Here is a 115,343-nt window from a genome sequence, read left to right as displayed (position 1 = left end):
GATTTTGAAACCATTCTGCAAAATCAAATAAAATATTACAACTACCAAGATTTTTTAGACGAAGAAAAATTTGCAGAAATCTATTTTTTATTTTCCAGAGAAGCAGTTGCGGAAGGGAAACTTCGCAATTATATTGAGCAACTTCCCAAGCCAAAAGTAAGCGGAAAACAATTGAAACTTTTTGGCGGAAAATTCAAACCAATTGATGAAGATTTTTTAGAATACATCGATGAAATCCGCAAAAATCTCGCTCTTGCTTTCTACCAAAATAATCCCAATTTGGAAGATTATGAACTCACAGAAGCAACGCAAAGAACCATTGACCGATTGGTTTTTATGCGCTTTTTGGAAGACAAACAAATAGAACCAGATGATGTAATGCATCATATTGCAACAGCGCAATTTCCTTGGCAAAAATTTGTAGAAACCTGCAAAAGATTTGATGCAAAATACAACGGTATTATTTTTAAAAAACATTTTATAGATGATGATTTTCAGGGGGCAAATGAAGAACTATTTCGCAGTATTTGCACAGATTTAGACCATACAAATACGCCGTATGATTTTAATTATTTCCCCATTCATATTTTAGGAAATATCTATGAACGGTTTTTAGGAAAAATAATTATCATTGAAAATGGAAAAGCAAGTATTGAGTTAAAACCCGAAGTTCGAAAAGCAGGTGGCGTTTTTTACACGCCAAAATATATTGTAGATTATATTGTAGAAAACACGATTGGTAAATTGATTGCAAACAAAACTCCGAAACAAATTTCTGCGCTCACTTTTGCAGATATTGCGTGTGGAAGCGGAAGTTTTCTGATTGGCGTTTATGAATTTTTATTAGATTATCATTTAAAATATTTTAATGAAAACCCAAACGAAGCCAAAAAAGCAGGTTGTATTTTTGATAATGAAAACCAAATATTTGTTTTAAGTATTAAGCAAAAACAACAGATTTTAACCAACAATGTTTTCGGAATTGACATCGACCAACAAGCAACGGAAGTGACACAAGTTTCTTTGTTCTTAAAGTTATTGGAAGATGAAACAATGGCAACTGCAAATGATATGAATGTGCTTTTTGCAGAAAAAATATTGCCAGATTTGTCTGGAAATATAAAATGCGGAAACTCCTTAATTGGTTGGGAAATAATGGACGGTGTTTTAGATTTTGGGCAAAAAGAATTGCGCAAACTGAATCCGTTTAGTTTTCAGGAAGCGTTCCCGAAAGTTTTTTCTAATGGTGGGTTTGATGCAATTGTGGGAAATCCGCCGTATGTGAAAATTTCTGAAAAATTTCTTTTAGATTTTTTTAAATCAACTTATAAACATCAAAATTATCAGTATGATTTGTATTTATTATTTTTAGAAAGATACCATCAATTAATTTCTACCAATGGTTTTTTAGGCGTTATTATTCCAAATACTTGGTTGCAATCTATCACATTTACAAACATTAGAAAATATTTGGTTAATGAATTTCTTTGGCAAAAAATATTACACAGCAAAAAACATATTTTTGATGCAGTTGTAGATACACACGTTATTATTTTTGAAAAAAATTCTTTAAAAAAGGAAAATAATTTCACAATAGATTTAGTTGAAAATGAAAAAGCAGTTTTTTATCAAACATTAAATCAGAATAATTTTGCAAAAGACGGAAAAATCATTAATATTTTAGCAAAACCAGAAGAAACGGAATTGTTTAATAAAATTAAAAATAATTCTCATTCAATTAAAGAAATTTCAATTTCAACAGTTGGTGTAAAACCATTTCAAGTTGGCAAAGGAAATCCAAAACAAACAAGAGAAATAGTTACAGAAAAACCTTTTGTAAAAGTAAATCACCAAAAACCTTTTGGAGAAAATTGGTTGCCTTTATTAAGAGGAAGTTTAATGAATAAATACATTAATTTCTGGGACGAAAATAGTTGGATTCAATATGGAGAATGGTTGGCTGAACCTCGAAAAAAAGAAATTTTTGAAGCAGATGAGAAAATAATTATTAGACAAACAGGAGACAGAATAATTGCGACCATAATTGGTAAAAATATTATTGCTCGAGACAATTTGAATATTGTTATTCCGCAAAATAATAATTGCAAATTTATTTTAGGCGTTTTAAATTCTAAATTAACAGATTTTTTTTATCAACAAATAAATCCAGAAAAAGGTGAAGTTTTAGCACAAGTAAAAAAATCTCACGTTGAGCAACTTCCCATTCCAAAAATCACTTCAGAAAAACAAAATCTTCACGATGATTTGGTAAAATTGGTAGAACAAATGCTAAAAGCCAAAGAAGAAGAGCAACACGCCAAAACCGAAATGGATAAAAACATTGCCAAAAGAAGATGTGATAATCTGGATTTCCGCATTAATGAAATTGTGTATCAATTGTATGATTTGAGTGCGGAAGAAATTTTGCTCGTAGAGCAAAATTCGTGAAGACAAAAAATAAATAAATAGAACCTGAACAAATCGCTTTGGTGGAGAGAAATGAAAATTAGATGATAGAATATAAAGAACTTTAAAGTGTAATGTAATTGCAATTTTAATTGTTTATGATACTTTAAAGTATCATTTAAAATATTTTTTGTAATTTTGCAAAAGGAAAATAAGATGGCAAGTAAAACTGAAGTAAAATCATTTTTAGAAGAAATGAAAGCCAATGGTTCTACTTTTGGTTTTCTATTTGCCGACAGAGAAAAAAACCACGACACTTATCTGGAATTGCAATTGACCTCAAAAGTAAGAGAAGAAGTTTTAAAAAATTTGCAGCCAGAAGATTATTGCAAAGGGCCAGAAAAGAACACAGAATACGGAACAAACCCAATGTGGATTTTTGGTAAAGAACTAAAAGGAAAAGAAATTTACATTAAAATTACGATACCATTAAGTAAAGTAATTTGTATTTCTTTTCATATCGCAGAACATTCTATGACTTATCCTCTAAAATCATTTTTATGAAAAGCCCAATTACCAACAAGGAAATGAAACTAATTACAGAAAAAAGAAGTTTCAAATTTAGAAAAATTGATTTCGAAGTAGATTTCCAAACATTCATTTGTGAAGATTCTCAAGAAAAATTCACAAGCAAAGAATTAGATGAAGTTAATTTTGCGCAAATTTATAATCAATACAGAGAAAAATTTCATATTCCATTTACAGAAGAAATCATTACACTCCGGAAAAAGTATGGCTTGTCTGCCAAAAAAATGTCAGAATTATTAGGTTTTGGGGAAAACCAATATTCACTTTACGAAAATGGAGAAATACCAAGTGTTTCTAACGGAACTACAATAAAAATGGTGAATCAAACTTCTGTTTTTCATCAATTATTAATTGAAAAAAAAGAAATTTTTTCGGAAAAAGAATATAAAAAATTAATAAAAAAAACAGAAGATATCTCAGAATTTGAAAGAGAAAACATACAAAAAGAAGCGGTAAACAATTATATCATTGGAGAAAAAAAAGCCACAAAATATACAGGTTACACCATACCAAACTGGGAGAAAACAACAAATGTAATTGTATTTTTTTCGGAAAAATTAAATCCTTTAAAAACAACATTAAATAAATTAATGTTTTACACTGATTTTTTGCACTATAAAAAAACAGGGAAATCTATTACCGGAATATCTTACAGAGCAATCCAATACGGTAATGTCCCAGAAAAATTTGATATGATTTTCAAAAAAACAGAAACAGAAAATAAAATTTCAATTGAATATATGGATTTTAATAATGGAAACAGTGGCGAAAAATTTTCCGCTAAAGCAAATTTTAATCCAGATGTTTTCAATAATGATGAAATAGAATCTATGCAATCTGTATTAGATTTTTTTAAAAATAAAAAACCACAAGATGTGGTGAAAATTTGCCACGAAGAAACTTCTTGGATTGAAAATCATTTATCAAAAAATATAATTGATTATTCTTATTCATTTGGTTTAAAAGCAATGTAATAAGTTCTTTAATCTTCCAAAACTCCGAATTTCCCATTGTTAAAATCTGCGAAAGCTTGAACGATTTCTTCTCGTGTATTCATTACAAAAGGTCCGTGTGGCGCAATTGGTTCACTTAAAGGTTTACCACTCAAAATTAAAACCACACTTTCTTCAGTTGCTTCAATCGTAAAAGTTTCTCCTTCATTTTCAAAAAGTGCAAAATGATCAGTTGCAACTTTTTCTGCTCCATTTATCAAAATATTTCCTTCAATAACTAAAGCCGCCGTATTAAAATTTGCTGGAAAATTAAATTCTACTTTTCCGCCTTTTTTCAATTTTGCATTCATTAGATTTACTGGACTAAAAGTAAAAGCTGGTCCTTTTTTTCCATTAAATTCTCCGGCAATTATTTCCACAAAACCATTTTCTTCTAAATCTACATTTTGCATTTGAGAATTAGAAATTGCTTGATATTTCGGTTTGCTCATTTTATCTTTCGCAGGAAGATTGATCCATAATTGCACCATTTGAAAAATTCCACCTTTTTTCGCCCATTCTGTTTCATGAAATTCTTTATGAAGAACTCCAGAAGCTGCAGTCATCCATTGCACATCACCTTGGTCAATGATTCCGCCACCGCCAGAAGAATCGTGGTGTTCCACTTTTCCTTGATACGCAATTGTTACGGTTTCAAAACCACGATGCGGATGAACTCCCACTCCACGTGGTTTTTCTGTTGGTGTAAAATTAAATTTAGAATTATAATCCAACATTATAAAAGGATCCATTCTTTTCATATCCAAATGTGCATCACTTGGGATAAAATTGTGAACTCTAAAACCGTCGCCAACAAAATGCGCTGGTTTTGGAGCTACTAAAATTTCTACTTTTTTAGTTGCCATTTTATTTATATTTTATGATACAAATTTACAAACGTAAAAACCGAAATCCGTTGATTTAGGTTAAGTAATTATTTTTGTAAAGTCTATTTAGAAACTTTAATTAAACCGAAAATATTGGAAAAAATCGACCAAAATTTATTGGATAAAGATAAAAAAAAGGAAAGCGGAAGTTTAGTTCCAACACAATAAAAGAATATTTACTTTCATAAAAATAAATCTTTCAATAATTAAATTGGAAGGTTTATTAATTCCAAAACCGAAAAATTAAGACAAAATTTTAGAGTATAATCGAAAAATTAATATTAAATTTGTGAATGCAATCTAAAAATTCATACTAAATTTTAGAATTATGATTGAAAGATTAATTCAAAAGAACATAGAGAAAAGATTAAATGATGAAAAAGCCATCATTTTGTTTGGTCCAAGACAGGTCGGGAAAAGCACTTTAATGGAATTGATGAATTCTAAATTTGCACAACCTATTGTTCATTGGAATGGCGACCAAAGTGACATCAGAAATATTTTACAAAATCCAACTTCAGATTTTTTAAAAACATTAATTGGAAATGCAAAAACATTGATAATTGATGAAGCGCAACGCATCAAAAATATCGGAATTATCATAAAATTAATTACCGACCAAATAAAAAATGTAAAAGTAATTGCAACTGGTTCTTCTTCTTTTGATCTTGCTAATAAAATAAATGAACCTTTAACTGGGAGAAAATGGGAGTACCAACTTTTTCCACTTTCGTTTGAAGAAATGGTTAATCAAAATGGTTTTTTAGAAGAAAGACGACTTTTGGAGCATCGTCTTATATTTGGTTATTATCCAGAAATAGTTACAAATCCGGGCGACGAAATTGAGCGGTTGAAAAACTTGACAGAAAGCTATCTTTATAAAGATGTTTTGCAGTGGGAAAATATTCAAAAACCTGAAAAATTAGAAAAATTATTAACCGCTTTGGCTTTGCAAATGGGAAATGAAGTTTCTTACAACGAACTTTCTCAGTTGGTGGGAATTGATAATTTGACGGTGGAAAAATACATAAAACTTTTAGAACAGTCATTTATCATTTTCAGATTAGATGGTTTCAATAGAAATTTAAGAAACGAAATAAAAAAAGGAAAGAAGATTTACTTTTATGATAATGGAATTCGAAATGCGATTCTCAATAATTTTAATCCACTGAATTTGCGTGATGATGTTGGAAAACTTTGGGAAAACTTCCTCATTTCAGAAAGAATGAAAACCAATTCTTACCATTTAAAAAATTATAAAAAATACTTTTGGAGAACTCACGCACAACAAGAAATTGATTATATAGAAGAATCTGATGGAAAAATTTCTGCTTATGAATTCAAATGGAATGAAAGAAAAAAAGCAAAAATCCCAAAGAATTTTTCAGAAACTTATCATCCAGAAATAGAGAAAATTATTTCAAAAGACAATTTTTATGAGTTTATTATTAATCCATAATTATGATTCAAAATGAAGAAGGTATTCTATCTTTTCTCAATTTTATTTTACTTAATTAGTTGTAAATCAATAAATCCAACGGACCATATTGGAACTTGGAAAATCAATGAATCCTATGTTGATTCAGGTGATGGAAGTGGGAAACCTGAAATTATTAAAAGCGATAGAAGGATCACTTTTAAATCTGATGGAACTTTTACTTCAAAAGGTAATTTTTGTTCAATGAATAATGATTCTAAAATTAATGGAAGTGGAACTTACAAAAAGACACCAAGAATTGATTATGATACAAATTTCTACCTTCTAAAATGCCGCACAAATAAAATTTCAGCATCATTCTCAATTAATGATGGATACTTATATATTTACTATTATTGTAAAGAAGAATGTTACCAAAAATTTGAGAAAACTTCAAATAAGTAATTTTCTTTATAATTCGCACGCCTCCCAAACCACATCATTTTGCGGAACTTTTGCAATAACAGAAATTTTCTCCAAAGAAACAGGATGAATAAATTCTAATTTTCTGGCGTGCAAATGAATTCCGCCATCAGAGTTTGAACGAGCAGAACCATATTTTAAATCGCCTTTTATAGGAACTCCAATTTTAGATAATTGCGCTCTGATTTGATGATGTCTTCCGGTTTCTAAATCAATTTCTAATAATTGAAAATTATCCAAAATTTTCAAAATTTTATAATTTAAAATAGATTCTTTTGCGCCTTCTGTCGCTTTTGGGAAAACGGTAGATTTATTATTTTTTTCGTTCTTTTTTAAAAAATGAACCAATCTTTGGCTTTGTGGAATTTCATTTTTAGGAACAACCGCCCAATACGTTTTTTTTATTTCGCGGTTTTTTACCATTTGCGTTAATCGCGTTAAAGCTTTGGAAGTTTTAGCGTAAATAACGCAACCAGAAGTTGGTCTATCAATTCTATGAACTAAACCGAGGAAAACATTTCCGGGTTTTTGGTCTCTTTTTTTTATGAAATTTTTAATTAAATCTAATAAAGACAAGTCTCCCGTTTTATCACCTTGTACAAGTTGTCCCGCTTTTTTATTGATGATAAGAAGATGATTGTCTTCAAAAATGATTTGTTCTTGCATTTATTGTTGCGAAATTTTTGGTCTTGCCACCAAAGAAATTACAACACCGCCGATTAAACCGCCCATTTTAAGAAAACCAACTCCATAATTTTCTGGAATAAATGCTCCGAAAACGCATAAAGCTGCAGCAATATACATTGGATAAATTAATTTGGGATTGCTTAAAGTAGGTGCTTGAAAAAAGAAACTTGCGCCAATTAAAAGATAAAATAATTGATTGTAAATAAAATAATTTACTTCTGGCGAAAATGGTTGCAACCAACCGATAATCAAACACGCCAAAGCGCCGAATGATAAAAATGCTTGTTTACTGATTTGACTATTCATTAATAGCTTTCATTTTGGTTAGGGAAATCTTGGTCTTTTACATCTTTTACATATTGCGCAACTGCGCCCGTAATTTCTGTGTATAAATCTAAATATCTGCGAAGAAATTTTGGCGTAAAATCTTTATTCATTCCGACCATATCATGGTAAACCAAAACTTGACCATCGCAATCTGGTCCAGCTCCAATTCCGATCGTTGGAATAGAAATACTTTCTGAAACTTTTTCTGCTAAATGCGCCGGAATTTTTTCTAAAACTAAAGCAAAACAGCCTAATTTTTCTAAAAGTTTTGCGTCAGAAATTAATTTTTCTGCTTCCTCTTCTTCTTTCGCACGAACTTTATAAGTCCCGAATTGATAAATACTTTGCGGCGTTAAACCCAAATGTCCCATCACAGGAATTCCTGCGTTTACAATTTTTTTTATTGATTTTTCAACTTCAATTCCGCCTTCTAATTTTATTGCATGAGCTCCGGATTCTTTCATAATTCTCACCGCAGAATCTAAAGCTTTTTGAGAATCACTTTGATAAGAACCGAAAGGTAAATCTACCACAACTAAAGCTCTAGAAACACCACGAACAACACTTTGTGCATGATAAATCATTTGATCTAAAGTTATCGGCAAAGTTGTTTCGTGTCCCGCCATTACATTTGACGCAGAATCTCCTACTAAAATTGCATCAACTCCACCTGCATCTACCATTTTTGCAGTCGTAAAATCATACGCAGTAAGCATTGTGATTTTCTCCTTATCGAACTTCATTTTGCGTAAAGTTTCGGTAGTAATTCTTTTTATTTCTGAATGTACAGACATTTATTTTTATTATTTTTATTGTTAAACTTTAAAGTATCAAAATTAAGATAAAGACGTTTGTCATTCCGTAGGAATCTAAATGATATATTTCATTGTTGAGATTTCTACGAAATGAAAAATGCGTGAAATACCTTTACTTCTTTACTTAAAAATTTACCTTTTCTTCTGTTTAATTTGAAAAACATTCCCTTCTAAATCTTCGCCATCGCAAAGCCAAAAATCATAATTATCAAAGGTTTTTATTTCTCGCATTGCGACATTTTTTTCAATTAAAGTTTGTCTTATTTCTGTAATATCTTCATCAATTTCAAAAACTAATTTCGCGTTACTATCAAATCTATGTCCTTCTTTTATTTTATTTAAATACTGTTCTCCAATTTTATGAAGTCCAATTTTGCAATTTCCCGCTTCCAAAAGCGTCCAATCTGATTGGTAATTTTCTACTATTTTAAAATTAAAAATATCAATATAAAAAGATTTTAATTTATCGACATTTTGAACATAAAAAATGATGGTATTTAAGTTAAAACTTGTTTTCAAATTTTTAAAATTTAATTAAAGATGAACGTGTCCTAATTTAATCAGTTTCTCGTGGTTTATAATTTTAATATTTCTCCCTTCAACTTCTATTAAATGATCTGCTTTAAATTCTGAAATCAATCTGATTGCACTTTCTGTAGCCGTTCCGATAATGTTTGCAATTTCTTCTCGCGTCAAAGAAATATTAATAAAACCTTCTGGATTTGTTCCTAATTTTTGTTCTAACAAAAGTAAAATTTCCGCTAATCTTTCGCGTACCGTTTTTTGTGCTAAAAAAGTTACTGTATTTGAAGATTCTCCCAGTTCAAAAGCAATTTTCTGCAACATTACAAAACTTAATTTTGTATCTACTTCTAGTAAATGCATAAAAATTTCCGTAGGTAAAAATGTAACTTCAATATCCGACATCGCTTCTGCAGTTGCTTGAAAATCTTCTCCACAAAGTACTGATCGATACCCAATTAAATCTCCTTCTTTTACAAAACGCAAAATTTGTTCTTTGCCATAAACGCCAGATTTGGATAATTTTAAAATTCCTTTCTTAATAAAATGAACACCTCTTGGTTTTTTACCATCTTCAAAAAGGATATGTCCTTTCTTATAGCTAAATTCTTGTTTTTCAGCTAAATAATTTTTAAAATCCTCTTCGGAAAGATTTTGTTTAAATGACTCTTCATTAAAGGCTTTTTGGAAATTTTCCGCAACGTTTTGTTGTTGTTCTAAAGACATAGTTATGACATTTATCAGCAAAAATAGAGATTTTAAGATGGCGATGCAACATTAAATATTATATTTTTGCAAATCAACAAGTTAGATGGTTCAAAATAATTGTTTTCATTGCGGACAAGAATTTGAGAAGGAACGCATTTCCTTTGATGCTAAAGAATTTTGCTGTAACGGTTGCAAATCTGTTTATGAAATTCTGAATATGAATGATTTGGGTAATTTCTATGAACTCAATAAAAATTCTGGGATTCGACCCAATTCAGAAAATAATGATCAATTCGATTATCTTGATACACCCGAAGTTTTTGAAAAAGTGGTGGATTTTAATGAAGGAAAAACCACTTTAGTTACTTTCAAAATCCCCGTAATCCACTGTTCTTCTTGTATTTGGTTACTTGAAAGTCTACAAGCTTTAGAAAAAAATATTCATTATTCTCAAGTTAATTTTACCCGAAAAACACTTCAAGTTTCTTTCAATTCTGAAGAATTACCATTAAGTAAATTGGCAAAATTTCTCACCAATCTTGGTTACAAACCCATCATTAGTTTAGAAACTGCAGAAAAAAAGGAAGAATTTCTTGACAAAACTTTAATTATAAAAATTGCAATTGCTGGTTTTGCATTCGGAAACGGAATGTTTTTCTCTTGGCCAGAATATGTTGGTGGAAATGATTTTTACTTTCATCAATATAAAAATTTATTTCGTTTATTGATGTTTCTTTTGGCTTTTCCTGTCGTGTTTTATTCAGCGTCAGATTATTATAAATCGGCGTGGTTTGGTTTAAAAAATAAAATTATCAATATCGATGTTCCGATTGTAATTGGGATTTTCGTGCTTTTTGGAAGAAGTTTGTATGAAGTTTTGACGGATTACGGACAAGGTTATTTTGATACTTTGTGCGGTTTGATTTTCTTTATGCTTTTAGGCAAATATTTCCAAAAACGGACTTATAGTGCACTATCTTACGATAGAGATTACAAATCTTTTTACCCCATTGCAGTTACGAAAGTGGATTTTAATGGCGTTCAACAAAATATTTTATTGTCAGAATTAAAAGTGGGCGACAGAATTATGGTTCGAAATCAGGAAATAATTCCGGTTGATGCAATTTTAATAAAAGGAGAAGCCAATATTGATAACAGTTTCATCACCGGCGAATCTGCGTCAATTCCGAAAAAAGCAGGTGATAAAATTTTTGCGGGAGGAAAACAAATTGGTGCAATTTTAGAGTTGGAAGTTATTAAAAACGTGAATCAAAGTTATCTGACGCAACTTTGGAATAAGGAAACTTTTAAGAAAATTGAATCTGGTTTAGATACGATGACCAATAAATTAAGTAAGTATTTTACCTTAATTATTCTTGGAATTACTTTAATTGCGGGAATTTATTGGGCAAGAATAGATTTTGAAAAAATGTTTCAAGTTGTTTCTGCGATTTTAATTGTGGCTTGTCCGTGTGCTTTGGCGCTTTCTGCACCTTTTACTTTCGGCCATATTATGCGGATTTTAGGACGGAATAAATTTTATGTAAAAGATGCATTAACGATAGAAAAAATTGCGAAAATAAACACTTTGGTTTTTGATAAAACTGGAACGATTACGCATAATAAAAAGTCGGAAATTAAATATTTAGGGACAGAAATTTCTGATTTTGACATGGAAAACATCAAAACTTTAATTAAAAATTCTACACATCCGCTTTCAAAGATGTTGTATGATTTTATTGATATTAAAGATTCTTATTTTGAGATTGAAAATTACATTGAAATTGCAGGAAAAGGTTACAGCGGAAAAGTGAGAAGCCACGTTTACAAAATTGGTTCTGCGAGTTTTGTGGGTGAAAATTCAACTCATTTAGAATCTGCGGTTTACATCAAAAAAAATGAAGACTATTTAGGGAAATTTATTTTTAAAAATGAATACCGTTCTCAATTGAAAGAAATGTTCTCTTCCCTCAAAAATTTTAAAATCAATATTTTGAGTGGTGATAATGAATCTGAAAGAAGTACTTTAAAACAATTAATTAACGTTTCTGATGGATTAAAATTTAATCAAAGCCCAGAAGATAAATTACAATACATTCAAAATTTGCAAAATGAGGGCGAAAACGTAGCCATGTTTGGTGACGGATTGAACGATGCAGGAGCATTGAAGCAAAGTAATATCGGAATTGCAATTGCAGATGACACCAATTCTTTTACACCATCTTCGGATGTGATTATGGATGGAAGTAAAATCACGCAAATTAAAGATTATTTTGATCTTTGTAAAGATGCGGTTAAAATTGTAAAATTTACTTTTGCGATAAGTTTAATGTATAATATTATCGGTTTGGCTTTTGCTGTAACAGGTCATCTTTCACCTTTAGTTGCAGCTATTCTGATGCCAATAAGTTCAATTTCTGTGGTTATTTTTACGTCAGTTTCTACTTGGTTTCGCAGCACAAAATATTTTAAATTAGACTTGAAATAATTTAGAAATATTATAAATTAACAGAAATTAACACTTGCTGACTTAAATCATTAAATTTTGCTATTTTTGAGAATTATTCTTCCTATTTTTGTGGGCTAATTATGGATATACTTTACTTAATGATAATGTGCAGTGTTTCACTCGCTGTTGTATTTTTAGTAATATTTATTATTGGTGCAAAAAACGGACAATTTGAAGATGATGAATCTCCTGCAGTTCGAATTTTAATGGAAAATGAAATTATAAAAGAAGAACCAAAAACTGAAGAAAATATAAGTTCAGATTTGGAACACGAAAACAAAAAAAAATAACTGATAGATATTTATGGAAACACAGAAATTTAGTTATGACAATGGTATTGTCCGCGCATTTCTCTACGCAACTGTAGTTTTTGGACTTTTCGGTATGCTACTTGGTCTTACTGTTGCAGGTTTATTATTTTACCCAGAATTACCTGAATTTTTATTCGGTACGGATGATTTAACTATTAAAAGTTTATTTTCTGGTGATCTTCAAGGATTAATTAATTCGCAAGGGAAATTTGGATTTGGTAGATTAAGAATGATGCATACCAATACTGTGATTTTCGCTTTTGTAATGAACGGATTTTTTGCAGGTGCATATTATTCTCTTCAAAGATTATTAAAAACCAGAATGTGGAGCGATACTCTTTCTTGGATTCATTTTTGGGGATGGCAATTTATGATTGTAGCTTCATTAGTTACTTTCATGTACGGAATCAATACTTCAAAAGAATACGCAGAACACGAATGGCCAATTGATATTCTAATTACAATTATTTGGCTTGTTTTCGGTGCAAATATGTTTGGAACGATTGCAAAAAGACGAGTAAGGCATTTATATGTGGCAATTTGGTTCTACCTTGGAACTTGGGTTGCAATTGCGATGCTCCATATTTTCAATAATTTAGAAGTTCCTTTAACTTTTGGTGGATGGAAATCTTATTCCGCTTATGCAGGTGTAAAAGATGCTTTAGTACAATGGTGGTACGGTCACAATGCAGTTGCATTTGTTTTAACAACACCAGTTTTAGGTTTAATGTATTACTTTTTACCAAAGGCTGCTGATCGACCAGTATTTTCTTATAAACTATCAATCATTCACTTTTGGTCTTTAATTTTCGTTTATATGTGGGCAGGTCCACATCACCTACAATACACTGCAATTCCTGCGTGGGCGCAAGCTTTAGCAACAGGATTTTCAATAATGTTAATCGCACCTTCTTGGGGCGGAATGTTAAATGGTTTATTAACTTTAAGAGGAGCTTGGGATAAAGTGCGGGAAAATCCAGTACTGAAATTTTTCGTTGTTGCAATTACTTGTTATGGAATGGCAACTTTTGAAGGTCCACTTTTAGCAACAAAAACTTTAAATAAAATTGGTCACTTTACTGATTGGGTAATTGGTCACGTTCACATTGGTGCTTTAGGTTGGAATGGATTTATGACTTTTGGTATGATTTACTATTTGCTTCCAATCATGTGGAGAACCAAATTATGGTCAACTAAATTAGCAAACTGGCATTTCTGGTTAGGAACTTTAGGAATTATTTTCTACGCTGTTCCTTTATATATAGCAGGATTTACGCAAGGTTTAATGTGGAAACAATTTAATCCAGACGGAACTCTTTTATATAAAAACTGGTTAGATACCGTTTCTGCAATTATTCCTTATTATGAAATGAGATTTGTAGGAGGTTTGTTCTATATCGTGGGTGTAATTTTAATGTGTGTGAATGTTGTAGCAACTGTGAGACAAGGTTCATTCCAGAAAAATGTTCCTGCAGAAGCACCTGCTTTAGCAAAAATTTCTAATACAAGAAAACAAGGAGAAGGCGTTCACTTATGGATAGAAAGATTACCAGTTTTATTAACTGTACTTTCTTTAGTTGCTGTTTCTCTAGGAGGTTTGTTTGAAATAGTTCCAACTTTGATGATTAAATCTAACGTTCCAACGATTTCTTCTGTCAAACCTTATAGTCCATTAGAATTAGAAGGAAGAGACATTTATATTCGAGAAGGTTGTAATGCTTGTCACTCACAAATGATTCGACCGTTCCGAGATGAAGTGGTGCGTTTTAATGGTAAAAACGGACAATATTCTAAAGCGGGTGAATTTATTTATGATAGACCTTTCCTTTGGGGTTCAAAAAGAACAGGACCCGATTTACAAAGAGAAGGTGGTAAAAATCCAAGTTCATGGCATTTTAAACACATGTTAAATCCACGCGTAACTTCGGCGGGTTCAATTATGCCGCGTTATCCTTGGTTGATTACAAATACTTTAGACAGAAGCCAATTGGTTGCAAAAGTTGTTTTCATGAAAGATGTTTATGACGTTCCTTATTCAAAAGCAGAAATTGATTCCGCCGATACTTGGGCGGATAATCAAGCAAGTCATATTGTAAAACAAATCTATAGTGAAGCTGCAGATGTTAAAGCTGAATTTGCGAAAAGACAAGCTGAACAAGGTGCGAAATTTGTCCCATTAGAAAAAAGAGAAATTGTAGCTTTAATTTCTTATTTGCAAAGACTTGGTACAGATATTAAAACTACTGATGTAAAAACTGCAAGTACAAATTAATCTTTCAAAAAAAGGAAGAATTATTATGATACCACAAAATTTTAAAGACATATTATCAAATGGAGAAAATGTTGGTTTATACCAAACCATTGCAATGTTTCTCTTTCTCGCATGTTTTGTGGGAATGATTATATATGTTTTCACAAGACCAAAAAAGTATTATAATGATACCGCAAATGCACCTTTGGAAGATGATATTGATGAAGATGACCCATTTTTTAAAAAAAATTAAGCCATTATGAAACAAAGAAATCCGGTATACATTACCATTTTAACAGTAACAGCTATTGTTGTAATAGTTTACTATATGCTTGTACAGAACTTCAGTTATTTAACCTCTGGTTTGTTTTGGGGTACACTTTTAATTTGTGCAATTTTAGTACTGATACAGCATTCAATTGGTGATTTAGTTGAAAATGAAAAGTTTTCTAAATTATCTGACGCTGAAAAAGCTATTTATTTGGACGAGAAATCTAAACCTTACTTCAAAAGTTTATATGAAAGTGCTTTCAAAAAACAATCGGTTACAGAAGAGAAAGATATTCTTATAGACCATGGTTTTGATGGAATTATGGAGTTGGACAATCAATTACCAAAATGGTGGCTTGGTTTGTTTTATTTTGGTTGTGTTTATTGCATCGTTTACATGTTATCTTATTGGTTAACAGATTTTGCACATCCAATTAAAGAATATGATAACGAGTACAAAGAGCAAACTGCAGCTGTTGCAGAATATATGAAAAATGTTCCACAAGCAACAATAGAAACCGCTGTTTTCTCTGAAGATAATGTTGCAGCTGGTGAAGAAGTTTTTAAAACCAACTGTGTTTCTTGTCACGGTGAAGGTGGAAAGGGTGGAATTGGTCCAAACTTAACTGATAATACTTGGATAAACCAACCAGAAAAAACTTTATTTAAAAATGTGTTTTATATGGTAGAAAATGGATCGCCAAACAATCCTGCAATGCAAGCGTGGGGAAAAAATGGCGTAGTTTCTGGCAACGATATTCAAAATGTAGCAGCTTACGTTTATCACATTAACCAAGAAAAACCTCCAATTACAGAAGCCGAAGGTGGTGCTAAACCACAAGGAACAGAAGCACATTGGGAGAAATAATAATTAAAAAAACTAAAACCGAATTTTCTATTTAAAATAATTATTCGGTAAAAAAATGGCAGATACAGAACAAAACTATAGCTATAGAGGCGGACAAGGACAGGTTGTTGAAGCAGAAACTTTTAGAGATTCAGTGGGCACAATGGAACAATCTGGGAAGAGAAAGTGGGTTTTTCCACGCAAACCTTCCGGAAGATATACCAATTATAGAAATCTTGTAGCTTACTTTCTATTAATAGTATTTTTTGTAATTCCTTTCATTAAAATTAATGGAAATCCATTTCTACTTTTCAATGTTTTAGACAGCCAATTTTACATTTTAGGACAACCCTTTTATGTTCAAGATTTCTTCATTCTTGCTTTGGGTCTTATTACAGGATTGGTTTTCATCATTTTATTTACAGTAGTTTTTGGAAGAATTTTTTGCGGTTGGATTTGTCCCCAAACTATTTTTATGGAAATGGTTTTTCGTAAAATAGAATACGCTATCGAAGGAGACAGAAATAAACAAATTAGACTTGACAATCAGCCCTGGAATTCTGAAAAAATAATGAAAAGATCTTTGAAATGGGGAATTTACATCCTAATTTCTTTGGTCATTTCTCATCTAATGTTCATGTATATTGTAGGTTACAAAGAAGTTTTCCGCATTATGCAAGAAGGTCCGTTAGAAAATGCAACCAGCTTTTTAGTAATGATATTATTTACTGCTGCATTTTATTTTGTTTTTGCTTGGTTTAGAGAGCAAGTGTGTACTTTGGTTTGTCCTTACGGAAGATTACAAGGCGTTTTAATAGATAAACAAACCATTAATGTTTATTACGATTTCAAAAGAGGTGAAAACCGTTCAACTTGGAGAAAAGGTGAAGACAGAAAAGCCGAAGGAAAAGGCGATTGTATTGATTGTAACCAATGTGTTGTAGTTTGTCCCACAGGAATTGATATTAGAGATGGACAACAATTAGAATGTATTAATTGTACCGCTTGTATCGACGCTTGTGATGAAGTAATGGCGAAAGTCGGACTTCCTTTAGGATTAATTCGTTACGCTACAGAAGAAGAAATAGAAGAAGAAAAACCTTTCAAATTTTCTGGTAAAATGAAAGCCTACTCCGTTTTATTGCTTTTATTAATCGGTTTTTTAGGATTTTTACTCTACAGCAGAGGCGATATGGAAGCTAAATTTATAAAACCAGCTGGTTCTAGTTTCTTCATTCGTGATGGATTAATTAGCAACACTTATAATTATACTTTTTTAAATAAAGCAAATAAAGACCAAATTGTTACCATCAAAATTATTGAACCAAAACATGGAAATTTAAGTTTCGGAAATACGGGGAAAATTCTTCTAAAAAAAGATGAAATGACTAAAGGTTCCGTAAATGTTAGCTTTCCAGAAAGTGAAATTAAAGCGTCTAAACAAAATATTACCATCGGTGTTTATGATAAAGATGGTAAACTTTTAGACAGTTTCAAAACTTATTTTGAAGGTCCATTTAAACTTCAGTTTTAAAAATTATGTTTAAAAAATTCAATTGGGGACACGGAATCGTTTTGGCTTTGGGTTCTTTTATCCTTTTCATATTATTTATGATTTTTATTTTCCCAAATGGAATGCAAAATGCAGAAGTAATTTCAGAAAATTATTATGAAGATGAACTCGTTTATCAAGATGTAATTGATGCAAAACATAATGCAGATTTATTAATTGCAAAACCAGCTTACGAACAAAATATCCACGGAATTACAGTAACATTTCCCGAGGAAATTAAACCCAATGACGGCAAAGTAAATTTTGTGCTTTTTAGAACTAACGACGCTAATCTCGATGTAAAAAAGGATGTTGTAATCTCCGCAAATCATTCATTTACAATTCCTGTAAAAATTTTAGCAGAAGGAAGTTATACTTTAAAAGTAAAATGGACTACAGATAAAAAACATTATCAAGTAGATTACGATGTCTTATGGAAATAGCTTTAATATTTTCCGCTTTAACTTTAGGTTTTGCTTCTGGTTTTCATTGCATCGGAATGTGTGGTCCAATCGCACTTTCTATGGGTTTAACCAAAAAACAAGCAACCAATTATTATTTACAAAATCTTACTTATCAATTTGGTAGAATTACCACTTATTCTTTTCTCGGCGCAGTTTTAGGAATTGTTGGACAAGGATTTCAATTAGCCGGATTTCAATCTTATCTCACAATTATTGTCGGAATTCTTTTAATTATAATGGCTGTTTTTTCTTTTGGTGGAAAAGATTTCGCTTCTAAAATTCCTTTTTTATCCAAATTTTTATTAAAAGTAAAAATGAATTTGGGCAGATTATTACAAAAAGCAGACTACAAATCCCGATTTCTAACAGGAATTTTAAACGGTTTTCTTCCGTGCGGAATGGTTTATATGGCTTTAACAGCAAGTTTAGCCGCCGGTGGAATTTTGCAAAGCGCAGGTTTTATGGCACTTTTCGGTTTAGGAACTTTACCATTTATGTTCGCCATTGTTTTGGTTGGGAATTTAGTTACAACAGCTTTTAGAATAAAAGTTTTAAAAGTAATTCCCGTTTTAATGATTATTTTAGGCGGACTTTTTATTTTGCGAGGATTAGAATTAGGCATTCCTTACATTTCTCCACCAGCAAATTCTTTACAAGTTCATGATGCAAATTCTCCTATGAAAATGGGCGGCGCTTCTTGTCATTAAAAATTAAATAAAAATAAAAAACCAAAGAAATTAATCCGTGGTCTTTAAAAAACTAAATAATTAGATTTTCCTAATCCAAAAAATTAAACTTCGTATAAGCCGCAATTTTCGCTGGAATTCTAATTCCTTTTTCGGTCTGATTATTTTCCAACAAAGCCGCCATAATTCTCGGCAAAGCCATCGCAGAACCATTTAATGTATGAACCAATTGTGTTTTACCTTCACTTTTAAAACGGCATTTTAAACGATTAGCTTGGAAAGTTTCAAAATTTGAAACTGAAGAAACTTCTAACCATTTTTCTTGCGCCGCACTCCAAACTTCAAAATCATAAGTCATTGCAGAAGTAAAACCTGTATCACCACCGCAAAGACGAAGAATTCTATAAGGTAATTCTAAATCTTCCAAAATACTTTGCACGTGTTTCACCATTCCTTCTAAAGCTTCATAAGAATTTTCCGGTTTTTCTATTCGTACAATTTCTACTTTTTCAAACTGATGAAGGCGATTCAAACCACGAACATGAGCGCCATAACTTCCCGCTTCTCTTCTGTAACATTGGGAAAAAGCCGTCATTTTTATCGGTAAATCTTTCTCTTCTAAAAGAACATCGCGGTAAATATTTGTAACCGGAACTTCCGCCGTCGGAATTAAATACAATTGATCTTCATTAATGAAATACATTTGTCCTTCTTTATCGGGCAATTGTCCAGTTCCATATCCAGAAGCTTCATTCACAACGTGTGGCGGATTGACTTCCAAATAACCAGCTTCCGTATTTTTATCTAAAAAATATTGAACTAAACTTCTTTGCAATCTCGCTCCTTTTCCTAAATAAACTGGAAAACCTGCGCCGGCAATTTTTACGCCCAATTCAAAATCGATAATATTAAATTGTTTCGCCAATTCCCAATGTGGAATTGCACCTTCTCCTAAAGCTTCCACTTCTTGAGATTGAAAAATAATTTCATTATCAGTTTCAGAACTTCCAGCTTTTACTTTGTGATAAGGAATATTTGGAATTTGATATAAAACTTCTAATAAACTCTGTTCTGTATCTTTTAATTCTTGCTGAAAAACAGTAATTTTTTCTTTAAAATCCGCTGTTTTTGCCTTTGCTTTTTCTGCTTCATCTTTTTTTCCATTTTTCATTAAAATTCCAATTTCTTTTGAAATTTTATTCATTTCAGAAAGATTTTCATCTAAATTCACTTGAACATTTTTACGTTTTTGGTCTAAATCAATGGCTTTATTAACCAAATCTAAACTCTTGAAATTTCGTTTTTTTAAACCTTCTAAAACGGCTTCTTTATTTTCTTTTAAATAACTGACTTGTAACATAAATGATAATATTTTCTTTAGATTCAATAAAAAAATTAAATCTACTTTTTAAATTTATTTTGTAATTGTAATAATATTCGGTTGTCCGGAAACTTTAGTAAACTTCAACGTTTTATTATAATAAAGTTTTGAAATTTGGAATAAAGTCGGTGTCCAAGAATATTCTATTTTGATGGTATCTAAATCTATAATTGAATTTGTAGCGTCTATTTTTTTAGTTAAACTAATAATAAAATCTGAATGATAGGTTTTATTTTCTGGGTTTAAAGAATCTATCAAAACTCGCACTGCACCAGAATCATAATCTAAAAAATTAACAGTATCCGAATCTTTTTTTAGTGAAAAAGAATTAATTGGAACCAAATCTCTTGTACCATTTAGATCTAAAAACTGAACATTATTATAAGTTCCTGCGAGTTTGCTATTTAATAAATCTTTTCCCGATACATCTTTAATATACAAATTTATAACCTGATCTATTTGTTGCACATCTTCATCATTTCCTCTGCAGGAAACAACAAAAAAGGAAACAATCAGGAAAATAAAAAGTGTGTTTTTCATTAGTGCAAAGATAATTTTATTTTAACACATTAAAATGTATGTCATCAATTATCTAATCAAAAATAGTGTTAATTATGTTTTATATTCTTTTTATTAAATAGAAATAAGTTCCCATATAAAAAAAACTAATAATAGTGAATGAAAATAAGAAATAATAAGCTGCACCATTTGTTCCGTATAAAGGAATTACGAAGTAGAATCCGCATAAAATAAAAACAGAAATGAGTGCTAAAACTAAATTATACTGCGTTTTACCAAGTGCATAAATTAAATAAATAAATGGAACTCGAAAAAGCAACATAATAATGGTACTCACTAAACTTACTTTAAAAATTAAAATATTATTATATTGATTTCCAAAAAGGTGCAAAATTTCACTACTATAAAGAAATCCAAATACTAAAATGAAAAATGAAAATAGACCGATAATTTTAAAATAGTTAAAAATAAAATTAAACTGATATTTTTTATCTTCCCATTTCTCACAAAGTTTTGGATATTCAGTTTGTAAAATAATTGTCCCAATAATTATTAGATTTGATGGTATAAGACAACTTATTCTATATTCTGCAACAGCATCATTTCCCAATAAAATTCCTATAAAAAAAATATCTAAAATTAAAACCCAAGTGGAAATTTGTGCAGAAATTGCTGTGACATAAGAAAATTTCCAAAATTCTTTTTCCGTAAATTGTTTGAAGTTAATTCTTTTGAAAGATATTTCCCATTTAAAAAAGAATAATATAATGTATGGTGCAACACAAAGTGAAATGATGTAGCCTGTAAAATGATAAAAATAAGTTAAAACCACGCTTAGAAAAAAAGCAAATATAGATGTTGAAATAACAATTTTAGCAAATTTCTCATTTTGAAAATGAGCCCTACTTTCTGCCATTTTTTGATCTATAAAATAGTTTCCAAAAAATCTCAACGCAAGTAAGGAAGCTAATTTTGCCACCGAAATATCATTATAGAAAAAAATAAAACTCAGAATTATTATTAAAAAACTTACTAAAATATTTGCAAGAATTCCATAAGAAAGTGTGTATTTAAATAATGTTTCTTTATCCTTTTCATTTAAAATTACACCATATTTTAATATTCCATTTACACTTCCAATTCCCGCTAAAACTATAAAGAAACTCAGAAAATTAAGTGCAGAAGTTGCTAAACCAAATTCTGAAACAGAAAGCGTTCTTGCCACAAAAACTGTAACTAAAAATGTGCACAGCCTCGAAATAAACATAGATATTCCAACCCAAATTCCTTTACTTTTAATGAAATTTTGCAGAAAATCTTTCATCTCACTGCTATTTTGTAATTTTAATTAATAGCCGTTTTGCGTGTTTTGGAAATAACGAATTACAAATTTGATCTATAAAATTCCAAATAGGAAAAGGCAAGAAATCTAATAATAAAATTAATTTTGTTTTGATAAGAAATTTATTATTGAAAATTTTAGTCTCAACTTTCTCTAAATCAGCGGGTAATAAACTTAATATTTTCTTTCTATTAAATGAATGCAAATGAGCGTCGTGTGGCGTTAATTTATTGCAGTGAATACAAAGTGATTTTAATATTTTCTCATTATACGGCGTCGTAATAATTAAAATTCCTTTGGGTTTTAAAACTTCTAATAATTTATGAATAAATAGTTTCGGATCTTCCACATGCTCAATTATTTCTGAAGCAACTATGTAATCTATTGAGTTATCAAAAAAAGGCAAATTAATTGCGTCTGCTACAATTGCTTGGTGATTGTCATTTAATACAGTTTTCATTGCAATTTTTGGATTTCTGTGAGAGATATCCATAGAAATTACTTTTGATTTACCAAAACTTATAGCTTTTGCAAGCCACGCATTTCCACAACCTACATCTAAAGTAATTCCGTTGTGAGGCAAAAAATGTAAAATATTTTGGTGTAATCTTTTATTTTCAGCTACATAAACAGAATCAAAATCGTCAAAATAATCAAACGTTAAAGAGTCCTTTTCATAATGTTCTTGGTAATGCGAAACAGTTCTAGGTAATAAAACTGGAACATCTTTTTCTATAGAGAATATTTCAAATTCAGAATCAATTAAATAATTCTCTTCAACTTTTAATAAAAGTGCGTTGTTATTATTTGGATTTTTTAATATCGGTAAAATAAATTCTTTCATACATAAATTTGTGCCCAACTTCTTTTTAGTGGTAAAAGAAAATCGCTAAGAAAACTCACATAAGAATCTTTAGAAAAATCAAAAACTTCTATGTTTTCTGATATTTCTTTATTTTTTAAACCATCTCGAAATTCTTGTAATTTCAATGTTTTTACTTCGCCATTTTCTACAAAACTTGCTTTCATTCTATCAAAAAAACCGAGTTGAAATTGTGCATCAAGTTCTCTCATAATTCCGCTTAAAGAATCAATGGAACAACCAGAAGCAGCTTCTTTTTCTTCATCTACGCAAATAATGATAAATTGATTTTTTTCAATTTTAAATGAAGACGAAAGTTGTTTTCCATGAGCTGCCCAAGTTGGCAAAAAATCATATAGTTTTTCAGTAATTACTTTGCTTTCTTTTGGTGTAAATGCTCTTGAAGCTGGATAAACAATTACCCGATAATCACTGGTTTCTACGATAGTAGATTCTTCAATTTTCATTTTTATTTTTCTTTTTTAATTCTACAAAGCCTAAAATGACAATAAGAACACTTGCCGCAGTACTGAAATAATTAACTTTTGAAGTTTCAAAATTTACAGCCCAAAGATTAAGTATAAATAATATTACACCTGCAATCATTAAAAAATAGGGTATGTTTTTTTTCATCATAAATCTTCTGCTTCTGCCAAAAGTTCAGCAATGTCTTTTACTTCTACTTCTGTATTTTTATTAAAATGTTTTACTCCATCTGTAATCATAGTATTGCAAAAAGGGCAACCGGTTGCAATAATTTTAGGATTTTCTGCTAAAGCTTCCTCAGTTCTTTCTACATTAATATCTTTATCGCCTGGTTCTGGTTCTTTAAACATTTGTGCTCCTCCTGCTCCACAACAAAGTCCATTACTTTTGCAACGTTTCATTTCTACTAATTCTGCATCTAATTTTTGAAGCAAAACTCTAGGCGCTTCATATTCTCCATTTCCGCGACCTAAATAACACGGATCATGAAAAGTAATTCTTTTACCTTTAAAACTTCCGCCTTCTATTTTGAGTTTTCCTTCATCCATCAATTTTCTTAAAAATTGTGTATGATGCAAAACTTCGTAATTTCCGCCCAATTCTGGATATTCATTTTTGATAATATTAAAACAATGTGGGCAAGTTGTAACGATTTTTTTTACGCCATAACTGTTCATTATTTCAATATTTGTGAGCGCCATCATTTGGAAAACAAATTCATTTCCCGCTCTTTTTGCCGGATCTCCGTTACAACTTTCTTCTTGTCCTAAAACGGCAAATTCTATCCCGATTTTATGTAGAATTTTACAAAAAGCTTTGGTAATTTTTTTTGCTCTATCATCAAAACTCCCCATACATCCTACAAAAAAGAGAACTTCCGGCGTTTTTCCTTCCGCGGCATATTCTGCCATTGTTTTTATTGTGAAATCCATTTTTTAATTAAATTTTAAAATTTCTCCGTCTATTCTTTTGCCCAGTTCAATCGATCTGCTTGATTGAATTGCCACGGAGCTGCATTATTTTCCACATTCGCCATCATTAAATTTAATTCGTTTGGAGCTGCAGATTGTTCCATAACTAAAAAGCGGCGTAATTCTACTATAATTGAAAGTGGATCTATTAAAACCGGACAAGCTTCTACACAAGCATTACAAGTTGTACACGCCCAAATTTCTTCTGGCAAAATATGATCCTTAATTAATTTTTTACCATCATCAATAAATTTTCCGTTTTTATTAATGTTTTTTCCAACTTCTTCAATTCTGTCTCGCGTGTCCATCATGATCTTACGTGGTGATAATTTTTTGCCAGTTAAATTTGCTGGGCAAACGGAAGTACATCTTCCGCATTCTGTGCAAGTGTATGCGTTTAATAGTTGTACTTGATTTAGATCAAAAATATCATTTGCGCCAAATTTTTCTGGAGCTACATTCGGATCTATTTCTGGTGCAGCTGCATATGGATCTGCATTTGGATCCATCATTAATTTTATTTCTCTGGTTACAGAATCTAAATTATCCAATTCACCTTTTGGTTTCAACTTAGAAAACCAAGTATTTGGAAAAGCCAAAATAATATGTAAGTGTTTAGAATAATATAAATAATTCATGAAAAACAAAATACCTATAATATGAAACCACCAAGCAAATTTTTCTAATAATTCTAAAGTATTTATGCCAAAATTTTGTAGAAAGGGCGCTAAAACGCTTGAACTAAAAGGGAAACTTCCATAAAGCGGTAAAGCGCCTTTTTGCTGTAAAACCCAATCTGAAGTATTCATAGTGAGAAATGCAATCATCAAAGCAAATTCGATAACTAATATCCAATTAGCGTCATCTTTGGGCCAACCGAAAAGTTCTTTCATTTGAAATCTTTTAATTCCATAAAAATTTCTTCGAATAAAAAATAAAACGACTGCAATAATTACTAAAACTGCTAAAATTTCTAAAGTTGCCGTGAACAAGGCATAAAAATTTTGTCCTAAAATACCAGCTAAGAAACGATGTGTTCCGAATAAACCATCAATTAATATTTCTAAAAGTTCAAGGTTTATAATTACAAAACCCACGTAAACAAAAATGTGTAAAATTCCAGCAATTGGTCTTTTTACCATTTTAGTTTGTCCGAGTGCTACTTTCGTCATTATACGCCATCTTTCCGCAGGATTATCACTTCGGTCAATAGCTTTTCCTAATTTTATATTGCGATAAATTTCACGCAAACTTTTAGCAAAAAGTCCAAAACCTGCAACAATAATTATAAAAAAAATAATTCTAGAAAAATATTCCATACTCCTAAATGGTTTTTAATCTTTAGTGTTTTTCCCAAAAACAGAAAAATTGATGTAACGCTTTGGATTGGCTTTTACATCTTCTATTAAACTATTTAAGTTTGATGACGTTTTTGTAAGGTTATTATAAAGTTGTTCATCTTGCATTAATTTACCCAAAGAACCTTTTCCACTTTGGATTCCTGCAATCACACCATTTAATTTATCTGCTGTAGTACTTAGTTTATCAATGGTATTATTAAGTTTCGCAACATCTACATTGTCTGCAATTTTACCGTATTTATCAATAGTATTTTTAGCGCTAATTGTTGCTAAGTTTGCATTGTCTAAGACTTTACCGATTTTTGGATTATTGTCTGCTAATAAAGCATTCGTTTGTTTAGCTGTGCTTTCAAAAGACAAAACGGTTCTGTTTAAATTATTTAACAAAGCCTTTATTTCTTCTCTATTTTGTTTATCTAATATTTGATTAGTATTTGCCGCCACAGAATCTATTTGCTTCAAAACACTTTGGAGCTGATCTTTTACAGGACCAACTTGTGAAGAAATATTATTTAACATAGAAAGTTTAATATTTCCTGATAATGTATCTCCGTCTTTTGCGAGAGGATCGCCATAAGCCAAATTAATACGTAATTGTTTTCCAGACATTAATCCGGGTTCAAAAATCTCTACCAGCGATTTTTTAGAAAATTTAAAACCATCATCAATACTTAATTTTACCACAAAATAAATTTTGCCATTTGGTAACATAATGGGTACAATATCATCTACTTGTCCTACTTTTAAACCGTTAATAGAAACGGGATTAGAAACTGATAAGCCTTCAACATTATCATACTTCACATAATAAACATCATCTGTTGTAAAAAGGTTTTTACCTTTCATGAATTGAAAAAGTACCACGAAACCCACTATTGCTAATAATGCGATTAATCCAGCTTTAAGTTCTTTAGAAAATTTCATTTATTTTTTTTGAATTAACAAATATAGTATATTTTCTATAAAATGTTTTATAATTTGGCTGACTGAAAAGTATAAAAAAAACGGCAAAATTGCCGTTTTTTAGATTCTATTTTGAAAGATTATTGTTGATCTGGAACTTTCCCAAATACTTCAATTCTATAATCTTTAATATCCGCATTATCTTCTAAGCTTTTCAACAAAGATTGCCCAAATTGTTGAGTATTTTGTTGAGTAATTGCTTGTATAATTTGTTTTTCATCTCCAGGTTGTTTATTTGTAGAAATAGATTTTCTTTGAACTACATAAACTCCCGTCATTCCTTGAACTGGATTAGAAATTTTATTATTTGCAACACCAAATGCAGCGCCTGCAACTTTTGGTTCCATTGCTCCTCCAATTAATGGATTTAAAACATTTACAGAAGCATTTGCTTTCGTGGTACCAAACAATTTAGCAACTTGATCTAATGAGGTTGGTTTCGTAGAATTTATTTTCTCTGCAATCTTTTTCCCAAGTAATTCGTTCATTACAATTGGTTCTATTTGATCTCTTACCGATTCTGGGTCTGCAGTTCCCGCTTCTTGCAATCCATTTACATACACTACAATTTTATCGCCTGTTCCGTCTACAGTGAAAATATCTGTATCACCTTTTTTAGTTTTTTTATCAAAAGCCCATGCAATTACATCATCATCTTTATCTGTTCCCACGCCTTGAAGTTTTCCATCAAATCTTTTCACCGTTTTGGGGTTAGAAAAATTGAAATTATTTTTCCTTGCAATATTAGCAAAATCATTAAAGGATTTTCCTTGCACTTGTTGTATAAATTTGGTAGCATCTGCATAAACTTTATTTTCGGTTTTATCAGAAGCCTTTATCTCTTTCACTAAATTTGCTAATTTGTAAGTCATCGCACCAGATTTTTTATCAACAATATTGATAATATGATATCCGTACGGTGATTCAACAACTCCGGTTGCTCCTTTTCCATTGTTTGCTAAAAATGATAAATAAGTTGGTACAAATGGTGTTGCAGGAGTTGTCCAACCAACGCTTCCACCTTGTGCAGCAGAATTTGGATCTGCAGAATATTTTAAAAATTCTGTGAATTTTGCTGGATTTGCTTTCACAATTGCTCCAATAGAATCTGCTAATTTTTTCGCAGCTTCTTTACTTCTAGTTTCATTTGCACCGGCTTGATTTCCTTTGTAAGAAATTAAAATATGTCTTGAAAGTGTAGAATCTGAAGGTTTTTTATCTAAAATTTTAGAAACAACATATAAAGATTGTTCTTTGTACGGTCCAAAAGTTTGACCAATACTTGCCGTTGCTACTTTATCTTTAATTCCTAAAGGCAATTGGTTTTGCGAAAAATATTGAGCATTATAAGGTAAATCAGAATTTAGAGAGATAAACATAGAATCGTTTTTCGTATTCTGAAAATTTTCTGTTCCGTTACTTGCATCTGTTCCACCGCTATAAAGTTTTGTGATATCCTTCAAAGTTGCAGCGTCATCTTCGGCGCTTGGCGCTGCTGGAAAATAAACAACACCTAAATTTCTAGAAGCATCGGTTTTAAACATTATGGGATGTTTTTTTATATAAGCCGCTAAATCTTCAGTGGTAACTTTGATTGGATTTTTTTTCATGTAAGAACTGTAATCTACTTTTACGTAATCAATCAAAGCATTTTCATCACGCATTTTAATCATTTGACCAGCTTCCTTTTTACTGGTGGTAATTCCATTAGAAATATTGGCAAAAAGCTGACGAGCCATTATCTTATATTCTATGGATTTTCTCATTTTTTTCCAATTGGCAAGCGCTTCTACATTTCCACTTGTTTCCAAATCTGAAATTTGTTTTTTAATTTCTTGGGTTTTAAAATTTCCCTTTTCATCAAAATTATCTTTATTTTTTGCAAACAATGGATCAAATTGTAATTGATTCCAAAACATATCATCTGTAAGACGAAGTCCCATTTTATCAAATTGTTGTTTTATAAGTTTAGATTGTACCATCATTTGCCACGCTTGCTCTTCTAAACCTTTGTCAGATTGTCCTTGCTGTTTCGCATTATTTTGCAAAATAAAAAGTTGATCATTATATTCTTCCCTTGTAATGGCATCTCCATTCACTTTCCCTAAAACATCCGGATTTTTCCCAAAAACTTTATCTAAACTATCTGGGTTTACTAAAAACGCTAAAAGCGCGATTGCAATTGCACCCATCAAAAGCCAAGGTCTATTTCTAATCTCTCCTAAAACTGCCATTTTTATATATTATTTAATGATAATCAATCCGCGAAAATACACATTTTTAAAATATTAGAAAACTTTTAATTTATATTTGATAGATTTTTTTTCCAATTTTTCTTACATTAATTATCCAGAGCTGGAACTATAAATTATAAAACTGGAAATTTTGACCAAATTTTTAGTTATTTTTTTAATGGCATAAGAATTGGCAAAATATCTTGGACACTTAGAAAAGCTTTGTACAGAAACAAGCTTTATAATTAAGCATTTAATTTAATTTTAAAAATGACATTATGTCATTCAATATATTATGAAAGAATTTGAAGATTTAGACTTCACTGATATTTTAGAAGATGGTTTCAGTATTGTAACCGAAGAAATTGATGAAAAAAACATTCAACCAACGGATAAAAACCAAAAGATATTTCCCATTTTACCGGTAAGAAATATGGTAATGTTTCCAAAAGTAATTATTCCAATTACTGCAGGAAGACAGATTTCAAAAAATTTGATTGAAAGTGCGCAAGAAAATAATGAATTGATTGGAATTATTAGTCAAAGAAATAGTGATATTGAAAATCCGTTAGAGAAAGATCTTTTCTCAGTGGGAACCATTGCAAAAATTATAAAAATAATAAAACTTCCAGAAGGCAATATTACAGCAATTACACGTGGAGTGGGAAGATTTAAAATAAAAAATTACACTGCAAATAAACCATTTTTTAAAGCCGAAATAACGAAATTAAAAGATACCACTTCCAAAAATAAAGAAGAATTTGAAGCTCTAATTGATAATATTAAAGATTTAGCCTTAAAGATAATTGAGCTAGATGCAAACATTCCAAATGCAGCGAGTTTTGCACTCAGAAATATGAATGATAATGAAGATTTACTAAACTTCATTTGCACAAACGCTAATTTTACTTCCAATTTAAAACAAACTTTGCTTGAAGAAAAAAGTTTGATGTTGCGCGCCAATAAATGCTATGAATTAATGCACGAAGATTTCAGAAAACTGGAATTAAAAAATGCCATTCATCAAAAAACCAGCAGAGATTTAGACAAGCAACAAAAAGAATATTTTTTAAATCAACAAATCAAAACCATCCAAGAAGAACTTGGCGGTGGTCCGGAATCTGATGTGGAAGAACTTTTGTTAAAAACAAAAAACACAAAATGGAACGAGGAAGTTGAAGCTCATTTTCAAAAAGAAATAAACCGTCTTCAACGTCAAAATCCAAATTCACCGGATTATAATGTTCAGCGAAATTATTTAGATTTTTTCACTGATTTACCTTGGGAAAATTATACAAAAGATGTTTTCAATATTGTAAAAGCGGAGAAAGTTTTAGACAAAGCGCACTTTGGTTTAGAAGATATTAAGAAACGAATTTTAGAACACATGGCGGTTTTGAAATTAAAAAACAATATGAAATCCCCAATTTTATGTTTAGTTGGTCCTCCCGGAGTTGGAAAAACTTCACTTGGAAAATCAATTGCAGACGCTCTTGGAAGAAAATACATTCGTCTTTCTTTGGGCGGTTTGCATGATGAAAGTGAAATCCGTGGTCACAGGAAAACTTACATCGGAGCAATGGCGGGAAGAATTTTACAATCCATTAAAAAAGCTGGAAATTCAAATCCAGTTATTGTTTTAGATGAAATTGATAAAATTGCGAACGGTGCACATGGAGATCCAAGTTCTGCTTTATTAGAGGTATTAGATCCTGAACAAAATAATAATTTCTACGATAATTTCTTAGAAATGGGATATGATTTATCTAAAGTGATGTTCATTGCAACTGCGAATTCGCTTTCAACAATACAAACACCGCTTTTGGATAGAATGGAAATTATTGAAATTGCAGGTTACACTTTAGAAGAAAAAATTGAAATTGCAAAACGCCATTTAATTAAAAAACAAATAGAAGAAAACGGTTTAAATTTAAAATCTTTAAAACTAGGAAACTCAGAATTAAAACACGTTATTGATGCACATACTTCTGAAAGTGGCGTGAGAAGTTTAGAAAAAAAATTAGCTGCCATTTGCAGATGGGTTGCTTTGCAAACTGCGATGGAAAAAGAGTATAATCCAATTATTTCTAAAGAAAAAATTGATGAAATTCTCGGCATTCCACGTCCAAAAAATTTATCCGAAATCACCAATGTTCCGGGAGTTGTTACTGGATTAGCTTGGACAAGTGTAGGTGGAGATATTTTATTTATCGAAAGTATTTTAAGCGAAGGAAAAGGAAATCTCACTATGACGGGAAATCTTGGAAATGTAATGAAAGAATCTGCGACAATTGCGTTAGAATATATAAAAGCAAAGCATGATGAACTGGGAATTTCAGCAGAAGATTTACAGAAAAATAATATTCACGTTCACGTTCCAGAAGGTGCAACACCAAAAGATGGCCCTTCTGCAGGAATTGCGATGTTGACTTCGATTGTGTCTAGTTTTAAAAATAAAAAAATAAAATCTCATCTCGCAATGACGGGAGAAATTACATTAAGAGGAAAAGTTTTACCAGTTGGTGGAATTAAAGAAAAACTTTTAGCCGCAAATCGCGCCGGAATAAAAGAGGTAATTCTTTGTGAGGCAAACAGAAAAGATGTAGAAGAAATTAAAAAAGATTATCTTAAAAACTTGAAAATAAATTATATAGAAAGAATGAGCGAAGTAATTGATCTTGCTTTAGAAAAATAATTTTTATTAAATATTAAAAAAAATCCATTGTAAAAAAAATTACGATGGATTTTTTTTGATGCAGAAAAAAGTATATTTGTATTAATAATTTGAAATGCTACAAAAGATAAATTTACCTTTTTTAATAAAACTTACTTGCGTACTTGTAAGCGTTATTTCTATAGGATATTTATTAGATATTGGTAAAATGATTTTTGCACCTTTATTTTTTGCATTTTTAATCTCACTTTTATTTTTACCTTTCGCCAATTTTTTAGAACGAAAATTAAGATTTAAAAGAGGACTTTCTACTCTATTTTCTGTATTAATAATGCTGTTAGTTTTAATAGGATTAATTTATTTTTTCGGACTTCAATTTTCAGATTTAAGTGATAATTGGCCACAATTACAAAAACAATTAATCCAATCTTTTGGCGATTTACAAACTTGGGTTTCACATACTTTTCATATAAAATTTAGCAATCAATTAAAATATTTAAATGAAGCGGGCGACAAACTTTTGTCTTCTGGGACTTTAATTTTGGGAACAACTTTAGCCGTTTTCACTTCAAGTTTGGCGTTTATTGCCTTTAGCTTAATCTTTTTTATTTTTATTTTAAATTATCGTAGAGTTCTTTTTAATTTTATTTATACTGTTTTTAAAGAAGAACACCGAGGAAAAGTTCAAGAAATTACTACAGAAATTCAGAAAATTATTAAAAAATATATCGCCGGATTATTCATCCAGATTTTTATAGTTTCAATTCTTACAAGTTCAATTTTAACAATTTTGGGTGTAAAATACGCCCTACTTTTGGGCGTTCTTACAGGGATTTTAAATGTAATTCCTTATGTGGGAATTTTTATTTCCGCCATTTTTGCAAGTTTTATAAGTTTTGCGTTGGGCGGAACGTCAAAATTTTTATTTGTTTTAATCGGTTATTTAGGCGTTCATCTTTTAGACGGAAATATTATTTTGCCATTCGTGGTGGGTTCTAAAGTTAAAATTAATGCGCTTTTTTCTTTTCTTATTATTTTAATTGGCGAAAGTTTATGGGGAATTTCCGGTATGTTTTTAGGAATTCCTTTTTTAGCAATATTAAAAATTATTTTAGATAGAATTGAGGGTTTAAAACCATGGGGCGCACTTTTAGGCGAGGAAATAAAACCAGTTCGCCCAAAACGCAAACTCAAATTAAGTAAGAAAATTACTTTAGAAGAACAAGACTAGTAATTCTATTTACAATTTACAATTTCAATTTAAGTTATTAGAAATCAGTATCTTTAAATTTACAAATTACTTTACAAGCAATAAACTTTCATTTTACAAAACTTACAATAGAAACTTGTAGAAATTTACTTTCATAATCTTAAAACCAAATATTATGAAAGTTTCCAACAACAAATTTACATTACTCATTTTGAGTATTTTATTATTAAATTCTTGTAAAAAACAAGAAGCGAACGATTTTGTAGGTTACACATCAGATTCTACAAAGGTTTCCACAGAAAATGTTTCCGACAGTATTTCTTATGCCGTTAGACAAAATATTAAAGACAAACAATTTGTAAAATCTGCGGATATTAGTATGGAAGTAAATGATGTCTATAAATCTACTATTGAAATTGAAAAATATTTAATAAATAATGGTGGTTTTGTTATTCTAAGTTCTTTAAATTCTGAAATAATTTCAGATGAAACTTACAATACTTCCAATGAAAAAGCAACGCTTGTGCGGAAATACCAAACCGAAAACAGCATGGAAGTTCGCGTTCCAACAGAGAAATTAGGCGATTTTTTAGAATATATTAACAATCAGAAACTATTTTTAAAAGCAAGAAATATTTCCGCAGAAGATATCACTGCAAATATTCGTTTGGCAAAATTAGAAAGCAATAGAATGCAGAAAAATGGACAAGAAATTTCTAAACTAAAAACAAATGCCATTAAAGTAAATCTCTCAAACGAAAATGAATCTGAAAAAAACTATCAGCAAATTCAAAATTTTATAACCCAAGATAATTTAAAATACAGCAGCGTAAAAATTTATTTAAAAGAACCTAAAATACGAATAACTGAAATTGCAATTACCAATTCAAAAAACATTGATAATCAATATAAATTCAATTTCTTTTATGATTTAAAAAATGCTTTTGTAGAAGGTTTTTATTTAATTCAAAAAATTATTATTGGATTATTTAGAATTTGGCCCTTGCTCATCATTGCTTTTATCATCATATTTTTTTATAAAAAAAGAAAAAACAAAACAGAAAAAGAAGTAACTTTACCTTAAATTTAAATGATAATGAAAAAGTTATTTTTAATAGGTATTTTATTCTCCATCACTTCCGCTTTTGCGCAAAGTAAAAGTAACGCCAGAAAGTAAAGATTTAGACCAAGTTTATAAAGGCGGAAATAAACAATTGATAAAAGATGTACAAGAAAATTTTAGTGTTTTTTCTTCAGATTATCAAGTCAACGGAAAATTTATTATTACTTTTGATTTGGATAAAACCGGAAAAATTATTCATCCAAAAGTTCTACCAGAAGTGAATGAAGATTTTTCTTACGCTGTAATTCGTTCCTTTAAGAGAGTGAAAAATAATTTTAATGCAAATATGCCAAAAACAAAACTCGCAGTTTTGCTAGATTTTAACCCCACTTTTAAAAGTGATGACGGAAGAGAAAGGTTCACAGAAAGTGCTGCTTCTGAACGTTTTCAATCAAACCAAAATTAAAAACCTCACCTTTCAATTAATCAACCTCTGAAATCTTTTCGGAGGTTTTATTTTAAATGTTATTCTACATTTAGGATTTACTCCCTTTTTTCAATAGAATTTTCATATTTCTTATCTTCTTCGTATTTATCGACAAGTGACTTGGTAAACTCAAGAGTATATTTTATTTTTCCTCCCAAAGTAAAATCACTCTCTAAATTATCTTTTATCTTTAAAAAATCCTTTTTCGGAACCTCTTTAACATTCGTAAATCTTGAAATTGGATATTCTTTTGTATAAGTTTTGACTTCCACTGCAGTAAAATTATATTCATTATCAGAATCTTGCACCTCCAAAATCAAACCTGGAAGACCATTAAATTTATATGGTCCAAATGAAAAGGGATAATTGTTACTAAAATAAGCAATCCATTTTCGACCATACTTTGAAATTGTTGCTTTTTGACATTTCATTCCCAAAATTTCTTTATACTCATTAATTAAAGACCAATTCATTTCATTTGTCTCTTTGTAACCAATCTCAGTTCCTAATATAGAATCCGAAAAATTAATATTATTCTTATCAATAAAAACTTGATATTGATAATGCATTTCAAAATATTGACTTAATTCTTGAAAATTTTTATTTTCTAATTTAAGTGAGTCTAAAGTATAAGCATTTGCTGTCAGGAAAACAGATTTATTTTCACTAGCCACTAAAACGAATGTTTTATTTAATTTTTTACTGTTTGGTTTTTTACTATTTAAGGCATTTAAAATATATAAAACTCTAATTTTTGAATTTATTTTTCTTTGCGAGTATGCTAATGAATGACAGAATAAAAATATAAATATAAAACCTATTTTTTGCATATTGTAAATTTTAATTTGAAGGCGGCGGCGGTGGCGGTGCTAAAAATGTCACTTGGTATACTCTTGTTCCACAGAGTTGTTCATTAAGAATATTTGCTTCAATTAAAGCTGTCATTAATGTTAATTCGCCACCTTCGCTAGAAAAAGGAGTGCTTTTATTACACGTTGATGTGTATATATATGTATATGTGCTTCCAGAAGAACCAGTTGGTGTAATGCTTTGCGCGGAAAATAATCCTGTAATTCCTAAAGCTAATAGTAAAAATAATTTTTCATTTTTATAAATTTATTGTTATTATGTGGCTAAAATATAAATATAAATAAATATGCAATTTTTTTTAAATAAAATTTAAAAAACATCTTGAATTTTATTATAATCCGAATATTAGAAACCAAAGTATTTTCTTTAAATTTGCATTACTTTAAAACTATTTAAAGTTCGAAATCTATCCTCTAAAATATCTCAAAATGTTTCCAAAAATAAATCCGTTATCTACAGAATCCTGGCAAGATCTCCAAGAGCATTTTGCAACTAATGATTTTGAACTTCGCACTTTATTTCAATATAATCCCAATCGTTTTTCACAATTTTCTATTGAAAAGGAAAATTATTTATTTGATTATTCTAAAAATTTAATTGATGAAAAGACTTTAGAACTTCTACTAAATCTTGCCGAAGAATGTAAAGTTGAAGAAGCCATAAAAGCAATGTTTTCGGGTGAAATCATTAATGAAACAGAACATCGCGCCGTTCTTCACACAGCATTGCGAGATTTTTCTCCAACTCCAATTTTGGTTGATGGTGAAAACATTAAACCTGAAATTAAAAAGGTTTTAGACCAAATGAAATCATTTTCAGAGAAAATTATTTCTGGTTCTCATAAAGGTTTTTCGGGAAAAGAAATTACAGATGTTGTAAACATTGGAATTGGCGGTTCAGATTTAGGTCCAGTTATGGTTTGCTCTGCATTGAAACATTTTAAAACAAGATTAAATGTTCATTTTGTGTCAAATGTTGATGGAAATGATATTGCAGAAGTTTTAAAAAATCTAAATCCAGAAACAACGCTTTTCATTATTGCTTCTAAAACTTTTACGACGCAAGAAACAATGACTAACGCAAATTCTGCGAAAAATTGGTTTTTAAAATCTGGTGAAATAAAAGATGTTGAAAAACATTTTGTTGCGCTTTCTACAAATATTAAAGCCGTAAAAGAATTCGGAATTGCAGAAGAAAATATTTTCCAATTTTGGGATTGGGTCGGTGGAAGATATTCTTTGTGGAGTGCAATTGGTTTAAGCATCGTGCTTTTCGTGGGTTATGATAATTTTGAGCAACTTTTAAAAGGTGCAGAAGATACAGACAAACATTTCAAAACTGCGAAATTTTCTGAAAATATTCCAGTAATAATGGGAGTTTTGGGAATTTGGTATCGTAATTTTTATGATGCAGGAACTTATGCAATTCTTCCTTATTCTCAATATTTAAACCGTTTTCCCGCATATTTTCAACAAGGCGATATGGAAAGTAACGGAAAATCTGTAGATAGAAATGGTGAATTTGTAGAATATGAAACAGGACCTGTAATTTGGGGAGAACCTGGAACTAACGGACAACACGCGTTTTACCAACTCATTCATCAAGGAACAGAATTAATTCCTGCAGATTTCATTGCGTATGTAAAATCCGCAAATGTAGTTTCTGATCATCAAGTAAAATTATTGGCAAATTTCTTTGCTCAAACTGAAGCTTTGGCTTTTGGAAAAACAGAAAACGAAGTTATTGAAGAATTAAAAAAAGAAGGAAAATCTGAAGAAGAAATTTCAAAACTTGCACCTTTCAAAGTTTTCACTGGAGATTCTCCAACTAACTCTATATTTTTCAATGAATTAACTCCATTTTCACTTGGTCAATTAATCGCACTTTACGAGCACAAAATCTTTGTACAAGGCGTTATTTGGAATATATTTAGTTTTGACCAATTTGGGGTGGAACTTGGTAAAGTTTTAGCAAAGAAAATACTTCCAAAACTAATTGATAATCAAGAAGTAAACTCTCATGATTCTTCTACAAATGCATTAATTAATTATTATAAAAAAAATAAATAATGCTTAGGAAAATTTATTATTTTCTTTCACCTAATTTAAGGCTTCTTGCGAGAAAAATTTTTTATTTCCCTGTAGATTTATACGAAGGAATTAGTGGAAAAAGACAAAAAGACATTCCTAAAAAAGGCGATATTTTTATTGGTAGTGGAGATTTTGTAACACAAGGTGAAAGCCAAGTTTCTCATCTTAAAAATTATATTGATTTAAAACCCACCGACAAAGTTTTGGATATTGGTTGTGGAATTGGGAGAACTGCATTTGCTCTGCAGAATTTCATTAATAAGGAAGGTTCATATGATGGTTTTGATGCAATGAAAAAAGGAATTGATTGGTGCGATAAAAATATTCATCAAAAAAATCAAAATTTTAATTTTAAATATGCGCCTCTAAAAAACGCGCTTTATAATAAATCTGAAGGAAATGCAGAATTTTTTAAATTTCCTTATTCTGAAAATCAATTTGATAAAGCTTTTTTATTTTCTGTTTTCACCCACATGAAAATTAATGAAATACAAAATTATCTAAATGAAATTTGCCGCACTTTAAAACCAAACGGAAAATGTTTAGCTACTTTTTTTATTTATTCGGATAAAGATAATTTGGATAGTTTCGAAGGTTTCAGATTTCCTATTAAAAGAGACGGTTACAGACTTTTGGATAAAAATGTTGAAGAAGCAAATATTGCCATTGAAATCAAAACTTTGGAAAAAATGATAGCGATTTCTGGCTTAAAATTAGAAGAAAAAATTAATGGTTTTTGGAATGACTTTACCAAAAATAAAGATAAAATTGATTTTCAGGATATTATCATTTTAAAAAAATAAAAATATGGCGAAAATATTAGATGGTTTAAAAGTTTCGAAAGAAATAAAAACTGAAATAAAAACAGAGGTTGAGAAAATCTTAGAAAGTAAAAAAAGAGCGCCACATTTAGTTGCTATTTTAGTAGGAAATAACGGAGCTAGTAAAACTTATGTAAACAGTAAAGTGAAAGATTGTGCAGAAGTTGGTTTTACCTCTGGTTTATTAAAATTTCCCGCCACAGTTTCTGAAGCAGAACTTTTAGAAAAAATAGAGGAACTCAATTTGAGTAAAGCTGTAGATGGTTTTATCGTTCAACTTCCGCTTCCGAAGCAAATAGACCAAGAAAAAATAATAATGGCAATTGATCCGCGAAAAGATGTGGATGGATTTCATCCAGAAAATTTCGGGAAAATGGCTTTGGAAATGGATACATTTTTACCTGCAACTCCATTCGGAATTCTTACATTATTAGAACGTTATGGGATTGAAACCAAAGGAAAACATTGCGTAATAATTGGTAGAAGTAGAATTGTAGGAAAACCAATGAGTATTTTAATGGGTAGAAAAGATTTCCCCGGAAATTCTACGGTAACTCTTACGCATTCTTTCACGCCACATATTGAAGAATTTACGAAAAACGCAGATATTGTAATCACAGCTTTAGGAGATCCTGGATTTTTAAAAAGTGAAATGATTAAAAAAAGTGCGATTATAATTGATGTTGGAATTACGCGAGTGGACGATAATTCTGAAAAAGGATATCATCTTTCCGGTGATGTAGATTTTGAAAGTTGCGCAGAAAAAGCGAGTTGGATTACGCCAGTTCCTGGCGGAGTTGGTCCCATGACAAGAGCAATGCTTCTAAAAAATACACTTTTAGCTTATAAAACTTCAATTTATAACGATTAATTATCACGAAATTATTTTTTTAAGACTATTTTTTGCGCAAAAGAATTATTAAAATTAAAATTTCAATACTTCGTTTTTCAAGAGTGACATAAAAACGGCAGATTAAAAAGAAAAATGACAGATTTAGAAAAAATAGAATTAGATAAAGGTAAACTTCTTCCCGTGATGGAACATTTTTACACTATTCAAGGAGAAGGCGCATTTACAGGAAAAGCGGCTTATTTTATAAGATTGGGCGGTTGCGATGTGGGATGTCATTGGTGCGATGTGAAAGAAAGCTGGGATCCAAATCTTCATCCTTTAATGGAAACTGAAAAAATAGCAGAAATTGCCGCATCACATTGCAAAACTATTGTCTTAACTGGCGGTGAACCTTTAATGTGGAATTTAAATTTGCTAACTGAAAAACTGAAAAATTTAGGTTGCACCATTCATATTGAAACTTCTGGAGCGTACAAAATGAGCGGAATTTTGGATTGGATAACTCTTTCTCCCAAAAAAGCAGGTTTACCAAAACCTGAAGTTTATGAAAAAGCAAATGAATTGAAAGTGATTGTTTTTAATAATAATGATTTTAAATTTGCCACAGAACAAGCTGAAAAAGTGAACGATAGCTGTAAATTATACCTCCAAAGTGAATGGAGTAAAAGATCAGAAATGTATCCAAAAATCACAGATTTTGTAATGCAAAATCCAAAATGGCAAGTTTCTGTACAAACTCATAAGTATCTAAATATTCCGTAAATTTATTTTTTGAAAGTAGATTATTTAGATGCAAAGACTTCGTTATTCTCGATATTTTAAAAGTTTTTTTATCCTGTTAGACATTATTGTTATAACAGCAGTTTTGGTATTTGCATATTTGAGAAAACACGATTATCACTATAATAAAGGTTTTTCTGAACTCAATGTGATTTCATTAATCTTGCTTATTTCCTTTTGGATTTTGCTAAGCGGAAGAACTAAATTATATTCCATACCACGAAATCTAACTTTTACAATTTATTTAGAAAGACTTATAACGCATATTTTTTTGTTCATTGTAGGCGTAATTTTATTAGCAAAAATTAGTGATAACTCATTTCTAAAAGAAGATCGATTTTTAATCGGTTTTATATTATTTATATGTCTCTTTTTCTTAAAATCTTTTTCATTCTTTACATTAAAATATCTCCGAACATTTGGGTTCAATCATAGAAATATTATGTTTTTATCCGAAAATGAATCAACAAATCTTTTAAAAAATATATTAATACAAAGAAAAGATTATGGTTTTAAAATCTTCACTTTTACAAACGAGCTCACCATTCAAAATCTTGAAGAATTTTGGAAAATTAATGGAATTCACACTTTATATTTACCTTCAGAAAACTCAAGTTTAGAAAAAGAGTTTGAACATGAAGTTTTTAAGGCAGCCGAAAAAAACAAAATTTTTATCTCATTAGTTCCCAATATTATCCAAAATAATTTTTTAAGATATGAATTAGATTACGTTCAAATGCAGCCCATTTTAACACAAGCTAAATTTCCATTAGATTATTTTACAAATTATTTAGTAAAAAGAACTTTAGATATTTTTTTTTCATTATTGTTTTTAATTTTCATCGGAATTTGGTTATTTCCAATTATTGCAATTATAATAAAATTAGGAAGCAAAGGTTCGGTTTTTTTCATTCAAAAAAGATATGGATTTCATGAAGAAGTTTTTGATTGTTTTAAGTTTCGAACTATGAATATTAATAGAGCAAGTGATACTAAAACCACTGCAAAGAATGACAAAAGAATTACAAAGTTTGGTGGATTTTTGAGAAAAACAAGTTTAGATGAAACTCCACAATTTATAAATGTATTGATAGGAAATATGTCTATTATTGGACCGCGACCGCACATGTTACTTGTAGATGATTATTTTAAACAAAAAATTGGAAGATATTCACTTCGGAGTTATGTAAAACCTGGAATTACTGGTTTAGCTCAAGTAAACGGATTACGTGGTGATGGTGGAAATATTGAAATAGAAATGCAAAAAAGAATTATTGCAGATTCTTTTTATGTAAAAAACTGGACACTTAGTCTAGATTTGGTAATTATTCTAAAAACCATTTTACTGATTTTAAAAGGAGATAAAAACGCCCATTAAACAACTAATAATAAAATAAAAAAACACTAATTTAGCCCAATGTTAAAAAGATTCTTTATTTCTGTCGGTGAATATTTCCTACTCTTGGGAAAAGCACTGAAAAGACCCCAGAAATCTTCTGTATTTGTGAAACTTTTTTTTCGGGAAATTTCAGATTTAGGAGTCAATTCTTTTGGATTGGTTCTTTTTACTTCTATTTTCGTAGGAGCTGTTGTAGCAATACAAATGTTCAACAATTTTGCAGCATCTTCCTTTCCTATTCCCTCCAGTTTTGTAGGTTATGCTACAAAAGCTGTATTAATTTTAGAATTTGCACCTACAATTATTTCGGTTATTTTAGCTGGAAAAGTTGGATCTTATATTGCTTCAAGTATTGGTACAATGCGAGTTACAGAGCAAATTGATGCTTTAGATATTATGGGCGTAAATTCTCCTAACTTTTTAATATTACCAAAAATTTTAGCAAGTGTTATTTTTAATCCTCTTTTAATTGCAATTAGTATCGTTTTCGGTATTTATGGTGGTTATCTTGCAGGAATTGCAACGGGAAGTTGGAGTAAAGCAGATTATATTACAGGCGTACAAATGTACATGCCTTCTCATTTTATTTGGTATGCTTTTTTTAAAACTGCTGTTTTTGCATTTATAATTGCCACAGTTCCTTCTTATTTTGGATATAATGTAAAAGGCGGATCTTTGGAAGTTGGACGTGCAAGTACACAAGCTGTTGTTTGGACTATTGTTTCTATAATTATTATGAATCTTCTACTAACCCAAATGTTTTTAAGCAAATGATAGAAGTAAAAGATTTAAAGAAAAGTTTTGGAAATGTAGAAGTTTTAAAAGGAATTTCTACTACTTTAGAAACTGGTAAAGTGAATTTAATTATAGGACAAAGTGGTTCTGGAAAAACTGTTTTCCTCAAAAGTTTACTTAATGTTTATCAACCTTCATCTGGCGAAATTTTATTTGACGGAAGAGATATTAATAAAATGTCACGTGAAGAAAAGCAAGTTCTACGTTCAGAAATAGGCACCGTTTTCCAAGGAAGTGCACTTTTTGATTCTATGACTGTAGATGAAAATATTATGTTTCCGCTTGATATGTTTACAAATCTTACTTATCGTGAGAAAAAACGCCGAGCAATGGACGTTATTGGAAGAGTCCATTTGGGAAAAGCAAACCGAAAATTCCCCTCAGAAATTTCTGGAGGAATGCAGAAAAGAGTTGCCATTGCAAGAGCCATTGTTAATAATCCAAAATATTTATTTTGCGATGAACCAAATTCTGGTTTAGATCCTTATACTTCAAATATTATTGATGATTTACTCCTTGAAATAACCAAAGAGTATAATACCACCACAATTATTAATTCTCATGATATGAATTCTGTAATGACTATTGGTGAAAAAATTGTTTACCTAAGATCAGGTTTAAAGGAATGGGAAGGAAATAAAGATATTTTAATTAATGCTAATAATAAAAACCTGATAGATTTCGTTTATTCATCAGAGTTATTTAAAGAATTAAGAAAATATTTTTTAAAAACAGACAAAACTTCAATAGAAAATATAATAACAAAACCACCAGAAAATGAAGAAGATTTTTAGTATTGCTTTAGTAGGATTATCAAGTTTAGCTTTTGCACAAATATCTTTTGCAGGCAAAGCAAATGCAATTTTTTCAACAAGTTCATCCTCTTGGAAAGATATTTCCGCTACAGCTACGAATGCTTATGATAATTCAGGGAAAAATTACGCAGGATTTAATATAGGTATTTCTGCGAAAATTTCTTTGCCTACCGCATTTTTTATAATGCCCGAATTGTATTACACTACTTTTAAAAACAGTTACACTGTTCCAACAACGAATGTAAAATTAGAAGCAAAATACAATCGTGTAGATTTGCCAGTTTTAGTGGGATACAATCTTTTAGGTGAAACTTTAGGCGTTTTTGTAGGACCTGTTGCGAGTTATAATTTATCAAAAGATAATCAATATCAAGATTTTAAAGAAAATGCTTCAAAAGAATTTACCGTTGGTTATCAATTTGGTGCACAAGTACAATTATCTAAACTTATTTTAAATGCGCGCTATGAAGGTGCTTTTTCAGAAGACCAAAGAAAATATGTAAGCAATGTGGCGGGTTCACAAACTACAATCAGATATGACAACAGACCAAGTTTGTTTATTGTAGGCGTTGGATATAAATTTTAGAAAGTAAAATTTTAAAATTAATTAATATGCAAAATCACACAAGATTTTGCATATTTTTTTGTTCAATTTCCTCATCAGCAATTTTTTGATTATTGGCTAATTCTGCAGCTTGAACTTCTAAAGCTTGTTTCTCTTTTTGCAACTGCACATATTCTCTACGTTGGTTTTCTTTACGGATAGAAGAACCTTTACTTACATACCCAACCAAACCACCGATTATTAAACCAATACCAATTCCCGCCAAAATCCCCATTAAATTAAGGGGTTCAAAAAGTTTTATAAAAGAAAATTCTGGCATTAAATAATAAAGTAAAAAAGCCAATGCCAATAAAATAATTCCAATAAAAGTTAAATTTTTCATGTGTCGTGATATTAATTTAATAAAAAAACCTTTCCAAATTTAATTAAAATATTAGAAAGGGTTTTTAAATTTTAAAAGAAATTACATTTTACCACCTGCAGCTTTATAATATTGTAAAGCTTTCGGCATATCATTTAATAAATCTGCTCTTCGGTTTTCTGGATTTGGGTGAGTAGAAAGAAATTCTGGAGGTCTTTGTCCATTTCCAGAAGCGCTTTCCATTCTTTCCCAGAAAATTGGCGCTTCTCTTGGATCGTAACCCGCCATTGCCATTAGATACAATCCCATTTCATCCGCTTCTAATTCTTGTTTTCTTCCATACGCCAAAAGTCCAACTTGTGCACCAATTGGGTAAGCTTGTGCAAAAATAGAGGCGACTTGTTTATTAGAAATTGCTCCGCCCAAAATCTGACCACCATATTGTGCAATCATCGCTTGAGAAATTCTCTCATTTCCATGACCTGCAAGTGCGTGAGAAATCTCATGACCTAAAACGACAGCTAAACCTGTAGCGTTTTTAGTTACTGGTAAAATTCCAGAATAAACTGCAACTTTTCCTCCGGGCATACACCAAGCGTTAAGTTGTGGATCTTGTAATAAATTAAATTCCCATTGGTAATTTGCAATATCTGCTTCTCTTCCAATTGAAGTATAATATTTTATTGCTGCATTTTTTATTCTATTCCCTACAGTTTTTACTTCATTTGATGCGGAAGTTCCATTAATAACTTTACCGTTTTGTAATGTTTGTTTATATTCTTGCAATGCCATTGCATCTATTTGCTGATCATTTGCCAAATGCAAAGAAGATCGCCCTGTAATTGGGTTTGTGGTGCAAGCAAAAAAGCTTAAACTCACCAAAGCAACCCCTAAAATATTTTTAATTTTCATACTAAAATTTTAAAAGTATAAACAATTTTTATTCCAAATTATATTTAACTTTAATTTGAAACAATTTAGCATTAATTTTGATGTAGATTAAAAAAAGACAAAATGAAAAATACAATTTTTTTAATTTTCTTAGCGGCAACAATCAGCTTAAATAGTTGCGCTAAAAAAATTTATACTTCAGCAAATACACTTCAGCAGATTACTAACTCTGATGAGTTTACATTTTTAGCAGAACGCGCAAATCCTTCAAATATGGATGTGGTAAATGTAATGAATTCACTTCCAAATGGAAGTTCCCAAAAGTTTTTAAATTTAGATTATGGATATGTAATAACTATAAAAAATAACGAACTAAATGTTGATTTACCTTACTTCGGAAGACTTTATACTCCAAATTATGATCAGTCAAAAAACAATTATAATTTCACTTCCAAAGATTTCACTTTAACAAAATCACAAGATAAAAAAGGAAATTGGAATTATAAAATCGTGACCAAAGATCAGCCAACTAATTTAACAATTAGCTTAGAAATTTACTCAAATGGAAAAGCTTACGCTAATTTGAATAGCTCCGATAGACAATCTATAAGTTATGATGGATATGTAATGAAAAACAAACCAGACAATAAATAATTAATTTTTTTTTAAAGATTTCTTCAACCCACAATCTTGCTTCAGAACTTGGATTTGATTTCAGTTCCGAAGCATTTTTTTTATGTGAATTATATTCATTCTCAGAATTTTCTTTTGTTTTCAATTCTTCTAAAATATAATTTTGAACCCAATAATCAAAACGTTTTTCGGCTTGTTCTTGTCGTATTTTATGGAAATTATTATTGGTAAACTTTAAATTAATAAAATTTTCAATTTCTAAATAAACCTTATCTAAACCTTTATTTTCTAAAGCAGAACCAAGCAAAACAGGAATTTTCCAATCTTTTTCCTTCGAAGGCAAAAAGTGTAAAGCACGCATTAATTCTACTTTTGTGTTTTTGGCTTCTCGGATATTATTATCATTTACTTTATTAATAAAAACGACATCAATCATTTCCATGATTCCACGCTTAATTCCTTGTAATTCATCGCCGCCGCCGATAATTTTAATAAATAAAAAAATATCTGTAATGTCTGAAACCAAAATTTCACTTTGTCCAACTCCGACAGTTTCAACTAAAATATAATCGTAACCTGCCGCTTCACAAAGCAACATACTTTCAAAAGTGGCATTTGCAACGCCGCCCAAAAATCCAGAACTTGGACTTGGTCGGATAAAAGCATTTTCTTCTCGCGACAACTCTTCCATTCGCGTTTTATCACCCAAAATACTTCCTTTATTAACAGCTGAACTTGGATCAATTGCTAAAACTGCCACTTTTTTTCCTTTCTCAATTGCTAATTTCCCAAAATTTTCTATGAAAGTAGATTTCCCAGAACCAGGAACTCCAGTTACTCCGATTCTAATGGATTTTCCACTTAATGGTAAAATTTCTTTTAAAAGTAAATCTGCTTGTATTCTATGTTCTGGCTTTTTACTTTCAACCAAAGTGATGGCTTTTCCGAGCAATCTTTTATCGCCGGATTTTATGCCATTTACTAAAGTTTCTGTGGAAATTTCCATTGAAATTAATTTATTTTCTCCAAAATCTCACATGCAGATTTTGGTAAATTTGTCCCTGGTCCGAAAATAAATTGAGCACCGTTCTCAAATAAAAACTCATAATCTTGTTGCGGAATAACACCGCCTACAACTATTGTAATGTCTTCTGTTCCCAGTTTTTTTAGTTCTGCGATTACTTGCGGAACCAAAGTTTTATGACCTGCAGCCAAAGAAGAGATCCCTAAAATATGAATATCATTTTCCACCGCTTGTTTTGCAACTTCTTCTGGTGTTTGGAAAAGTGGCGCGACATCCACATCAAAACCCATATCTGCAAAAGCAGTTGCAACTACTTTTGCGCCGCGATCATGTCCGTCTTGTCCCATTTTCGCAACCATAATTCTTGGTCTTCTTCCTTCTTTTTCTTCAAATTTCGCTGTAAGTTTTACAGCTTCACCGAAGTATTTATTTTTCTCTGCATTCATAGCGTAAACTCCTTGTATGGTTCTAATATTCGCTTTGTATCTACCGAAAGAAGTTTCCAAAGCATCGGAAATTTCTCCTAAAGTCACTCGTTTTCTTGCGGCATCAATACTCAAAGCCAATAAATTTTCGTCAAGATTTTTTGCTGCAGTTTTTAATTTTTCTATAATTTCTTCAACCTCCTTTTCATTTCTTTCAGATTTTATTTTATTTAATCTTTCAATTTGGGATCTGCGAACTTCTGAATTATCAATATCCAAAATATCTAAATCAATCTGTTTTAAATCTGATTTAAAAGCATTTACCCCAATAATAAATTCTTCTCCGCTGTCAATTTTTGCTTGCTTTTTTGCGGCCGCTTCTTCAATTCTCATTTTTGGAATTCCTGCTTCAATCGCTTTTGTCATTCCGCCTTCTTTCTCCACTTCATCGATGAATTTCATGGCTTCATCGATCATTTGTTGAGTCAAACTTTCTACTAAATGACTTCCGCCAAAAGGATCGACCACATTACAAATTCCACTTTCTTGTTGTAAAATAATCTGTGTATTTCTCGCAATTTTCGCGGAATAATCTGTGGGCAAAGCGATGGCTTCGTCTAAAGCATTTGTGTGGAGAGATTGTGTTCCGCCAAGTGCAGCAGACAAGGCTTCAATTGCAGTTCTGGTAATATTATTAAAAGGTTCTTGCTCCGTTAAAGACCAACCGGAAGTTTGCGAATGCGTTCTTAAAGCTAGGGATTTTGGATTTTTGGGATTAAATTGTTTTAAAAGATTTGCCCAAATGTATCTTGCAGCGCGAAGTTTTGCAATTTCCACAAAATGATTCATTCCAATTGCCCAGAAAAATGATAATCTTGGAGCAAAATCGTCAATGTTCATTCCTGCTTTTATACCAGTTCTCACATATTCTAAACCATCGGCTAAAGTATAAGCCATTTCTAAAACTGGAGTTGCACCCGCTTCTTGCATGTGATAACCAGAAATTGAAATTGAATTAAATTTCGGAATATTTTTAGAAGTGTATTCAAAAATATCCGCAATAATTTTCATTGACGGAGTTGGTGGATAAATGTAAGTATTCCGAACCATAAATTCTTTCAAAATATCATTTTGAATAGTCCCAGAAAGTTTTTCTTGAGAAACGCCTTGTTCTTCGGCGGCGACAATATAAAAAGCCAAAATGGGTAAAACCGCTCCATTCATTGTCATAGAAACTGAAATTTCATCTAAGGGAATTTCATTAAATAAAAGCTTCATATCTTCTACAGAATCAATTGCAACACCAGCTTTCCCAACATCGCCTTCTACTCTTGAATGATCTGAATCATAACCGCGATGCGTAGCTAAATCAAAAGCTACAGAAAGTCCCTTTTGCCCTGCTGCAAGATTTTTTTTATAAAATAAATTAGATTCTTCAGCTGTAGAAAAACCTGCATATTGCCGAATTGTCCAAGGTTTTTGAACATACATTGTAGAATATGGTCCTCGCAGAAAAGGTTCAATTCCGGCGGTAGAATATTTGATTTCATCTTTTACTTTATCATTTTCAGTATAAGAAGATTTTAATTGTAATCCATCTTTTTCAAAAAGATAAGGTAATTTTTCTGAAAAAATAATTGAAAAATTTGGGCTTTTGTTGATGATTTCTTGGCGCATTTTTTATTTTGTAAAAATTACAAGCTGTGTTGTAACTGAAAGTTAGATGAGTAAATAATAAGTAAAATTTTATTTCTCAGTTTTTTCTTTTACTTTTTTTGCACCATTTTCTACTGCGGAAGCGGCATCATTAGTTGCATCTTTAACACCTTCTTTCACATCATTTGCACCTTTCTCTATTGCATCGCCAGTTTTTTGTAAACCTTCATTTACTTTTACTTTTGCAGAATCTATTTTTTGATCATCTAAACCAACTTTTGTTACCGTTGTTTGATCGCCGTTTGGTTCTACTACTGTTGTTTTTTCTTTTGTGCAAGCTGTAAAAAGCAATAGTCCGCCAAAAGCTATTTTTGTGAAATAATTTTTCATAGAATTATATTTATTATAGGCTAAAGTTAATAAAAATTAAATTTCTTTTTATCGGAAAAATTTCTAAAAAAAATATAAATGTAACGCGCTCCGGCTTGAACGGAGCTCTCCGCCGCGGCGGACTTGTCCGCTGCGGCGGAAGCGGGAGTGGAAGACGGAAAAAAGCGCCCAAAAGAATTAGATGAAAGTCGATATTTATTTATTAATTATCTTCGTCGCCTTTCAATTTTTCTGCATTTTCTGCCATAATAACGGCTTGAATCATTTCGTCTATATCGCCATTCATATAAGCGTCTAAATTGTATATGGATTTGTTAATTCTGTGATCTGTAACGCGACCTTGCGGATAATTGTAGGTTTTAATTTTCGCAGAGCGATCACCTGTGGAAACCATAGATTTTCTTTGTGCAGCAATATCTCCGACGGATTTTTGTACTTCAATATCGTATAATTTTGTACGCAACATTTCCATTGCTAATTCCCGATTTGCTAACTGAGAACGTGCTTGTTGACAAATAACGACCATTCCGGAAGGTTTGTGCGTTAATTGAACTTTTGTTTCTACTTTATTTACGTTTTGTCCACCTGCACCGCCGGAACGTGAAGTTTGCATTTCTATATCTGCAGGATTTAATTCAAAATCTATTTCTTCGGCTTCGGGAAGAACGGCAACTGTGATTGCAGAAGTGTGAACTCTTCCTTGAGATTCTGTTTCAGGAACTCTTTGAACGCGATGAACGCCGGATTCAAATTTCATAATTCCGTACACACCGTCGCCTTCGATTTTTAAAATTAATTCTTTGTAACCTTTGGAAGCTTCACTAGAATCAGTGATTTCATGTTTCCAACCTTTTGTTTTAAAATACATTGCATAAGCCCTGTAAACATCTTCTACAAAAATGGCAGCTTCGTCGCCACCAGTTCCTGCACGAAGTTCAACAATAACGTTTTTATCGTCAGTCGGATCTTTTGGAATTAATAAAACTTTTAATTCTTCTTCTAAAGCTGGAATTTTTTCAATGGCTTCGTTTTTTTCGTTTTTGGCCATTTCAACAAACTCTTTATCAGAAGCTTCTGCAATTATCTCATCTGATTCTTGAATGGTATTTAAGGCTTGTTGGTATTGATCAAAAACCGCCACGATTTTTCCTAAATCACTATATTCTTTATTTAATGTAGAATATTTTTTTTGATCAGAAATTACATCTGGCTGAATAATTAAGTCTGCGACTTCATTATAACGTTGTTTGATGGCTTCTAATTTCGGAATAAGTGATTTTGACATAAATTTTTCTTGAAGTGCAAAGATACAATTTGAAAAGCCAAATTGAAAGTGGCAATTTTTAAATTTTAAACAAAAAAATCCCGATATAAAATCGGGATTTAATTATTTAAAAAAATTATTTAGTTGCAGTAGAATCTGTAACTGGTTTATTTGTGGATTTACTGTCTATATTTCCATTTGTTGAAGGAACGCTATTCAATTCTTTATTAAGTTTTACAGCATCTTCATAAGTTGGATTTAACATCACTGATCTTGCCGCATACTCTTTCGCTTTTGCAGGTTCAGAATCTTTATCCAAATAAGCAATTGCAAAATAAGCGTAAGATAAAGTTTCTTTATTTGCATCTACTTCTTCTGGTTTTACTTTATCAATATATTTTTGATAGGAGTTTGCCGCCATTTCGTTGTTCCCGGCTTGCTGATAAGCATAACCTTGACTGTAATAAGCTGGAGCCCAATCTGGTAATAAACTACTCATTTTTTGCCAGGTTAAAACTGCGCCATTCCAATTTTTAATATCTTGATAATTGGTTGCTAATTGGAATAATAAATTGGTGTCTTTCGGATTAGCTTGCACTTGTTTTTTAAGTGCTTCAATAACTGGACTTGTTGGACCTTCATCTGAAGAAGTAATTGCACCGCCATTAATTTGTGCTAATTCTAAATCCCAATCTAATGTTGCATCTTGTTTTGCTTTCGCCAATCCTACATTTTTCTTAGAACTTGCAATTAAAGCTGCTTTTTTAGCAGGATCTGTTTCTGTTTTTGCTAAACCTGCTTCAATTAAACCTTGCAATCCTCTATCTGCATCTAGAATTCTGTTTGGTTCCGCTTTCTGCATAAACAAATCTAAATCTTGTTTAGCTGTTGCATAATCTCCATCTTGAAATAAAAGATAAGCTCTTAATTTATATTTAATTGGATCTTCTACTTTATCGAAAATTTTATCTAAAGTGATTTTAGAGTTTGCATAATCATCTATAGTGAAATAAAGTTTTGCAATATCTAATTGTGTAGATGGATCTTCATCTGCATATTTTGCGTAGTTTATTAAATCATTTTTCGCTTTTTCATTTTGTTGATAATTAATATCAAAATCTGCTAAAGCTCTGTAAGCAGGAGCGTATGTTGGATCTACTGCAATTGCCGCATCTATTTTTTCTTTAGCTAACTTCCATTGTTTTGCCGCCATCCATAAAGTTCCCATTCTGGTAAAAACTGAAGCTTTATTTTGTGCAACTGCAGAAGCTTTATCATAAGCATTCATTGCATCTCCGGGAATTTTTTTAATTCTGTATGCATCTCCTAAAGTATAATAGTAATAGGCAGGAACTCCTTTTCTGTCAGCTTTTTCTATAGCTTTATTTAAATATTCTATTGCTAAATCTGGCGCACTAGTTTCATCAAACATTGTTAAAGCTTCTGCAGCTCTATATAAAACTTGAGGGTCTTTTTCTCTTGAATCTTTTACGATTGCTTGGATATCTGCAATCCCAGATTTATCTCCTTTTCCTAATTTAATTGTTGCTAAACCAATTTTATTTAAATAAGCTCTTTTATCTAAAGTAACTCCTTTGTTAAAATATTCTGCTGCTTTAGCGAAATTTGGTTCATATTGAGTAAGATAAGTATTTCCTAAATAAAAATAATTTTCTGCTTCATCTGGTGATTTAGTAATCATTTGATTAAAAACCTCTTTTGCTTTCGCATATTTTTGACTGTCCACATTTGCAATTCCCTCTTCTAAAGTTTGAGCAAAAGAAAAATTTACTAAAAACAATGCTGCAATCGCAATTATTGATTTCTTATTTACATTCATTATATAATACATTTTTTATTTAAAGTTTATTACTATTTGTGCTTAAAAACAATTTTCAGACCAAATTTAAATTAAAGTGAATTTTAATTACAACTCATCAATTATCTCATCTGAACTTCTCTTTTATAAATATTGTAAGGTTGCAATCCTTCTTTCTCTACAATAATTTGCCCAAGTTGAGTACAAGAAAATCTTATAAATCCATTTCCCAAACCGTAATATCCTTCATTCGTAAGAAAATAAAGAATTCTAGTAAAAGGATAGGTCATGTTTTTAATATTATTTAAAGAGGGTTCATAAGTTTTTCCATCTTTTACAACTGGTAAAATTTTAATTAAACCACGTAGTTTTTCTGCTTCTTTTCCATAAGGTCTGCTTATTGTATTTAAACTGATAGCACCAATTTTATCTGGATAATTTGTCAGTTGCTCAATCAAATTATCATTTCCAGAAATAATGGAAAATTTTAATTCTGAGGGTTTTTTATTTAATTTTTGAGCTACAAAATTAAGATTGCTACTATTTGTTCCATCAAAAATAATATCTTTTTTATCGGAATTTAATTCTTTTTTTATTTCTTCAAAAGTAATAGAATTTCGGGGAGAAGACTTTGGTACTACAAAAACAACGGCATCACCTGCAAATTTAGCCGGTTCCCATTTTAAATCCACTTTACTGTCAAATGCAGCTCTTTCTTTTGGTGACAATTCTCGAGACATTACTGCAACTCTTGTTTTACCATCGAGTAAATCTAAAAAACCTTCATCTTCTTTTTTAATAATAAGATCAATTTTAGTTTCAGGATTTAGTGTGGTATAACTTTCAGTAAGGGCTTGTAAAACACTTTTAAAAGATTCATCTGCTTCTATGGAAATATGACCTTGTTGTGGATCATCTACAGTTTTATCCGTTTTTTTTTCACAAGAAAATATCAAGATAAATAATAAAAAATATAGAAATTTATTTTTCATCTTTTAATTGTTTTAATTTTATAAAGGAACGTACCATTCGGAAAATTCCGTAAAGAATAAGTACTGTGCCAAAAAGATAGGCCACATTATTTGTTAATGTTATTTTGTAAAGTATAATAACAATTCCTAAAATGATATAAAAAAATCCTGTAACAAGAGAAAGCCAGTTGAAAATCATAGTTAGCAAAAATATAAAAAAAAAAGAGAAGCTAAGCTTCTCTTTCAAAATTTTAAGAAATTTTAGTATTCAAATTTCATGGTTAATGGTAATCTATATCTAGATCTTACAGGATGTCCATTAATTTTAGCAGGTGTCCATTTGGTTTTAATTCCTTTTACAGTTCTTACTGCTTCTGAATTAAAGTCAGAATTTGAACCATTTGCTTTGACATCTGTTATACTTCCATCACGTTCTACAATAAAGGTAACTTCTGTTTTTACAGTTCCTTCATCACCATCCATTACAGAAGTATCAAAATTACCGGATACTTTATTTCTAAATGCATCTAAACCTCCAGGAAATTGTGACGATTGATCTACTGCTTCATAAACTTCAGTATCACTTACTTTCACTTCTGCCGTTGCTGCTTTTCCTGTAGAAGGAGGCGGTGGTGGCGGAGTATAATTTGGCGTTTTAATACCTTCTTGATTTTGTAAACCTGTTGTGGTTTTCAATTGTTCTTGTATTGGCGGTGGTGGAGTTTCAATTTTCGGAGCTCTTTTCGGTTCGGGCACCACGTTTTGAATCACTTCTTGCTTTGGCGGATCTTTTGGCGGCGGAGGCGGAGGTGGTTCTTTTTCTTTTGGTATCTCAATAATTTTATCTTCTTTGAGTACATTTATTAATTTAGAATCTACTTCTACCTTTTTCGCAGCATTCATTTGCTGTATTTTCATATAAATGAAAGGAGATAAAGCTAAAACCAAAAACACAACGGTTCCTATAAAAAAAGATTTACCTAAAATTTTTGGATATCTAGTTCTTAAATCATAAGCGCCGTACTCTTTATTCCTATTCTGAAAAACAATTTCATCTAAGGTAAGATTATCATTATATATCGTTTCGTCTGCCATCTTAATAAATTTAATAATTAATTTGCAGGAGCAGTTGCAGCCGGAGCTGTAGTTTCACCTACTTTCTTTTTATAGATTGCTTTCTCCCAAGGTTTAAGATCTGTTACGCCATATTGGTCATTTTTAGTAATGGCCATTTCATCAAGCATATCTACAAAGTTTTTATAAACTGCATCATCTGTTGGTTTTATAATCACAGTAAATATTTTAGGATTTTCTGCTCTTGATTTTGCTTGTTCTAAAATCTTTCTTATACCTTCTCTATCAAAATTCGTTTCATTTAGATTTTCATCTGTAAGTGAAGTATTATCTTGCTGATGCCAAAAAATCCTGTTGTCCTTTCCTAAAATTAAAGTAATTGAATTACTTAATTTAATTTCTGTATCTGGAGATTTTTGATCTTTTTTAGGTTTTGCTGGGAGACCTAAATCCATCACATTCGGTTTACTAAAAGTAGTGGTAAACATAAAAAAGGTAATTAGTAAAAAACCTAAATCTACCATTGGCGTCATATCTACTCTACTGTTCTGCTTTTTCGAGCGAACTTTGCCGCCCTTTCCGCTATCTTCTTTTACTTGTACTTCTGCCATTTCTTATTGTTCTTTACCTTCTTGTGAAGTGATTAACCAAAATTTAAGAAAGTCAATATCTCTTAAACCTTCAAATAAATCTTTTACTTTAGGATATTTTGTATTTACATCACCTTTAATAGCTAACTTATAATCAGGATTTACGGCTAAACTTTGTTGTACCCAATCAATCAATTGTTTATTTGTACTATCTAAAGGAATTCCTTCGGATTTAGTAATTGCTTTTCTATCCACATCAGAAAGATCCAAATAACTTTTTAGTTTACTCATTGGAACACCGATAGATTGTACTTTTGTAAAAGCAACTTTATCTGCGTCAGAAAATTTAAGACCATATTTTTCACCCATTTTGTTTAGTAATTGAATTCTCTCTGATCCGTTATCAACTGGAGTGAAATAAAATGTACCTTCTGGTGTTACATTAATGGACATTAAACTAGCGTCTGGTAATAATTTCTCTGAAATGGAAGATGGTGGTTTTATCTGTTCCACATCTGGTTTTTTAAACTGAGTGGTCAAGATAAAAAACGTAAGTAGCAGGAAAGCCACGTCACACATCGCCGTCATGTCGGTTACTACGCCATGTCTTTTTGGTTTTACTCTTGCCATTATATTTTATTATTTAAAATTAAACTCTTTTTAGCATCTTTAAGCAGATGCAAATTCTTTGCCGATTTCTTAATGAAATTCTGCGAAAGACTGTTGGATACTCATTGCGATTTCATCAATCTTATAAGTTAATCCATCAATTTTAGAAGTAAAATAATTATAAAGTATAATTGCAATTGCAGATGTACCAATACCTAAAGCCGTATTAATTAAAGCTTCAGAAATACCTATTGATAACGCTGCAGCATCTGGAGTTCCTCCTCCTGAACCTAATGCGAAGAACGCTTTAATCATACCGATTACCGTTCCTAGTAATGCCACTAAAGTAGAAACAGTTCCTAATGTAGAAAGAATCATCATGCTTTTTTCTAACATAGGCATTTCTAAAGTTGTCGCCTCTTCAATTGCTTTATTTAGAGCTGTCATTTTTTGCTCTTTGTTTAATGTAGTATCATTTGCAAGAGCTTTATAAGTAGTTAAACCTTCCTTCACAACGTTACCTACAGAACCTTCTTGTCTATCACACTCTTCTAATGCTTCATCAATTTTATTTTGATTTAGTAAACTTCTTACTTTTACAACAAATTGATCTAAATCTCCTGATCCAGAAGCTTTTCTCAACACGAAGAAACGCTCAAAAGAGAAAACGATTACAGTGATCATAAAAGTAATCAAAATTGGAACAATTGGTCCACCCATATAAATAATTCCCATAAAAGAGCTTGGATGCAATTCTTTATCTTCAATATCAGCAAAAAATACAGATGCGTGATCGACTAAGCGAGCATCATCTCTAAAATTACTTGTACTTCCCAATACGAATAAATAAATTGATACACCTACCAGAAATAAGATAGGAATAATGATAGCTGGGTTTAAACCGCCTTTCTTTTTAGCAACTACTTGCTCCTCGTTGTTTGAAACATTCATTTCCATATTAAACTAAATTATAATTGTTATTTTAATTGTTTGAGGTTGTAAATTAAAGTTAAAAATTTTTAAAATGCAAATGTAATTTTAGCATATTTCTTATTTTTTTTACAACCATTTGTTGTCTTCTTTATGTAATTAGTAAATATACTTAAGTTTTTTGAAAATAAGCATCCATTTAATATTAAAACCTTAAATAATATAAATATTTTGCACTATATTTTTTTGAATAATCAAATTTTTATACTTATGAAAATTTATAATAATTTAAGAAAAAAACTTTCTAAAAAACAATATTTATAATTTTTTTAGGAACAATTATTACTTTTTTAGGTGTATTTCCCTGCAGATAATCTCCCGTTTTTTTGTATTCAAATACGCATTTTTCTATTTCTTCTTTTGAAAGTGATATTGGAAGAGATAATTTAAATCTCATTTTTCCATTAAAACTTACAGGATAATCAAAATTATCTTCTATTAAAAACTTTTCGTCAAAAAATGGAAATGTTTCAAATTCTATGCTTGTGTCATTTCCTAATTTTTGCCACAATTCTTCTGCAATGTGGGGCGCATAAGGTGAAATTAAAATTGCTAAAGGTTCTAAAATCTTTCTTTTATTAGTTTTTAATTTTTGAAATTCATTTACCGCGATCATAAATGACGACACAGAAGTATTGAAAGAATAATTCTGAAGATCTGTACTTAATTTTTTAATTAATGTATGAAGCGTTTTATATTCTTCTTTCGATGGTTTTTCATCTGAAATACACAATTCATCTTCGTTAAAATAAAGATTATAAAACCGCTTTAAGAAACCATAAACACCGGTTAAACCTTGTGTATTCCACGGTTTGCTTTGTTCTAAAGGACCGAGAAACATTTCATACAATCTTAAACAGTCTGCTCCAAATTCTTCACAAATCTCATCGGGATTTACAACGTTGTATTTGGATTTGGACATTTTTTCTACTTCTCTTTCAACAATATATTTTCCATCTTCCAAAATAAATTCCGCATCAGCATATTCTGAACGCCAGTTTTTAAATTTTTCAATATCTAATTCGTCTGTTGTTCCTTTTAAAAATGTAATATCAACGTGGATTTTTTGAATTTCATTTTCTACAAATTCAATTGCATAATTTAGTTTATCATCATCTGAAATATCTAAATCGGTAAGAAATTTTTGCTGTACTTTCTCCAAATTAATATTTTGAATCAAATCAAAATCAATTTCAATGTTTTTAGAAATATATAGATGAACTGGAATTGAAATAACTTTATTGTTAGTTATAATATTATAAAATGTTGAATTACGTTTGGCAAACGCACTCATTCCCAAAATCATCCCTTGATTTATCAGTTTTTTAAAAGGTTCTTCCTGCGCAATAAAACCTCGGTCTTTTAAAAATTTATTCCAAAAACGCGAATACAATAAATGTCCGGTTGCATGTTCGCTTCCGCCAATATACAAATCAACTTGTCCCCAATAATCTGCTTTTTCTTTGCTTACAAATACATTTTCATTATTTGGATCCATATAACGCAAGAAATACCACGAACTTCCCGCCCAACCGGGCATTGTAGAAAGTTCTAAAGGAAAAACAGTTTCATTATTTATTAAATCTGTGGCAACAATTTTCTCATTTGCTTCATCCCACGCAAACTCTTTTGCATTTCCCAAAGGTGGATCGCCGTCTTCTGTGGGTAAATATTTTTCCACTTCAGGTAACTTTAATGGCAATGCAGAAATTGGCAAAGTGTAAGGAAATCCGTTTTTATAATAAACCGGAACCGGTTCTCCCCAAAATCTTTGTCGGGAAAAAATGGCATCTCGCTGTCTGTAATTAATTGTTCCGCTTCCAATATTTCTTTTTTCTAATTCTTCAATAATTTTCGCTTTCGCTTCTTTGTAATTTAAACCATTTAAAAAATCAGAATTTACGCAGACAGAATCTTTAGAATCAAAAGAATTTTCCTGAATATTTTCCTCGGTTTCTACAACTTTTAAAATTTCCAAACCAAATTTTTTCGCAAAACGGTGATCACGTTCATCATGCGCCGGAACCGCCATCACAGCGCCCGTTCCATAACCCATCAACACATAATCTGAAATATAAACCGGCATTTTTTTGCCGTTAAAAGGATTTTCTGCATAACTTCCCGTGAAAGCGCCCGAAACCGATTTCACATCTGCCATTCTATCTCGTTCCGTTTTTTTGGAAGTCTGTTCGATATAATTTTGAATTTCTTCTTTTTGAGAATCTAAAGTCAATTTTTCAACCAAAGGATTTTCTGGAGCCAAAACCATGAAAGTCGCACCAAAAATAGTATCGGGTCTTGTCGTAAAAACTTCGATTTCGTTGTCTGTTGTGGGTTGTTGGTTGTCAGTATTTTGTGATCCATCAATTGACAACTGAGAACTGTCAACTGAAAACTTTACCAAAGCGCCTTGCGATTTCCCGATCCAATATTCCTGTGAATCTTTCAGCGGTTGCGGCCAATCCAACGTTTTTAAACCTTCCAAAAGCCTTTCAGAATAAGCTGAAATACGCATACTCCACTGCATCATTTTTTTCTGAAAAACCGGAAAACCACCACGTTCAGATTTGCCGTCTTTTACCTCATCATTCGCTAAAACGGTTCCCAATCCTGGACACCAATTTACCGTTGTTTCTGCTCTATAAGCCAATCTAAAATTTAAAAGCAGATCCTGTTTTTCATTTTCATTGGCATTTTTCCATTCTTCTGCAGTGAAATTTAATTCTTCATTTTGTGCCGCGTTTAAATTTTCTGTTCCTTGATTTTCAAAGTGATTTATTAAAGTTGAAATTGCTTCGGCTTTGTCCGTTTCTTTATTATACCAGGAATGAAATAATTCAATAAAAATCCATTGCGTCCATTTATAATAATCCGGTTCTGACGTTCTTACTTCTCTACTCCAATCGAATGAAAAACCAATTTTTCGTAATTGTTCTTCGTATCTCGTAATATTTTCTTCGGTAGTAATTGCCGGATGTTGCCCGGTTTGTATTGCATATTGTTCCGCAGGAAGTCCGAAAGAATCGTAACCAATTGGATGTAAAACATTAAAACCTTCGTGTCTTTTATAACGCGCATAAATGTCCGAAGCGATATATCCTAATGGATGACCGACGTGTAAACCGGCGCCAGAAGGATACGGAAACATATCCAAAACATAATATTTTGGCAAATTAGTATTATCTGAAGTTTTAAAAGTTTGATTTTCTTGCCAGAATTTTTGCCATTTCTTTTCAATGGCTTTGTGGTCGTAGAACATTTTATAATTTTAAATAAGCCACAAATTTAAGGTTTTGAAATGAATTATTAATCCTACGAAATAATTGTAAATTTGCTTTTTCTGATTTAAAAAAATATGCCGGAAGTTTCCATTATCACACCTTGTTATAATTCTTCAAAGTTTTTGAAAGAAACTATTAATTCAGTTTTAAATCAAACCTTCAAAGATTGGGAATGGATTATTACTGATGATAATTCTGATGATAATTCTGTGCAAATCATTGAAAATATTGAAGATTCGAGAATTATATTAATTAAATCTAAAAAAAATGGTGGTGCAGGAACTGCGAGAAATCAATCTTTAGAAAAAGCGTCTGGAAGATTTATTACATTTTTAGATGCAGATGATTTCTGGAAGCCGAATTTTTTAGAAGAAATGATTTCCTTTATGAAAACCGAAAAAGCAGAATTGGTTTATTCAAATTATGCCAGATGTGATGAAAATTTAAATCCAAAGATTGAAGATTTTAAGGCAGATAAAGAAGTGACTTTCTATAATTTATTAAAAACTTGCAGGCTTTCTTTATTAAGTTCAATGTACGATTCTAAGAGAGTAGGAAAAGAATTTTTCCCTGCAGGAAGCAAAAGAGAAGATCACGTGATGTGGCTTAATTTATTAAAAAAAATTCCCATAGGAAAGCCTTTAAATAAAACAATGGCAAAATATAGAATGCATGAAAGTAGCGTTTCTCGTAAAAAAACCAATATTATGCTTGATCAATATTTGGTTTATAAAGATTATATGAAATTTTCTACTTTAAAATCTTGTTATTATACGGCAAATTGGGCAATCAATGGATTTTTAAAATATTCAAAATTTTTCAATTAATGGAATATTCTAAAGAATTTAAAGAAGCTTTGAGCAATTTCACGCCAAAAGAAAAAGACAAATTGATTTTCCGTCTTTTAAAAAAAGATAAAATTCTCTCCCAAAAACTTTATTTTGAACTCATTGAAACCAAAACAGTTGACGAAAAACGGCAAGAAATTGAAGATTTACTTTTAGAAAAAATAAGCTATTTCTCAAAAAATATTACAAATCCGAAATATTTTTTAGTTTTAATCAGAAAATTAAGTGGTGAAATTACATTGCACGTAAAAGTAACAAGTGATAAATTTGGTGAAGTTTATTTGAATTTATTTTTGGTAAAATCAATTCTAATACTTTACAAGAAAAAGTTTTCCTATCAAAGTTTTGAGCAAACTTACAAGCTATATCTCTATTTAATTAATAAAATTTTTCGTTCTTTAATTTTAACTTTAAAATTAGATGAAGATTATTTTATGGAAATTGATGAAATTTTAAAAGATATTTTGAATGAAATTTTAGATAACCAAAAAATGCAGAATTTGTGCATCAATAATGATTTAAATTTTAGCTATTTTAAAACAGAGAAAATCCCAAAGAATATTGCGGAAATTGTGAAAGATCTTAAACTACAGGGTTTTCTAAAGTAGAGTTTTCTTTTATTTTCTCTACGATTAAATGCGTTGCGTTCGGTTGAGAATAAATAAATTCTTTAGCATTTTCGCCCATTTTATTTAAAGTTTCAGTAGAATCTTTATTTAAAATTTTTAAAATAAATTCTGTCGCATCATATTCGTTATTAAAAGATTTTGCTCCGTTATTTTTAATTAAATTATCGGCTTCTGGATTTTTTCGATATTGATTTCCAAACAAAACTGGAATTCCAAAAGTGGCAGCTTCTAAAATATTATGCAAACCAGCGCCGTGAAAACCGCCGCCAACAAAAGCTAAATCTGCATAACTATAAATTTTTGAAAGCAAACCGATGGAATCAATAATTATAATTTGAGATTTGAGATTTAAGACTTGAGATTTTTTTAGCGCACTATACAAAACCGCATTTGGAAAAGTCTTTTTTAATTCTGGGATTCTTTTTAAATCGTGCGGCGCAATAATTATTTTAATTTCCTGTAATTTATTTGAAATAATTTCCACAATTTTTTCTTCCTTTTCCCAAGAACTTCCAAAAACTAAGAGTTTCTGCTTGTCTTTAAATTCTTCAATAAATTCTACAGAATTATCCCGATTTGCAATTTCTTTTACTCTGTCAAATCTTGTATCGCCAGTTGTTACAGAATTTTCTAAACCAATACTTTTCGCCAAAGCTGTAGAATGATAAGTTTGGTGGAAAAAATAATTAATATTTCTCCTTAATTCTTGGGCAAACCATTTTCCGTAAGGTTTAAAGAAAACTTGGGTTTCATAAAAAAGCGCAGAAATAACGTAAGTTTTTGCGCCTTGGTTTTTTAATTCTTCTAGCAAATTGTACCAATAATCGTATTTTACGGTAAAAAATATTTTTGTTTTAAAATAGGAAGTAAATTCTATTATCCATTTTTTCTTATCAAATGGAAGATAAACAATGGCATCTGCAATATTTTCTTTATTAATAACATTTTCATAACCACTTGGAGAGAAAAATGATATTAATATTTTACAATCTGGAAATTCTTTCTTTAAAAGTTCTAAAACAGGCAAACCTTGTTCATATTCTCCCAAACTTGCGGCGTGCATCCAAATTATTTCGTCGGTTTTTTTGAAAGTTTTTTCTACAATTTCACAACTTTGTCGTCTTCCCGCTAAACCTTTTTTTATTTTATAATTGAAAACCGCCGCGATTCTCATTCCGAAAATTAAAAGATGTATGAATATTTGGTAGAGAAATTTCATTGTTTTTAAAAGAGTATTGCAAAAAACTTTGCTAAATTTTATGATTTATTTGTAAATATAAGCCGATAAAACTGCAAGCGCAATTAATATAAAAATTGCAGAAATATATTTTAAAGGATTTATCTTAAAATCTGGGCTTGAAGAGAGTGAAAACTTAACAATTCCTTTTTGAAGATCTAAGAAGAGCAGTAGAATTAACAATAATAATAGTTTTGATAATAGTTGGAAAATAAAAATTTGAGTGTCTCTATTCTCCGCTGTTAAAGCAAATGGGAAATTAACATTTTTAAAATCCTTATCTGTACTGTAAATAAGAATAAAAATTCCGGTAGCAACAATTGGAAGCAAAAAAAACCAAACTTTATTTCCGAAGTTATCTGGCTTTCCATCAAGACCAAAATGAATAGGGATTATTTTTGGCAAATTACTGTATTTTAAAATAGTGTAAACCCACAGAATTGCCGCCAAAGCATAATTAAATCCATCCAGAAAATTATAAATATAATTCATTACAACATATTCTTCACAAACCGCAATTTGTGAGTGTGCGTATTTTTTTCTTTGTTAAAAATTCCTGTAGAATCCAGCTCATCAATTCTCACTTTTCCGTGTGCGTGAATAATTTGATGTGAATTTAGCATAATTCCAACATGAATAATTCTTCCCTCAGAATTTTCAAAAAACGCCAAATCTCCGGCTTCACTTTCTTCCACAAAATCTAAAACTTTTCCTAATTCTCCTTGTTGATAAGTATCTCGCGGAATTTTTTTACCATTCACTTTATAAACCAACTGCGTAAATCCGCTGCAGTCAATTCCAAAAAAACTTTTCCCGCCCCATAAATAGGGCACGTTTAAAAATTCTTTTGCGGTTGTTATAATATTGGTTCTTAAATCTTCACTTTTCTTTGTAGAAATAGTTTCAAAACTAACTTCAGAGCCGATAGATAAAAGGATTTTCCCTTCATCAGAAATATGGGATTGAAAATTTTCTGTAATTAAATTTACTTTTCTATTTTGTAAATCGGCAACAGAAATTTCTGAAATTTGTTTTGTATCCATCCAACCTTCATAACCGTCAAAATCCATTTTAATTTTTGTCCAGTTAGATTTCACTTCTAAAACTGCAACACTTTCGCCAAATAAAAGTTGAGTTACAATTTCCGCTTTATCAGAAGACTCTGCACGAATTGGCGCTACTGAAACGCAACAAATAGCTTTATTCATAAATTATTTTTTTCTTGCAAGTTGAATACCGTCGCGTAAAGGTAAAATAAGATTTTCAAAATCTGTGTCTTGCGCAATTAATTCGTTCAATTCTTTAATGATTTTTGTAGATTCTTGCGTGGGATTTTCTTCCAAAACTTTTCCGTACCACAAAACATTATCTATTAAAAGAACTGCGCCGCTTTTCATTTTTGGTTTAATTAAATTTAAATAATTGATATAGTTATGTTTATCGGCATCAATAAAAACCAAGTCCCATTCTACATTTAACTTCGAAATTTCTTCCAAAGCACTTCCTTTAATAAAATTTATTTTTGAAGAAAATTCACTTTCTTTAAAATATTTCTCTGGCAAATAAGCCAATTCTTCGTTTTTGTCAATCGTATAAATGGTTCCATTTTCTGCTAAACCTTCTGCTAAAGAAAGCGTGGCGTAACCTGTGAAAGTTCCAATCTCTAAAATATTATTTGGCGAAATTAATTTAGAAACAATACTCAATAATCTTCCTTGTTGATAACCAGAAATCATGTGCGGTTGCGTAGTTTTTTGGTAAGTTTCTCGACGCAATTTTTTTAAAATTTCTGGCTCTTCGGAAGCGTGAAATTCTAAATAACGATCCATTTCTGGTGATAATTCTTCAAAAAAACTCATTGATTTTGTTTGCTCAAAAATACTAAATTTTGTTGAGTGTTTTTTCTATCTTTGAAGTATAAAAATTTTAAAAATGGATATCAACGCAGAAAAAATAGAATTAACGAAAGAGATTTTTAAAATTCAGGATATCGAAATCATATCTAAATTGAAAAAAACTTTAAAAAGTTTTCTCAAAGTTGACGAAATAAGTCCAATGAGCTTGGAACAATTTTACGCGGAAATTGGTGAATCTTTGAGTGATATTGAAGAAGGCAGATTTATGGAACATTCAGAAGTTGTTGAAAGATACAAGAACAAAGTATGAAAGTTATTTGGTCTAATTTTGCAATCAAAAAAACAGATGAAATTTTTGACTATTACCATTTAAAAAGTAAGTTTTAATGTTGCAGATAAATTGATAAAAGGTATTTTTAATTCCGTTGAAATTTTGGAGCATTTCCCTTTAAAAGGAGAAAAAGAAGAATTGCTGATTAATAATAAAAAAGATTTCAGATATCTTATTTATAAGAATTATAAAATAATATATTGGCAAAACGAAAAGAAAAACAGAATAGAAATTGTAAATGTTTTTGATACAAGACAAAACCCAATGAAAATCAAAAAATTAAAATAAAAATTCCCGAAAAATCAATTTTCGGGAATTGTTATAGAATAAAGAAAAGTTTATTTTTTGGTTGGTGCAATGTCCATTAATTTCATAAACTCATCCAATTTCGGCATAATAATAATTTCCGTTCTTCTGTTTTCTGCTCTACCAGAAACTGACATATTTGTAGTTTTTGGTTGATATTCAGAATTTCCTCCGGCTGTAATTCTTGCGGGATCAACTCCGAATTGATTTTGCAAAATTCTCGCAACAGAAGTTGCTCTTAACGCACTTAAATCCCAATTATCTTTCGGTACAGAATTACTATTCAATGGAACATTATCAGTATTTCCTTGTATTAAAACTGAATATTTATCATAATCATTAATTACTTTCGCCACTTTTCCTAAAACTTCTTGCGCAGCAGGTTGTACATCAAAACTACCTGTTTTATAAAGCATTTTATCAGATAAGGAAATCATAACCACACCTTTCAAAACTTTTACTTGTACATCGCTATCTGCAATATTGTCTAACGAACGTTTTAATTTATTAGATAATGCTAAATTTAAACTATCATTTTTAGCATTGGTAGAAATCAAGCGTTTGATGTAAGCGTTTGAGGAATTAATTTCACCAATCAATTTATCAATATTTGCAGAACCTTTTCCCGTGTTTGCTAAACAAGCATCTAAAGAAGATTTTAAAGAATTATTTTGATCTTTCAATAATTTGTTTTCACTTGTAAGCCCAGAGTTTGCATTTTGCAGATCCTGAATTGTTCTTTGATTTGCTGCGGCGCCATCTAAACATTGTTTATAATTAATGTTTAAAGCTTCAAATTGTTTTTTACTTACACAAGAAGTAAGCGAAATCGCGATCAATCCGATTCCGAGAAATTTTAAAATCTTCATAAAAATTTATTTTAGTAATTTAATTTGTTTGTTTAATTATAAAAAACCGCAAAACAATTTTGAGTGCGGAATTATTAAATTCAAATTTACGAAATCATTTTACAAAGAAGAATTATCTTTGTTAAATGTATCTTAATAAACAGAACTTCCAAAACCAAGTTTCAACTTTAATGCCAAATTATAAAGAAATGAAATTTCTTTTGGCTGTAAGTGGCGGTTCAGATTCTATGGTTTTAGCGCATTTGTTTAAAAATTTAGAAATAAATTTTCAAATTGCACATATTAATTATAAACTTCGTGGTGAAGAATCGAATTTGGATGAAAAAGTAGTAGAAGATTTTTGCAAAAAAAACAATATTAAATTCCATTTATATAATGTTTCAGAACAGGATAAAAAGCCAGAAAATTCCATTCAACTTTGGGCAAGAAATTTAAGGTATTCCTTTTTTGAAAAAATTAAATTAGAGGAAAATTTAGATTATTTAGCGACTGCACATCATTTAAATGATGAATTGGAGACTTTCATTATTAATCTTTCTCGCGCTTCTGGTTTAAAAGGTTTAAGTGGAATTCCGAAAAATAGCAACCAGATCTTTCGTCCGCTTTTAAAATTTAGCAAAGAAGATATTTATCGATTTGCTGCAGAAAATAAATTAGAATTTCGAGAAGATAAAAGCAATCAAAAATCAGATTATTTACGCAATTTTATTAGAAATGTAATTACACCCCAATTACTGAAAACAAACTCGCAATTTTTAGAAAACTTTAGCAAAACTTTAACGTTTCTTGAAGAATCTGAAAATTTCATTAGTAAAGAAATTGAAAAAAAACGCAAAACTTTATGTGATGAAATTAATTCAAAAATAGTTTTTAATAAAGCAAAATTAAAAATAGAATCCAATTTTATAAAATTTAAACTGCTAAAAAAATATGGTTTTAAGGAACCACATGAAATCTCAAAAATTTTCTCTGCAGAAAATGGTAGCCGATTCTTTTCTAATACGCATCAACTAAAAGTAAATTCCACTCAATTAATTATTAAAGATTTAGACGAAAAAGTAATTGATTTTAAGCCAATTAGCATTAAAAAAAACGACGAAATCCACATCAAAGATTTCTGCGTAGATTATAAAGAAATTGGAAAAGTTTGGGAAATAAACTCAGATAAAATAAATTGGCCATTAAAATTGCGTCAACCAAAATCTGAAGATATTTTTAATCCAATTGGAATGAAAGGAAAAAAGAAAGTCAAAAAATTTATACGAGATTTAAAACTTTCTGATTCTGATGAATTAGTATTAGTTTTGGCGGATTCTGAAGACCAAATTCTTGGCGTTATTCCGTTCCGACAAAATGGGGAATTCTTTGCAGAAAATAAAAATTTATCTATTTATCTTTAAATATTTGTTCTATCAATTGCTTCTATTGTTTAAAAACTAAGCTATTTTAATTTGCTTTAAATATATTTGCAAGTCATTATAAAAAATAAAAATGAAAAAGTTTCTTCTCTTTATAATTCTCATCTTCTCACAATTATTTTCGGCTCAAATAAAAGATCCGGTAAAATTTAAATATGACATAAAAGATTTAGGAAACAACCAATATGAAGCAGTTTTAACGGCTTCAATTGAAAAAAATTGGCATATTTATTCTAAAGATTTACCACCAGATTCTGGGATTCCCACTGAAATGAAATTATCTTCTCCAGACGGAATAGATTTAATTGGAAAAGTAACAGAAGTGGGTAAAAAACACGATGAATTTTCCGAAGCTTTTGGCGCACAAATCGTGTATTATTCAAATCAAGTTTTATTTAAACAAAAATTTAAATTAAAAAAACCTGAAAAAGCTGCAAATGTTTCCGCAGAAATTACCTACCAAACTTGTAATGACCGCGTTTGTCTCGCTCCAAATACTTTAGAATTTCAGAAAAAAATTGCCGCTTCTGCAATTGCAGATACAAAAGAAAATCCGGAAGTTTCACCGGGAAATACAGTTGTTACATCAACTTTGCTGGATTCTACAATGGAACCAAAAATGCAAACTTCGGAGGTTTCTCCAACAACTACAGATCCAAACAATATAAAAGTTTCGACTTTAGATTTTAAAAATCCACTCACAGATTGCGGTGTGGTTCAAGAAAAATCTTCTGAAAATTATTGGATGTATTTACTTTTGGGTTTTATCGGCGGATTGGTCGCTTTATTGACGCCGTGCGTTTTTCCAATGATTCCACTAACAGTTTCCTTCTTCACAAAAGGAATGAAAGACAAAGCGAAAGGTAAAAGAGATGCGTTTATTTACGGCTTTTTTATTCTTTTAATTTTCGTTTTATTAAGCGTTCCGTTTCACATAATTGATGGAATTGCGGGAAATGTGTTCAACCAAATTTCTACAAGTGTTGGTTTAAACATTGTGTTTTTTATTATTTTTCTATTTTTTGCTGGAAGTTTCTTCGGTTATTATGATATTACTTTACCAAGTTCCATCGCGAATAAATCTTCAAAAGCAGAAGATGCAGGTGGAATTATCGGGATTTTCTTTATGGCATTAACTTTAGTGATTGTTTCCTTTTCTTGCACAGGTCCAATTTTAGGAAGTTTGCTTGGAAGTGCAGTTACAGGATCTTCAAATATTCCGATGTTGCTGACTTTTGCTTTGGCTGGTTTTGGAATTTCTTGGGCAATTATTTTCGGACTTTTGGCTTTATTTCCACAAGCGTTGCAATCTTTGCCAAAATCTGGCGGTTGGATGAATACGGTGAAAGTGGTGTTAGGTTTTATAGAACTTGGTTTGGCTTTGAAATTTTTATCAAAAGCAGATTTAGTGACCAAAACTTTCTTGCTTAAAAGAGAACTTTTTGTAGCAATTTGGATTTTGATTACAATTGGTTTAGTTCTTTATTTATTTGGAATTATAAGATTTCCTCACGATGATAAAAAACCAAAAATTTCTTTAGGCAGAAAACTTTTTGGAGTGGCAGGAATTGCTTTTGTGATTTATTTATTTCAAGGGTTGATTCCTGCAGAAAGACCAAAATTACAATTGTTAAGCGGGATTTTACCACCTTTAAATGTAAGTTATTTCCATGACGAAAATGACGGAATTTTAGGAATGCATCCCGAACACGATTATTTTAAAGCCATAGAATTAGCAAAAAAAGAGAACAAACCAGTTTTGATTGATTTCACCGGTTATGGTTGCGAAAACTGCCGTAAAATGGAGGAATTCGTGTGGTCGCAAGATGATGTTTTACCGATTTTGCAAAACGATGTGATTCTCGCGTCACTTTATGTGGACGATAAAGAAGAATTGCCTTTAAACGAGCAAACTAAAATTGATATGGGAAATGGACAATTGAAAAAAGTGAAAACAATTGGCGATAAATGGAGCTTGTTTCAGCAAGTTAATTTTAATAACAATTCCCAGCCGCATTACGTTTTGGTGACACCTGATGGAAAAGTAATAAACTCGCCGGTTTCTGGCTACATGTCTAAAGAAGATTTTAAAAAGTTTTTGATGTGTGGAATTGGGTATTTTGAGAAGAGTAAATAGATTAAATTTTTAAAAATAATTAGTATTGTTGAATATAGTTATAAAGAGAATTGAAATAAATATAATAATTTATTAAAATAAAATCAGAAAGCAAAACAAATAGTTATAATTACGATTTTTTGCAAAATTATTACGCTGATGTTGTATTATGTTTTAATCTTCTAATTCAATAGGATTATATCCCTTTTTTTCTAATTCGTTTGTTTTTTCTTTTTGCCGTAAATTTTCCCTTTGTTCCGAAGTAAGAACTACCCCCATATTTTCAAATGAATGTGACAAATTTTCTCTAAAATCTTCTTTCGCTTTAAACAATTCATTTTTTGTAACTACTTTTGAATTTTCATAACGACTCTTATCTATTTCTATTGTTTTTCCTTTAAGAACAGAACTTGGTATGGATTTTACTAATTCAAAATCGTAATCTTCTTGTTTGTCAGTTATTTTTACGATCAAACCTGGTAATCCTCCAAATTTATATGGTCCATATGGAAATGGTATTTCAGTCGAATACCAAGCAATCCAATACCTTCCTTTAAAACTTAATTCTGCTTTTTTACAAATCAATGAATTAATAGTTTTTGTTTCATTAACTAATTTCCAATCCTGGATTTTAGGTTCAATATATGACAGCAACGACATTCCAACCATTCCGTAAAACTGTACATTGTCATTTGATTGAATGATTACAAAATTGGAATTTAATTTAGGTAGTGACTTTCCCCTAAAGTCAATAACTTTAGAATTACCATTTGAAATTGATTTTGTTTCAGATAGAAAAATTGAGTCAAATTTCAGCGTATTTTCGCTAATGAAAAATGAACGGCTATCGCTAATTTGAAGCGAAAAAAGTTCTTTATAAATATTAGTTGGATATAAATTATTTGATTTAGATTTTAGTAAATATGTGAAATTTCCACGTAGTGAGTCTTTTTTTTGAGAATAAATTACAGTGAAAAAAAATAAGAATACTAATGTTAGAATATTTCTCTTTGTGGAATTCATAAAGTATTTTTTAAAGAAACCATCTAATTATTCAAATTTGATTTTATAGAAGAAAATGAATTCTTAGATGGCTTAAAAATTAAGATCTCTTTTAAAGTAAAAATCTTTATGTTAGTAAATTCCCGACGTATTTGAATAAGGAGCTCCCGCAGAACAGTAATTTGCTTCAATTGCCTTACACCATTCAATCTGATTTTGTTGTCCCCAATCTCCTGCCTGATATGTAACTACATTAACTCCACAAGTAGAGAAATAACGATATGTGGTTAATTCTTGAATTACCTTCGATTGAGTTGTTGTGTTTTTTTCTTTTAATAATTTTGTAACTAAGATTTTTTGGTGTTCTTAATCTCAACTGATTTAGCATTAGCAAAACCAACAAAAAGAATTGCTAGTAAAATTAATTTTTTCATAATAATAAATTTTTAATGTATTAGAAGGCACTTTGTTTTCTTAATTACAAATATAAATAAAAATCTCTATTTTACACAAGTTTAATAAATTATTTAATGATTTTATTCTGATATATTTAATGATTTTGAATATATAGCATAATACTCGTAATCCAATCATATTCTAACTATCATTAATTAATCAAAATTTAAACTTTTTATCCTGAAGTTTTTTCACATTTTCTAAACCAATTCCGTTAGTAACATCTTTAATTCCGTTTTCATTTAAAATGGAAATGGCTTTTGTACTTCTTTTTCCGGTTACACAAAAAGTAATAATATTTTTCTTGCCTTCAAATTCTGAAATGCGTTTCGGGATTTCCTCTAAAGGAATATTTACGGCGCCTTTCGCGCTGCCTTCTGCAAATTCTTGCGGCGTTCTTACATCCACCAAAAAGGGATTTTCTTTTAATTTCTGCTTTAAAATTTCGGTAGAAGTGGTAGAAGTAGTTTCTGCAGATTTAATTATTGGTGTGCAATTTATCAAAAGCGGCAAAAATGAAATAACAAATAAATTTTTCATATTATTTTTTTGATTTAAATATAAATGCAATTTACCTTTTTTAAACTTCACATAAAACGCCAGAAATAATTCCCTAAGTCATTCTTAATTTTTAAATTTAATTTTTAAAAAGAAATACGATGTTACACTACGAATTATCCGGAAAGGGAAAAGAAAATTTAGTTTTACTTCATGGTTTTATGGAAAATTCAGATATCTGGAAATTCTTAGAACCTCATCTTTCTACAAAATTTAAAATCATAAAAATTGATTTACCGGGCCACGGAAAATCTGACAATTACGGTGAAATCCATTCAATGGAAATGATGGCGATTGAAGTAGAAAAAGTCATTTCAGAATTAAATTTAGAAAAGATTCATCTCTTGGGTCATTCTATGGGCGGTTACGTTTCTTTGGCATTTGCGGAATTATTTCCTGAAAAACTGAAAAGTCTGACCTTATTTTTTTCCACTTTTCTTGCAGATGATGAAGAGAAAAAAGACCAAAGAAGCAAAAGTTTAAGAATTATAAAAGATGCATTTAAACATTATGTGAATGCGGGAATTCCGAATTTATTTAATCCAAATGAGAAAGATATTTTAGAAGGTAAAATAAATTTCGCAAAAGAAACTGCTTTATCAACGGACAATTCTGGTGTTTTAGCTGCTGTAAAAGGAATGATTGCAAGAACGGATAAATTAGAACTTTTAAAAAATCTTGATGGAAAAATTTTAGTTCTCACAGGAAAACACGATTCAGCAGTTAATACAGAAAAAACTTTAAAAAATATCCCCGAGAAAACGAATATAAAATCTTATGTTTTAGATTGCGGACACATGGGACAACTGGAAAAACCTGAAATTTGCGCTGCAATAATCAACACAGAATTACTTCACGATTTACCGAAATATCTGGTTTTTTAAACAACATTTTACTCAAAAGTCATAAAAGTTTTTTAAAATCAATAGAATGAAATTATCCTTTTTTTAAAGTTTGAATTACAATTTTTCGATTGCAATAATTTCCTTGAATTCTAAAATGGTTTGCTCCAATGTTTTATCACATCTTCCACCCGCCGCGTTGATATGACCGCCGCCATTGAAATATTTCCGTGAAAATTGATTCACGTCTGTTGCATCTTTGCTTCGGAAAGAAATTTTTATAAAATCTTCATATAAATCTTCCATAAAAAATGCAGAAACTTTGGTTCCTTTTATGCTCAAACCGTAATTTACAAAACCTTCTGTATCGCCTTTTTGAAATCCAAGATTTTGCAGTTCTTCTCTTTTTAACCACAAAATCGCAACTTCACCATCTTGCACTGTTTCTATTCTACCCAAAACCAAAGCCAATAAATGCAAACGAGAAATGGTATTTGTGTCCCAAGTGTTGGAAGAAATCATTGCAGGATCTGCTCCTTTTTCAATTAAATTCCCGGTAATTCTGTGCGTTTCTGCACTTGTAGAACGAAATCTAAACCCACCTGTATCGGTCATAATTCCTGTATAAAGACATTCTGCAACACCTTTACCAATTAAATTAACTTCGTCTAAAGCTTCTATAAAATGATAAATCATTTGACAAGTTGCAGGAACAGAAGTATCTGAATAAACAAAATCAAAATTTTCTGGTTGTTGATGATGATCAATTAAGATTTTTTTTGCCCATGATTTCGTAAACCAATCTCCTAAGATTCCAATTCTGGAAGCCGCATTAAAATCTAAACAAAAAATGACGTCTGCTTTATAAATAGCTTCTCCAGCTTTTTTTCTTTTATATTCTGAAATAATTATTTCTTTAGAATTTGGCATCCATTTTAAAAATTTTGGGAAATCATTTGGAACCAAAACTGTCGCTTCAATTCCTTTATTTTTTAAAAAATTTTTTAAACCTAAAGATGAACCAATAGCGTCTCCATCGGGATTATGATGCGTAATAATAACTATATTTTTATTTGGTGATAGTAAGTTTTTTATATCTGAAATTTCTTGAGAAGTAAACATTAATTAAGTATTTTTAAGATGACAAATATAGGTTTTTATAAGAAGATTAGCTTTTAAAACTATTAATATAAATCGCAATTTATTCATTAACAGTGATTTAAAAAGCAAAAATAAATTCTATAAAATATTTAAAAAAAGAGAAATTAGGTTTGTAGATTTTAAAATAATTTATATCTTTGCAATCTGAATTTTAAGAATAATAAAGGCTAAATATATCAAGTCATGAGCAAAAGAACCTTCCAACCATCTGAAAGAAAAAAAAGAAACAAACACGGTTTCCGTGAAAGAATGTCAACGCCGAACGGTAGAAGAGTTTTAGCTGCAAGAAGAGCAAAAGGCAGAAAAAGCCTTACTGTTTCTGGTGTGCGTGCAAAAAGATAATTCGTTTTTTAAAAATATTTATAAAATGCTTGAATAAAAAAATTCAAGCATTTTTTGTTGTTAAAATTTGCTAAAATTTAGGATTTGCGAGAGTTTTTTAATTATTTTTGACCTGCAATCCAACAATGAACCAAAACTAAAAGAATATGCCACATAGAAATGAAAATGGAGAGAATATCATCTATCTAAACAATGCAAAAATTGTTCAGAAAAATTTTACGGTTTTAAATGACGTTAATCTTCATATTCAAAGAGGTCGTTTTTGCTATTTAATTGGCAAAACTGGTTCTGGTAAAAGTTCTTTGTTAAAGGTTCTTTATGGTCATCTTCCGTTGAAAATTGGCTCCGGAAATGTGGCTGGTTTTAAGTTAGAAACTCTTCGAGCTGGAGATGTACCGAATCTTCGTAGAAAATTAGGAATCGTTTTTCAAGATTTCCAATTACTGATGGATAGAAATGTGGAGAAAAATTTAAAATTTGTTTTAGAAGCGACCGGTTGGACGGAAAAAATTAAAATGGACGATCGTATAAACGAAGTTCTTTCTAGTGTAGGAATGAAAACCAAAAAACACAAAATGCCACATCAACTTTCTGGTGGAGAACAACAAAGGATTGCCATTGCAAGAGCTCTTTTAAATCACCCAGAATTAATTTTAGCAGATGAACCCACAGGAAATCTTGATCCAGAAACTTCTAATGATATTATGACACTTTTAAAACGTGTGGCGCAAGAAAATAATTGTGCAGTTGTAATGGCGACGCACGATTATCATATGATTCAGAATTTCCCAGGAGAAGCTATAAAATGTGAAGATGGAAAAGTTTCTATAATGGATACCGCAGAATTATTTGAATAAAATTATTTAAAAATATGAAAATCCTTCGTGATTTCTAAATATTGGTCTGAGAATTTTCTCGGACTTTTTTCTATTATAAATTCTGATATTTCGGGTGAACTTTTCTCTTTTTTAAATTCTAAAATAAGTCTTTTGGGTTTTAAGTTTTCTCTTCCAAGAATGATGATTTTCTTTGAAAGATAGAGAGAACTTCGCAAAGCCAATTCTTCAAAATCTACTTCACTTTCTGCTGGAATTATAACGGAAAAAATACCATTATTATTTAATTGTAGAGCTGCATTAATTATTAAATCTGAGAAATTTAAATGAATTTTTTGACGTGCGATTTCATCTTTATTAGATTGCGGTGTAACATCAAAATAAGGTGGATTGCAAATGATTAAATCAAATTTAGGTGTAGAAGAAAAATTATTAAAATCTATATTTTTAGCAGAAAGCCGATTAAAATAAAGAGAATTTTTAAAATTTAAAGCTGATAATTGTGTTGCTTTCTTATTAATATCAATTGCTAAAATAGTTGCATTTTTATTTCTTTGCGCAATCATTAAAGAAATAATTCCGGAACCGCTTCCTACTTCTAAAACATTCTGAGCATTTTTTACAGAAGAAAGTGCACCAAGCAAAACCGCATCTGTCCCAACACGAAAAACATTTTCCTCTTGAAGAATAGAGAAGTTTTTAAATTGAAATGGTTTCAACTTTTAAAAATTAAATATTTACTGGAAAGGAAATCGTAAATCGACTGCCTTTTCCAACTTCAGAATGCAAGGTAATTTCACCATCATAATCCAAAACCATTTTCCTAACCATGGTTAAACCAAGTCCCATTCCACTATTTTTAGAGGTGAAATTGGGTTCAAAAATTTTCTCTTGCATTTCTTCGGGAATCCCAATGCCGTTATCTTCTACAGAAATATTTATTCTTTTATTTATCACTTCTAAATCTACATTAATAATAGATTTCCGATGTTCATCTTGTGCCTGAATTGCATTTGTTACTAAATTGATAATAATTCTTGACAAATAAATTTTATCCATATTTATCTCAATATATTTTTGACTTGTGTGCAAATGAACATTTTCATCACTGAAAATATAAAGGATTTCTTTTACTTGTTTATAAAGATCAAAAATTTCATTATTTTTCTCTGGAAGTTGTGCAAATTGAGAAAAAGCAGTTGCAACAGCTGCAACCAAATCTATTTGATGAACGAGAGAATGGCTTAATTTTTTTACTTTTTCATTGATTTTAGGATCGTTGCAATCAAATTTTCTTTCAAAATTCTGAATAGTTAATTTCATTGGCGTGAGTGGATTTTTCACTTCATGCGCTACTTGTTTTGCCATAGAGGTCCAAGCTGTTTCTTTTTCTACAAAACTTAAATGTTGTTTTTGTTCTTGTATTTGTAAAATCATTTTATTGTAGGATTTTACCAAAGAGCTCAATTCATCATTTTGAAAATATTTAATGGGTTTTAAATCTTTTTCAAAGAGTGTAATTTTAGTTATCATCTCTGAAAATTTCGTGATGGTTTTAGTTAAATTTTTAGAAATAATCCAACTCAACCAAATACTAAATGAAATAATGAAAATATTTAAAATTATAAATAATTTCAAATACTTATTAAAAATACTAAAATAACTACTATCATTGTGATAGAAAGGCAAATAAACAATCGCAATTGGTTCCAACATATTATTTTTCAAAATAATATAAGAAGACGTAACAGTAGAATTACTGCTTTTATCAAAGCTTTCAAAATCCACTCTACTATCTTTCTTTAATACTTTATTTAATATAGAAAGAGGGATTTTTTTTGGTTTTACTAAACTTTCATCTCTGTTTGAAAGTAAATAATTGCCTTCTAAATCGTAGATAATTACATCATGTTTATTAATGTCTGCAATTTCAAAAATTTTATTTCCTAAAACTTTTTTTAGATCTTTAGTTTGCACTTGATTATGACTTACAGCATAATCCAAATAAGCCATTAAAGCTTCAGATTTATTTTGCAGTTGCGTTCTGCTTTGTTCTGCAGAATTTGTTTGCAGGATGAAATAAGATAAAGCACCAGTTCCCATGACACTTAATAGACAAATCGTCAAAAAACCCCAAAAAATCCTTTTTCTCAGGCTATATCCTCTATATTTTGTAAGCGGCATTTTGTCTATTCATTAGTTTAGTAATATATTTTCCTATAATATCAAATTCTAAATTTACCTCATCTCCAACTTTCAAATTTTTCATATTTGTGAAGTTCCAAGTGTAAGGAATAATTGCGACGGAAAATCCTGTGTTTGTACTTTCTGCAACAGTTAAGCTAATTCCATTTACAGTAATTGAACCTTGCGGAACCATAATAAATGGCGAACTTTCTTTCATTTTAAAAGTAATAAAATAACTTCCATCTCGATTTTCAATTCCCGTTACGATTGCAGTTTCATCTACATGTCCTTGCACCAAATGTCCGTCTAATCTTCCCTCAAATTTCAAACATCGTTCCAAATTTACTTCGGAACCAATTTTCCAATGTTTTAAACTTGTTTTTTGAAGTGTTTCATCTATTGCTGTTACTTTGTAACGTGGATGATTTATTTCTACAACCGTTAAACAACAACCATTATGCGCTAAACTTTGGTCAATTTTCAACTCGTTTGTAAAATCACATTCCAAAGTGAAATCTATATTTTTTCCGTTATTTTCTACGTTTTGAACTTTTCCAGTTCCTTCAATAATTCCTGTGAACATTTTTTATTTTTTTAGGAGCATTATGTTATATCATTTTCCGAACATTCTACCTGCTTTTCGTTGCAATCTTTTTTTCCCTTCGCAATTTCCCAAACAAAAAAAGGATTTCCACTTCAATCAGGGCTAAAAAGTTGGCGAACTTTTTTTCAGAACAAACAATGCAAAACTGTTTGCTAAATTAATTTTGTTAAATTTGTAAACTTTAATTACAACTTCAAAGATAAAGAAATGAGTTCTAAACATCATAAAATAAGAGTAGGAATTTCAGTTGGAGATTTCAACGGCATTGGTCCAGAAATCATAATGAAATCTTTGAAAGATAAAAGTATTACCGATTTTTTTACACCTATTATTTTTGCATCCGGGAAATTATTTACCTATCAGAAAAATGTTTTCAAAATGCAACTTAATTTTAATTACATTGATGATGTAAAAGATGCGGTAAATGGGAAAATAAATATGGTAAATCTGTGGAAAGAAAATGTAACTATCAATTTTGGAACACCCACAGAAGAATCCACAAAAATGGCGATTGATTCTTTGGAAGCAGCTACAGAAGCACTTTTAAATAATGATATTGATATTTTAGTTACAGCGCCCATAAACAAAGATGAAATGTTGAAACAAGGTTTCAAACACGCAGGACACACTGGATATTTGGAAGAAAAAATGGATAAAAAGGGAGTGATGTTTTTGGTGACAGAAGATTTAAAAGTTGCCGTTTCTACACATCATATTCCTGTTTCAGAAGTAGCGCAGAATATTTCAAAAGAAACAATTAAAAAACAAATTAAAATAATAAACCAAACTTTAATTGAAGATTTCTGTATTGAAAGACCAAAAATTGCAGTTCTAGGTCTAAATCCACACGCAGGAGACGGCGGCGCAATTGGCAAAGAAGAAATAGAAATTATTACTCCCGCAATTCAAGAATTATTTGAAAATGGAATTTTAACTTTTGGTCCATATCCTGCAGATAGTTTTTTCCAACCAGGAAATTATAAAAAATTCGATGCCGTTTTAGCAATGTATCACGATCAAGGTTTGACACCATTTAAAACAATTGCTTACGAAGATGGCGTCAATTTCACAGCGGGATTACCTTTTATAAGAACTTCACCAGATCACGGCGTTGCTTATGATATTGCAGGAGAAAATACCGCAGATGAAAAATCTTTTTCTGAAGCTATTTTCACAGGAATTAAAATTTTTAATAACCGAACAGAGTACCGTGAATTGCGCGAAAATAGATTGGTTGTAAAAAAACAAAGTCCCGAAAACAGATATCGAGAAGAGCGATAAAACTTTAAAACAAAATTTTAAAATTTTAAAAGTAAAAACATTTTGTTATATTAAAAAATTAATTTATTTTTGCAAACCGATTTTATGGACAAATTTAGAAACTATGATATCGCATTTTCCGGTTTAAAAGACGGAAAGCATAACTTTAGATTTGAAGTAAATCAAGCGTTCTTTAATTTATTTGAGACTGAGCAAGAGTTTTCAAATCCAAAAATAACCGCAGATGTTCTATTAAATAAACATTCTACTTTTTTGGAAATTGAGATTAATGTTGCCGGAACAATACAGTTAGTTTGTGATATTACCACTTCGGAATTTGATTATCCTATTGAAAATCAAATAAAAGTTTTGGTAAAATTTGGCGAAATTTATGATGACAGTGACGTAGATGTAATTGTTATTCCTCATAAAGATAACGCTTTTAATATTGCACAACTCCTTTACGAAGATGTTGTTTTAACTGTGCCGATGAAAAAAGTGTCACCAAAACTTTCAAAAGAAGATATAGCACTTTTAGAAAAATTCAGTCCAAATGAAGAAACAGAAACGGAAAAAGAGGAAGATATAGACCCACGTTGGAACGCGTTGAAAAATTTAAAAAAATAAAAATAAACAATATAATTTTAAACTAAAATTTAAAATTTAAAATTTACAAAATGGCACATCCTAAAAGAAGACAATCCAGTACAAGAAGAGATAAAAGAAGAACACACTATAAAGCGATTGTTCCTCAAATAGCGAAAGATGCTACTTCTGGTGAAATGCATCTTTATCATAGAGCGCATTGGCATGAAGGGAGATTATACTACAGAGGAAAAATTGTAATGGAGAAAGAAGTAGCTTCTACTGAAGAAAACTAAACTTCATTTTTTACGCTAAAAACATACAAAACCACTCAAATATTAAAAATTTGAGTGGTTTTTTGTTGTTTTTTATTATCTTTGGCATATAAAAAATATTCATTTTATGGACTTAAAAGACATACAGAATCTTATTAGATTTGTAGCAAAAGCAGGTGTTTCTGAAGTAAAATACAAAACAAAAGATTTTGAAATTAACATCAAAACTCCTTTGGCGGGTAGCGATGCAGTAAATTATGTGGCACAACCACAAATGTTTCAGCAAGCTCTTGCACCACAAACAAATGCAGACGCACCAAAAGCTGAAAATCCTTCTACTAATAATGCTTCTTCTGCGGATGAAAGCAAATACATCACAATAAAATCTCCTATGATAGGAACTTTCTATAGAAAACCTTCTCCAGATAAAGATGTGTTCGTTAATGTGGGTGATTCTGTTACCTCCGACAAAGTAGTTTGCGTAATTGAAGCCATGAAACTTTTCAACCAGATTGAAGCAGAAGTAAGCGGAAAAATCGTTAAAATTTTAGTTGATGATTCGTCTCCTGTAGAATACGATCAACCTTTGTTTTTGGTAGATCCTTCTTAAAGTAATTTTAAATTAAAAATTATAAATTTTAGATGAAATCCATCTAAAATAATTTAAAATTCAAATTTAAAATTTAAAATTTCTAAGATGTTTAAAAAAATATTAATAGCTAATCGTGGAGAAATCGCAATGCGAATTCTTCGTTCTTGTAAGGAAATGGGCATCAAAACGGTTGCTGTATATTCTACGGCAGATAAAGATAGTTTGCACGTAAGGTTTGCAGATGAAGCCGTTTGCATAGGACCACCTGCAAGTAAAGATTCTTATTTAAAAATTCCAAATATAATCTCTGCAGCTGAAATTACAAATGCAGATGCAATTCACCCAGGATATGGATTTCTTTCAGAAAATGCTAATTTTTCTAGAATTTGTGAAAAAAATGGAATAAAATTCATTGGCGCCACTCCGGAGCAAATCGAAAAAATGGGCGATAAAGCCACTGCAAAGAAAACCATGAAAGAAGCTGGGATTCCTTGTGTTCCAGGTTCAGATGGCTTAATAGATTCTTATGAAGACGCAGTAAAAATTGCAGAAAAAACAGGTTATCCGGTAATGATAAAAGCTACCGCAGGTGGTGGTGGAAAAGGAATGCGCGCGGTTTGGAAAGCAGAAGATTTGAAAGAAATGTGGGATTCTGCTATTCAAGAAGCGGTTGCTGCTTTTGGAAATGGTGGAATGTATATGGAAAAATTAATTGAAGAACCACGACATATTGAAATTCAAATTGCAGGAGACCAATACGGAAAAGCTTGTCACCTTTCAGAAAGAGATTGCTCTATCCAAAGAAGAAATCAAAAATTAACGGAAGAAACTCCATCTCCATTTATGACAGATGAACTTCGTAAAAGAATGGGTGATGCCGCAGTGAAAGCTGCAGAATATATTGCTTACGAAGGCGTTGGAACAATAGAATTTTTGGTAGATAAAAACAGAGATTTTTATTTTATGGAAATGAACACCAGAATCCAAGTAGAACATCCAATTACCGAACAAGTAATTGATTATGATTTGATTCGTGAGCAAATTCTTTTAGCTTCTGGTTCACCTATTAGTGGAATTAATCATTTTCCAAAACTACATTCAATTGAATGCAGAATAAATGCCGAAGATCCATTTAATGATTTCCGCCCATCACCCGGGAAAATAACAGAATTAAATATTCCAGGTGGACACGGAATTCGCGTAGATACTCACGTTTATTCTGGTTATACAATTCCGCCGAATTATGATTCTATGATTGCAAAATTAATTACAACGGCGCAAACCAGAGATGAAGCCATTGCAAAAATGCGACGTGCTTTAGATGAATTTTATGTGGAAGGTATTAAAACTACAATTCCTTTTCACCGTCAATTAATGGAAAATGAAGATTATTTGGCAGGAAATTACACCACAAAATTCATGGAAGATTTCGTAATTGATAAAAACTTCGACAATAATTAACAAAAATCTAAAGTTATCTCCGGATAACTTTTTTAATATAAAACTTATGCAAACCTCTCTGAAAGATTCTCGATATTACATTGAACTAGAAAATAAATACGGCGCTCACAATTATCATCCGCTTCCTGTGGTTTTAGAAAAAGGAAAAGGTGTTTTTGTTTGGGATGTAGAAGGAAAAAAATATTATGATTTTCTTTCAGCTTATTCTGCTGTGAACCAAGGGCATTCTCATCCGAAAATTGTAGAAGCTTTAGTTAATCAAGCTCAAACTTTAAGTCTAACTTCACGTGCTTTTTACAATAATAAACTAGGAACTTACGAGAAAAAAATTACGCATCTTTTAAGTTTCGATAAAGTTTTACCAATGAATTCCGGCGCAGAAGCTGTAGAAACTGCCGTGAAAATTGCGCGTAAATGGAGTTACGAAGTAAAAGGAATTTCAGAAAATTCTGCGAAAATAATTGTTTGTGAAAATAATTTCCATGGAAGAACAACTACGATTGTTTCTTTTTCAAATGATCCAGATGCAAGTAAAAATTATGGTCCTTTTACGCCTGGTTTTGTGAAAATTCCTTACAATGATATTTCGGCTTTAGAAGAAATTTTAAAAAGTGATTCTGAAAACATCGCAGGATTTTTAGTTGAACCAATTCAAGGTGAAGCAGGAGTTTACGTTCCAGATGAAGGTTATTTAAAACAAGCTTCTGAACTTTGTAAAAAATATAATGTACTTTTTATCGCCGATGAAGTTCAAACAGGAATCGCAAGAACCGGTAAATTAATTGCTTGTCATCATGAAAATGTGCAACCCGATATTTTAATTTTAGGAAAAGCCATTTCTGGTGGAATGTATCCCGTTTCCGCGGTTTTAGCAAATGATGAAATTATGAACGTCATAAAACCCGGACAACACGGTTCTACTTTTGGTGGAAATCCTTTAGCTTGTGCAGTTGCAACCGCAGCTTTGGAAGTTGTAGAAGAAGAAAATCTTTCAGAAAGAGCGGAAGAATTAGGAAAATTATTTCGTGCAGAAATTCAAAAAGTGATTGAGAAAACAGATTTAATTACAAAAGTTCGCGGAAAAGGTTTGTTAAATGCAATTTTAATAAATGACTCGCCAGAAAGTGAAACGGCGTGGAATCTTTGTATGGCATTAAAAGAAAACGGACTTCTTGCAAAACCAACACACGGAAATATTATTCGTTTCGCTCCACCTTTGGTAATTACGGAAGAACAAATTTTGGACTGTGTTAGAATTATTTCGGAAACGGTTTTGAATTTTAAAAAATAAGATTTTGGTTCTCTTTATCGGAATGAACAAATAATTATGTCTTTTTTAATTTATTCAACCATCATTTTGTCATTCCGTGGGAATCTAAATGCTGGTTTCGTTGTCACTTAGATGGCTGCTGAATGACAAACACTCTTCTGAAAATCTAAATTTTTAAATAAGAAAATATTTCATGAATAAATATTCCGAAGATATTCCAAAAATTTCTGGTTTGATGATTACTTTTAACGAAGAGAAAAACATCAGAGAAGTTATGGAATGTTTGCATTTTTGTGATGAAATTATTATCGTAGATTCTTTTAGTACAGACAAAACTTTAGAAATTGCTCACAGTTTTCCGAAGGTAAAAGTTATTCAAAATAAATTTGAAGATTTTACCAAACAAAGAAATTTAGCTCTAAATAATGCCACAAACGATTGGGTTTTATTTTTGGATGGAGACGAAAGAATTACACCAGAATTAGAAACTGAAATTCTTTTAGAACTGCAAAAGTCAAATAAAAAAGAAGCTTATTATTTCTATCGGAAATTCTTTTTTGCCGGAAAAGCTCTAAATTATTCTGGAACACAAAAAGACAAAAATTTTCGTCTTTTTAGAAAAAGTAAATGCCATTACATCTCTGATAAAAAAGTGCATGAAACTTTAGAAGTACAAGGCGAAATCGGTTTTTTAAAAAATAAACTTCTTCATTATTCTGTGGAAAGTTATAAAACCTACGAAGCAAAAATGCTTCATTATGGTAAATTAAAAGGAGAAGAAATATTTTTAAAAGGAAAACGTTTTAGCATTTTTACTCAATATTTAAAAACGGCTTTTAAGTTTTTTAAATCTTATATTTTAAAATTAGGAATTTTAGATGGAACAGAAGGCTTTCAATTGTCTTATTTGCAAAGTTTAAGCGTTTTTGAAACCTACGAATCTCTAAAAAGTGTTGAAAAAAAATCTTAACTTGGCGTAAAGGAAAAAAAATCTTGATGAAAATCTGTATTATAAGTTTTGATTTTTGGAATTACGATGAACATATTGCAGCAACCTTGCGCAAAAAAGGGATTGAAGCGCATCACATTAATATCGGCGCATACAAACACAAAAATTTCTCGGCAAAAATCACCAATACTTTTTCTAAAGTTTTTCTACAGAAAAATATCAAAAATGAAAAACGGCAACAGTTCATTCTAGAAGAATTAGAAAAATTGGGACATCAAGATCAGATTTTAATTATCAATCCGGAATTGATAGAAGAAAAATTTCATATAGAAATAAAAAAGTTTACTAAGCGGTATATCGCATATTTGTACGATAGTTTAGCTCGTTGTCCGGCGGGAAAAATCCTGTATTTATTTGACAGCGTTTATTCTTTTGATTCTGAAGATGTGGCAAAGTATGGTTTTACAAAAATTAATAATTACAATTATTTAGAAAAAGTAAAACTAGAAAAAAAAGCTGAATTTGATTTGGTATATCTTGCATCTTACGACGAACGATTAAAGGTTTTATATAAAATAACAGATCGACTTGAGAAACTGGGACTCACTTATCAATATGTAATTGTCGGGAAAAAAACCTGGAAAAAAAATCTTTTAAAATTCGTAAGTTTTACGGGAGAAAATATTTCGAGAAAATACCAAACGAGAAGAATAAATCAAAAAAACATTCCGAAATTTTACCAAAAAGGGAAAGTTTTATTGGATTTGGTTCGTGAAAACCAAAGTGGTTTAAGTTTTCGCATTTTTGAAGCAATGGCTCTTCAAAAAAAAATAATTACTGATAATCAATCTATTAAGAATTATGATTTTTATAAACCAGAAAATATTTTAATTCTAAATAAAGATTTAAGCAATTTAAACACAATGTTTTTTGAAACACTTTATGAGCCGTTACCTGAAGAAATCTATAAAAAATATACTTTGGAGAATTGGGTAGAAACTATTTTTAATTTATAGTTTGTAAAAAGTATCAAATAGTTCTTCAAAATGTTGCTGAAAATAAAAATCCGCACCATTTCCTCCAATAGGATGAACCACAGGAAAATCTGCATACGCTTCTAACAAACGAGGCACTTTTAAACATTCTGCAACTGCAAAACCAAAAGATTGATTACCCAAATAAAATCTGGAAGCTTTAATCATTTGCGCCAATTCTAGAAAATCTTTCACATCATAAAATTCTAAATTCGGGACAGATTTTTTTAAGTCTTCATATTCATCTGGAAGTCCCACAAAAAGTAAATCATCATAATTTTTCAGAAAAGAATAATCTACAAAAGAATTCCGCGCTCTAAATGTTCGGATAATCACCACTTTATTTTTAATAGAAGAATGCGGTTCTACTTCCAAACAAGGCTTTGAAAAGTCTGGAAAAACCGCAGTTAATTGTGAAAACCAACGAACTGTAATGAAATTAAGTTGAAAAGGAAATTCACGAAACAAATCTAAATCGATATGTATTTTTTGATTCTCTAATTTTTTAACTTTATTGAGATATTTTATATTATCTAGAAGCGGTAAAAATTTTGAAAATAATTTTTCATTAATATAAACATTTCCAGATGTATGTTTATGCGCATAACTTGTTGGTTTATTTACCTGAATCACTAAATTACAAGTGTGCGTTTTACTCAGTTCTTGTATCACAGGAAGAGCGTACATTACATCTCCGATATGTCCTGAATGTTTAAAATTTAGTGTTTTTTCTTCCTTAATATTTTTTTGAATTTCAGAGATTTTATTGTAGAAATCCGAAGTTAATTTGCTTTTTCTATTGGCAAAACGGATTTCTTCTTTTAGATTTCGATATTTCTCCTTATTGGTATATTTGTAAAAATATTTTTTAAAAAAAAGTTTGTTCATTATTAGTCTTTTAAAAGAAAATTAAAGAATAAAAATTAAATTTGCTTACATTAATTTATCAAAGATAGAATTTTACAATGAAACAAAATACAGATCAATTTGGAATTAATATTTCTGGATATATAAACAAACAATTCGGTCTCGGCGAAGGCGTTCGTTCAAATATTCGCGCTGTAAAAACCACTTCTATTCCTTTTGTGATTAATGATTTTAATATTGAAATTTCTAAACATATTGCAGACGCCGCTCAAAATAAATTGGAAGTTTCTCCTGATAATCCGTATAATATTAATTTAGTTCAAATTAACATCGATAAGTTACCATCTGTATTATCTCAAACCGATAAATCTTATTTTGAAAATAAATATAACATTGCATTTTGGGCGTGGGAATTAGAGAGTTTTCCTGAAGAATCAAAAGTATTTTTCAGTTTATTTAATGAAATTTGGGTGCCGAGTAATTTTTGTACTGAAGCGATTTCTAAAGTTTCGCCCATTCCTGTTATTAAAATAATGCACGCGATTGAAATTGAAAAAACAAATTTCAACAGAAGCGATTTTAATTTGCCAGAAGACAAATTTATTTTCTTGTCGATGTTTGATTATTACAGTTCTATTGTGAGAAAAAATCCTTTGGGCGTGATTGATGCGTATGAAAAATCTTTTGGCAAAAATAATTCTGAAGTTTTATTGGTTATTAAATCTTCACTAAGCAAAGAATTTCCGAAAGAGAAAAAATTGTTAATGGACAGAATTGGCGACAATAAAAGTATAATTCTAATTGAAGAAATTTTAGAGCAAAATAAATTATATAGTTTAATGAATTCTTGTGATTGTTTTGTTTCACTTCACAGATCTGAAGGTTTCGGACTTACAATGGCAGAATCTATGTATTTAGGAAAACCCGTTATTGGAACGGCTTATTCTGCGAATATAGAATTTATGACTGTTAATAATAGTTTTTTAGTAAAATATGAAATGATTGACACAGGAGATAATTATTCCTTCGTGGGTGGAAAAAGTATTTGGGCATATCCAGATATTTCTCATGCAGCAGAATTAATGAAATTTGTGCTAGAAAATCCTGAAGAAGCAAATAAAATTGCAAAAAAAGGTCAAGATTTTGTGAAACAAAATTTAAGTCCAAAAAAAATGGGCGAAAAAATTGAAGCACGATTAAAATTTATAAATGAAGAACTTATTTCAAATAGGGGAAATAAAAATAGCAAAGCAGAAGATTATTTAAAATTTGAAAATCAATTACTTCAACAAAAAATTGATAAAATGAAAACGCTTTTGGGTGTAAGAATTAAACTCCAATTTAAAAATTTACAAAATAAATTACGCGGTAGGAATAGAAAATATTTTTGGGAATAATTATTTTGAATTAAGATTTTTTTTAATAAAATGATAGTCTTTTTCTTGATAAGATTCTCGTTTAATACGGAATTTCTTATTCTTTAATTTAATGGAACCAAACAATAATTGATGTTCTCTTTTTCTTTTGAAAGCATAATTAATTTGACTTTTTGAAAAAGTCTTGGTTGTAAAAACATGAACGTTATTTGCGTGATAATAATTTTTTCCGAACTTCTCTGCAATAATTATTAAAGATTTCTCTGTATAAAATGCGATGTGTTGTCCGGTTTCTTGTGCAATATAAACCCAGTTTTCAATGTCCGAAGTTTTCTGCGGAACTAAATCGGTAGAAAAAATAAGATGATTAGAAAATTTTAAAATATTTTCAATTTCTTGAAGCGGATTTTCTAAATGTTCGAAAACTTCAAAAGCGGTCACAATATCAAATTTTCTTTGTGGAATATCTTCAATATCAAAATTGACAGCAAATAAATTTTCACAATAAATATCTTGTCTGTAAAAATTAAAACCTTTGTCACGCATTGAGCGAACAAACAAACCATAACCGCCCGCAAAATCTAAAAAAAGTTTTGCTTCTGGGAAACAACAATCTATTATTTTGCTGATTTCATCTTTTAAAAAATCATTGCGATTTAAAATTCCAATATCCAAAGAAGTGATTGCATTTCCGTAGGCTTCTTCTAACCAAATTGGCTCATCAGTTTGCACAAACCCGCAATTTGTACATTGATAATACGCACTTGGATATTTTAATAAAACAATTTTTTCAAAAATTTTAGAAGAATTCTCTTTACAGATTTTGCATTTCATGGGAAATTAATTTGACCAAATTTAAGTATTATTATTTAGAAGAATTTCAGGAAATTTCCTTTGTCACTATTTCTTTTTTTTCCAATAAAATGGAAATATAAATAATTGCAAGAAACATTAAATTAAAATAATAATTCCCAAAAGCCTGTTTTCCAAAAATAAATAAAGCAAATAAAATAAGAACTAAATCTTGAATTTGAAAAAGTATTGAAGCGCGCTTATTTTTCCAAATCCGTAAAAAAATTATTGCAATTATTAAAAGAGAAAGAAATGAACTAAATAAATTAATATTTAAACCAAACTGCGCAAAATATCCAGTTATAGAAAGAGAATCAAACCTCGGTAAACTTTTTAGAAAATAAGTGATGGTGTAAATTAGCGCTTGTTCATTAGTAAATAAAAATGGCAAAAAACAAATTATTGAAATGAAAATACTTAAAATTCCAATTAAAATTGTTTGAGACAATTTCTTTGTGATGTTGTAAAAATATAAAATGGAAATCGGTAGTAAAAAAATATAATAGAGTTTTAAAGCCATCAAAATCCCTAAAATAATAAAAGCAATCACATATTTTTTACTTTTGAAAAGAAGAAAATACAAGGCAAAAAATGGAAATGCTAAAATATCAATCCACGCATATTTTACCATATAAAAAGTATATGGATTGCTAAATAATAAAATAAATGAAAGATAAAAAACAATTTTATTTTTCTTAGTCCCTAAATATAAAATAAAGCAACTTATGACTAACGAAAAAATATAGGCGAATCTTAAATCTCCAAAAATTACTTGAAAAGGATATAAAAGATACAAATTGAACGGCCAATAAACGAGTTTAATGTCTTGTTTTAAGTAAGTGTAATCGTAATTTCCATTATAAATATCTGGAAAAACTCTGTTATAAGGATCGATATTTTGAGAAATATCGACAATTGACTGTTTCAAAATAATAAATAAATCTATAAAAGGAGTTGGATATAAAAGCGGAATTAAAAGCAAAGAAGTAAAGAAAAATAGGGCAGTAAAAATAAAACTCCACTGAAGCGTAAATAATTTTCTATAAAAAATCTTTACCGCAAAAAATATTAAAGAGAAAATGATGAAAAATACTTTTACGTTAAAACCCGCTTTTTCTCTTAATACATTCAAAAAATGACCTTCAGAATTAAATTTACCAGTGATGAAAAATATCACATTAATGAGTAAAATAAAATCTACAAATAAAATTATTTTCTTTTCAGAAATACTTTTCGGGATTTCTTTGCTTGAAAAATAGGTAATTACAAAAAGTAACAGAAGCAATAAAATCGGTAAAAAAGACTGCTTTGGATTTGCGCCTAAAAATAAATTATTAATAAGACTAAGCACGAAATATATCGCAATAAAAAAAAGAGGGATTTCATTTTTAAAAAGGAAATCACTCTTTTGCCAACCAATTTTAAAATTCATGAGTAAATATTATTGGTATTAGTTTTTAGAATTTTTTTTGCCAGAAATTTTTAATTTCTTTTATACTCATCGTCTAAACGCACAATATCATCTTCACCAAAATAAGTTCCTGTTTGTACTTCTATAAAAACAACTGGTTTTTCAGACAAATTCATAATGCGATGTTTTGCGCCTTGTGGAATGAAAATACTTTCTCCGTAAGATAATTTTATTTCTTCGTCATTTAAGACAATAGTTGCGTCACCTTCAATTATCGTCCATTGTTCTTGTCTTTTATAATGAAATTGATACGATAATTTTTGACCAGGATTTACCACAATTCTTTTTAATTTATAGTTTGGTTCATCTGCCAAAACATAATATTTTCCCCATGGTCTTTCTCCGATTTCCAACATATAATTTTATTTAAAGTACAAAAATAGCATTAAAAAAATTCACATAAAAAAGATAAATTTTATTAAATTTAAAACATTTTCAGTAAAAATAATTAATAAAATCTATCTCTTTATTTTTATAATTTTTAGTGATCATTATTTGATGCCCAAACTGCAGAGCCTCTTGCATTGTAAATCACAAGATTTCCATCGTCTTGCATATTCAATGTTCTACCACTCAATCCACCAGTTTTTGTCCCATAAATTGGCGTATTTCTTACATCATAAACTACCAAATTCCCATCACTTTGAAATTCTGCCCGAGTTCCTCTGTTTCCCGTTTTTGAGTCCCAAAGAACTTCATCGTAATTGTTGTAAACTACCAGATTTCCATCTCGCTGAAATGTTAAAAAGAAATTTCTATTTGCCGAATAAATTTTATCATTTACTCTAAATTTGTATCCTCTTGCAATAATATTATTTTGAGGTGACCAAGTTTCACCATTATTTTTATTATTATCAATTGAAGACCAAACGGCATTATCTCTTCCATTATAAATTACGAGATTTCCGTCATCTTGCATTTTAAGAACATTTCCTTTGTTTGCTGTATTTGTACTAAAAACTGGTGTTCCAGAATTATTATAAATAACAAAATTTCCATCTTTTTGAAATTCAGCTCTGTTACCAGAATTTTGAGTTTTAGAAGACCAGACAGAAGTACCACTTCTACTGTTATACACAACTAGATTTCCATCGTCCTGAAAAACCGCATAAAAAGTTCTGGAGGGTGAGTAAACTTTAGAATTTTTATAAAATTTTTGACCACCGTAAAAATTCTGTGCTATTGCAAACAAGCCACAAAACATCAAAACTAAAAGAATAAATTTTTTCATAATTAAATTTTTGTTAATCAAATTTAATATAAAAATTATAATTCCTCAATAAATAGATATTAATTTCGTTTTATTTTTAATTTTATTTAAGATTAACAATGTTTATTTTAATTTAAAATTTATCTATTTATTTGGATCTTTAAATCTACTTTTAACTTCAAAAATTAAGTAAATTCTAATTCTAACACCATTAATTTCATTAAATTTGCACCGTAATAATAGTTTATGAACAAAGTAAGAGTGCGTTTTGCGCCCAGTCCAACTGGACCTTTACATTTGGGCGGCGTAAGAACCGCATTATATGATTATCTTTTTGCAAAAAATCAAGGTGGAGATTTTGTTTTAAGAATAGAAGATACCGATACGGCAAGATTTGTAGAAGGTGCAGAAGAATATATTTTAGAAGCTTTAGATTGGTGCGGAATTACACCAGACGAAAGTCCCAAACATGGCGGGAAATTTGGTCCGTACAGACAATCTGAAAGACGCGATATTTATGAAAAACATTTAGCAGAATTATTAAAAACAGATTTTGCTTATTTGGCTTTTGATTCGCCTGAAGAATTAGATGAAATCCGGAAAGAGTATGAACAAAAAGGTGAAGTTTTTTCATATAATTATATTAGTAGAAACCGTTTAAAAAATAGTTTGTCATTAAATAAAGAAGAAGTTCAGCTACTTTTAGATGCAAAAACGCCGTATGTCATTCGGTTTAAAATGCCAGTTGATAGAACTTTAATTTTAGAAGATATTATCCGTGGAACTTCTTCTGTAAACACAAATACTTTAGACGATAAAGTTTTAATAAAACAAGATGGAATGCCCACTTATCATTTTGCAAACGTTGTAGATGATCATGAAATGGAAATTTCACACGTCATTCGTGGCGAAGAATGGTTGCCTTCTTTAGGACTTCATTATTTATTATATGAAGCATTCGGTTGGGAAAAACCACAATTTGCGCACCTATCTTTAATTTTAAAACCAGAAGGAAAAGGAAAACTCAGCAAAAGAGACGGTGATAAATTTGGTTTTCCTGTATTTCCTTTAAATTTCAAAGATCAAGAAACGGGAAATATTTCTAAAGGTTACAGAGAAGAAGGTTATTTGCCGGAAGCATTTATTAATATGGTTGCACTTCTTGGTTGGTCTCCTGCAGAAGATAAAGAAATAATTTCTTTAGAAGAAATGGCGCAGGAATTTGATTTAAATAAAGTTCATAAAGCCGGAGCAAGATTTAGCAAAGAAAAAGCAGAATGGTTTAACCATCAATATTTACAACTGAAAAACGATTCAGAAATTTTAGTTGATTTAAAAAAATTATCAGAAGTATCAGAAAGTAAAATTAATGATAATAAATTATTGAAAATTATCAGTTTAATGAAAGAACGTGCAACTTTCATAAAAGATATTTATAGCGAAAGTATTTTCTTTTTTCAAGCACCACAAAACTTCAATGAAAAAGCATCCAAGAAAGCTTGGAGTGAAAATACCGCAGAAATTTTAAATAATTTACTAAATAAAATTTCCGCAACCTCATTTAAAGCAGAAGATATTTCAAACGCAATACATCAATTTGCAGAAGATCAATCTTTGGGTTTTGGGAAAATTATGATGCCGCTTCGTTTGGCTTTAGTTGGTGAACTAAAAGGTCCAGAAGTACCAGATTTGTTGGAGATTTTAGGAAAAACAGAAACCGAAAAAAGAATTAATTTTGCGATTGAAACACTAAAATAAGTGGATTGCAAAATTATTTATATAAATTTGATTAATAATTCTAAACTTTAAAATGGAATATTTAGATTTTGAACAACCCGTAAAAGAATTAATGGATCAGTATAAAACCTGCTCTCTTGTTGGTGACGAAAGCGGTGTTGATGTAAAATTGGCGTGTAGCCAAATAGAAGATAAAATTGTAGAAACTAAAAAAAGAATTTACGAAAATCTTACTCCATGGCAAACCGTGCAACTTTCTCGTCATCCGGACAGACCTTATACATTAGATTTTATAAACGGTATTGTAGACGAATATAGTTTTTTGGAACTTCATGGTGATAGAAATTTTGCAGACGATCCCGCAATGATTGGCGGTCTTGCAAAAGTTGATGGACAAAGCATTATGTTTATTGGAACTCAAAAAGGTAGAACTACTAAAGAAAGACAACACCGCAGATTTGGGATGAGTAATCCAGAAGGTTACAGAAAAGCGTTGCGATTGATGAAATTAGCAGAAAAATTTAAAATTCCTGTTGTTACTTTAATAGACACTCCCGGAGCTTATCCTGGATTAGAAGCAGAAGAACGCGGTCAAGGAGAAGCAATTGCAAGAAATATTATTGAAATGACCACTTTAAAAGTCCCAATTATTACAATAATTATTGGCGAAGGAGCAAGTGGCGGTGCTTTAGGAATTGGCGTAGGAAATAAAGTTTATATGCTACAAAATACTTGGTATTCTGTAATTGCACCCGAAAGTTGCTCATCTATTTTATGGAGAAATTGGGAACATAAAGAAGATGCTGCAAATGCTTTAAAATTAACCCCAAAAGATTTGCTTGCAGAAAAGTTTATTGACGGTATTATTGAAGAACCACTTGGTGGCGCACATTATGACCCTGAAACTACTTTTAAAAATGTAAAAAAATCTATTTTGACAAACATAAAAGCATTTAAAAAGTTTTCTGACAAAGAATTGGTTACTCAAAGACAAGATAAATTTATTGCAATGGGTCAGTTCAAAGGTTAATAAATCTCTCTAAAATAAAAATCCACTGAAATTCAGTGGATTTTTTTTATTTTAATGATGTTTACACTATCTTTTTCCATAATTTAAAGTAATAACAATGTCTTTATTCACATTTTTCACAGAAGAATATTGAGCATCACAAATAGAAGTTGTTAATTTATAAGTTCCTTTTTCCACCATAATAAAATTATTATTTTTGGCAGGAACTGTTAGATTATAATATTTCTTTCCACTAATTTTAATGATTAAATTACATTCAGAATTATTTACAATTTGGATATATGCCTCTTTTATATTTGGATCGTTATTGAAAAGATGTGTTAAAACTGCAGCCGTTTGCTTATTTTTATCGTTAGTTCCATCTTTTAAATCTTTTCTTACTTCTTTTACAAGTTTTTTCTTTGTAAGTGTTGTTATTTTGGGTTTGGCTGCAACATCATTATTTCCTGTAATTAGTGAATATAGTTTTCTTTTAAATTCTGGAGTTTTGGGATTATCAGGATTATATTTTACAAAATTTGCTATTACTCTTGGATCATTACTTTTCTCTACTTGTTCTACTGAATATTTTGATTGTGAGCACATTGTGAGAGAAACGCAAAATCCAAATAAGAATAAAAATCTTTTCATTTATTAAATTGTTTTTAAAGAAACTTCTTATTATAAACGGCAAAAGTATCTTTTTAGTTTACATTAAATTTATTATCTTTGCACCGCTGTAAAAACAGCAATAATTTACAATAAATTTAATAAATATTTGATATGTATACACCCGCAGCAGCAGACGTAGCCAAACTAAGAAGCACCACAGGTGCAGGAATGATGGATTGCAAAAAAGCTTTAGTAGAAGCGGAAGGCGATTTTGATAAAGCAATAGAAATTTTAAGAAAAAAAGGTCAAAAAGTAGCTGCAAACAGAGCCGATAGAGAATCTTCTGAAGGTGCTGTAATTGCAAAAGTAAACGAAGATTGCACAATGGGATCTATAATCGCATTAAATTGTGAAACAGATTTCGTTGCAAAAAACTCAGACTTTGTACTTTTAGCAAATGAATTAGCTGAACAAGCTGTATTTTATGCGAACAAAGAAGAGTTTTTAGCTTCAGATTTCCACGGACAAACTGTAGCTGAAAAATTAATTGAGCAAACTGGTGTAATCGGAGAAAAAGTAGAAATCGGTGCTTTCGAAAGAATCGAAGGTCCATTTTTGGGAGCTTACATTCACGCAGGAAATAAAATTGCTGCAATCACTGCACTTTCCGGAAAAGTTGACGGTGGTGAAGAAGTTGCAAAATCTGTTTCTATGCAAGTTGCAGCAATGAATCCTATTGCTTTAGATGAAACTAAAGTGTCACAGGAAACCATTGACAGAGAATTGGAAATTGAAAGAGACATTTTAACTAAAGAAGGAAAACCGGCAAATATTATTGATAATATTCTGAAAGGAAAAATGCAGAAATTTTATAAAGACAATACTTTGGTTCATCAAGCTTTCATCAAAGATGGCGGTATGAGCGTTGCAGATTATGTAAAATCTGCAAACAGCGATTTAAAAGTTGTAGGTTTTGTTAGAGTAAGCTTAACTTAATAGAATTGAGATTGGAGAGATTAATCTTTTAATCTTTCACTTTAATATTTAATCTCCGTTGAAAATTCAACGGAGATTTTCTTTGTATTAAATTCATTTTTAATTAAGTAAATTTACAACCCTAATTATGCAGAAAAGGTTTTACTTTAAGATATTTTTAATTCTCACACTTTGTTGCGGCTTATTTTTTAAGGCGCAATATATTTCTGTAGATAATGTTTATACACCGGAACAGCTGGTTAAAAATATTTTTCTGGGTAATGCAAATTCTAATTGTGTAGAAGTTTCAAATGTTCAAGTTTCTGGTTGGGATTTTGGAAGTGGCGATTTAAGTTATGGTTATTTTAATAAAGCAAATTCTTCTTTTCAGTTAAATGAAGGTATTTTACTTTCTACTGGAAGAATTTTTGAAGCTCCCGGTCCAAACAATGGAATTACAAGTTCATCCGCAGGAAATTGGTTTGGAGATTCCGATTTAGAAAATGCTTTAGGAGTTGGCGGAACTATTAATGCTACAATTTTAGAATTTGATTTCATTCCCAAACAAACCAATAAAATAAGTTTTGATTATATTTTTGCGTCAGAACAATATCTTACAAATCCCAGAGCAGATCAATGTGGTTATACCGATGGTTTTGCATTTTTAATTAAAAAAGCAAATTCGTCAGATTCTTATAAAAATATTGCAGTAGTTCCAAACACCAATATTCCAGTGAGTGTGAATACAGTTCGTGGTCCAGGAACGATTTGTCCAGTTTCAAATGCCGAATATTTTGAAGGTTTTAATGCACAAAACTCGCCTGTAAGTTTTAATGGACAAACCAAAATTCTAACTGCTAAAGCCGATGTCATTCCAGGTGAAAAATACCATATAAAATTGGTTATTGCAGATCAAGGAAACGGACTTTACGATTCTGGGGTTTTCTTAAAAGCCGGAAGTTTTTTAGGGAATAAAGATTTAGGAATAGATAGATTAATTTCTACAAACAATGCTCTGTGCGGCGGAAGTTCTTTGGTTTTAGATGCGACAACTTTAGGCGCAACTTACCAATGGTATAAAGATAATACGCCCTTAACTGGCGAAACAAACGCAACTTATACCGTAACTTCTCCTGGAACTTATTCTGTAATAATAACAAATTCTGGTTGCAACTTAAAAGGTGAAATAAAAATTGAATATATTACTGAAGCACCAACTTTAAAAGATTTAACAATTAGCAATTGTGATGATGATTTCGATGGCAAAATTCCAGTAGATTTTACACAAATAATTCCGCAAGTTTCCGATGATTTGCAAGGTTATCAATTGTCATTCTATTCAGATCCAAATTATATCAATGTTTTACCGACAAATTGGTCTTATTCTGCAAACACAAGAGTTTATGTGAAAACAAATTCATCGTCTTCAGGTTGTCCGCCAATTACTTCTGTTATTGATTTTAAATTTGGTGATAAAGTTCCAATTAATTCGCCTGTTTCTCAAAATATTTGTTCGCAAAACACTTCTCAAGATATTTTACTTTCAGATTATACTAACTTTTTCACAACGGATACTTCTGTAAGTTTTAAATTTTATAAAACTTTTGCCGATGCGCAAGCCAATGTTTCGGGAGCGGAAATCTCTGCGAATCAAACTATTAATCAAGACGAAACCTATTATATCAGATTTTCTAAAAATGGAGTTTGTGATAATATTGGAACATTAAATTTGTCTTTTAAAAAAGTAACTTATTCCACAACTCTTCCAGCAAATATTACAATTTGTGAAGGTTCAACAACAATTTTAGATGCAGGTTCTGGTTTTATTTCTTATTTGTGGAGTACTGGAGAAACCACACCAGAAATTACTGTTGGAAAAGGAAATTATTTTGTTGATCTTACTTCTCCAAATGGTTGTAAAGTTCGGCAAAATGTGGAAGTTAAAGAAGAAGCAAAGGCAGTTTTAAATATTTCCTTTTATTCTGGTGAAAATTGTGACGATGATTTTGACGGAAACATTAACATTAAACTTTCAGACATTACACCAATTATTTTACCAAATAATTCTAGTTTTACGGTAAAATATTACAGTTCTGATGCATTTGCACAAATTGGAGGAAATAATAATTTGCCCGATAATTATTCTTATAATTCGAACACAACAATTTATGTTCGGGTAGAATCTGCGATTTGTCCGCCGATAATTGAGCCTTTAGATTTAAAAATTGGAAATTCTCTTCCTTTAATAAAAACAAGTACAACTATTTCTGAATGTGATGATAATTTGGACGGAATTAAAAGCGTGGATTTATCTAAATATTTAGCAGAATTTACCACAGATTCAAATGTGAATGTGAGTTATTATGATGATTTGCAAAATGCCAAAAATCAACAAAATGCAATTTCAAATCCAATAACAATTAATAAAAATGGCACTTTTTATTTACGATTTTCTAAAACTAATTTTTGTCCTGTAATTGCCATTTTAAATATTAATATTAAGGTTCCAAAAGCTTCTGATATTTTAAAGGATAAAGTGATTTGTCCCGGAACGAAAACAATTTTAGAAGCAGGAAATGGTTTTGCTTCTTATCTTTGGAGCACAGGTGAAACTAGTTCTACAATCGAAGTTGTAGAAGGTGATTATTTTGTGGATTTAACAAGTTCAAATGGTTGTGTTTACAGACAAAAAGTTTCAGTTCTCGTTTCTCTTTTCCCCATTATTTCTCAAATAAATATCACAGGAAAAACCGTTGAAATTATGGCAACAGGTGGAACAAAACCTTACGAATATAGTATTGATGGAATTAATTATCAAACTTCCAATATTTTTACCAATGTTTCTCGTGGGGTTCATACGGCTTTTGTAAAATCTTCCGATGGGTGTGGAATTATAACAAAAGATTTTATAATTATTAATTTAATAAACGTCATCACGCCAAACGGAGACGGCAAAAATGATGTTTTAGATTACACAGATTTAAAAATTAAAAACGATGTTTCCTTAGAAATTTTTGATCGAAATGGAAAATTAGTTTTTAAAAATTTAGATAAAACTTACAATTGGGATGGAAAAAGTAATGGCAGAAATTTACCAACTGGAAGTTATTGGTACATTTTAAAGTGGACAGAACCAGACACGCAAATTGCGGTAGTTTATAACAATTGGATTTTACTGAAAAACCGATAGTTAAAAAATGTTAATATTTAATTATAAATATTAAATTTGCTTTCTACAAATAATAAATGAAAAAACTTTTCACTCTTTTTCTCATTCTTTTCCTATTTCTAAAAGCTTTTGCACAGAATAAACAAGCAAATGATTGTGTAAATTATATTCAAGTTTGTGATAATTCTAATATTACTTTAAACCCTTTTGGAATTGGAGATTTACAAGAAATTACTCTTGATAACGCATGCTTTAGTAATGAACATAATTCTTTGTGGCTAAAAATTGATATAAAAACTTCTGGAACTCTAGGTTTTGAATTAATCCCTTCAAATTCGGATATACAGGTAGATTATGATTTTTGGGTTTTTGGTCCAGATGCTACTTGTGGAAACATTGGTTCTTCTATAAGATGTTCAACCACAAATCCGAAAGCCGCTAAACTTTCAGATAATCATACAGGATTGCGGGATTCTGAACCAACTGGGGATTTCTATGAAGGTCCCGGTGTAAAGGGAGACGATTGGATAAAGTCTCTAGACGTAAAAGCAGGAGAATCCTATTTTATAGTAATTGATAGACCCGTTGGTGAAGATGGATTTACATTAAATTGGACGGGAACTGCAACACTTCAAAATCCTTTTGAAAATAAAATATTTAATACAATAGTAGATGACGTGATAGTTTGTAATGAGAATTCAGTTTTTGATTTCTCTACTCTTTCCTCAAAAATTTTAAATTCTAATATAGATTTTTCAATTATATATTACAGCAATTATGACGATGCAAATTATAAGCAAAATGAAATTACATCGCCTTATAATATTAAAACACAAAAATATTATTATAGAATACAAAGTGAAAAATCGGAATGCTATAAAGTAGGCGAAATAAACGTTGTTTCGCAACCTTTGATTTTAGATAAACCAACATTAACAGTTTGTCAAACTAATAATTTGGGCACTTTTAATTTGAACATTGCTCAATTCACGCAAGAACCTATTGATAAAGTTCGCTTTTATGAAACAGCTTTTTTAGCTCAAAACGAAACTGCAAATACAGAAATACAAACTCCTCAAAATTATCAATCTGGGGAAAAGAAAATATTTGCAGTTGTCACAACAAAAGCAGGTTGTAAAGCTATTACAGAATTAAATTTAAAGTTTTTTTCCAATTTTAATTTTGACAAAACAAAAAATAAATTCAAAAATTGTGATGAGAAATTATCAGGTACTATTTCAATTAAATTTTCTGATATCACCTCCCAAATTTCTTCAGATTTAAAAGGTTTTACTTTAGAATATTATTCAGATCCTGCACATCTTCATCTATTACCGAATGATTGGTCTTACTCGCAAAACACAACGGTTTTTGTGAAAGCAATCTCCCCAACTGGTTGTGCTCCAGTTTTTTCAGAAATTTTTTTCGAAGTTGGAGATAGAATTAATTTAATTAAAAACACTTTTACAGCAGATATTTGTGATAATGAATTAGATGGAAGGGTTACAGTTGAATTGAATGATTACATTCCACAATTTACTACCGATAATAAAGTTAATTTTCAATTTTTTACTTCCGACTCAGATGCGAGAAACAATGTAAATCCTATTTCTTCAGCACAAAATATTTCATTAAATAAAACATTTTTTATCAGATTTGAAGACACAACAGAATGTCCACAAATTGCTGAACTTAATTTTAATTTTAAGCAACCCAAAACATCTTCCTTATTAAACGATGTTAAAATTTGCCCACAATCTTCTATTATTTTAGACGCCGGTTTTGGTTTTGATGGTTTTCTTTGGAACACCGGAGAAACTACACAAAGTATTACTGCAACAATCGGTGATTATTATGTAGATTTATTTTCAAACGGTTGTGTTTACAGACAAAATATAAAAATTTCAGCGGCAGAAATTCAAAAAATTACAAGTATATTAGTTTCTGGAAATACGGCTACAATTAATGTTTTTGGTGGAACTCCACCTTATTTTTATTCTATTGATGGTGTACATTACCAAAACTCCAATATTTTTACCAATGTTCCACGAGGAATTCACACAGCATTTGTAAAATCTATAGACAACTGCGAAATCGTTACTAAAGAATTTGTTATCATTAATTTAGTTAATATTATCACACCAAATGGAGACGGCCAAAATGACGTTTTAGATTACTCAGATTTAAAAATTAAAAATGACGTTTCCATAGAAATTTTTGATAGAAGCGGGAGATTAGTTTTTAAAAATTTAGACAAAAATTACATTTGGGACGGTAAAAGTAACGGTAGAAATTTGCCGACTGGAAATTATTGGTATGTTTTAAAATGGATAGAACCAGACACGCAAGTTCCTGTGATTTATAATAATTGGGTTCTATTAAAAAACCGATAAACCTTTTTCTAAATTAATAAATTATAAATTTGTGACAGTTCTATACACATGAAAAAAAGTTTTACATTCCTGTTTTTTATTTTTTTTGTTGTAAAATCTTTTGCGCAATTAGATACAGAACATTGGTTTGCACCAATGATGGATAGAACGAGTGCGGGAAATCAAATGCAATCTATTTATTTTTCAACTAATTCAACAACTGCATTTCCGGTAACTATTTATAATAATAATATTGCAATTGGTGTAGTAACAATAAGCAAAGGAAATCCTCAAAAATTCTCTGTTCTTAGAAAATATATTATAACTACAGATACATCTGATTTGTTTGCTCCCAATTCTATGGGAATTTATTTAAAAGCTGATTATCCTTTTTATGCAAATCTGCGATTTTCGGTTAACAATCATGCAGAAATTTTAACATCCAAAGGAAAAGCAGGAATTGGAACAAAATTTTATGCAGCAATGGCGCCAATTTCTGTAAATAATGGGATTCTAAATTTTATGACGGGGATTTTAGCGACTGAAGATAATACAACTGTAACAGTTTCGGGTTATCAATCAAGCGTTCAGTTTTCTACGCCACAAAATAATACGATTAATTTTACATTAAATAAAGGACAATCTTATATTATTGACGGAAAAGGAAATAATATTAATAATTGGACGGGATTCATCGGTGCGAAAATAGTTTCTAATAAACCAATTTCTGTCACAAATGGAAATTTTAACGGACAATATGCTGGTGATTTTTCAGGTAGTTCAGATATTTTAATGGATCAATCTGTTCCCGTAGAAAGACTTGGGCAAGAATTCGCATTAGTAAAAGGTAATGGTGCAATTGGGGAAAATATGGAAGGAGGTCTTATTGTAGCAACAGAAAATGATACCGAAATTTATGTAAATGACATTTTAACTCCAGTTGTAAGGTTAGATGAAGGACAGTTTTATAGACTTCCAGAAACTTATTATATAGACAAAGGGAATGGTGTTTTTAATATGTACGTAAAATCCACCAAAAACATTTATCTCTATGAATTATTAGCAGGTGCAAATACAATTGCAACGGGGGGATTTAATTACATTCCTCCACTCAGTTGTTATTTGCCAAAAAAAATTGATGAAATCGGTTTGATAAATGAAAATCCGGGAACTAGCGGAAATTCCAGTGTGTACAGCCAAAATCGTACTACCAAATTAAATATTATTACTGAAGCTGGAGCCATAGTTTCTGTAAATGGTATAACTCCAACTCCTTTACAAGGGCCTTATTCTCTAATTGGAAATCTTGGCTGGGTAACTTATTCTTTGGAAAATGTTACCGGAAATATTACTGTAAATTCCACAAAAGCTGTTACAGCTGGAATTGCAGCAGGAGATGGAAATGTTGGTTATGGAGGTTATTTTGCAGGATTTTCGTCTATTCCAGCAATTTCTAAAAAAACCGGAACTTGTCTTCCGGGAATTGTTTTAGAAGTAAATGATGGTTTTGATCATTATCAATGGTATCTAAATAACTTACCAATTCAAGGTGCAAATTTAAACACATTTACACCCAATTCTCCTGGAAATTATACCGTAAAAGTGAGCACTGGATCTTGTTCAGAAGTGACAACACCAATTTTTACCGTGTTAAATTGTCCTAAACTAACAACAGTTACAAAAGCAGTTTGCAGCAGTTTTAGTATAATACCAAGATTTACAATTTCTCCGCAAAATATAGTTTTAAATACTTTAAAAATTACAACTTCTCCTACAAAAGGTACAGTCACATTTAATCCTACAACCGGCGAAATTACTTACACGCCAAATGCAGGAACTTTCGGGGCAGATTCTTTCACGTATAAATTTTGCGGCGATGGTGCATTTGAAGATTGTGAAGAAGTAACTGTAAATATTACCATTGGACAATTACAAGTAAAAAACGCAAATTTAACGAGCTGTAAAATTAATGATAAAGGAACTTTTGATCTTTCAACAGCAGATATTTCATCAAATAATCCGATTACTAAAAAATATTACAAAACTTTAGTAGGCGCACAATCTGAAGATCCAGCTCAAGAAATTTTAAATTTTTCCACATATAATTCTGTTGGCGGCGACGTTTACGCTGTTGTAAAAACACCAGAAGGTTGTAGCGAAATTGCAACAATTACTTTAGGATTTTTCCCAGAAATAATTTTGGATACAAATCTTTACAATCCCATAAATTGTGACGATAATTTTGATGGAAAAATTGATATCGATTTTTCTCAAATTAATTCAGCTATTTTGCAAAATTCAACTTATTTTCAAGTTAGATATTATTTAAATCAGACTGATGCAACTGCGGGAAATGCAAATAATTTACCAAATAATTGGTCTTATAATTCAGACACGCCAGTTTTTGTACGAGTAGATTCTCCAGACAATTGCCCTTTTAAAACCGCGAAAATAGATTTTAAAATTGGTAATAAATTAATTATTACAACTCCCGTAAATCAAACAGTTTGCTCGGAAAATACTTCGGAAAATTTAGTCTTTTCCGATTATCTCAAATTTTTTACTTCAGATAATACGGTAACTTTTAAATTTTATAAAACGTTAGAAGACGCAAAAGCAAATGTTTCTGGAACAGAAATTTCATCTAATGAAACGATAACTTCAGACACTACTTTTTTTATCCGTTTTTCCAAAGTAGGACTTTGTGATAATATCGGAACTTTAAATTTAAAATTTGCAAAACCATTAAATTCCACCACTCTTCCTACTTCAGTTACAGTTTGTGAAGGTTCTAAAACTACTTTAGACGCGGGTTCTGGTTTCATTTCTTATTTATGGAATACGGGAGAAATTACACAATCTATTATTGCCGGTGTGGGAAATTATACTGTAAAATTAACTTCTCCAAACGGTTGTTCTTTAGTTCAATCCGTTGAAGTAAAGGAATCTTTGAAAGCTGTTTTAAATACTTCAAATTACACTGCAGAAAATTGTGATGTGAATTTTGATGGAACTGTGGATATTAAATTCTCTGATATCACTCCAATTATTTTACAAAATAGCACAGAATTTACAGTAAAATATTACTCAACAAATGCTTATGCGCAAATTGGTGGAACAAATAATTTACCTGATAATTATTCATATTCTTCTGATGTTACAGTTTATGTGCGCGTTGAATCTAATTTTTGCCCACCAGTTATTCAGCCCTTAAATTTAAAAGTAGGAACTTCTTTACCTTTGATTAAAACCATTTTTTCTACATCGGAATGTGATGATGATTTGGATAATATTAAAAGTGTAGATCTTTCAAAATATTTATCTCAATTTACCACTGATTCTGGAGTAAATGTGAGTTATTATGATAATTTAGATAATGCGAAAAATTCTCAAAATGCAATTTCAAATCCAGCTTCTGTAAACAAAAGTGGGACTTATTATTTCAGAATTTCCAAAACTGGTTTTTGTCCGGTTCTTGCAACTTTAAATATCACTATAAATATTCCGAAAGCTTCTTCAATTTTAGTGGATCAATCTATATGTCCAAATACGAAAACAATTTTGGATGCAGGTTCTGGTTTCATTTCATATTCTTGGAGCACAGGTGAAAAAACTTCATTTATTACAGTTGGAATCGGTGATTATTATGTGGATTTAGAAACTGGAAATGGCTGTATTTACCGCCAAAAAGTTTCTGTAAAAGAAGTTGAATTACCAAAAATTACTGCAATTGATATTCAAGGAACAACCGTTACAATTACTGCAGAAGGTGGGAACAAACCATATTATTACTCACTAAATGGTTCTTCACCGCAAACTTCAAATGTTTTTACAAATGTTAAATCTGGTCCGAACACAATTTTTGTAACTTCTGCAGATCAATGTACTCCAGTTTCGAAAGATTTTTCTTTAATTGTAATTACCAACGTAATCACTCCAAATGGTGATGGAATAAATGATACTTTTAATTATGAAAATCTCAGAACAAAAGACAATCCTAAATTTGAGATTTACGACCGATATGGGAAATTAGTTTTTAAAGGTTCAGAAAACAACAATTATACTTGGGACGGAACATTCAATAATAGAAAATTATCAACCGATTCTTATTGGTATATTTTGGAATGGCATGAATTCGGAGTTAGTACAAATGCAAAATATACAGGTTGGGTTTTATTGAAAAACACAAACTTTTAACAAGATTTAATTAAAACATTCAAAATAAGAGTGAACTTTAATATAAGTTTAACGTGCAAATATCTATTAATGAATTGAAAACAAAGAAATTCTGTTTAATTTTGTTTTCTATATGAAGAAACTATATTTCTTGTTTTTATTGCTTGCAATTTCACAAATTAATGCACAGATTTTTGGAGGAGAAATTTTTTTAAAAGATAATTCTAATCTTTATCTAAACCAAATTTATGTTACCAATTTAAATACCCAAAAAACCGTTTTGGCAGATTTTAATGGTGATTTTAAAATAGAAGCAAAAGCGGGAGAAATTATACGTTTTACTTCTATTATTTCTGAAAGAAAAGATGTGAAAATCACACCAAATATGATGTTTTCTTATCATAATTTGATAGAATTAAAACTTGCATACACCGATATTGAAGAAGTCATTATTCCCAATTTTAAAGTTTCGGGAAACTTGCGAAAAGATGTTTTAGCGCTTCGCACAGATAAGAAAAAAGAACAATTAGAAAAAGCCATTGGTTTACCTCGCCCAAAAGGTGACGGTTTACCAACGCAACTTCCTATCGCTGGTTTTTCTGGTGGCGGATTAACGTTTGGCTTAAACAGTATTTTTGATTTAATTTCTGGTGAACAAAAAAAGAAAGAACGATATCAAGAATATGAAACGATGACGAATGACATTACAAATATTCAAAAATATTTTGGTGATGATTATTTTGTTAGACTTAAAATTCCAAAAGAATTAATCTCTAATTTCTTGCAGTTTGTTTATAGTTCAGATAATTTGAAACCCTATTTACAAGCTAATAATTTTGAAGCGACTCAGATTTTTATAGAAAAATATTTACCTATTTATTTAGTGCGTTTAAAAAACTCCAACCTTCAGAAAATTATTTCACAACCATCTGTGAAACAGCCCTAATCTTTAGATAAAAGCGAAATATTAATTATCCTATTTTTTATTTTGTACTAAATTTGTTAGAAATTAAAATCAAAACTTTTCTTTGATATTTTCTTGTATATGAGGTTTAAAAAAAATCTTTCTTTTCTTAAATTTTCTCCAAAATCTTATTGGAAGGAAATTCTTGCCGTTCTAATTATTTTATTGGCATTTGTGTTTTTCCGAAGTGAAAGACATGAAATGCGCCAAATTATTCCGCAACTAAAACAAGCAGATTTCACTTGGCTATTCGTGGGAGTTTTAGTCACATTTCTCTACATTTTTTTACAAGCTTTTATGTATGTTGAAAGCTTTAAAGCTGTTGGTTTAAAAATAAAATTAGGCGAAGCAATTACTTTATTTTTAAAAAGAAATTTTCTAAGCGTGTTTTTACCTGCAGGCGGCGTCACTTCTTTGGCTTATCTCCCTACAGAATTAAAAAGAAAAAATTACGATTCCTCAAAAATGCATCAATCGGGTATTATTTACGGATTTGTTGGTTTATTGACGGTTTTTTTAGTTGGAATTCCAGTTTTAGTTTACAGTTCTTTTAGCCATCAAAACTTGGTAAATGCGTGGATTGCGCTTTTAATTTTAGGCGCAATTTTACTGCTAATTTTTTTATTTTATAAAGACATCCAAAAACAAGGTTTAATTTATAAATATTTAGATAAAAAATTTCCATCTTCCATCGCTTATCTTGATTCAATTTTTTCTGCAGAATTACAAAAAAAGCCTTTTTATAAAGTGGTGATTTATTCTGTAATAATTGAGTTTATAGGAATTTTCCACGTTTTTATTGCGATGGCTGCTTTAGGCACATCACCTTCTTTTAGTGCAGCTGCAATTGGATACACCGTTTCAGTTTTATTAATGATAGTTTCACCTTTTTTACGCGGTTTAGGAGCAGTAGAATTTACAATGCTTTATATTTTTAATTCCTTTGGTTTTAATAATGCAACAAGTTTAGGAATTACTCTACTCTATCGAATTTTTGAATTTTGGTTGCCTTTACTTTTTGGAATTTTCGCATTTCTTTATAACGGAAGAAAATTATTTGCACGTATTTTTCCCTCAATTGCGATTTTCACTTTAGGTGTAATTAATATTCTTTCAGTAATTACGCCGCCTTTAGCGGAAAGAATTATTTTAGTAAAACATTATTTGCCTTTTGAAGCGCGTCATATTTCAAAATTATCGGTTTTAGTTTTAGGAATTGGATTATTGCTAATTTCTGCACAATTGATAAAAGGTTTAAAAAGCGCTTGGTATTTAGCAATTATATTTTCTGCCTTTTCAATTTTTGGAAATGTCTTGAAAGCTTTTGATTATGAAGAAGCGTCATTTGCAATTTTTACCATTCTTCTTTTGATTTTCACGCGAAAACAATATTTAATTAAAAATAATCGCAAACTTTTGCGACTTGGTTTAAGCACCATTTTACTCATCCTTTCAGCAATTCTACTTTTTGATTTTTTTAGTTTTTATTTAATTGATAAAAAACATTTCGGGATAGATTTTACTTGGTCACAATCGCTTTATTACACCTTTCAAAGTTTTCTATTATTTTACACGGATTTACCAACACCTGCGACTGCTTTTGGTCGTGAATTTATAAGTATTACCAAAATTTTAGGTGTCCTTTCTTGGATATTTTTAATATTTGCAGTTTTAATTCCTTTTAAATTTGGCAAAGAAATAGATGATAATAACGAAATTCAAAAAGCTGAAAAATTATTAAATAAATATGGAAATTCTGCGCTTGATTTTTTTAAAATAAGTAATGATAAATCACTCTATTTTTCTGAAAATTTCGATGGATTTGTCTCTTTTAAAATTGCTAATAATTATGCAATTGTTTTAGAAGAACCTGTTTGTGAAAGCGATGATAAACTTTACATGATAAAAGAATTTGAAGAATTTTCTAATAAAAAAGGCCTAAAACCAATTTATTACAGAGTACCAGAAAATCTTTTATTAAAATTTAGAATATTAAAAAAACAAAAATTATTAATTGGACAAGAAGCTTTGGTTGATGTTCAAAATTTTACTTTACAAGGAAAAGACAGAAAATCTCTACGAAACGGAATTAACAGTATTTCAAAAAAAGGATTTGTTGCGGAAGTTTTTACAGCACCACATTCTTCGGAATTTTTATTAGATTTAAAAAGTATTTCTGACGAATGGCTGAATGAATTTGACAAAAAAGAAAGTGTTTTTTCGCAAGGCAGTTTTGATGAAAATTTAATTAAAAACCAAGACATAATTGCCATTAAAGATGAACTTGGAATATTGCAAGCTTTTCTAAATATTATTCCAGATTTTGCTCCCGAAGAATGCACTTATGATTTAATTAGAAAAAGAAAAAGTGCTCCAAGTGGTTGTTTAGATGTATTAATTGTAAGTTTAATAGATTACGCAAAAAATAAAAATTTAAAATATTTAAATATGGGACTTACGCCGATGAGTGGTCTTGATGCGCCAGATAATGCGGCAGAACAAATTATGAAATACGCTTACCACAGAGTTGGAAGTTTAAAACATTTCCAGACTTTGAGATTTTTTAAAGAAAAATACGCCACAATTTGGCAAAATAAATATTTGATTTATAACCATGATTTTGAACTTTTGCAAATTCCTGCAGCTTTAAATAAAGTAATGAAAGCTGTATCCACAAATTTACCAGAAATGACCAATAAAAATAATTAAAATCACACAAGTAAGAATGATGAAACTATCTTCAAAATTTAAAATTATTCTTCTTTTTTCTATTGCTTTTCTACAAAGTTGTAGTAATTCTTCAGAAAATCCAGATTTTCCTGTACGGGAATTAGACGCCAAAAATGATTCGCCTATTATATTTTATTTAAGTGGCGATGCGGGTTTCAATACTTTTTCAAAAAGCTTGAGTGATGAATTATTTAAAAGAAATTACGACATCACTGCACTAGATTCTAAATCTTACTTTTGGAAGCCAAAAACGCCTACTGAAACCACAAACAAAATCAGTGAATATCTAAATGAAAAATTAAAAGGTAGAAAAAATCAGAAAATTATTTTGCTTGGTTACTCTTTCGGCGCAGACGTTTTACCATTTATAGTGAATAAATTGCCCCAGAATTTACATCAAAAAATAGTTTCCGTTATTCTTTTAGATCCTTCTAAAACTGCAGATTTTGAAGTGAGTTTACAGGGAATGATTTTAGACAAAGCTCGTGGCGATTACGAAGTTTTACCAGAAATCAACAAAATGAAAGTTCCAAAAACTTTTGCAATTTTAAGTGATATTGGTATTAAATTTCCTGTCAAGAAAGTTATAATCCCGAATTTCACAACCTCTCATTTACCAGGAAATCACAGATTCAACTATGAATATAATAAATTGGCAAATTTGATTTCACAAAATATTCAATCAAAATAATTTAATATTAAGCCAAGTTAAAAATTTGTTTTTCAGAATAATAAATATACTTTTGCGCTTGGTAAAATAAGTATGGGAAAAAATAAATTAGCGCGTTTTGCAGAGAATAAAATATTACCAAATGTTTTTCAACCTACAAGAGCAGAAGCATTAGAACAATACAAATTAAAAGGAAAATGGAACGCCGAAGTTTTTAAAAATGACAATCCGATTGTTTTAGAATTAGGTTGTGGAAAAGGTGAGTATTCTGTAGGTTTAGCTAAAGCTTTCCCCGAAAAAAATTTTATTGGAATAGATATTAAAGGCGCAAGATTTTGGTTTGGCGCAAAAGAAGCGCACGAAACTGGATTAAAAAATGTGGCCTTTCTTAGAACACAAATTGAACTTTTAGATTGTTTTTTTGCAGAAAATGAAGTGGATGAAATTTGGATTACTTTCCCAGATCCACAAATAAAATACCGCCGTACAAAACACAGAATGACACACCCAGATTTTTTAGCGCGTTATAAAAAATTCTTAAAAAAAGAGGGTTTAATTCATTTAAAAACAGATTCAGAATTTCTTCACGGCTACACTTTAGGTTTGCTTCAAGGTGCAGGTCATGAAATAATTACGGCGCATCATGATATTTATGGCGCACCAGAATATAAAGCAAATACAGTACTTTTACGTGAAATTCAAACTTATTATGAAGATTTATTTTCCAAAAAAGGAAAGACGATTACTTATATTAAGTTTAGATTAAAGTAAGAGTTAAAAAAAATTCGGCTCAAATAAATTTGAGCCGGATTTTATATTTAAGAAAGAATCTTATTTTTCGTCGAAATCGGCATCAGTTTCCGCTGATACTTTTTCGCCTTCTTCTTTAGATTTTTCTTTGTCTGCTTTTCTTTGAGATTGACCTTCTTTAATTGCATCTGCAACTACTGTTAATAATAAATCAACAGATTTTGAAGCATCGTCATTTCCTGGAATAACGTAATCTACTTTTCTTGGGTCTGAATTGGTATCTACGATTGCAAATACAGGAATTCCCAAGCTTTTCGCTTCAGTTACTGCAATGTGCTCTCTCATAATATCTACCACAAAAAGAGCAGAAGGAAGACGAACCATGTCAGAAATAGAACCTAAATTCTTTTCTAAATTAGCTCTTTGTCTATCAACTTGCAATCTTTCTTTTTTAGATAAAGTTTCGAAAGTACCATCTTTCTTCATTTTATCAATCTGATTCATTTTTTTAACCGCTTTACGGATTGTAACGAAATTCGTTAACATTCCACCCGGCCATCTTTCTGTAATATAAGGCATATTAAGTTCTGCAGCGTGTTTTGCTACGATTTCTTTCGCTTGCTTTTTTGTTGCTACGAAAAGAACTTTTTTACCTGCAGAAGTTAATTTTTCTAAAGCTTTACAAGCTTCGTCTAATTTTACCGCTGTTTTATGTAAATCTACGATGTGAATACCGTTTTTCTCCATAAAAATGTATGGAGCCATGTTTGGATTCCATTTTCTAGTCATGTGACCAAAATGAACGCCTGCCTCTAAAAGGTCTTTTACATTTGCTTTTGCCATGTTTTTGTTTTTTAGTTTACATTCCGCTGTTACGCAATCAACTTTTCTTTAGATGGGAGAGAAGTTTGGGTGCTAAACTAAACGGGCAATTGTTTTGATTAGATAGTAGATGTGAGATTTAAGATATGAGTTAAAATCTCTATACTCAAATCTTTTATACTCAAATCTGATTTTAACGTTTTGAGAATTGGAATTTCTTTCTCGCTTTTTTCTGTCCTGGTTTTTTTCTTTCAACCATTCTTGCGTCTCTTGTTAGTAAACCTTCTGGTTTCAACAATAAACGGAACTCTGCATTGATATCGCAAAGAGCACGAGAGATTCCTAATCTGATAGCTTCGCACTGTCCTGTATTTCCTCCGCCAAAAACATTTACAGTTACGTCATATTGACCAACAGTTTCAGTTAATAAAAATGGCTGATTTACTTTGTAAACCATTACGTCTGTTGAGAAATAATCAGCAACATCTTTGCGATTTACCGTAATAACACCAGAACCTGGTTTAAGGTAAACTCTCGCTACAGAAGTTTTTCTTCTTCCTATTTTATGAGTTATAGACATATTAATTATTTGAATTCGTTAATATTGATTTCCTTTGGCTGCTGAGCTTCATGCTTGTGATCAGTCCCTTCATATAAATAAAGATTTCTGAATAACTGACTACCTAATCTGTTTTTAGGAAGCATTCCTTTTACGGATTTTTCCAAAACTTTCAAGCCGTCTTTTTTCTTTAGCTCTTCAGCAGTCATCGACTTTTGACCTCCTGGATAACCAGTGTGCCAAATGTAGGTTTTGTCTGCCCATTTGTTTCCTGAAAGAGTAATCTTTCCAGCGTTCAAAACGATCACATTATCTCCGCAATCTGCGTGAGGCGTGAAATTCGTTTTGTGCTTACCTCTCAAAATCTTTGCAACCTTGGAAGCTAACCTTCCTAAAGGTTGGTTTTCAGCGTCTACCACAACCCATTCTTTATTTGCAGTAGCTTTATTAGCCGAAACGGTTTTGTAACTTAATGTATTCACAATTTATCGTTTACGATTAAACATAATTTTCCCCAAAACGGGTGTGCAAAGGTAGTAATATTTTTTTTATTTTAAGAGGGATATTTTAGATTTATAAAAATTAAATCCGTTTGTTAGAATAATTGCAATTTTAAAAGCAATTTTTACAGCAAATATTTTATGAATTTAGTAATTATTCAACATTAAATTTTAGCTAATTTTTTTACTTTAAAAGTTGAAAAGTCACTTCAAAATCAAAGAATTTTATTTAATGAAAAACACTAAAAATATTTATTCTCGCATCGATTTCGTCTGACGAAAACTTGCCATTAAATAATAAGCTACAAAAATAATTGAAAACTTAATGATTGACGGAATTGCCAATTGGATATTAAAAACTAAAATTCCAATCACGACTAAAATTGCCATTGCCAAAAATGAAATTCCTAGTTTTTTTGCCAACAAATATTTAGGATTGTCTAAATAATAAGCCAAACCCCATCCAGAACCATAAGCTAATGAATAATAAAAATTTAATCCAAAGTTTTGTGAATCTACAAAGAAATAATACATTAAAAAACTAAGAATAGTACCAGCTAAAAAATAGATGATTGCTCTTTTCATTAAAAAAATTTTAGCAAAAATAAACAAATGTAAATTGAATGCAATTAATAAACTTTAAACGACTCTTTTTTCAATATAATTAGAATTCATCGCTCGCAATGCGCCCATATAATTAATAGAAAAATCTAATAAATCACCTACTTTATAATTCTGTTTATTTTCTCCTAAATCTAAAATGATCATATCGGAACTAGAACCAAAATAACCAATACTTTCATCTTTTGGAAAAATATTCACACGGTCTAAATCCAGAATTCCTAGATCTAAAATCGCTCTGAAAGAAGTTTTCCCAATTAAATTTTCTTCAATTTGATAACTTTCTCCTTCCAGGTTTGTTCCAAAATCTCCTTCTGGGACCATCGGTTTTTCTATTAATTCTATTATTTCTGCTTGAAGAGTGAAAACATCTTGTTCCAAAAGATTACTTTTTTCATCTTTATATACATCCGTTCCTTGGTAAAGTGTTTCGCCCACACGAAAATGATTAATTCCTGCAGGTAACATTTTTTTAAAAATCAACGGAATAGTAACAGAAGAACCACCCGAAACGAATGGGATTTTTTTATCAAATGTAGCTTCTATCAATTGCTTATAAAGACAAAGCTGAATTAATTTATCCGTATTTGGTAAAACACCAAAAAGACAAGAAAGATTTGCGCCTAAACCAACAACCTCGATATTTGGCAACTCAAAAACCTGTTTGTAAAAATTAATTACGTTTTCCCGCATCACACCTTCGCGAAGTTCTCCCAACTCAATCATAATTATTATTTTATGATTTTTTTTCTGTTTTACAGCTTCTTCAGATAATGCTTTAATGGTTTCAATATTAGTATTCATACTAATATCCGCATATTTTATTACAGAAGAAACCGATCTTTTTGGAGTGGGTTTTATATAAATTGTTTCCATTTCTGGATTCAATTTTTTAATCATTCTAAGATTACTTACTCTTGAATCACAAACTTGCGTAGGATTTAATGCCAAAATTTCTCTTAAAAAAAGTTCATTACCACAAAGAATCTTAGTAACAACAGACCAATGAATATCTTTCGATTTAAATAAATAATCTAATCTATCAAAATTATAACGCAATTTCTCACGGTGTAAAGTAATTGTTGCCATTATTTTACCAGTCTCATTTCTAAATATTTGTTGGTAAAACCCAATTTTTCGTATAATTTCTTGGCGGGGTTATTGGGTTCCACGTGTAATGCAATATTTCCTTCTGCCGTTTCGATGGCTTTTTCCATTAATTGTCGCCCAATTCCTTGTCCCCGTTTTTCTGAATCTGTAGCAATGTAAACCAAAATATTTTCTGGAATATAATCCTTCATTCCTGTTTTATTAATTATGGCTGCTCCAACAATTTTCTCTTCCAAAAAAGCGACACAAATAAATCCTCCAAAAGATTCAGTTTCTTTTAACGCGTAATTCATACATTTTAAAATATCTTCTTTTGGATCACCATATTCCTCTAAACTTTTAAAAAGAAAATTTACTACAGCTTCTTTTTCGGAAGCCGAAGGTTTTTTTTCAAAAGTATAAGTTTTAATTTCTAACATAATTAAATTTTATAAAAATCTTCTACAAAGGTAAGAATCTCAGATTTGATGTCTTAAAAGTCTATTTTAAATAATTTCTTTTAAAAAAATCAACACTCCAAATTCCTTTTAGTTTTTTCTAGAATGTTTATCTTTGGACTTTATCAAAAATTATTATGTCAACTGAAAATTATTCTCCAAAAAATAAAGTAAGAATTGTAACTGCAGCTTCACTTTTTGATGGACACGATGCGGCAATCAATATTATGCGCCGCGTAATCCAAGGAACAGGTTGCGAAGTTATTCATCTTGGTCACGATAAATCTGCGGAAGAAGTTGTGAATTGTGCCATTCAAGAAGATGCAAATGCAATTGCTTTAACTTCTTATCAAGGCGGTCACAATGAATATTTTAAATATATTTATGACTTATTGCGGGAAAAAAATGCGCCACAAATCAAGATTTTTGGCGGTGGCGGCGGTGTAATTTTACCCGAAGAAATTAAGGATTTAATGGATTATGGGATTGACAGAATTTACTCGCCCGATGACGGAAGAGAACTCGGTTTACAGGGAATGATAGATGATTTGGTAAAACAAAGTGATTTTGCAACAGGAAAAAATATTGAAGTTTCAGATTTAGATAAAATTAAATTTGAAGATTCTAAAACCATTGCGGAAGTTATTTCTGCGGTTGAAAATTTTTCTGATGAAAAACAAGATTTAGTTAAAAAAATAGATTCTACAGTTTTAGAAAATGAAAAATATTCTAAAATCCCAATTATAGGAATTACTGGAACGGGCGGCGCGGGAAAATCTTCCTTGACCGACGAATTAGTTAGAAGATTTTTACGCTCAAATCCAGAGAAAAAAATTGCGATAATTTCTATTGATCCATCCAAGAAAAAAACGGGCGGTGCGCTTTTGGGCGATAGAATTAGAATGAATTCTATAAATGACAAACGCGTTTATATGCGTTCGATGGCGACGCGTGAAAATAATGTTTCGGTTTCTCCGTACATTCATTCCGCTTTAAATATTTTAAAATTAGCCGAACCAGATGCAATCATTTTAGAAACTTCGGGAATTGGACAATCTGGTTCTGAAATTACAGACATCGCCGATCTTTCAATGTATGTGATGACACCGGAATATGGTGCTTCTACACAATTGGAAAAAATTGATATGTTGGATTATGCGGATTTAATTGCTTTAAATAAGTCCGATAAACGTGGCGCTTTAGACGCGATTCAAGCGGTGAGAAAACAATATCAAAGAAATCATCTTTTATTTGATAAAAAATTAGATGAGATGCCAGTTTTTTCTACAAAAGCAAGTCAGTTTAATGATTGGGGAACCACGGAATTATTTAATATTCTAATTAATAAATTAAATGAAAAATTTCCAGAATTAAATTTCCAAGAATATGTGGAGCAAAATCATCAAGAAGAAACCACAATTATTCCGCCGAGAAGAGTTCGCTACTTATCAGAAATCGTTGATAATAACCGAGAATATGATGAAGATGTGAAAAACCAAGCTTTAACAGCGAAAAAATTATATCTTATTGATGGAACGAGAAAACTAATTACCGATGATAAAGCAACTTCAGATAAATTAGAAAAAGTCTATCTGAAGACTAAAAAAGATTTATCAGAAGAAAATATTCTATTTTTAAAAGGATGGAAGAATTTTAAGGAACAAATGAAAGAAGATTTTTACTCTTATTTTGTGCGTGGCAAAGAAATAAAAGCAGAAACTTCTACTAAAAGTTTATCTGGTTTAAAAATTCCAAAAATTGCTTTGCCTAAATTTCAAGATTGGGGAGATTTAATTCAATGGAAAGGACAAGAAAATGTTCCTGGACAATTTCCTTTTACAGCAGGAATTTATCCTTTTAAAAGAACTGGCGAAGATCCGACCAGAATGTTTGCAGGTGAAGGCGGACCAGAAAGAACGAACCGAAGATTTCATTATGTTTCTGCAGATATGCCTGCAAAAAGACTTTCAACAGCGTTTGATTCTGTTACACTTTACGGACAAGACCCAGCTTTGCCACCCGATATTTACGGAAAAATTGGAAATGCGGGTGTTTCTATTGCAACTTTAGATGATGCGAAAAAATTATA

109 protein-coding genes (2 of these 109 running past the window's edge) are annotated in these 115,343 nt (G+C 30.3%); 55 read left to right on the top strand and 54 right to left on the bottom strand.

The window, feature by feature from the left end:
- The 3 genes from ACN0WB_RS02905 to ACN0WB_RS02895 form a co-directional block, all read left to right on the top strand.
- A protein-coding gene (locus ACN0WB_RS02905; RefSeq protein WP_417428651.1) for an Eco57I restriction-modification methylase domain-containing protein crosses the window boundary here: on the top strand, nucleotides 1-2,448 show its 3' portion. Its footprint begins 435 nt before the window's first position; the window shows 2,448 of its 2,883 coding nt (coding positions 436-2,883); its start codon lies beyond the left edge, outside the window; it ends in the stop codon at nucleotides 2,446-2,448.
- A 174-nt stretch (nucleotides 2,449-2,622) separates the two neighbouring features.
- On the top strand, nucleotides 2,623-2,970 hold the full coding sequence (locus tag ACN0WB_RS02900) for a hypothetical protein (protein ID WP_417428649.1): 348 nt from the start codon (nucleotides 2,623-2,625) through the stop codon (nucleotides 2,968-2,970).
- Nucleotides 2,967-3,968, top strand: a complete 1,002-nt coding sequence (locus tag ACN0WB_RS02895) for a type II toxin-antitoxin system antitoxin SocA domain-containing protein (protein ID WP_417428647.1) — start codon at nucleotides 2,967-2,969, stop codon at nucleotides 3,966-3,968. The genes ACN0WB_RS02900 and ACN0WB_RS02895 overlap by 4 nt, the downstream gene beginning before the upstream one ends.
- Nucleotides 3,969-3,976: 8 nt before the next feature.
- Here ACN0WB_RS02895 and ACN0WB_RS02890 read toward each other — a convergent pair whose 3' ends face one another.
- On the bottom strand, nucleotides 3,977-4,852 hold the full coding sequence (locus tag ACN0WB_RS02890; RefSeq protein WP_417428645.1) for a pirin family protein: 876 nt from the start codon (nucleotides 4,850-4,852) through the stop codon (nucleotides 3,977-3,979).
- 349 nt (nucleotides 4,853-5,201) lie between these two features.
- On the opposite strand from ACN0WB_RS02890, the gene ACN0WB_RS02885 reads away from it, so the two are divergent.
- Both ACN0WB_RS02885 and ACN0WB_RS02880 read left to right on the top strand, forming a co-directional pair.
- A complete protein-coding gene (locus ACN0WB_RS02885) occupies nucleotides 5,202-6,332 on the top strand; it encodes an ATP-binding protein (RefSeq protein ID WP_417428643.1) in 1,131 nt (376 codons plus the stop codon).
- Nucleotides 6,333-6,344: 12 nt separating this feature from the next.
- Entirely contained in the window at nucleotides 6,345-6,755 is a 411-nt protein-coding gene (locus ACN0WB_RS02880) for a hypothetical protein (RefSeq protein ID WP_417428641.1), read from the top strand.
- A 6-nt stretch (nucleotides 6,756-6,761) separates the two neighbouring features.
- On the opposite strand, the gene ACN0WB_RS02875 is transcribed toward ACN0WB_RS02880, so the two are convergent.
- The 5 genes from ACN0WB_RS02875 to ACN0WB_RS02855 all read right to left on the bottom strand — a co-directional run bounded on the left by ACN0WB_RS02875 (nucleotide 6,762) and on the right by ACN0WB_RS02855 (nucleotide 9,850).
- Nucleotides 6,762-7,439, bottom strand: a complete 678-nt coding sequence (locus ACN0WB_RS02875) for an RluA family pseudouridine synthase (RefSeq protein ID WP_417428639.1) — start codon at nucleotides 7,437-7,439, stop codon at nucleotides 6,762-6,764.
- Complete coding sequence (locus ACN0WB_RS02870) at nucleotides 7,440-7,766, bottom strand: hypothetical protein (protein WP_417428637.1); 327 nt, start codon at nucleotides 7,764-7,766, stop codon at nucleotides 7,440-7,442.
- Nucleotides 7,766-8,581 carry a 3-methyl-2-oxobutanoate hydroxymethyltransferase gene (gene panB / locus ACN0WB_RS02865; RefSeq protein ID WP_417428635.1) on the bottom strand — a complete coding sequence of 272 codons (816 nt, stop codon included), beginning with the start codon at nucleotides 8,579-8,581 and terminating at the stop codon, nucleotides 7,766-7,768. Before panB ends, ACN0WB_RS02870 begins: the two co-directional genes overlap by 1 nt.
- A 153-nt stretch (nucleotides 8,582-8,734) precedes the next feature.
- The gene (locus ACN0WB_RS02860; protein WP_417428633.1) at nucleotides 8,735-9,121 is read right to left on the bottom strand and encodes a hypothetical protein; all 387 of its coding nucleotides are present in this window, start codon (nucleotides 9,119-9,121) and stop codon (nucleotides 8,735-8,737) included.
- Nucleotides 9,122-9,136: 15 nt separating this feature from the next.
- The gene (locus ACN0WB_RS02855) at nucleotides 9,137-9,850 is read right to left on the bottom strand and encodes a Crp/Fnr family transcriptional regulator (RefSeq protein WP_417428631.1); all 714 of its coding nucleotides are present in this window, start codon (nucleotides 9,848-9,850) and stop codon (nucleotides 9,137-9,139) included.
- Between the two features lie 85 nt (nucleotides 9,851-9,935).
- Here ACN0WB_RS02855 and ACN0WB_RS02850 point away from each other — a divergent pair, with 85 nt between their 5' ends.
- The 8 genes from ACN0WB_RS02850 (at nucleotide 9,936) to ACN0WB_RS02815 (ending at nucleotide 18,743) form a co-directional block, all read left to right on the top strand.
- A complete protein-coding gene (locus tag ACN0WB_RS02850) occupies nucleotides 9,936-12,320 on the top strand; it encodes a heavy metal translocating P-type ATPase (RefSeq protein WP_417428629.1) in 2,385 nt (794 codons plus the stop codon).
- A gap of 101 nt (nucleotides 12,321-12,421) precedes the next feature.
- A complete protein-coding gene (gene ccoS / locus ACN0WB_RS02845) occupies nucleotides 12,422-12,631 on the top strand; it encodes a cbb3-type cytochrome oxidase assembly protein CcoS (RefSeq protein ID WP_417428627.1) in 210 nt (69 codons plus the stop codon).
- Between the two features lie 13 nt (nucleotides 12,632-12,644).
- A complete protein-coding gene (gene ccoN, locus ACN0WB_RS02840) occupies nucleotides 12,645-14,924 on the top strand; it encodes a cytochrome-c oxidase, cbb3-type subunit I (protein WP_417428625.1) in 2,280 nt (759 codons plus the stop codon).
- A gap of 25 nt (nucleotides 14,925-14,949) precedes the next feature.
- A complete protein-coding gene (locus ACN0WB_RS02835) occupies nucleotides 14,950-15,156 on the top strand; it encodes a cbb3-type cytochrome oxidase subunit 3 (protein ID WP_417428623.1) in 207 nt (68 codons plus the stop codon).
- Nucleotides 15,157-15,162: 6 nt separating this feature from the next.
- Nucleotides 15,163-16,041, top strand: coding sequence for a c-type cytochrome (locus ACN0WB_RS02830; RefSeq protein ID WP_417428621.1), 879 nt, complete (start codon nucleotides 15,163-15,165; stop codon nucleotides 16,039-16,041).
- A 55-nt stretch (nucleotides 16,042-16,096) separates the two neighbouring features.
- Nucleotides 16,097-17,554: a cytochrome c oxidase accessory protein CcoG gene (gene ccoG / locus ACN0WB_RS02825; protein ID WP_417428619.1), complete on the top strand. Its 1,458-nt coding sequence runs from the start codon at nucleotides 16,097-16,099 to the stop codon at nucleotides 17,552-17,554.
- Nucleotides 17,555-17,559: 5 nt separating this feature from the next.
- Nucleotides 17,560-18,015: a FixH family protein gene (locus ACN0WB_RS02820; RefSeq protein WP_417428617.1), complete on the top strand. Its 456-nt coding sequence runs from the start codon at nucleotides 17,560-17,562 to the stop codon at nucleotides 18,013-18,015.
- Nucleotides 18,006-18,743, top strand: a complete 738-nt coding sequence (locus tag ACN0WB_RS02815) for a sulfite exporter TauE/SafE family protein (RefSeq protein ID WP_417428615.1) — start codon at nucleotides 18,006-18,008, stop codon at nucleotides 18,741-18,743. The genes ACN0WB_RS02820 and ACN0WB_RS02815 overlap by 10 nt, the downstream gene beginning before the upstream one ends.
- A gap of 70 nt (nucleotides 18,744-18,813) precedes the next feature.
- Here ACN0WB_RS02815 and serS read toward each other — a convergent pair whose 3' ends face one another.
- The 10 genes from serS to ACN0WB_RS02765 all read right to left on the bottom strand — a co-directional run bounded on the left by serS (nucleotide 18,814) and on the right by ACN0WB_RS02765 (nucleotide 28,841).
- Nucleotides 18,814-20,082 carry a serine--tRNA ligase gene (gene serS, locus ACN0WB_RS02810; protein WP_417428613.1) on the bottom strand — a complete coding sequence of 423 codons (1,269 nt, stop codon included), beginning with the start codon at nucleotides 20,080-20,082 and terminating at the stop codon, nucleotides 18,814-18,816.
- A 54-nt stretch (nucleotides 20,083-20,136) separates the two neighbouring features.
- Nucleotides 20,137-20,643 carry a hypothetical protein gene (locus ACN0WB_RS02805; RefSeq protein WP_417428611.1) on the bottom strand — a complete coding sequence of 169 codons (507 nt, stop codon included), beginning with the start codon at nucleotides 20,641-20,643 and terminating at the stop codon, nucleotides 20,137-20,139.
- A gap of 79 nt (nucleotides 20,644-20,722) precedes the next feature.
- Nucleotides 20,723-21,946 (bottom strand): oligosaccharide flippase family protein, encoded by a 1,224-nt coding sequence (locus ACN0WB_RS02800; protein WP_417428609.1) that lies wholly within the window; start codon nucleotides 21,944-21,946, stop codon nucleotides 20,723-20,725.
- A gap of 7 nt (nucleotides 21,947-21,953) precedes the next feature.
- Entirely contained in the window at nucleotides 21,954-22,808 is an 855-nt protein-coding gene (locus ACN0WB_RS02795) for a class I SAM-dependent methyltransferase (RefSeq protein ID WP_417428607.1), read from the bottom strand.
- A complete protein-coding gene (locus ACN0WB_RS02790; protein ID WP_417428605.1) occupies nucleotides 22,805-23,293 on the bottom strand; it encodes a hypothetical protein in 489 nt (162 codons plus the stop codon). The genes ACN0WB_RS02795 and ACN0WB_RS02790 overlap by 4 nt, the downstream gene beginning before the upstream one ends.
- Nucleotides 23,283-23,459: a hypothetical protein gene (locus ACN0WB_RS02785; protein ID WP_417428603.1), complete on the bottom strand. Its 177-nt coding sequence runs from the start codon at nucleotides 23,457-23,459 to the stop codon at nucleotides 23,283-23,285. The genes ACN0WB_RS02790 and ACN0WB_RS02785 overlap by 11 nt, the downstream gene beginning before the upstream one ends.
- A complete protein-coding gene (locus ACN0WB_RS02780) occupies nucleotides 23,459-24,244 on the bottom strand; it encodes a (Fe-S)-binding protein (protein WP_417428601.1) in 786 nt (261 codons plus the stop codon). Before ACN0WB_RS02780 ends, ACN0WB_RS02785 begins: the two co-directional genes overlap by 1 nt.
- A 29-nt stretch (nucleotides 24,245-24,273) precedes the next feature.
- Nucleotides 24,274-25,602, bottom strand: coding sequence for a 4Fe-4S dicluster domain-containing protein (locus ACN0WB_RS02775; protein WP_417428599.1), 1,329 nt, complete (start codon nucleotides 25,600-25,602; stop codon nucleotides 24,274-24,276).
- A 15-nt stretch (nucleotides 25,603-25,617) separates the two neighbouring features.
- Nucleotides 25,618-26,568, bottom strand: coding sequence for an MlaD family protein (locus ACN0WB_RS02770; protein ID WP_417428597.1), 951 nt, complete (start codon nucleotides 26,566-26,568; stop codon nucleotides 25,618-25,620).
- 119 nt (nucleotides 26,569-26,687) lie between these two features.
- Nucleotides 26,688-28,841, bottom strand: a complete 2,154-nt coding sequence (locus ACN0WB_RS02765) for a peptidylprolyl isomerase (RefSeq protein WP_417428595.1) — start codon at nucleotides 28,839-28,841, stop codon at nucleotides 26,688-26,690.
- Between the two features lie 295 nt (nucleotides 28,842-29,136).
- Here ACN0WB_RS02765 and lon point away from each other — a divergent pair, with 295 nt between their 5' ends.
- The 4 genes from lon to ACN0WB_RS02745 all read left to right on the top strand — a co-directional run bounded on the left by lon (nucleotide 29,137) and on the right by ACN0WB_RS02745 (nucleotide 34,254).
- Complete coding sequence (lon, locus tag ACN0WB_RS02760; RefSeq protein ID WP_417428593.1) at nucleotides 29,137-31,536, top strand: endopeptidase La; 2,400 nt, start codon at nucleotides 29,137-29,139, stop codon at nucleotides 31,534-31,536.
- Nucleotides 31,537-31,630: 94 nt separating this feature from the next.
- A complete protein-coding gene (locus ACN0WB_RS02755) occupies nucleotides 31,631-32,746 on the top strand; it encodes an AI-2E family transporter (RefSeq protein ID WP_417428591.1) in 1,116 nt (371 codons plus the stop codon).
- Nucleotides 32,747-32,900: 154 nt separating this feature from the next.
- Nucleotides 32,901-33,809, top strand: a complete 909-nt coding sequence (locus ACN0WB_RS02750) for a DUF4349 domain-containing protein (protein WP_417428589.1) — start codon at nucleotides 32,901-32,903, stop codon at nucleotides 33,807-33,809.
- A gap of 61 nt (nucleotides 33,810-33,870) precedes the next feature.
- The gene (locus tag ACN0WB_RS02745) at nucleotides 33,871-34,254 is read left to right on the top strand and encodes a hypothetical protein (RefSeq protein ID WP_417428587.1); all 384 of its coding nucleotides are present in this window, start codon (nucleotides 33,871-33,873) and stop codon (nucleotides 34,252-34,254) included.
- 77 nt (nucleotides 34,255-34,331) lie between these two features.
- Here ACN0WB_RS02745 and ACN0WB_RS02740 read toward each other — a convergent pair whose 3' ends face one another.
- Nucleotides 34,332-35,105, bottom strand: coding sequence for a GLPGLI family protein (locus ACN0WB_RS02740; RefSeq protein ID WP_417428585.1), 774 nt, complete (start codon nucleotides 35,103-35,105; stop codon nucleotides 34,332-34,334).
- A gap of 468 nt (nucleotides 35,106-35,573) precedes the next feature.
- On the opposite strand from ACN0WB_RS02740, the gene pgi reads away from it, so the two are divergent.
- From pgi to ACN0WB_RS02700, 8 genes are all read left to right on the top strand, one after another.
- Nucleotides 35,574-37,214 (top strand): glucose-6-phosphate isomerase, encoded by a 1,641-nt coding sequence (gene pgi, locus ACN0WB_RS02735; protein ID WP_417428583.1) that lies wholly within the window; start codon nucleotides 35,574-35,576, stop codon nucleotides 37,212-37,214.
- Entirely contained in the window at nucleotides 37,214-38,038 is an 825-nt protein-coding gene (locus tag ACN0WB_RS02730) for a class I SAM-dependent methyltransferase (RefSeq protein ID WP_417428581.1), read from the top strand. Before pgi ends, ACN0WB_RS02730 begins: the two co-directional genes overlap by 1 nt.
- Before the next feature lie 4 nt (nucleotides 38,039-38,042).
- A complete protein-coding gene (locus ACN0WB_RS02725; RefSeq protein ID WP_417428579.1) occupies nucleotides 38,043-38,927 on the top strand; it encodes a bifunctional 5,10-methylenetetrahydrofolate dehydrogenase/5,10-methenyltetrahydrofolate cyclohydrolase in 885 nt (294 codons plus the stop codon).
- Nucleotides 38,928-39,041: 114 nt separating this feature from the next.
- Nucleotides 39,042-39,671 (top strand): 7-carboxy-7-deazaguanine synthase QueE, encoded by a 630-nt coding sequence (locus ACN0WB_RS02720; protein ID WP_417428577.1) that lies wholly within the window; start codon nucleotides 39,042-39,044, stop codon nucleotides 39,669-39,671.
- Nucleotides 39,672-39,699: 28 nt separating this feature from the next.
- Nucleotides 39,700-41,067 (top strand): exopolysaccharide biosynthesis polyprenyl glycosylphosphotransferase, encoded by a 1,368-nt coding sequence (locus ACN0WB_RS02715; RefSeq protein ID WP_417428575.1) that lies wholly within the window; start codon nucleotides 39,700-39,702, stop codon nucleotides 41,065-41,067.
- 39 nt (nucleotides 41,068-41,106) lie between these two features.
- A complete protein-coding gene (locus tag ACN0WB_RS02710; RefSeq protein WP_417428573.1) occupies nucleotides 41,107-41,862 on the top strand; it encodes an MlaE family ABC transporter permease in 756 nt (251 codons plus the stop codon).
- Entirely contained in the window at nucleotides 41,859-42,677 is an 819-nt protein-coding gene (locus ACN0WB_RS02705; RefSeq protein ID WP_417428571.1) for an ABC transporter ATP-binding protein, read from the top strand. The genes ACN0WB_RS02710 and ACN0WB_RS02705 overlap by 4 nt, the downstream gene beginning before the upstream one ends.
- Complete coding sequence (locus ACN0WB_RS02700) at nucleotides 42,661-43,284, top strand: outer membrane beta-barrel protein (RefSeq protein WP_417428569.1); 624 nt, start codon at nucleotides 42,661-42,663, stop codon at nucleotides 43,282-43,284. Before ACN0WB_RS02705 ends, ACN0WB_RS02700 begins: the two co-directional genes overlap by 17 nt.
- 34 nt (nucleotides 43,285-43,318) lie before the next feature.
- Here ACN0WB_RS02700 and ACN0WB_RS02695 read toward each other — a convergent pair whose 3' ends face one another.
- The gene (locus ACN0WB_RS02695; RefSeq protein ID WP_417428567.1) at nucleotides 43,319-43,645 is read right to left on the bottom strand and encodes a hypothetical protein; all 327 of its coding nucleotides are present in this window, start codon (nucleotides 43,643-43,645) and stop codon (nucleotides 43,319-43,321) included.
- 81 nt (nucleotides 43,646-43,726) lie between these two features.
- A complete protein-coding gene (locus tag ACN0WB_RS02690) occupies nucleotides 43,727-44,536 on the bottom strand; it encodes a M48 family metallopeptidase (RefSeq protein ID WP_417428565.1) in 810 nt (269 codons plus the stop codon).
- Nucleotides 44,537-44,638: 102 nt separating this feature from the next.
- Between ACN0WB_RS02690 and ACN0WB_RS02685 the strand changes: the two genes are divergently transcribed.
- Nucleotides 44,639-45,169 (top strand): DUF4251 domain-containing protein, encoded by a 531-nt coding sequence (locus tag ACN0WB_RS02685; protein ID WP_417428563.1) that lies wholly within the window; start codon nucleotides 44,639-44,641, stop codon nucleotides 45,167-45,169.
- On the opposite strand, the gene meaB is transcribed toward ACN0WB_RS02685, so the two are convergent.
- The 12 genes from meaB to ACN0WB_RS02625 all read right to left on the bottom strand — a co-directional run bounded on the left by meaB (nucleotide 45,120) and on the right by ACN0WB_RS02625 (nucleotide 59,219).
- Nucleotides 45,120-46,154, bottom strand: coding sequence for a methylmalonyl Co-A mutase-associated GTPase MeaB (meaB, locus tag ACN0WB_RS02680; protein WP_417428561.1), 1,035 nt, complete (start codon nucleotides 46,152-46,154; stop codon nucleotides 45,120-45,122). The two genes, ACN0WB_RS02685 and meaB, sit on opposite strands and share 50 nt — an antisense overlap.
- Nucleotides 46,155-46,159: 5 nt before the next feature.
- Nucleotides 46,160-48,274: a methylmalonyl-CoA mutase gene (gene scpA, locus ACN0WB_RS02675; protein ID WP_417428559.1), complete on the bottom strand. Its 2,115-nt coding sequence runs from the start codon at nucleotides 48,272-48,274 to the stop codon at nucleotides 46,160-46,162.
- Between the two features lie 69 nt (nucleotides 48,275-48,343).
- Nucleotides 48,344-48,643, bottom strand: a complete 300-nt coding sequence (locus tag ACN0WB_RS02670; RefSeq protein ID WP_417428557.1) for a hypothetical protein — start codon at nucleotides 48,641-48,643, stop codon at nucleotides 48,344-48,346.
- A 202-nt stretch (nucleotides 48,644-48,845) separates the two neighbouring features.
- Complete coding sequence (gene prfA, locus ACN0WB_RS02665) at nucleotides 48,846-49,928, bottom strand: peptide chain release factor 1 (protein WP_417428556.1); 1,083 nt, start codon at nucleotides 49,926-49,928, stop codon at nucleotides 48,846-48,848.
- 115 nt (nucleotides 49,929-50,043) lie between these two features.
- Nucleotides 50,044-51,747, bottom strand: a complete 1,704-nt coding sequence (locus tag ACN0WB_RS02660; RefSeq protein WP_417428554.1) for a tetratricopeptide repeat protein — start codon at nucleotides 51,745-51,747, stop codon at nucleotides 50,044-50,046.
- 101 nt (nucleotides 51,748-51,848) lie between these two features.
- Nucleotides 51,849-52,718, bottom strand: a complete 870-nt coding sequence (locus ACN0WB_RS02655) for a PstS family phosphate ABC transporter substrate-binding protein (RefSeq protein WP_417428552.1) — start codon at nucleotides 52,716-52,718, stop codon at nucleotides 51,849-51,851.
- The gene (locus tag ACN0WB_RS02650) at nucleotides 52,708-52,896 is read right to left on the bottom strand and encodes a DUF308 domain-containing protein (RefSeq protein WP_417428550.1); all 189 of its coding nucleotides are present in this window, start codon (nucleotides 52,894-52,896) and stop codon (nucleotides 52,708-52,710) included. The genes ACN0WB_RS02655 and ACN0WB_RS02650 overlap by 11 nt, the downstream gene beginning before the upstream one ends.
- A 62-nt stretch (nucleotides 52,897-52,958) precedes the next feature.
- Entirely contained in the window at nucleotides 52,959-53,792 is an 834-nt protein-coding gene (locus ACN0WB_RS02645; RefSeq protein WP_417428548.1) for an energy transducer TonB, read from the bottom strand.
- A gap of 17 nt (nucleotides 53,793-53,809) precedes the next feature.
- Nucleotides 53,810-54,382, bottom strand: a complete 573-nt coding sequence (locus tag ACN0WB_RS02640; protein ID WP_417428546.1) for an ExbD/TolR family protein — start codon at nucleotides 54,380-54,382, stop codon at nucleotides 53,810-53,812.
- A gap of 3 nt (nucleotides 54,383-54,385) precedes the next feature.
- Complete coding sequence (locus ACN0WB_RS02635) at nucleotides 54,386-54,991, bottom strand: ExbD/TolR family protein (protein ID WP_417428544.1); 606 nt, start codon at nucleotides 54,989-54,991, stop codon at nucleotides 54,386-54,388.
- A gap of 69 nt (nucleotides 54,992-55,060) precedes the next feature.
- On the bottom strand, nucleotides 55,061-55,927 hold the full coding sequence (locus tag ACN0WB_RS02630) for a MotA/TolQ/ExbB proton channel family protein (protein WP_417428542.1): 867 nt from the start codon (nucleotides 55,925-55,927) through the stop codon (nucleotides 55,061-55,063).
- Between the two features lie 277 nt (nucleotides 55,928-56,204).
- The gene (locus ACN0WB_RS02625) at nucleotides 56,205-59,219 is read right to left on the bottom strand and encodes a class I tRNA ligase family protein (RefSeq protein WP_417428540.1); all 3,015 of its coding nucleotides are present in this window, start codon (nucleotides 59,217-59,219) and stop codon (nucleotides 56,205-56,207) included.
- Nucleotides 59,220-59,315: 96 nt separating this feature from the next.
- On the opposite strand from ACN0WB_RS02625, the gene ACN0WB_RS02620 reads away from it, so the two are divergent.
- Together ACN0WB_RS02620 and ACN0WB_RS02615 are read left to right on the top strand one after the other, a co-directional pair.
- Nucleotides 59,316-60,068: a glycosyltransferase family 2 protein gene (locus tag ACN0WB_RS02620; RefSeq protein ID WP_417428538.1), complete on the top strand. Its 753-nt coding sequence runs from the start codon at nucleotides 59,316-59,318 to the stop codon at nucleotides 60,066-60,068.
- Nucleotides 60,068-60,697: a deoxyuridine 5'-triphosphate nucleotidohydrolase gene (locus ACN0WB_RS02615; protein ID WP_417428536.1), complete on the top strand. Its 630-nt coding sequence runs from the start codon at nucleotides 60,068-60,070 to the stop codon at nucleotides 60,695-60,697. The genes ACN0WB_RS02620 and ACN0WB_RS02615 overlap by 1 nt, the downstream gene beginning before the upstream one ends.
- Here ACN0WB_RS02615 and ACN0WB_RS02610 read toward each other — a convergent pair.
- From ACN0WB_RS02610 to ACN0WB_RS02595, 4 genes are read right to left on the bottom strand one after another with little or no spacing between them, the layout of a single operon-like run.
- A complete protein-coding gene (locus ACN0WB_RS02610) occupies nucleotides 60,672-61,937 on the bottom strand; it encodes a 3-deoxy-D-manno-octulosonic acid transferase (RefSeq protein WP_417428534.1) in 1,266 nt (421 codons plus the stop codon). The genes ACN0WB_RS02615 and ACN0WB_RS02610 overlap by 26 nt on opposite strands.
- A gap of 45 nt (nucleotides 61,938-61,982) precedes the next feature.
- Nucleotides 61,983-62,447, bottom strand: coding sequence for a DUF1648 domain-containing protein (locus tag ACN0WB_RS02605; RefSeq protein ID WP_417428532.1), 465 nt, complete (start codon nucleotides 62,445-62,447; stop codon nucleotides 61,983-61,985).
- Nucleotides 62,447-63,163 carry an NlpC/P60 family protein gene (locus tag ACN0WB_RS02600; protein WP_417428530.1) on the bottom strand — a complete coding sequence of 239 codons (717 nt, stop codon included), beginning with the start codon at nucleotides 63,161-63,163 and terminating at the stop codon, nucleotides 62,447-62,449. Before ACN0WB_RS02600 ends, ACN0WB_RS02605 begins: the two co-directional genes overlap by 1 nt.
- 3 nt (nucleotides 63,164-63,166) lie before the next feature.
- On the bottom strand, nucleotides 63,167-63,814 hold the full coding sequence (locus tag ACN0WB_RS02595; RefSeq protein WP_417428528.1) for an O-methyltransferase: 648 nt from the start codon (nucleotides 63,812-63,814) through the stop codon (nucleotides 63,167-63,169).
- Nucleotides 63,815-63,887: 73 nt separating this feature from the next.
- Between ACN0WB_RS02595 and ACN0WB_RS02590 the strand changes: the two genes are divergently transcribed.
- The gene (locus ACN0WB_RS02590) at nucleotides 63,888-64,121 is read left to right on the top strand and encodes a hypothetical protein (protein WP_417428527.1); all 234 of its coding nucleotides are present in this window, start codon (nucleotides 63,888-63,890) and stop codon (nucleotides 64,119-64,121) included.
- Between the two features lie 90 nt (nucleotides 64,122-64,211).
- Entirely contained in the window at nucleotides 64,212-64,430 is a 219-nt protein-coding gene (locus ACN0WB_RS02585; RefSeq protein ID WP_417428525.1) for a type II toxin-antitoxin system RelE/ParE family toxin, read from the top strand.
- A 50-nt stretch (nucleotides 64,431-64,480) separates the two neighbouring features.
- On the opposite strand, the gene ACN0WB_RS02580 is transcribed toward ACN0WB_RS02585, so the two are convergent.
- Entirely contained in the window at nucleotides 64,481-65,317 is an 837-nt protein-coding gene (locus ACN0WB_RS02580) for an OmpA/MotB family protein (RefSeq protein ID WP_417428523.1), read from the bottom strand.
- A 125-nt stretch (nucleotides 65,318-65,442) separates the two neighbouring features.
- Between ACN0WB_RS02580 and tilS the strand changes: the two genes are divergently transcribed.
- Both tilS and ACN0WB_RS02570 read left to right on the top strand, forming a co-directional pair.
- The gene (gene tilS / locus ACN0WB_RS02575) at nucleotides 65,443-66,717 is read left to right on the top strand and encodes a tRNA lysidine(34) synthetase TilS (RefSeq protein WP_417428521.1); all 1,275 of its coding nucleotides are present in this window, start codon (nucleotides 65,443-65,445) and stop codon (nucleotides 66,715-66,717) included.
- 91 nt (nucleotides 66,718-66,808) lie between these two features.
- A complete protein-coding gene (locus tag ACN0WB_RS02570; RefSeq protein ID WP_417428519.1) occupies nucleotides 66,809-68,872 on the top strand; it encodes a cytochrome c biogenesis protein CcdA in 2,064 nt (687 codons plus the stop codon).
- Between the two features lie 153 nt (nucleotides 68,873-69,025).
- Here the strand turns inward: ACN0WB_RS02570 and ACN0WB_RS02565 are convergent, their stop codons facing one another.
- Nucleotides 69,026-69,874, bottom strand: coding sequence for a GLPGLI family protein (locus ACN0WB_RS02565; RefSeq protein ID WP_417428517.1), 849 nt, complete (start codon nucleotides 69,872-69,874; stop codon nucleotides 69,026-69,028).
- Nucleotides 69,875-70,468: 594 nt separating this feature from the next.
- Nucleotides 70,469-70,849: a rhodanese-like domain-containing protein gene (locus ACN0WB_RS02560; protein WP_417428515.1), complete on the bottom strand. Its 381-nt coding sequence runs from the start codon at nucleotides 70,847-70,849 to the stop codon at nucleotides 70,469-70,471.
- 119 nt (nucleotides 70,850-70,968) lie between these two features.
- On the opposite strand from ACN0WB_RS02560, the gene ACN0WB_RS02555 reads away from it, so the two are divergent.
- Nucleotides 70,969-71,751: an alpha/beta fold hydrolase gene (locus ACN0WB_RS02555; RefSeq protein WP_417428513.1), complete on the top strand. Its 783-nt coding sequence runs from the start codon at nucleotides 70,969-70,971 to the stop codon at nucleotides 71,749-71,751.
- Between the two features lie 75 nt (nucleotides 71,752-71,826).
- On the opposite strand, the gene ACN0WB_RS02550 is transcribed toward ACN0WB_RS02555, so the two are convergent.
- Nucleotides 71,827-72,831, bottom strand: coding sequence for a DHH family phosphoesterase (locus ACN0WB_RS02550; RefSeq protein ID WP_417428511.1), 1,005 nt, complete (start codon nucleotides 72,829-72,831; stop codon nucleotides 71,827-71,829).
- A 222-nt stretch (nucleotides 72,832-73,053) separates the two neighbouring features.
- On the opposite strand from ACN0WB_RS02550, the gene rpmH reads away from it, so the two are divergent.
- Nucleotides 73,054-73,212 (top strand): 50S ribosomal protein L34, encoded by a 159-nt coding sequence (gene rpmH, locus ACN0WB_RS02545; protein WP_417428509.1) that lies wholly within the window; start codon nucleotides 73,054-73,056, stop codon nucleotides 73,210-73,212.
- 146 nt (nucleotides 73,213-73,358) lie between these two features.
- On the top strand, nucleotides 73,359-74,069 hold the full coding sequence (locus ACN0WB_RS02540; RefSeq protein WP_417428507.1) for a cell division ATP-binding protein FtsE: 711 nt from the start codon (nucleotides 73,359-73,361) through the stop codon (nucleotides 74,067-74,069).
- Nucleotides 74,070-74,071: 2 nt separating this feature from the next.
- Here the strand turns inward: ACN0WB_RS02540 and ACN0WB_RS02535 are convergent, their stop codons facing one another.
- Genes ACN0WB_RS02535 through ACN0WB_RS02525 form a run of 3 tightly spaced genes read right to left on the bottom strand, consistent with a single transcriptional unit; the run spans nucleotide 74,072 to nucleotide 76,818 of the window.
- A complete protein-coding gene (locus ACN0WB_RS02535) occupies nucleotides 74,072-74,767 on the bottom strand; it encodes a tRNA1(Val) (adenine(37)-N6)-methyltransferase (protein ID WP_417428505.1) in 696 nt (231 codons plus the stop codon).
- Between the two features lie 10 nt (nucleotides 74,768-74,777).
- Complete coding sequence (locus tag ACN0WB_RS02530; RefSeq protein WP_417428503.1) at nucleotides 74,778-76,232, bottom strand: ATP-binding protein; 1,455 nt, start codon at nucleotides 76,230-76,232, stop codon at nucleotides 74,778-74,780.
- A complete protein-coding gene (locus tag ACN0WB_RS02525) occupies nucleotides 76,213-76,818 on the bottom strand; it encodes a riboflavin synthase (protein WP_417428501.1) in 606 nt (201 codons plus the stop codon). Before ACN0WB_RS02525 ends, ACN0WB_RS02530 begins: the two co-directional genes overlap by 20 nt.
- Nucleotides 76,819-77,046: 228 nt before the next feature.
- Between ACN0WB_RS02525 and pdxA the strand changes: the two genes are divergently transcribed.
- The 8 genes from pdxA to ACN0WB_RS02485 all read left to right on the top strand — a co-directional run bounded on the left by pdxA (nucleotide 77,047) and on the right by ACN0WB_RS02485 (nucleotide 84,247).
- Nucleotides 77,047-78,120, top strand: coding sequence for a 4-hydroxythreonine-4-phosphate dehydrogenase PdxA (gene pdxA, locus ACN0WB_RS02520; RefSeq protein WP_417428499.1), 1,074 nt, complete (start codon nucleotides 77,047-77,049; stop codon nucleotides 78,118-78,120).
- An 84-nt stretch (nucleotides 78,121-78,204) separates the two neighbouring features.
- Nucleotides 78,205-78,726 carry a YceD family protein gene (locus tag ACN0WB_RS02515; protein ID WP_417428497.1) on the top strand — a complete coding sequence of 174 codons (522 nt, stop codon included), beginning with the start codon at nucleotides 78,205-78,207 and terminating at the stop codon, nucleotides 78,724-78,726.
- A 50-nt stretch (nucleotides 78,727-78,776) separates the two neighbouring features.
- A complete protein-coding gene (gene rpmF, locus ACN0WB_RS02510; protein ID WP_417428495.1) occupies nucleotides 78,777-78,980 on the top strand; it encodes a 50S ribosomal protein L32 in 204 nt (67 codons plus the stop codon).
- Between the two features lie 106 nt (nucleotides 78,981-79,086).
- The gene (gene accB, locus ACN0WB_RS02505; RefSeq protein ID WP_417428493.1) at nucleotides 79,087-79,569 is read left to right on the top strand and encodes an acetyl-CoA carboxylase biotin carboxyl carrier protein; all 483 of its coding nucleotides are present in this window, start codon (nucleotides 79,087-79,089) and stop codon (nucleotides 79,567-79,569) included.
- Nucleotides 79,570-79,656: 87 nt separating this feature from the next.
- Complete coding sequence (gene accC / locus ACN0WB_RS02500) at nucleotides 79,657-81,012, top strand: acetyl-CoA carboxylase biotin carboxylase subunit (RefSeq protein WP_417428491.1); 1,356 nt, start codon at nucleotides 79,657-79,659, stop codon at nucleotides 81,010-81,012.
- A 46-nt stretch (nucleotides 81,013-81,058) separates the two neighbouring features.
- Nucleotides 81,059-82,303, top strand: a complete 1,245-nt coding sequence (gene rocD / locus ACN0WB_RS02495; protein WP_417428489.1) for an ornithine--oxo-acid transaminase — start codon at nucleotides 81,059-81,061, stop codon at nucleotides 82,301-82,303.
- 172 nt (nucleotides 82,304-82,475) lie between these two features.
- Nucleotides 82,476-83,252, top strand: coding sequence for a glycosyltransferase family 2 protein (locus tag ACN0WB_RS02490; RefSeq protein ID WP_417428487.1), 777 nt, complete (start codon nucleotides 82,476-82,478; stop codon nucleotides 83,250-83,252).
- A gap of 26 nt (nucleotides 83,253-83,278) precedes the next feature.
- Nucleotides 83,279-84,247 (top strand): hypothetical protein, encoded by a 969-nt coding sequence (locus ACN0WB_RS02485; protein ID WP_417428485.1) that lies wholly within the window; start codon nucleotides 83,279-83,281, stop codon nucleotides 84,245-84,247.
- On the opposite strand, the gene ACN0WB_RS02480 is transcribed toward ACN0WB_RS02485, so the two are convergent.
- Nucleotides 84,242-85,153, bottom strand: a complete 912-nt coding sequence (locus tag ACN0WB_RS02480; protein ID WP_417428483.1) for a hypothetical protein — start codon at nucleotides 85,151-85,153, stop codon at nucleotides 84,242-84,244. The two genes, ACN0WB_RS02485 and ACN0WB_RS02480, sit on opposite strands and share 6 nt — an antisense overlap.
- A gap of 77 nt (nucleotides 85,154-85,230) precedes the next feature.
- Here ACN0WB_RS02480 and ACN0WB_RS02475 point away from each other — a divergent pair, with 77 nt between their 5' ends.
- Complete coding sequence (locus ACN0WB_RS02475) at nucleotides 85,231-86,529, top strand: glycosyltransferase family 4 protein (RefSeq protein WP_417428481.1); 1,299 nt, start codon at nucleotides 85,231-85,233, stop codon at nucleotides 86,527-86,529.
- On the opposite strand, the gene ACN0WB_RS02470 is transcribed toward ACN0WB_RS02475, so the two are convergent.
- The 4 genes from ACN0WB_RS02470 to ACN0WB_RS02455 all read right to left on the bottom strand — a co-directional run bounded on the left by ACN0WB_RS02470 (nucleotide 86,530) and on the right by ACN0WB_RS02455 (nucleotide 90,062).
- Nucleotides 86,530-87,342, bottom strand: coding sequence for a class I SAM-dependent methyltransferase (locus ACN0WB_RS02470; protein WP_417428479.1), 813 nt, complete (start codon nucleotides 87,340-87,342; stop codon nucleotides 86,530-86,532).
- 46 nt (nucleotides 87,343-87,388) lie between these two features.
- Nucleotides 87,389-88,792: a hypothetical protein gene (locus tag ACN0WB_RS02465; protein WP_417428477.1), complete on the bottom strand. Its 1,404-nt coding sequence runs from the start codon at nucleotides 88,790-88,792 to the stop codon at nucleotides 87,389-87,391.
- Nucleotides 88,793-88,842: 50 nt separating this feature from the next.
- Nucleotides 88,843-89,184, bottom strand: coding sequence for a phosphomannose isomerase type II C-terminal cupin domain (locus ACN0WB_RS02460; protein ID WP_417428755.1), 342 nt, complete (start codon nucleotides 89,182-89,184; stop codon nucleotides 88,843-88,845).
- A 128-nt stretch (nucleotides 89,185-89,312) separates the two neighbouring features.
- Nucleotides 89,313-90,062, bottom strand: coding sequence for a bulb-type lectin domain-containing protein (locus tag ACN0WB_RS02455; protein WP_417428475.1), 750 nt, complete (start codon nucleotides 90,060-90,062; stop codon nucleotides 89,313-89,315).
- Nucleotides 90,063-90,287: 225 nt separating this feature from the next.
- Between ACN0WB_RS02455 and gltX the strand changes: the two genes are divergently transcribed.
- Both gltX and ACN0WB_RS02445 read left to right on the top strand, forming a co-directional pair.
- On the top strand, nucleotides 90,288-91,799 hold the full coding sequence (gene gltX / locus ACN0WB_RS02450) for a glutamate--tRNA ligase (RefSeq protein ID WP_417428473.1): 1,512 nt from the start codon (nucleotides 90,288-90,290) through the stop codon (nucleotides 91,797-91,799).
- 52 nt (nucleotides 91,800-91,851) lie between these two features.
- The gene (locus ACN0WB_RS02445; RefSeq protein WP_417428471.1) at nucleotides 91,852-92,808 is read left to right on the top strand and encodes an acetyl-CoA carboxylase carboxyltransferase subunit alpha; all 957 of its coding nucleotides are present in this window, start codon (nucleotides 91,852-91,854) and stop codon (nucleotides 92,806-92,808) included.
- Between the two features lie 66 nt (nucleotides 92,809-92,874).
- Here the strand turns inward: ACN0WB_RS02445 and ACN0WB_RS02440 are convergent, their stop codons facing one another.
- Nucleotides 92,875-93,438 carry a DUF6759 domain-containing protein gene (locus tag ACN0WB_RS02440; protein ID WP_417428470.1) on the bottom strand — a complete coding sequence of 188 codons (564 nt, stop codon included), beginning with the start codon at nucleotides 93,436-93,438 and terminating at the stop codon, nucleotides 92,875-92,877.
- A gap of 132 nt (nucleotides 93,439-93,570) precedes the next feature.
- On the opposite strand from ACN0WB_RS02440, the gene tsf reads away from it, so the two are divergent.
- The 8 genes from tsf to trmB all read left to right on the top strand — a co-directional run bounded on the left by tsf (nucleotide 93,571) and on the right by trmB (nucleotide 109,226).
- Nucleotides 93,571-94,395: a translation elongation factor Ts gene (gene tsf, locus ACN0WB_RS02435; protein ID WP_417428468.1), complete on the top strand. Its 825-nt coding sequence runs from the start codon at nucleotides 93,571-93,573 to the stop codon at nucleotides 94,393-94,395.
- 127 nt (nucleotides 94,396-94,522) lie between these two features.
- Nucleotides 94,523-97,564 carry a choice-of-anchor L domain-containing protein gene (locus ACN0WB_RS02430; RefSeq protein WP_417428466.1) on the top strand — a complete coding sequence of 1,014 codons (3,042 nt, stop codon included), beginning with the start codon at nucleotides 94,523-94,525 and terminating at the stop codon, nucleotides 97,562-97,564.
- A gap of 56 nt (nucleotides 97,565-97,620) precedes the next feature.
- The gene (locus ACN0WB_RS02425) at nucleotides 97,621-99,936 is read left to right on the top strand and encodes a T9SS type B sorting domain-containing protein (protein ID WP_417428464.1); all 2,316 of its coding nucleotides are present in this window, start codon (nucleotides 97,621-97,623) and stop codon (nucleotides 99,934-99,936) included.
- 48 nt (nucleotides 99,937-99,984) lie between these two features.
- Complete coding sequence (locus tag ACN0WB_RS02420; protein WP_417428462.1) at nucleotides 99,985-104,112, top strand: T9SS type B sorting domain-containing protein; 4,128 nt, start codon at nucleotides 99,985-99,987, stop codon at nucleotides 104,110-104,112.
- A gap of 112 nt (nucleotides 104,113-104,224) precedes the next feature.
- Nucleotides 104,225-105,037 (top strand): hypothetical protein, encoded by an 813-nt coding sequence (locus tag ACN0WB_RS02415; RefSeq protein ID WP_417428460.1) that lies wholly within the window; start codon nucleotides 104,225-104,227, stop codon nucleotides 105,035-105,037.
- A gap of 99 nt (nucleotides 105,038-105,136) precedes the next feature.
- Complete coding sequence (locus ACN0WB_RS02410) at nucleotides 105,137-107,764, top strand: flippase-like domain-containing protein (protein WP_417428458.1); 2,628 nt, start codon at nucleotides 105,137-105,139, stop codon at nucleotides 107,762-107,764.
- A 16-nt stretch (nucleotides 107,765-107,780) separates the two neighbouring features.
- Nucleotides 107,781-108,476, top strand: coding sequence for an AcvB/VirJ family lysyl-phosphatidylglycerol hydrolase (locus tag ACN0WB_RS02405; RefSeq protein ID WP_417428456.1), 696 nt, complete (start codon nucleotides 107,781-107,783; stop codon nucleotides 108,474-108,476).
- A 72-nt stretch (nucleotides 108,477-108,548) separates the two neighbouring features.
- Nucleotides 108,549-109,226, top strand: a complete 678-nt coding sequence (gene trmB / locus ACN0WB_RS02400; RefSeq protein ID WP_417428454.1) for a tRNA (guanosine(46)-N7)-methyltransferase TrmB — start codon at nucleotides 108,549-108,551, stop codon at nucleotides 109,224-109,226.
- A gap of 60 nt (nucleotides 109,227-109,286) precedes the next feature.
- Here the strand turns inward: trmB and rpsB are convergent, their stop codons facing one another.
- The 6 genes from rpsB to ACN0WB_RS02370 form a co-directional block, all read right to left on the bottom strand.
- Nucleotides 109,287-110,048 (bottom strand): 30S ribosomal protein S2, encoded by a 762-nt coding sequence (gene rpsB / locus ACN0WB_RS02395; RefSeq protein WP_417428452.1) that lies wholly within the window; start codon nucleotides 110,046-110,048, stop codon nucleotides 109,287-109,289.
- Between the two features lie 172 nt (nucleotides 110,049-110,220).
- Nucleotides 110,221-110,607: a 30S ribosomal protein S9 gene (gene rpsI, locus ACN0WB_RS02390; protein WP_417428450.1), complete on the bottom strand. Its 387-nt coding sequence runs from the start codon at nucleotides 110,605-110,607 to the stop codon at nucleotides 110,221-110,223.
- Nucleotides 110,608-110,612: 5 nt separating this feature from the next.
- Nucleotides 110,613-111,068: a 50S ribosomal protein L13 gene (rplM, locus tag ACN0WB_RS02385; RefSeq protein WP_417428448.1), complete on the bottom strand. Its 456-nt coding sequence runs from the start codon at nucleotides 111,066-111,068 to the stop codon at nucleotides 110,613-110,615.
- Between the two features lie 270 nt (nucleotides 111,069-111,338).
- Nucleotides 111,339-111,671, bottom strand: a complete 333-nt coding sequence (locus ACN0WB_RS02380; RefSeq protein WP_417428446.1) for a hypothetical protein — start codon at nucleotides 111,669-111,671, stop codon at nucleotides 111,339-111,341.
- Between the two features lie 54 nt (nucleotides 111,672-111,725).
- Nucleotides 111,726-112,796 carry an alanine racemase gene (locus tag ACN0WB_RS02375; RefSeq protein WP_417428444.1) on the bottom strand — a complete coding sequence of 357 codons (1,071 nt, stop codon included), beginning with the start codon at nucleotides 112,794-112,796 and terminating at the stop codon, nucleotides 111,726-111,728.
- Nucleotides 112,796-113,236: a GNAT family N-acetyltransferase gene (locus ACN0WB_RS02370; protein ID WP_417428442.1), complete on the bottom strand. Its 441-nt coding sequence runs from the start codon at nucleotides 113,234-113,236 to the stop codon at nucleotides 112,796-112,798. Before ACN0WB_RS02370 ends, ACN0WB_RS02375 begins: the two co-directional genes overlap by 1 nt.
- 155 nt (nucleotides 113,237-113,391) lie before the next feature.
- Here ACN0WB_RS02370 and ACN0WB_RS02365 point away from each other — a divergent pair, with 155 nt between their 5' ends.
- Nucleotides 113,392-115,343, top strand: the 5' portion of a protein-coding gene (locus ACN0WB_RS02365; RefSeq protein ID WP_417428440.1) for a methylmalonyl-CoA mutase family protein. It continues 1,423 nt past the right edge of the window; only the first 1,952 of its 3,375 coding nucleotides appear in the window; its start codon is at nucleotides 113,392-113,394; the stop codon falls past the right edge of the window.

Source organism: Halpernia sp., assembly GCF_048269545.1.
In the GTDB taxonomy this organism is placed as follows: domain Bacteria; phylum Bacteroidota; class Bacteroidia; order Flavobacteriales; family Weeksellaceae; genus Halpernia.
Note: the sequence above shows the minus strand (reverse complement) of the source record. Positions and strands in the feature narration are given on the sequence as shown.

Coding starts and splice junctions, on each gene's coding strand:
- ACN0WB_RS02785 (WP_417428603.1), bottom strand. CDS start 23,459: ATGAAAAAAAACATACCCTATTTTTTAATGATTGCAGGTGTAATATTA.
- ACN0WB_RS02405 (WP_417428456.1), top strand. CDS start 107,781: ATGATGAAACTATCTTCAAAATTTAAAATTATTCTTCTTTTTTCTATT.
- ACN0WB_RS02660 (WP_417428554.1), bottom strand. CDS start 51,747: ATGAATGTAAATAAGAAATCAATAATTGCGATTGCAGCATTGTTTTTA.
- ACN0WB_RS02610 (WP_417428534.1), bottom strand. CDS start 61,937: ATGAAATTTCTCTACCAAATATTCATACATCTTTTAATTTTCGGAATG.
- ACN0WB_RS02900 (WP_417428649.1), top strand. CDS start 2,623: ATGGCAAGTAAAACTGAAGTAAAATCATTTTTAGAAGAAATGAAAGCC.
- ACN0WB_RS02615 (WP_417428536.1), top strand. CDS start 60,068: ATGGAATATTCTAAAGAATTTAAAGAAGCTTTGAGCAATTTCACGCCA.
- ACN0WB_RS02820 (WP_417428617.1), top strand. CDS start 17,560: ATGTTTAAAAAATTCAATTGGGGACACGGAATCGTTTTGGCTTTGGGT.
- ACN0WB_RS02655 (WP_417428552.1), bottom strand. CDS start 52,718: ATGAAAAATAAATTTCTATATTTTTTATTATTTATCTTGATATTTTCT.
- ACN0WB_RS02700 (WP_417428569.1), top strand. CDS start 42,661: ATGAAGAAGATTTTTAGTATTGCTTTAGTAGGATTATCAAGTTTAGCT.
- ccoG (WP_417428619.1), top strand. CDS start 16,097: ATGGCAGATACAGAACAAAACTATAGCTATAGAGGCGGACAAGGACAG.
- ACN0WB_RS02555 (WP_417428513.1), top strand. CDS start 70,969: ATGTTACACTACGAATTATCCGGAAAGGGAAAAGAAAATTTAGTTTTA.
- ACN0WB_RS02855 (WP_417428631.1), bottom strand. CDS start 9,850: ATGTCTTTAGAACAACAACAAAACGTTGCGGAAAATTTCCAAAAAGCC.
- ACN0WB_RS02645 (WP_417428548.1), bottom strand. CDS start 53,792: ATGGCAGACGAAACGATATATAATGATAATCTTACCTTAGATGAAATT.
- ACN0WB_RS02770 (WP_417428597.1), bottom strand. CDS start 26,568: ATGAAATTTTCTAAAGAACTTAAAGCTGGATTAATCGCATTATTAGCA.
- accB (WP_417428493.1), top strand. CDS start 79,087: ATGGACTTAAAAGACATACAGAATCTTATTAGATTTGTAGCAAAAGCA.
- ccoN (WP_417428625.1), top strand. CDS start 12,645: ATGGAAACACAGAAATTTAGTTATGACAATGGTATTGTCCGCGCATTT.
- panB (WP_417428635.1), bottom strand. CDS start 8,581: ATGTCTGTACATTCAGAAATAAAAAGAATTACTACCGAAACTTTACGC.
- ACN0WB_RS02590 (WP_417428527.1), top strand. CDS start 63,888: ATGGATATCAACGCAGAAAAAATAGAATTAACGAAAGAGATTTTTAAA.
- ACN0WB_RS02710 (WP_417428573.1), top strand. CDS start 41,107: ATGTTAAAAAGATTCTTTATTTCTGTCGGTGAATATTTCCTACTCTTG.
- ACN0WB_RS02565 (WP_417428517.1), bottom strand. CDS start 69,874: ATGAATTCCACAAAGAGAAATATTCTAACATTAGTATTCTTATTTTTT.
- ACN0WB_RS02415 (WP_417428460.1), top strand. CDS start 104,225: ATGAAGAAACTATATTTCTTGTTTTTATTGCTTGCAATTTCACAAATT.
- ACN0WB_RS02815 (WP_417428615.1), top strand. CDS start 18,006: ATGGAAATAGCTTTAATATTTTCCGCTTTAACTTTAGGTTTTGCTTCT.
- ACN0WB_RS02485 (WP_417428485.1), top strand. CDS start 83,279: ATGAAAATCTGTATTATAAGTTTTGATTTTTGGAATTACGATGAACAT.
- ACN0WB_RS02765 (WP_417428595.1), bottom strand. CDS start 28,841: ATGGCAGTTTTAGGAGAGATTAGAAATAGACCTTGGCTTTTGATGGGT.
- ACN0WB_RS02410 (WP_417428458.1), top strand. CDS start 105,137: ATGAGGTTTAAAAAAAATCTTTCTTTTCTTAAATTTTCTCCAAAATCT.
- ACN0WB_RS02715 (WP_417428575.1), top strand. CDS start 39,700: ATGCAAAGACTTCGTTATTCTCGATATTTTAAAAGTTTTTTTATCCTG.
- ACN0WB_RS02670 (WP_417428557.1), bottom strand. CDS start 48,643: ATGAAAAATTATTTCACAAAAATAGCTTTTGGCGGACTATTGCTTTTT.
- ACN0WB_RS02490 (WP_417428487.1), top strand. CDS start 82,476: ATGAATAAATATTCCGAAGATATTCCAAAAATTTCTGGTTTGATGATT.
- ACN0WB_RS02630 (WP_417428542.1), bottom strand. CDS start 55,927: ATGGAAATGAATGTTTCAAACAACGAGGAGCAAGTAGTTGCTAAAAAG.
- ACN0WB_RS02375 (WP_417428444.1), bottom strand. CDS start 112,796: ATGGCAACAATTACTTTACACCGTGAGAAATTGCGTTATAATTTTGAT.
- ACN0WB_RS02475 (WP_417428481.1), top strand. CDS start 85,231: ATGAAACAAAATACAGATCAATTTGGAATTAATATTTCTGGATATATA.
- accC (WP_417428491.1), top strand. CDS start 79,657: ATGTTTAAAAAAATATTAATAGCTAATCGTGGAGAAATCGCAATGCGA.
- ACN0WB_RS02480 (WP_417428483.1), bottom strand. CDS start 85,153: ATGAACAAACTTTTTTTTAAAAAATATTTTTACAAATATACCAATAAG.
- ACN0WB_RS02430 (WP_417428466.1), top strand. CDS start 94,523: ATGCAGAAAAGGTTTTACTTTAAGATATTTTTAATTCTCACACTTTGT.
- ACN0WB_RS02380 (WP_417428446.1), bottom strand. CDS start 111,671: ATGAAAAGAGCAATCATCTATTTTTTAGCTGGTACTATTCTTAGTTTT.
- ACN0WB_RS02890 (WP_417428645.1), bottom strand. CDS start 4,852: ATGGCAACTAAAAAAGTAGAAATTTTAGTAGCTCCAAAACCAGCGCAT.
- ACN0WB_RS02635 (WP_417428544.1), bottom strand. CDS start 54,991: ATGGCAAGAGTAAAACCAAAAAGACATGGCGTAGTAACCGACATGACG.
- ACN0WB_RS02795 (WP_417428607.1), bottom strand. CDS start 22,808: ATGAAAGAATTTATTTTACCGATATTAAAAAATCCAAATAATAACAAC.
- ACN0WB_RS02725 (WP_417428579.1), top strand. CDS start 38,043: ATGGCGAAAATATTAGATGGTTTAAAAGTTTCGAAAGAAATAAAAACT.
- pdxA (WP_417428499.1), top strand. CDS start 77,047: ATGAGTTCTAAACATCATAAAATAAGAGTAGGAATTTCAGTTGGAGAT.
- ACN0WB_RS02835 (WP_417428623.1), top strand. CDS start 14,950: ATGATACCACAAAATTTTAAAGACATATTATCAAATGGAGAAAATGTT.
- ACN0WB_RS02740 (WP_417428585.1), bottom strand. CDS start 35,105: ATGCAAAAAATAGGTTTTATATTTATATTTTTATTCTGTCATTCATTA.
- lon (WP_417428593.1), top strand. CDS start 29,137: ATGAAAGAATTTGAAGATTTAGACTTCACTGATATTTTAGAAGATGGT.
- ACN0WB_RS02600 (WP_417428530.1), bottom strand. CDS start 63,163: ATGAATAAAGCTATTTGTTGCGTTTCAGTAGCGCCAATTCGTGCAGAG.
- ACN0WB_RS02420 (WP_417428462.1), top strand. CDS start 99,985: ATGAAAAAAAGTTTTACATTCCTGTTTTTTATTTTTTTTGTTGTAAAA.
- ACN0WB_RS02695 (WP_417428567.1), bottom strand. CDS start 43,645: ATGAAAAATTTAACTTTTATTGGAATTATTTTATTGGCATTGGCTTTT.
- ACN0WB_RS02530 (WP_417428503.1), bottom strand. CDS start 76,232: ATGCCGCTTACAAAATATAGAGGATATAGCCTGAGAAAAAGGATTTTT.
- ACN0WB_RS02580 (WP_417428523.1), bottom strand. CDS start 65,317: ATGAAGATTTTAAAATTTCTCGGAATCGGATTGATCGCGATTTCGCTT.
- ACN0WB_RS02570 (WP_417428519.1), top strand. CDS start 66,809: ATGAAAAAGTTTCTTCTCTTTATAATTCTCATCTTCTCACAATTATTT.
- rocD (WP_417428489.1), top strand. CDS start 81,059: ATGCAAACCTCTCTGAAAGATTCTCGATATTACATTGAACTAGAAAAT.
- ACN0WB_RS02560 (WP_417428515.1), bottom strand. CDS start 70,849: ATGAAAAATTTATTTGTTATTTCATTTTTGCCGCTTTTGATAAATTGC.
- ACN0WB_RS02720 (WP_417428577.1), top strand. CDS start 39,042: ATGACAGATTTAGAAAAAATAGAATTAGATAAAGGTAAACTTCTTCCC.
- ACN0WB_RS02750 (WP_417428589.1), top strand. CDS start 32,901: ATGAAAGTTTCCAACAACAAATTTACATTACTCATTTTGAGTATTTTA.
- ACN0WB_RS02455 (WP_417428475.1), bottom strand. CDS start 90,062: ATGAAAAAATTTATTCTTTTAGTTTTGATGTTTTGTGGCTTGTTTGCA.
- ACN0WB_RS02870 (WP_417428637.1), bottom strand. CDS start 7,766: ATGAATAGTCAAATCAGTAAACAAGCATTTTTATCATTCGGCGCTTTG.
- scpA (WP_417428559.1), bottom strand. CDS start 48,274: ATGCGCCAAGAAATCATCAACAAAAGCCCAAATTTTTCAATTATTTTT.
- serS (WP_417428613.1), bottom strand. CDS start 20,082: ATGTTACAAGTCAGTTATTTAAAAGAAAATAAAGAAGCCGTTTTAGAA.
- prfA (WP_417428556.1), bottom strand. CDS start 49,928: ATGTCAAAATCACTTATTCCGAAATTAGAAGCCATCAAACAACGTTAT.
- ACN0WB_RS02830 (WP_417428621.1), top strand. CDS start 15,163: ATGAAACAAAGAAATCCGGTATACATTACCATTTTAACAGTAACAGCT.
- ACN0WB_RS02595 (WP_417428528.1), bottom strand. CDS start 63,814: ATGAGTTTTTTTGAAGAATTATCACCAGAAATGGATCGTTATTTAGAA.
- ACN0WB_RS02470 (WP_417428479.1), bottom strand. CDS start 87,342: ATGAAATGCAAAATCTGTAAAGAGAATTCTTCTAAAATTTTTGAAAAA.
- ACN0WB_RS02685 (WP_417428563.1), top strand. CDS start 44,639: ATGAAAAATACAATTTTTTTAATTTTCTTAGCGGCAACAATCAGCTTA.
- meaB (WP_417428561.1), bottom strand. CDS start 46,154: ATGGAAATTTCCACAGAAACTTTAGTAAATGGCATAAAATCCGGCGAT.
- ACN0WB_RS02465 (WP_417428477.1), bottom strand. CDS start 88,792: ATGAATTTTAAAATTGGTTGGCAAAAGAGTGATTTCCTTTTTAAAAAT.
- ACN0WB_RS02690 (WP_417428565.1), bottom strand. CDS start 44,536: ATGAAAATTAAAAATATTTTAGGGGTTGCTTTGGTGAGTTTAAGCTTT.
- ACN0WB_RS02650 (WP_417428550.1), bottom strand. CDS start 52,896: ATGATTTTCAACTGGCTTTCTCTTGTTACAGGATTTTTTTATATCATT.
- ACN0WB_RS02880 (WP_417428641.1), top strand. CDS start 6,345: ATGAAGAAGGTATTCTATCTTTTCTCAATTTTATTTTACTTAATTAGT.
- ACN0WB_RS02895 (WP_417428647.1), top strand. CDS start 2,967: ATGAAAAGCCCAATTACCAACAAGGAAATGAAACTAATTACAGAAAAA.
- tilS (WP_417428521.1), top strand. CDS start 65,443: ATGTATCTTAATAAACAGAACTTCCAAAACCAAGTTTCAACTTTAATG.
- tsf (WP_417428468.1), top strand. CDS start 93,571: ATGTATACACCCGCAGCAGCAGACGTAGCCAAACTAAGAAGCACCACA.
- ACN0WB_RS02445 (WP_417428471.1), top strand. CDS start 91,852: ATGGAATATTTAGATTTTGAACAACCCGTAAAAGAATTAATGGATCAG.
- ACN0WB_RS02625 (WP_417428540.1), bottom strand. CDS start 59,219: ATGTTCTACGACCACAAAGCCATTGAAAAGAAATGGCAAAAATTCTGG.
- ACN0WB_RS02805 (WP_417428611.1), bottom strand. CDS start 20,643: ATGAAAAACACACTTTTTATTTTCCTGATTGTTTCCTTTTTTGTTGTT.
- pgi (WP_417428583.1), top strand. CDS start 35,574: ATGTTTCCAAAAATAAATCCGTTATCTACAGAATCCTGGCAAGATCTC.
- ACN0WB_RS02885 (WP_417428643.1), top strand. CDS start 5,202: ATGATTGAAAGATTAATTCAAAAGAACATAGAGAAAAGATTAAATGAT.
- ACN0WB_RS02620 (WP_417428538.1), top strand. CDS start 59,316: ATGCCGGAAGTTTCCATTATCACACCTTGTTATAATTCTTCAAAGTTT.
- ACN0WB_RS02780 (WP_417428601.1), bottom strand. CDS start 24,244: ATGGATTTCACAATAAAAACAATGGCAGAATATGCCGCGGAAGGAAAA.
- ACN0WB_RS02755 (WP_417428591.1), top strand. CDS start 31,631: ATGCTACAAAAGATAAATTTACCTTTTTTAATAAAACTTACTTGCGTA.
- rpmF (WP_417428495.1), top strand. CDS start 78,777: ATGGCACATCCTAAAAGAAGACAATCCAGTACAAGAAGAGATAAAAGA.
- ACN0WB_RS02790 (WP_417428605.1), bottom strand. CDS start 23,293: ATGAAAATTGAAGAATCTACTATCGTAGAAACCAGTGATTATCGGGTA.
- ACN0WB_RS02640 (WP_417428546.1), bottom strand. CDS start 54,382: ATGGCAGAAGTACAAGTAAAAGAAGATAGCGGAAAGGGCGGCAAAGTT.
- ccoS (WP_417428627.1), top strand. CDS start 12,422: ATGGATATACTTTACTTAATGATAATGTGCAGTGTTTCACTCGCTGTT.
- ACN0WB_RS02440 (WP_417428470.1), bottom strand. CDS start 93,438: ATGAAAAGATTTTTATTCTTATTTGGATTTTGCGTTTCTCTCACAATG.
- ACN0WB_RS02730 (WP_417428581.1), top strand. CDS start 37,214: ATGCTTAGGAAAATTTATTATTTTCTTTCACCTAATTTAAGGCTTCTT.
- ACN0WB_RS02525 (WP_417428501.1), bottom strand. CDS start 76,818: ATGTTCACAGGAATTATTGAAGGAACTGGAAAAGTTCAAAACGTAGAA.
- rpsI (WP_417428450.1), bottom strand. CDS start 110,607: ATGTCTATAACTCATAAAATAGGAAGAAGAAAAACTTCTGTAGCGAGA.
- ACN0WB_RS02370 (WP_417428442.1), bottom strand. CDS start 113,236: ATGTTAGAAATTAAAACTTATACTTTTGAAAAAAAACCTTCGGCTTCC.
- ACN0WB_RS02875 (WP_417428639.1), bottom strand. CDS start 7,439: ATGCAAGAACAAATCATTTTTGAAGACAATCATCTTCTTATCATCAAT.
- trmB (WP_417428454.1), top strand. CDS start 108,549: ATGGGAAAAAATAAATTAGCGCGTTTTGCAGAGAATAAAATATTACCA.
- rpmH (WP_417428509.1), top strand. CDS start 73,054: ATGAGCAAAAGAACCTTCCAACCATCTGAAAGAAAAAAAAGAAACAAA.
- ACN0WB_RS02800 (WP_417428609.1), bottom strand. CDS start 21,946: ATGAAAGATTTTCTGCAAAATTTCATTAAAAGTAAAGGAATTTGGGTT.
- gltX (WP_417428473.1), top strand. CDS start 90,288: ATGAACAAAGTAAGAGTGCGTTTTGCGCCCAGTCCAACTGGACCTTTA.
- ACN0WB_RS02850 (WP_417428629.1), top strand. CDS start 9,936: ATGGTTCAAAATAATTGTTTTCATTGCGGACAAGAATTTGAGAAGGAA.
- ACN0WB_RS02775 (WP_417428599.1), bottom strand. CDS start 25,602: ATGGAATATTTTTCTAGAATTATTTTTTTTATAATTATTGTTGCAGGT.
- ACN0WB_RS02550 (WP_417428511.1), bottom strand. CDS start 72,831: ATGTTTACTTCTCAAGAAATTTCAGATATAAAAAACTTACTATCACCA.
- ACN0WB_RS02515 (WP_417428497.1), top strand. CDS start 78,205: ATGGACAAATTTAGAAACTATGATATCGCATTTTCCGGTTTAAAAGAC.
- ACN0WB_RS02425 (WP_417428464.1), top strand. CDS start 97,621: ATGAAAAAACTTTTCACTCTTTTTCTCATTCTTTTCCTATTTCTAAAA.
- ACN0WB_RS02540 (WP_417428507.1), top strand. CDS start 73,359: ATGCCACATAGAAATGAAAATGGAGAGAATATCATCTATCTAAACAAT.
- ACN0WB_RS02705 (WP_417428571.1), top strand. CDS start 41,859: ATGATAGAAGTAAAAGATTTAAAGAAAAGTTTTGGAAATGTAGAAGTT.
- ACN0WB_RS02605 (WP_417428532.1), bottom strand. CDS start 62,447: ATGAATTATATTTATAATTTTCTGGATGGATTTAATTATGCTTTGGCG.
- rpsB (WP_417428452.1), bottom strand. CDS start 110,048: ATGGCAAAAGCAAATGTAAAAGACCTTTTAGAGGCAGGCGTTCATTTT.